Source organism: Microbacterium xanthum (assembly GCF_034531355.1).
Taxonomy (GTDB): domain Bacteria; phylum Actinomycetota; class Actinomycetes; order Actinomycetales; family Microbacteriaceae; genus Microbacterium; species Microbacterium xanthum.
On record NZ_JAWHUE010000003.1, the window covers coordinates 281295 to 395279 of the forward strand.

The window sequence follows — 113985 nt, forward strand, 5'->3', positions numbered from 1 at the left end:
CCCAGATGCCCGCGATGGTTCGACGTGCGACACGACGTCGCGGAGCGGGGGTGAGGGTGACGTTCTCGTCGAACAGAGCCAAGGGGGGCCTTTCCGTGCTGGTCGTTCGCGACCGGCGTAAGGCGATCGGGTCCCGGCCGGGGAGTGCGATGATCCGGCTGACTAGCCTAGGACCAACACCCGCAGACCTGTCTGAAAGGCGGCTGAAGTGGCAGAGGACGACGACCGCACTCCCGAGGAGGAGTTCCAGGAGCTGCTCAAGCAGCTGTTCGGCGGCGGCGCGGCCGGGTTCGACCCCGAGCAGCTGTCGAAGATGACCGGAATGAACATCGACCCCGCGATGATGCAGACGGTCATGCGCCACCTGCAGGAGGCCTTCACGGCCGGCGGCGACGAGCCGATCTCGTGGGATGCCGCGAAGCGGCAGGCGCTGCACATCGCCAACCAGGACGACCTCGGGGTGACCGCCGGTCAACGCACCGACCTCGATCAGGCTTTCACCCTCGCGGGGCTGTGGCTGAGCGAGTCGACCACCATCTCCGATCTGGCCGACCCGCCGCATGCGATCACCCGGGGCGGCTGGGTCGAAGCCACCCTCCCGGTGTGGCAGGAGCTCGCCGCCCCGGTGGCCACGAGCATCGCCGACGCCCTCACACGCGCCCTGCAGGAGCAGACGCCCGAGGACATGCAGCAGGTCGTCCAGGGCGCGGGGCGACTCATGCGCACGATCGGCGGGTCGCTGTTCGCGACGCAGTTGGGTGCCGTCGTGGGCAACCTCTCCAAGGAGGTCGTCAGCGGCGGAGACGTGGGCATCCCCCTCATGCCGTCCGGCCAGGCCGGCATCCTCCCGCAGAACTTCGCCGCTTTCGGCGACGGTCTCGAGGTCCCCGACGACCAGCTCGCGCTCTACATCGCGGCGCGCGAACTGGCCCATGCGCGTCTGTTCCGCCATGCACGCTGGCTTCGCCTGCACGTGATCTCGCAGGTGACCGACTTCGCCCGTGGCGTACGCGTCGACACCGACGCACTCGAAGACCTCGCGTCCCGGTTCGACCCCTCCGAGCCCGAGGAGCTGCGCTCCGCCCTCGAGAGCGGCGCGCTGCTCCCCCAACGCACGGAGGCGCAGGAGGCGGCCCTGACCCGCCTGGAGAACCTCCTCGCGACCATTGAGGGCTGGGTCGACGTCGTCACCGAGGATGCGGTCACGCGCCTGCCGTCGGCAGGCCGCATCGCCGAGGCGGTCCGCCGCCGCCGGGCTGTGGGAGGCCCCGCCGAACGCGCCCTCGGCTCGCTCGTGGGACTCGAGCTGCGTCCCCGCCGCATGCGCGAAGCCGCGGCGATGTGGCGCGCCGTCACCGACGCCGTGGGAGCCGGAGCCCGCGACTCGCTGTGGGATTACCCCGACCTCATGCCCGGTGCCGACGACATCGACGACCCTGCCGGCCTCGTCGCGCGCCTCGAGGCGCGCGCTCGTGGCGAAGAGCCGGCCGCGGACGAGATGGACGACGCGCTGGCGCGACTGCTCGCCGAGGCCGAGTCACCGACGGACGCCGGACCGTCGGAGGACGACGACGGCGAACCGCACGGAGACTCCCGGCCGGTCTGACCCTCCCTCCCCCGAGGGCCGTCGGGCCGTCGGCACCCCGAGACTGTGGACAACGAGCCCGATGCGGGGCGGGATTCGGCCAGGATCAGCGCATGCCCCTGCAACTCGATCCCCGCCACCCGCCGCTGTGGCGCGGCCCCACGACGGTTCAATTCGGCGCGGACCCCGTCGCGGTGGTCGAGGCCGACCAGCCGTGGCACGCCCGCCTCATCACCGCCCTCGCGAATGGGCTTCCGACGGACGGGCTGGCGCCGTTCGCAGCGTCGCTGGGCGCCTCCGCGCCGGACGCCGAGTCCTTCGTGCGTCAGATCGCGCCGGCGCTGCACACCGCCGCACCTGCCGCGCGCGCCGTGCTGCGCATCAGCGGCGCCGTCGACGAGACCTCCTACGCGACGGTGTACGACGCGGTGGAGTCGACGGGTGTCGAACTGACCGACGCCGCCGACGCTCCGCTGGTGGTGCTCGCATCGCACGTCTTGGATCCCCGCGCGACAGCGCGCCTCATGGCCGAGGACCGCACTCATCTTCCGGTGGTGTTCACCACGGCCGGCGTGGATGTCGGACCCCTCGTCGTCCCGGGGCGAACCGCATGTATGGCCTGCGTGGCGGTCGCGCAGCGGGAGAGCGACCCGTGGTGGCCCGCCGTCGCCGCCCAGCTGATCGGCGCGTCCCCACCCGCGTGCCCGACCGCGCTGGCCGCTGAGGCCGGGCTGACCGCCGCCCGCATGCTCATCGGATCGGCGGGTTCCCCGGAGGTCGGGACGCTCTCGTGGCGCTTCCGCCCCGAGACGCTCCCCCGGACGAAGGTGCACCGGCCGCACGCGGACTGCGGATGCCGATCTCCTGCAGGAATCGCGACGGATCGCGATCACGCACTCCGCGCGCCCACGACAGCGACAGCGACCGTCGTGCCCGCGTGATCCCGACATACGCGAGTCGTCGCTCCTCATCGACATGCTCGAAGGTCTGAGCGTAGGAGATCGGCAGCAGCCCCTCGGCCAACCCCGCCAGGTGAACATGGTCCCACTCCAGCCCCTTGGCCGCGTGCAGGGTGGCCAGGGTGACCGTGCGCAGCGCCGGTTCGTCCTGCGCCTTGGCGCGCGCGGCGAGCTCATCGGTGAAGGCGCGCAGCGTCGTCCCTTCGGACGACTCCTCCGCCAGGCGCAGCAGAGCCGCCCGCGCCTCCCACGCGTCCCGCAGCGCGCCGCCGGCCGGCGGCGCCTCGGCGGTGAAACCGAGCGAGCGCAGCACGTCGCGAACCGCGTCGACGAAACCGCCCTCGATGGGTGCCACCGATGCCCCGCGCAGGGCGAGGATCGCCTGACGCACCTCCGGCATGTCGAAGAATCGACGCCCGCCGAGGACGGTCGTGGGAACGCCCGCGTCCGCCAGCGCCGCGGAGATCTCGGCCGATTGCGAGTGGGCGCGATAGAGCACCGCGATCGCGGAAGGGTCGACGCCGGTCTTCAGTCGCCGCACCACAGCCGTCGCGATTCCGCGCGCTTCCGCGGCCTCGTCCTCGTAGGAGGTCACCTCCGGATCCGCCGACACCGCCGCCTCGCTCGAGCGCACCGACCTCAAGCGCAGGGCTCCGGGACGGCCCCGCATGAGCGCGTTCGCGGTCCGCAGGATCGGCTCGTCGGACCGGTAGCTCGTCTCCAGGCGCACCACGGTCGCATCGGCATGACGATGGGCGAATTCCAGCAGGTAGCGGGCGTCGGCGCCGGCGAACGAGTAGACCGTCTGGCTGGCGTCCCCGACGACGCACAGATCGCGCCTGTCCCCGACCCACAGCTCCAACAGACGGTGCTGCAACGGCGAGACGTCCTGGAACTCGTCGACGGTGAAATGCCGATACTGCTCGTGCACGGCCTGGGCCACAGTCGGCTCCGTCTCCAGCATCCCCGCGCAGGCGAGCAAGACGTCTTCGAAGTCGAGCTGGCGGCGTTCGTCCTTCAGCTTCTCGTACGCGCGTTGCAGATCCGCCACCCGGGAGACGTCGTACCGGCCGATGCCGTCGGGCCGAGCCGCCGCGTACGCCTCGATCGAGCGCATCGTGACCTTGCGCCACTCGATCTCCGACGCGATGTCGCGCAAGGTCCCGACATCCGGATCCATCCCGACCGCGTCGGCGGCGTGCGCGAGAAGCCGGACTTTGTTGTCGACGATCGTGGGCGCGGTGTCGCCGGTCAGCGTGGGCCAGAAGTAGTTCAGCTGCGACAGCGCCGAGGCATGGAAGGTGCGGGCCGATACGCCGGTCACGCCCAACGCGCGCAGCCGGCCACGCATCTCCCCCGCGGCCTTCGCGGTGAAGGTGACGGCCATCACCCGGTTCGGGGTGAACGCGCCGGTCTCCACCCCGTGCGCGATCCGATGGGTGATCACCCGGGTCTTCCCCGTCCCCGCGCCGGCGAGGACGGCGACCGGGCCCCGCAGCGCACGTGCCGCCTCGCGTTGACGGTCGTCGAGTCCGTCCAGCGCGCTCACGCGGCGCCGCCGTACCAGTCCTCGATGATCCGGCGCGAGATCGAGGCGGGCCCGGGAAGCCGGACCTCCCCCTTCCCTTCGAGGGCAGCGCCGATCTCGTCGCGATGGAACCACCGCACCGCCACGATCTCCTCGCCGTCCGGCCGTGCGGCGGCCGCGTCGAGCGCCGTGGCGAAGAACCCGACCATCAACGACCGCGGGTAGGGCCAGGCCTGCGACCCGTGGTAGCGCACGGCCGTCAGCGCGACGCCGGCTTCTTCGTGCAGTTCACGGACCACCGTGTCCTCGAGCGATTCCCCCGCCTCGACGAAACCCGCGAAGCACGAGAACCTGTCGTGCTCCCAGAGGATGTTCGATCCGAGCAGCAGCAGATCGGGGTCACTCGGGTGTGTCACGGCGGCGATCACCGCCGGGTCGGTGCGCGGGAAGTGCTCGCGCCCGCACGACGGGCACTGCCGTGACCATCCCCCGGCGCACACGACGGCGCGAGAACCGCACGCTGGGCAGAAGGCCGCGTCCCGCAGCCATCGTGCCAGGCTCAGCGCCTCGACGAAGACGGCGGACTCGGCCGGGTCGAGCTCGGCCCCGACGGCGCGCAGTCCGCCCCAACCGGCCGGTGCGGAAAAGGGCGGCGCGTCGTCGAGGTAGACCGCGGCCAGCACCGCGCGCCCATCGGCGCGTCGCCCGAGGAACGCCCATTCGTCGGGCGACGGGACCTCGTCGGGGCGCATCCACGCCAGCGTCTGCGGGGTGGCCAGTGGGGCGGCGTCACGGGCGAGCGCGAGCGCGAGCGTGCCCGCCTCGGCCCGTGCGCGTTCGACGATGTCGTCGGACGCGCGTTCTTCGGCCGCCCGGTCCAGCGCGGTGACCGGAACGGAGAGAGGCGGATGCGCCGTCATCGAGGACCTTCCTGCATTGGTCGCGGAGCCGGGCGTGGCGCGGCCGAGCGCGGGGGTCGCCGACCTACCCTGAACTCATGGCACGCTCACCCCTCACTCTAGCCGCGACGGTGACCTCGGCCCTCCCGCAGGCCGCCGTGGTCGCGGTGAGGTCCCTGACCGAAGGGGCGGGCGGCCGCTACGACAGCGCGGCGGCAGACCTCGACGACGGGCGGCGTGTCGTGGTCCGAGTGGCGGTCGATGCGGACGCGTCGGCGGACTTGGCTGCCGAGACCCGTGCGCTGCGCGCGCTGACCCCGGGGGTCCGACGACTGCTGCCCTTCCGCGCCCCCGAGCTCCTCGGCGAGACATCCCTCGGCCCGGACCGCGTCCTCGTCGTCGATCTCCTCGACGGATACCGGGTCGACGCCGCCCACATCCCCGCCGGACGCGGCGTGGCCACCTCCATCGGTTCCGCGCTGGCTGCCCTGCACGCCCTCCCGGTGTCCATCGTCCGCACCGAGGGACTCCCCGTGCGCACACCCGCGCAGGCTCGCGACGAGATCACCCGTCTGATCGACCGGGTCGAGGGCACGCGGCGCGCTCCCGCCGCCTTGATCGCGCGGTGGCGGCGGGCGGTGACGGCCGAGGAACTGTGGCGATTCGAATCCGCCGTGATCCTCGGAGGTGCTTCCGCCGCATCATTCCTCCTCGACGAGATCGACGACGCGCCAGGAGTGGTCGGGGTTCTGGAGTGGCACGGCCTGCAGGTCGGGGATCCGGCAATCGACCTGCAGTGGCTCGCCGGTGCCCCTGAGGCCGCCGACGATGTCTTCGAGGCCTACGGGTCGGCCAGCGGCCGCGCCCCGGACTCGCTGCTGCGCGAACGTGCGCGCATGTACGCCGAGCTCGAGTTCGCCAGGTGGCTGATGCACGGTGTCGAGTCGGGCGACGAGTCGATCGTCGCCGACGCCGTCGACCTGCTGGAATCCCTCGCGACCGGAGTGGGCCACGATGACGTCGTCCCGCGCGCGAGTTCGAGCGTGGACGAGGCGCTGGCGTTGCTGGACCGCACCCCGCAGGCGCCGGCGTCCCCGGTCGACACCTCGATGCACACCGACACCTATGATCCCGAAGAACTCTCGGCCTGGCTCGCCGATGATGCGGAGGATTCCACCGATCCGACGGGCACGCCGTCGTCCGACGAGTCGGTGCCCCCCGTCCCGGTGGAGGCCGTCGACGAGACCGGGACGGACGCGGAACGGTGGTCGGACCTGACCTTCGCCGAGACCGCACCGCTGACCGACGACGACCTCCCGCCACGGACGCCGGCGCCCATCACCGAGGCCGACCTCCCCTCCCGCCGGGACGTCGCGAACGATGTGGCGGGGTCCGACGCCGCCCGGCGCGCCGCGACCCGCACCGCAGAGGGGCCGGACGACGAAGCCGAGGCGCAGCGCGCGTCCGACGCCGCCCTGCGCCGCTGGCTCGCGGACTGACGCCCGCCGCGCATTCAGGCGCGCAGCACGAGATCGTCCGCGACGTAGAAGAGGGCGACGTCGATCTCTTCCAACGGGACGCCGTGCTTGTGGTGGTACGCCCGACGGTAGAGCTCCAGCTGCGTCATCCGTTCGGCCCGCTCGGCCTCGGTGCGCGGAGGCGCCCCGGTCTTCCAGTCCACGATCTCGATACGACCGCCGCGGTCTTCTCGGCGGTAGACCGCATCGAGCTTGCAGATGACGACGTGGACCCGCCCATCGAGGTCGGTGACGGTGAAGTCGATCTCCGTCTCGACCTCCAACGGCTGCAACGGTGCCCATTCGCTGGCCTCGAACGTACGGCGCAGAGCGGCCAGCGCCGCTTGGTCGTCGGCGGCGGTCGCGGCGGCGCCGGCGGCGCGGGAGGCGTCGGCGTCGTCGTCAGACTCCCACAGGGCGTCATCCAGCGACACGCCCCTCCCGACCAGCCCGGAGCGGTTCTCGACCCACGCGTGGAAGAGGGTGCCCAACCGGGTCTGCCGGTAGGGACGCTCGGGAAGCGGCCGTGACAGCCGCGCGACCGCCCCGTCGTAGTCGGTCAGGAAGTCCTTGTACCGCGAAGCGGCGATACGGGTCGGTGCGACGTCGGGACGTGGGCCCGCCGCACGCGCCTGCCGTTCGGCGAGCAGGAGCGACAGGTCCCGATCGGGTTCTGCACGATCGGCCGCCAGCGCCTCCTCCACCGCTCGCGCCGCCGACATCACGACGTCCCGACGGGCGCCGAGCGGGTCGATCGGCCAGTGCACGAGTCGCCGCTCACCCACGTAGGGGTTCTCCCCGGGATCATCAGCGGGCACGTCGAGACCACGGGCACGGGCGATCTCCTCGAGGAAGACGCTGCGCCGTCGGGGGCGCTTCGTCCCCGACCACGTCGATCCGGTCAGCAGCAGGTGGTCCCGTGCGCGGGTGACGGCCACGTACGCCAGGCGACGATCTTCCTCCAGCTGACGAGCCCGGTTCGCTTCGACGTATTCGTCGAGCGCCTTCTTCAGGTCCTGCTGCGTGGGGGCTCGATCAGCTCCCCACGCGAATTCCGGCAACCAGCGCGCGTCGCCCCGGAATGTGGCGGGGAGGACCCCGAAGCCGAGCCACCCCTTGGTGTCGCGCGGCGCGCTGGGCAGTTCGTCCTTCACCAAGCGCACGACGGCCACCGCATCCCACTCGAGCCCCTTGGACCCGTGGATCGTGAGGAGCTGCACGACATCGTCTTCGGGAGGCTCGGTGCGCGGCGCGAACTCGTCGAGCTGCTCCGCGTGGTCGAGCCATGCCAGCAGGCTGGCGATCGAACCGGTTTCGTCGGCGGCGAGGAACGCATGCACCTCGTCGACGAAAGCGCGCAACTGCGCCGAAGCGATCCGGGCCGGACCCCGCGATTCGTTCGCGGCCAATTCGATGTCCAGCCGCAGCTCGACCTCGATGAGACGGACAAGTTCCGGGATCGGCATGCCGACCGCGCGACGGAGTCCGGAGAACACCGCCGACGCGTCGGCGAGCCGCTCGATCGCCTCGCCGGTGAAACCGGTGAGCCACCCATGATCGGGCCCGTACCGGCCCACGAAATCCAACGCGTCCGACAGCGATCCCGCCTCGTCGCCCGCGCTTGCTCGGATCGCCTGCACGACCTCGGGCGGCAGGGGCTGCAGTGCCTCGTCGTGCGAGGCGATGCGGCGCGCCAGCGCCGACAGCTCGCGCAGGTCGGGCAGGCCGATCCGCCAGCGCGGGCCCGCCAGGAGCCGGATGAGCGCGGAGCCCGCCGCCGGATCGCTGATCACGCGCAGGGCGCTCACGACATCGACGACTTCCGGGGTGGAGAGCAGTCCACCGAGGCCGAGGATGCGGTGCGCCACGCCGCGGTGCGCCAGGGCGTCGCCGAAGCGGACCATGTGCTTCTTCGAGCGGAACAGGACGGCGCCGGTGGTACGCCTCCCTGTCGCCGCCCGCTGGGCTCGTACCCGTGCGAACCACGCGGCGACACGATCGGCCTCTGCCTCCAGCGCGTCGTCGAAGCCGATCTCGACCTCTCCCTCGGGCGCTCCCGGACGCGGCGTGAGCTCGGCGACGGGAACCGCCGCTGACGCCGCGAGCGGAGCGAGGACGGCGTTGGCCGCCTGCAGCACGCCCGCGCTGTTGCGCCAGCTCGTCATCAGCGCGTATGTGGCGCAGGCATCGCCGGGTGCGAACGCTTCGGCGAACCCGCCGAGATTCCCGGCACTCGCGCCGCGCCACCCGTATATCGCTTGGTGCGGATCACCGACGGCCATCACCGCGGTCGCGGCGAAGATCGTCGACAGCAGATCGGTCTGCACGACCGAGGTGTCCTGATACTCGTCCAGCAGCACCACGCGGTAGCGATCCCGAAGCTCCGCAGCCACCGGAGGGTGAGCGCGCACGACCTCGAGCGCACCCGCCACCTGGTCGGAGAAGTCGATGACGCCCAGTCGGCGCTTCTGGCGGGCGTACTCGCGCGCCAGATCCGCCAGCAGCGCCAACGCACCGACGTTGTCTGCAGCGGTCTCGATGTCCTTATAGACGACGGTCCGCTTGTTCGTCGAGGGGCGCTCGAGAACGCCCGCGAAGGCCTCGGGGAACGCCGCGAGCCGGTCGAAGTCGACCAGGTTGTCCACTCCGTCCCGCGCGATGCGCAGGGCGGCGTCGACGATCGAGCGCACCGCCTCGCCGCGATGCTCCAATCGCTCGTCGTCGGAGGCGAAGACGACACGGCGCATCAGCAGCCAGGCCGCCGACTCGCTGAGGACCGCCGCCTCGGTGTCTCGGCCGATGCGCACCGCGTGCTCGCGCACGATCTGGTCGGCGAAGCTGTTGTACGTCGACACCGTCGGGCGGTGCAGGAGCTCATCGTCGCGAGCCGCCGGCTCCGGAGCAACCGCGCCGACCGCCGCGGCGAGATCGTCGATCGCGGCACGACGGGCGGCCGGCGCAGCAGCAGTGCGCTCGATGCGCCCGAACACCTCCAACCGGCCCTGCTCATGCAGGGGTCCGAGATGCGGAAGCAGACCGCGCGCATCGAACTCCGCCAGCCGTGCCAACCGCTTCTGCACCCGCTCGGCCAACTCGCCCGCGGCTTTGCGGGTGAACGTGAGGCCGAGGACCTCGTCGCGCCGGACGATCCCATTGGCGACCAGCCACACCACGCGTCCGGCCATCGTCTCGGTCTTCCCGCTGCCGGCCCCGGCGACCACGAGCGCGGGTGAGAGCGGTGCTTCGATGACGGCGGTCTGCTCCGCCGTGGGTGGGAACTGCCCGAGGGCTGCGGCGATCGCGGCGGCAGAGATCATCATGACGCGCTCACCGCCCCGATGGTGTGGATGCGGCAGAGCCCGTAGGCATGCTCATCGCGGCAATGCTCCTCGAACGGCGCGGCGAAAGAGGTGGAGCGCATCACGGCGACCGCCTCCTGGATGCGCGTGAGGAACGCTTCGCGCCTTTCGTCGTCGAAGGGCGCCTGCCGCGGTGTGACGAAGTCCGCCTTGGATGTCGGGCGGAGCACGAGCAGCTGGGCGCCGCCGGGCGGATGCCCCTCCGCTGCGGCGATCGCACCGGATTCGAAGGCGAGCTGATACGCCGCGAGCTGAGGGTTGTCGGCCACCTTCTCGTCGGTCTGCGGCTCCCGTTTGCCGGTCTTGAGGTCGACGATGACCACCTTTCCGTCCGGAGTCAGCTCGACACGGTCGATGTAGCCGGAGACCACGACCCCGTGCGGCGCATCTTCCGCCCCGACCACCGGGAGCGCCACCTCGAAGTGCGGCTCAGCTCCGATGAGGCGTCCCCCCTCGGCGTCGAATCGTCGGAGATACGCGTGCAGACGTCGCACGAGGTCCCTCGCGCGCGTCTTCTCGGCACGCTCGCGCCAACCGGCCTCGAAGACGAGCTCCCCCCAGCGCGCCTCGACGGTGCGCCAGAGCGCCTCCTCCGAGATCTCCTCGGCGTTCTCCAGTGCCGCGTGGAGGATCGTGCCCAGGCCTGCGGTCACCCCACCGGGGTCGCCGCCGAGGTCGCCGATCACCCAGTTCAACGCGCACTCCTCAAGGGTGTGCAACCGAGAGGGCGAGACCCGCACGTGCTCGCGTTGCAGGTCGCGCAGCGGCCCCGTCGACGTGGGGGCGGCCACCCCGTACCAGTGCGACGGATCGGCCCCCGGAACGCGCGCGTCGGCCAGCAGCGCCAGCTGGGCGGCGGCGTGGGCTCGGGCACGCGATGCGGCCGCGGCATCGAGCAGCGCGCCGGGGGTCGTGAGCGTGCGGCGGTGTGTGGCGACCAGGCCGCGAAGAGACAGCGGATGATCGACGACGACCGCCTCGGCGGGCGGCAGGAACTCGAAGAAGACGCTCGGCCCGGTGTCGTCATCGTCGACCGCGGTGACCACGCATCGCGAGGTCGCGCGACTGAGCGCTCTCACCAGCAGCCGCAGTTCATCGTGCATCGCCGTGCGTCGCCGGTCGAGGGTGGACGGCGACGCCGCGTCGTCGCGCGAGAGCGCGTCCGCCAGCCGCCAGGTGTGCAGCAGTCCACCGCGCAGGCGCGTGTTCGGCCACAGGCCGTCCTGCACTCCGGCGACGACGACGGTGTCGAACTCCAGCCCCAACGAGGCTGCGGGGGTCAGCAGCCGCACCACCTTCCCGCTCGGCGGCGGATCGAGCCGGTCCTCGGCCACGGCCGCGTCGAGCACACTGCGGACGAACACACGCGGATCCGCATCGACCGAACGCTCGCCGAACCGCTTCGCCGCCTGGAACAGCGCCACGATCGCATCGAGATCGCGACCGGCCTGATCGGCCACCGGGCCGTGCCCGGCAGCAGCCAGCGCCCACGGCTTCTGCAGGCCCGACTGCTCCCAGGCCGACCACAGCAGCTCGTGCGCGCTGGCGCCGCGATCGAGCTCAGCGCGCAGATGGGCGAGGGTCCGTGCGGTCGCCGCGGCACGGCGGGCCTCGCGCGCATCGATGAGGTCGAGCACCACCGGCGTCCGCATCGCCGCCAGCAGCAGGTCGCGTCCCGATCGATCGCCGCCGGCTGCGAGTTCGGCGTGACGAAGTGAGGAGCGCAACCGGCGCAACTCGATCGGGTCCAGACGCCCGGTCACCCCGAGCAACGCATCCGTGACGTCGTCGACGCTCCAGTCGTCGTCCGCCGCCAGCTCGATGAGCCGGAGGAGGTCGCGCACCGGCGCGATCTCCCCGAGGGCCTGCGCCGAGCCGGGGGCCACGACCGGCACGTCGCGCGCCGCGAGCTCTGCGTGAAGGGCCGTGATCTGCCTGCTGTCGTGAGCGATCACCGCCAGACGGTCCCACGCGATGCCGTCGTGCACATGACGCTCCCGGAGCAGCCGCGCGATGACGTCGAACTCCTCCGCCGGCGAGCGCACGGTGAGCGCGCGCACAGACGCATCCGGGTCGACACCGACGGGAGCCGAACGGTGCGCGACGACCCCCGCGGCGCCGATGCGCTGGGTGACGCGACGGATCACATCGGTGGCCGCCGCGGTCCCGCGATGCATGGTGCTGAGCACCCAGGTGGTCCCGAGCGCCGCAGCCACGCGCGCGAAGTTCGCCGGAGTCGCACCACGAAAGGCACCCGACCCGACGTCGGGGTCGCCGAAGGCCAGCACCACCGCCCCGCGATCCCGACACGCCTCGAGCAGGTCGACGGCGCCGGCGGTGAGCTCCTGCGCGTCGTCGACGAGCACATGACGCACGCGATCGACCACGTCGAGGCCGGGCGCCCCGGCGCGAAGGAGCCCGACCGCTTCGCGCAGGAGACCGGCTGCGTCGCGGTGCGCGCCGCGCATGCCCGCCCGTACACGGGTGTACTCCCGCTGGAAGGACGCCATCGCCTCCCACTCGGGTACCTCGTGCGCGCGCCCGAGCTCGCGCAGTGCCACCGGATTCAGCCCCAGCGTCTCGCACTCGGCGAGGAAGGCGCGCACCTCGGAGCGGAACCCCCGGGTGTCCCGGATCCCCGCACCCAGCCATGCCGGCCATCGGCCGGGCGCTTGCCCGGCCGCTTCGTCCTCGGCGTCTCCGTCGAGCATGTCGTGGATGATCTGGTCCTCATCACCGCCGGTGAGCAGCTGCGGCGGCTCGGCACCGGCGGCCACGGCACACGAGCGCACGATCCCGAAGGCGAAGGAGGCCAGGGAGCGCGCGAGCGGTCCGGATGTCGCGCGGCCGACCGCGATGGCCAGACGGTCCCGCAACGCGGTGGCGGTCTGGCGCGACGGGGTGAGCACCACGATGTCGTCCGGATCGACGCCACGGCGCACCAGTTCGACCACGCGCGCCACCAAGGTCTCGGTTTTCCCCGAGCCGGGCGCGCCCACCACGACCCCGGAGGACGCGGTGGGCGCCGCCACGACGGCGCGCTGCGCGGGGTCCGCGCCGGCGCCGGCGACGAGGTCGGCCACAGCGGCCGTGGGCTCGGGGGAAGTCATCACCTCGACGCTAGCCGCGTCCGCCGACATCGCCGCCCGCGTCCGCGCCCGTTCGCCGACAGCGTTCGCGGCGGCCGGGAGCGCAGCGCCGGGGTGCCGTAGGCTGGCGGTGCGCCCCGGAATCCCGCGGGCGCGGGCCCTCGGCCCGAATCGCCAGGAGGTATGTGACGTGGAGATCCGCATCGGCATCGCGAACACCGGACGTGAGCTGAACTTCGACACGAACGAGTCGGCCGCAGACGTGAAGTCGTCCGTGGCCACCGCGCTGGAGTCCGGCGCCGCCCACGTGGAGTTCGCCGACGCGAAGGGCAACTCCTACCTCGTCCCCACCGCGTCCCTGGCCTACGTCGAACTCGGCAGCGAGGAATCGCGCCGCGTCGGATTCGTCGCCTGATCCCGTGCAGATCCTCATCGCCCTCATCCTCGGCGCGGTGATCGGGATCGCGGCGCACGTCCAGGTGCGCGACCGTGCGACCCGAGGCGCCGCGGTGATCCCCATGCTGGGCACCGTCGTGGCCGGCGCCGCGTGGCTCGCCCTGACCTGGGCGGGCCTCGGCGCCGACACCCCGTGGCCCTGGCTGTCCGCCGTCGTGGTGCCCACCATCGTGTGCTGGCCTGCGGCGATCCTGCTTGCCAAAGCGCGAGTGTCGAAGGATGAGCGCGAGAAGGCCGCCCTCGGCATCGGCTGAGATGCGGCGGCGGGTCAGGCCGCGAGGCCCATCCCGTCCATGCGCCGTGAGTGCGCCGCCATCAACTCGGTGAAGACCGGCTCGACCTTCTCCTCGTCGTCGGCATCCAGGGCCGTCGGCCGCAACGCCGAGCGTGCGATCAGGAGGGTGTCGCCGACCAGACGTCGACCCCACATCGCCAGCAGGGCCTTCCACTCCGGGTCGCTCGCGATGGTCGCCGCGACGATGTCGACGATGGCCTGGCGGTCGTTGTCGGCGCGCAGGACCCGCGCCACTCGTCGCCCGGCGTCGCCGTAGCTGGCCGACAGGGCGAGGTAGAAGTCGTCCAGGAGCCCGGCGGTGATGTGCACGGACAGCATCGTCTCCTGCGGACGCCCTCCGTGGGTGGCTCTCCGGAAGGCGTCCAGCGGCTCACGGAACGGCAGCATGAGACTGGTGGGGTCGTCCCCGCGGTCGCGGATGAGAGCGACCAGTTCCTCGTGCTTGGTCAGGGCGGCTCCGGCGGCGCGCGAAAGCGACTCCTTCTGCGCCAGCTCCGGCGTCGTCTGGATCAGTTCGCTCAGTGTCTCGAAGAAGCCCAGCTGGAGATAGGCCGCCTGGCCCAGATAGGTGTCGATATCGGGCGCGAGCTCCTCGAAGTCCACGCGCATCGCGTCACCGAGGTCGCCGCGGGAGCGCAGCTGAAGCCGCCGTCCCTGCGGTCGCCGCTGCCAGAACCAGGTCACCACGGCCTCCACTTTAGAGTGCGCGGGCGTGTCTGCGCGGCCCGCCTCGCGTCATCGGTGGCGCGCTCGGCTATCCTGGTCCGGTCCCCGGCGTCGGATCGGGGCACCGCGCCCGTGGTTGAGAGAAGGGCGTGGACACGCTTTCGCCCCAGCGTGCGCCATGGATGCGCCCGGGGCCGACCACAGGCAGCGTCTCACTGCCGGACGGGTTCCCCTACCGTGACCACTTTCGCCGAACTCGGCGTCGATCAGGACATCGTCGACGCTCTCGCCGCCCGCGGCATCACCGATGCCTTCCCCATTCAAGAGCAGACGATCCCGCTCGGTCTTCCCGGGCAGGACATCATCGGGCAGGCCAAGACCGGGACCGGAAAGACCTTCGGATTCGGTATCCCCGTCGTGCAGCGCCTGGGGCTCGACCCCGAACCGGGCGTCAAGGCCCTCATCGTCGTGCCCACGCGCGAGTTGGCGGTGCAGGTCTACGAAGACATGGACATGCTGACGTCGAACCGATCGACCTCGGTCGTGGCCATCTACGGCGGCAAGGCGTACGAGGGTCAGATCGACCAGCTCAAGGCCGGTGCGCAGATCGTCGTCGGCACGCCGGGACGCCTCATCGACCTCAACAACCAGCGGCTGCTCGATCTGTCGAACGCGACGGAGGTCGTGCTCGACGAGGCCGACAAGATGCTCGACCTCGGCTTCCTCCCCGACATCGAGAAGATCTTCCAGAAGGTGCCGGCCGTGCGCCACACCCAGCTGTTCTCGGCCACGATGCCGGGGGCGATCGTCACGTTGGCGCGCCGGTTCATGTCCAACCCGATCCACATGCGCGCGAACGACCCCGATGAGGGTCTGACGCAGGCGAACATCCGCCACCTGGTCTACCGCGCCCACTCCCTCGACAAAGACGAGGTGATCTCCCGCATCCTGCAGGCGGAAGGCCGCGGCAAGACGGTGATCTTCACGCGCACCAAGCGTGCCGCCCAGAAGCTCGTCGATGAGCTGAACGACCGCGGCTTCAATGCCGCCGCCGTTCACGGCGACATGAGCCAAGAGGCGCGCGAGCGCTCGATGGCCTCGTTCAAGGCCGGCAAGCGCGACGTGCTGATCGCCACCGACGTCGCGGCCCGAGGCATCGACGTCAACGACGTCACCCATGTGATCAACCACACCATCCCCGACGATGAGATGACCTACCTGCATCGCGCCGGTCGCACCGGTCGCGCCGGCCGCACCGGCATCGCGGTGACCTTCGTCGACTGGGACGACCTGCACAAGTGGGCCCTCATCAATCGGGCGCTGGAATTCGGTCAGCCCGAGCCCGTGGAGACCTACTCCTCGAGCCCGCACCTCTACGAGGACCTCGGGATCCCGGCCGGCACGAAGGGCCGCATCGTCACCGCCCCGAAGGCGGAGAAAGCGGAGTCGCCTGCGCGCAGCGGTTCGGAGGGCGGGTCCGGGCAGCGGCGTCGTCGCCGCCGTCGCAGCTCGGGCTCGGGCTCGGGCTCGGGCTCGGACGGGGGGACGGCGCCGGCCACCGGCGCCGAGGACGTCTCGCGTGCGGGCGAGGGTGCCGGAACCCACGACGGCGGCGGCAAGGAGCACCACGACGGCAAGCCCGCGCCGCGCCGGCGCCGGCGTCGTCGCGGGCCGCGCGGTCCGCGCGAGGGCGCTGCCGGCACCACCTGATCGGCGTGCGCGTTCACGGGAACAGCGGCGCGCTGCCCGTCCCCCGCTCCAGGAGACGGGCGAGCATGACCTCGGTCGTGGTGTGCTCGCCCGGCTGATTGGGTTTGCCGAGTCCGTGATAGTCGCTTGAACCGGTGACGATCAAGTCGCGCTCCTCGGCGAGCGCGCGCAGGGTCGCGACGCCCTCCGGGGTGTTCTCCCGGTGACCCAGCTCGAATCCCGCGAGTCCGGCCGCGAGCATACGCGCCATCAGGCTCTCGGGCGGGATGCCGGCGCGACCGGCCGGGTGGGCGATGATCGGCACGCCTCCGGCGCCGACGATGAGTCCGATCGCTTCGACCGGGTCCGGCGAGTACAACGACACGTAATACTCCCCTCCGGCGGAGAGGATCGTCGAGAACGCCTCGCCGCGGTCGCCCACCACGCCGCGCGCGACCAGAGCATCCGCGATGTGCGGGCGGCCGACCGTCGCGCCGGTGCTCGTCTGGGCGAGGATGTCCTCCCAGGTCACGTCGTAGTCCCGCCCGATGCGCTCGGCCATGATCCGGGCGCGCTCCACGCGGGAGCGACGTACCTTCTCGGTCATCGCCCGAAGACGGGGCTCGTCCGGATCGATCAGATAGGCGAGGACGTGGATGCTGCGCCACCGGTGCTGGGAGGACATCTCCATGCCCGGCACGAAGGTCATTCCCAAGGAGGTCGCCGCATCGGCGGCCTCCGCCCAGCCGGAGGTCGTGTCGTGATCGGTGAGCGCAACGGTCCGCATGCCGTGGGCGTGGGCGGCGGCCATGACCTGCGCGGGCGGTTCGGTGCCGTCCGAGTGCGTCGAGTGGAGGTGCAGGTCTCCCGGCCCCTCGTATCGACGCGTCCCGTGCATTCTTCTGAGGGTAGCGGCCGACGTCGCCGAGCAGACCGGTGCAGCCGGTGCCGGGCCCGCCTTGACGGATCTTTCAGTCTCCACCAATAGTGTTCCCCTCGTGCTGCGCGTGTTCGGGTTCGTCGCCGCTGCGACGTTCGCGCTCGCAGCGGCGATCGTCACGTTCCCGCAGATCTTCCACGTCGAGGATCAGTTCCCGATCGCGCAGGTCGTGTCCTTCCGTGGTCTGGTCGCCGTCGCGTTCGCCGGCCTGGGCCTGCTGGCACTGCTGTTCGCCCTCGCACGCCCCCTCCGCGTCATGGCCACGACGCTCGCGATCGTGTGCCTGGCCGCCGCGATCGGCAACGGTGTGGTCCTGTACGACCGTGGCTGGGGCACCGAGACCCTGCCGGCGTCGACGGAGGACAGCCTCCGCGTGATGACGTGGAACACCGCGGGCAGCGGCAACACGTCGGCCGGCGCGATCGCCGAGATCGCCGTCGCGATGCAGGCCGACATCATCACTCTTCCGGAGACGAGCGCCGACACCGGTGAGCAGGTGGCCATCGCCATGCGTGACTACGGCAGGCCGATGTGGGTGCACCACGCGACCTTCGGCTCTCAGGACTCGGGCTGGGACGCGTTGTCCACGACGATCCTGATCTCCCCCGACCTCGGCGACTACGCCGTGATCGAGTCCTCCCGGGACGGCACGAGCAACACCTCCACCGTGCCGAGCGCCGTCGTCATGCCCACCTCCGGCGACGGCCCCACCGTCGTGGCCGCGCACGCCGTGGCCCCGCGTGTGGACGATATGCAGCAGTGGCGCAGCGATCTGCAGTGGCTGGCCGACCAGTGCGCCGTCGACAACGTCATCATGGCGGGCGACTTCAATGCCACCGTCGACCACATGGCCGCGCTCGGCGTCGACGGCGGCACCCTCGGACGCTGCCTCGACGCCGCCTCCGAGACCGGCAACGGCGCCGTGGGCACGTGGCCCTCTCAGCTCCCCTCGCACGTCGGCGCCCCGATCGACCACATCCTCGCCTCGCCGTCGTGGGTCCCCACGGGGTCGATCGTGCTGCGATCGATGGACGGCTCGGGCAGCGACCACCGCCCGCTGATCGTGCAGTACGAACCGGCCGGCTGAGTCGATGACGCGCGCGGCGTCAGGTGCGACACTGGTCAGATGAGCACTGGCGAGAGCGACACGATCGCGACGACCGACACCGCGGAGACCGGGCCCGACACCACCACCAACCGTCGGCAGCCCTTCCCGCAGGGATTCCTCGACACCATCTCCACCGGGTGGGCGGAGCGTCCTGACACGGCGCCGCCGCAACGGACCCAGGCGCCGTTCGCCGCCGCGCGTCGGGCGAAGCTTTCGGCCATGTTCCCGGGACGACGCCTGGTGATTCCGGCGGGCTCGCTGAAAGAACGCAGCAACGACACCGACTATCCGTTCCGCGCGCACTCCGCCTTCGCCCACCTGACCGGATGGGCCGCGGACAGCGAGCCGGATTCGGTCCTCGTCCTCGACCCCGTCGACGGCGGACACCACGCCACGCTGTATTTCCGCGAACGCGCGGACCGCACCACCCCGGAGTTCTACGCGGATGCCTCGATCGGCGAGTTCTGGATCGGACCGCGTCCGGCGCGGGAGGGCGTTGCCGCGGACCTCGGCGTGTCCACCGCGCACATCGACGACTATGCCGCGCACGACGACGACCTCGTCGTCGGCCATCATGACGACCTCACCCGCGCCGTCTCCGAGCTGCGTCTGGTCAAGGACGCCTATGAGATCGCGCAGATGAGACTCGCGGTCGAGGTCACCGGGAAGGGGTTCGACGACATCGTGGCCAACCTCGACCGGGCGGTGGCCCACCCGCGCGGCGAACGCGTCGTCGAAGGTGTGTTCCACCTCCGCGCTCGCAGCGACGGGCACTGGGAAGGGTACGACACCATCGCCGCCTCCGGACCGCACGCGTGCTACCTGCACTGGACACGCAACGACGGCGCGGTCGCCCCCGGGGACCTGATCCTCATCGACGCGGGCGTCGAGGTCGACAGCCTGTACACCGCCGACATCACCCGCACCCTGCCGGTCTCCGGCACGTTCACCCCGACGCAGCGCCGTGTCTACGAGACGGTGCGCGAGGCCGCAGACGCCGCCTTCGCCGCCGCGCGCCCCGGCGTGCGCTTCCGCGATGTCCACGCCGCCGCCATGGAGGTCATCGCCGAACGCGTGGCGGAGTGGGGTCTACTGCCCGTCACGGCCGAGGAGGCCCTCGACGCCGAGCGCGGCGGGCACCACCGCCGGTACATGGTGCACGGCACCAGCCACCACCTCGGTATCGACGTGCACGACTGCGCGCAGGCTCGGCGCGAGATGTACTACGACGGGGTCCTGGAACCGGGAATGGTGTTCACCATCGAACCGGGACTGTACTTCCAGATCGATGATCTGACCGTGCCGGAGGAGTATCGCGGCATCGGGGTGCGCATCGAAGACGACGTCCTGGTCACGAACGACGGCGTCGAAAACCTCTCGTCGGCGATCCCGCGGACCGCGGATGAGGTCGAGGCCTGGATCGCGCGCCTGAATCCCACCGGCTGATCCGGTGGTCTTCACCCCCGAAGCCGCGTTCACCACGCGGCCGACGCTGACCGGCACGTTCGGGATGGCCGCCTCCACGCACTGGACCGCGACCGCGACCGCGCAGGCGGTCCTGGAGCGCGGTGGCAACGCGTTCGACGCCGCCGTCGCCGGCGCTTTCGTGCTCCACGTCGTCGAACCGCACCTGAATGGTCCCGGCGGCGACCTCGTCGCGCTCATCCATCCCGCCGACGCCGACTCCCCGCGCGTGCTCATGGGCCAGGGCCCGGCGCCGACGGCCGCGTCGATCGCGCACATGAGGGCGGAGGGCCTCGACCTCGTCCCGGGCGCGGGTGCATTGGCTGCCGCCGTCCCCGGCGCCGTCGACGCGTGGCTGCTGCTCCTGCGGGACCACGGCACGTGGGAGCTCGGCGATGTCCTCGCGTTCGCGATCGGCTACGCCCGCGACGGGCACCCCCTGGTCGCGGGCGCGGCGGCCACGATCGCCCGCGTCGCCGACCTCTTCCGGGACGCCTGGCCCAGCTCCGCTGCACTGTGGCTGCCCGGCGGAACGGTTCCGGCCCCCGGCGCGATGATCACCAACCCCGCTTACGCGGAGGTCCTCCACGAACTCGTGCGCGCATCCGGCGCGACGCCCGGTGACGGTCCGAGCGGCCGCGTCGCCCGCATCGATGCCGCGCGGCGGGAGTGGAAGACCGGACGGGTCGCCCGAACCCTCGCGGCCTTCGCCGCCCGACCTCACCGTCACTCCGACGGGCGGGATCACGCCGGGGTCCTCACCGCCGAGGACATCGCCGCGTTCGACGCGGAGTACGAGCGGCCCATCGTCTCCTCCTTCCGCGGTCATGAGATCGTGAAAGCCGGCGCGTGGACGCAAGGGCCCGCTCTGCTGTCGGTGCTCGGCATGCTCGAACCGCTCGAGGACAGCCTGCTCGACCCCTCTCAGGAGGCCGGTGCCCACCGCATCCTCGAGGCGCAGAAGCTGGCATACGCCGACCGCGACGCCTGGTTCGGTGACACCGACGTGGACGTCGAGGCCCTGCTGTCGCCGGATTACCTCCAGCAACGGCGCGATCTGATCGGCGACACGGCCTCCCTCGAGCTGCGCCCGGGCTCTCTCGGTGGCCGCACTCCGATCCTCCCACCGGTGCGCACCGGCGCACCGGGCTCTGCGGCGGGCACGGGTGAACCGACCGTCGACCGCACCGGTCACACCCGTGGCGACACGTGTCATATCGACGTCGTCGACCGGTGGGGCAACATCGTCTCGGCGACACCGTCCGGGGGATGGCTGCAATCCTCCCCGACCGTTCCCGAGGTCGGATTCTGCCTGGGTACGCGGCTGCAGATGACCTGGCTGGAGCCGGGCCGTCCGTCCTCGCTGGCCCCCGCCCGACGGCCCCGCACGACCCTCACGCCCACGCTCGTGCTCCGCGGCGGTCGCCCGGTGATGGCACTCGGGTCGCCCGGAGGCGACCAACAGGACCAGTGGCAGCTGTTGGTGCTGCTTCGCACCCTCGTCGGGGGCTACAGCCCGCAGGGCGCGATCGACGCACCTGCGCTGCACACCACAGCGGTGACCGACTCGTTCTGGCCGCGCACGTGGTCGCCCGGCGGTGCCGTGGTGGAGGACCGGCTGGGCGACCGGGTCATCGACGGCCTCGTCACTCGCGGTCACCGGGTCACCCGCGCGGGCGATTGGGCACTCGGACGGGTCTCGGCGGTGGGCCGTCACGACGACGGCGTGCTGTGGGCGGCGGCGAACCCCCGCGGTATGCAGGGCTACGCCTCCGGGCGCTGATCCGATCGGAAACGCGCGCGCATCCAGTCGACCACGACGGGGGCGAGCTCGGCAGCCGACTCGTCCGCCGGGCGTCGTCGTCCGGCGATGTCGAAGGCGTGGCCGGCACCGTCGACCCAGTGCACGGACGCGTCACGGCACGACGAGACCGCCTCCTCGAGCTGACGGTGGGGTTGGACGAATGCGTCCCTCGTCCCGGAGAGGAACAGCTGCGGCGGCACGACCGCGGGAAGGTGCTCCACTCGTGGCTTCTCCGGCCGACCCGGTGGGTGCAGCGGGTAGCCGAGGTAGACGAGCCCACGGGGTCGGATGCGGCCCTCCGCCGCGGCCATCGAGGCCATCCGCCCTCCGTACGAGCGTCCGGCGGCGACGAAGGGCAGCGGGGCGTGCTCGGTGCCCACGTGGGCGGCGACCGCCTCCCACGCTGCGATCGCATGTGCCGGAGGTCCCGGCATCCGACGGCCGGACTCGACGTAGGCGAAGTTGAACCGGACGGTGGCCACCCCGGCCGCGTTCATCGCGTCGGTGAATCCGGTGACGCCCGGATGGTCCATGTGCGAGCCTGCGCCATGGGCCACGGCGATGACCGCCCAGGCCCCCTCCGGGGTGGTCGCGTCGACCTGGACGGAGGTCGAGCCGGCCGGGAGGGCCACATCGATCGTCTCTCGCGTCACGACGCGGGCGGCTCGTCGCGGTCGGCGCCGGAGGCGACGTCCGGGTCGATCCGTTCGCCGTACCGCGGCGGCTCCGTCCGCGAGGTGTCCGCAGGCTCGGCCCGGCGCGACGGCGGCGGTTCGGACGGATGCGTCGGGGCGGCGGGCACAGCGGGGTCGGCGGCGACCGGGCCGTTCGCGCGGGGACCGAGGACCTGACGCGCCCGATGCAGACTGTTGGCGGTGACGGTCACCTCGTAGGTGTCGGCGACGACGGCCATCACCGATGCGTAGTCGCGGCGGCGACGCACGAGGGAGTAGGTGACGATGCTGAAGAGCATCCCGATCGCGATGCCCACGAACAGCACACCGACGAAGACCTGGATGGGCACGGTCGGGGAGCCGAGCACCACGACGGCGCTGAACAGCAGTCCCAGCAGGAGGCCGTTGATCGCCCCGGAGCGCGCCGCCGATGCATACCCGAGTCGGCCGGTGACCCGCTCGATCGACCGGAGTCCCTTCCCGACGATGGCGATCTCCCGCGCCGGAATCTCCCCGGCGATCAGTTCCGACACCGCCTTCTGCGCCGCTTCGTAGGTCGAGAACGACGCCACCACGGGGCCCACCTCGCCGGTGGCCTGGGGGCCGCGTCCGCCGATCATACTCATTCCTCCATCCTCCCACGGCCCCGGTCTACGCTGGAATCGTGAGCACGCAGAGGGTATTCGTCGCCCGCCTGACCGGCTGCGCCGTCTTCGACCCGGCGGGCGACCGACTGGGCAAGGTCCGCGACGTCGTCGTCATCTTCCGTGCCGACGACCCTCCCCGGGTGGTCGGCCTGATCGTGGAGATCCCGGGCCGACGCCACGTGTTCCTCTCCATCGGCCGGGTCACCTCCATCCGCCCGGGACAGGTGATCACGACGGGCCTGATCAACGTGCGGCGGTTCCAGCAGCGCGGCGGCGAAGTCCGCGTGATGGCGGAGCTCCTCGGGCGCCGGGTTTTCCTGCGCGACGGGTCGGGCACCGCCGTCATCGAAGATGTCGCCATCGAGCGCAGCCGACTGGGTGATTGGGACATCGGGCAGCTCTTCCTGCGCCGACCGAAGTCGGGTGGATCTCCGTTCGCCAAGGGCGCCACGACCTTCTCGACCTGGGCTCAGGTGCGCGAGGATCAGGAGCCGGGTGAGGCGCAGTCCGCGGAACAGCTCGTGGCCACCTTCTCCGAACTCAAACCCGCAGACCTCGCCAACACCCTCCTCGACCTCCCGGATGACCGCCTCATCGAGGTCGCCGAGGAGCTGCCCGACGACCGCCTCGCCGATGCTCTGGAGGAGATGCCCGAGGACGAGCAGGTGCACATCCTCGAACAGCTCGACGACGAGCGCGCCGCCGACATCCTCGACGCGATGGAACCCGACGATGCCGCCGATCTGCTCGGGCAGCTTCCCAAGGTCCGCTCCGAGCAGCTGCTGGGTCTGATGGAGCCCGAGGAGGCACAGGATGTGCGCGACCTCCTGAAGTACGGGCCCGACACCGCGGGCGGGCTGATGACCAACGAACCGATCGTGCTGTCGGCGGAGTCCACGGTCGCCGAGGCCCTCGCCCTCATCCGCCGCCACGAGTTGCATCCGGCGTTGGCGGCATCGGTGTTCATCACCCTGCCGCCGTACGAGACGCCGACAGGACGCCTCCTGGGGACGGTGCACTTCCAACGGATGCTTCGGTACCCGCCCCACGAGCGGCTCGGGGCGATCATCGACGACTCCGTCGATCCGATCCCCGCCACGGCCGCGGCCTCGGAGGTGGCACGCATGCTCGCCAGCTACAACCTCGTGTCGGTCCCCGTCGTCGACCCTGCCCGACGCCTGGTCGGCGCCGTGTCGATCGACGACGTCCTGGATCACCTGCTGCCCGACGACTGGCGCTCGATCGACACCGAGGGACCGGAGGTCCCCGGTGTGCCCACGACGACCGCCGCGATCCCGACGAGGCGGCGATGATGGCGCGGGAGAAGAAGCAGAACACCCGCATCCGGGGCCTCGACGCCCCCCGCGGCCGCTCCGGCGTGCTCGGCCGCACGCCGCAGCCCTCGCGCGACCGGTTCGGGCGTTTCACCGAGTGGATCGCGCGCGCGATGGGCACTCCCGCCTTCCTCCTGATCCTCAGCGGGTTCTGCGCGGCCTGGCTCGCGTGGAACACCCTGATGCCGCAGGATCTGCGCTTCGACTCCGCCGCCAACGGCTTCACCGCGTTGACGCTGATGCTCTCGCTGCAGGCGTCATACGCCGCGCCCCTGATCCTGCTCGCGCAGAATCGCCAGGATGACCGCGACCGCGTGCAGATCGAGCAGGACCGGCAGCGCGCAGAACGGAACCTGGCCGACACCGAGTACCTGGCGCGCGAGATCGTCGCCCTGCGTATGGCGGTGACCGACATGCAGGGTGAGGCCCTGACCCGTGACGTCCTGCGCGGCGAGCTGAAGAAGATGCTCGCGCACCTCGACGACGCCCCCCGGAAGGACTCCCCCGCCTCGTGACCGACCTCTCCTCCCGCGTCCGCGCCGCCGTCGCCGGCGTCACCGATCCCGAACTGCGCCGACCGCTGGGTGAGCTCGACATGGTGCGTGACGTGCACGTCGACGGCGGCACCGCGCACGTGGGCATCGCCCTCACGATCGTGGGGTGTCCCGCTGCAGACCGCATCGCACGGGACGTCACCGACGCGGCCGGCGCGGTGACCGGCGTCGACGCGGTCGACCTCCAGGTCGGCGTCATGACGCCCGAGGAGCGCCGCGCCCTCACCGACAAGCTCCGCGACGGCCGTCCGGCGCGACAGATGCCGTTCGGCCCCGACTCGCTGACGCGTGTGATCGCCGTCACCAGTGGAAAGGGCGGCGTCGGCAAGTCCAGCATCACCGCGAATCTCGCCGTCTCCCTCGCCGCTCGGGGGCTCGCGGTCGGTCTGATCGACGCCGACGTGCACGGCTTCTCCATCCCCGGTCTGCTGGGCATGGTCGGCCCCGACGGGCACGCGCCCGTGCCGACGCGCATCGACGACCTGATGCTCCCGCCGGTCGCCCACGGAGTCAAAGCGGTCTCGATCGGGATGTTCCTGCGCCGCGGCGACGCCGACGGGCCGGTCGGGGCCGTCGCGTGGCGTGGCCCCATGCTGCATCGGACGGTGCAGCAGTTCCTGACCGATGTGTTCTTCGGCGACCTGGACGTGCTGCTGCTGGACATGCCGCCGGGCACCGGAGACGTTGCGATCTCCGTCGGCCAGCTCCTGCCCCATGCCGAGGTCCTCGTCGTGACCACCCCGCAGCCGGCGGCATCGGATGTGGCGGTGCGCAGCGGCCTGGTCGCTCGTCAGACCGGGCAGCGCCTGATCGGCGTCGTGGAGAACATGGCGGCGATGACCATGCCGGACGGCACCGAGCTGGACGTCTTCGGGGCCGGGGGCGGACGCGCCGTCGCGGATGCACTCGCCACCGACGCCGAGCCGGTGGACGTGGTGGCCTCGGTTCCGCTCAGTCCTGCGTTCCGGGCCGCGGGCGACGTCGGCGTTCCCGGTGTCGTCGCCGACCCCGCCGATCCCGCCTCCCGAGCGGTCGCGGCGCTGGCCAATCGCATCGCGTCGCAACCGCGCCACCTGTCGGGGCGCTCCCTCCCGCTCCGTCCGTGGTGAGCCGAGGCGTGGTCAGGTGGCTTCGCTGTCGAACGGGGGCCGGGTCCCCGGTTCGAGCTTGCTCGTGACCGGCTTGACCGGCGTGGTCGGTGCGGTCGCGGCCGGGGCCGCCTTGGGGACCGGAGCATCGTCGAGGAGGGCCTCGCGGATGATGCGACGGGGGTCGTACTGGCGCGGATCGAGCTGACGCCAGTCGACGTCGTCGAAGTCCTCGCCCATCTCGTCCTTCATGCGGGTCTTCGCGCCCTGGGCGAAAGCACGCACGCGGCGCACGAGGCCGGCGAGCGCCTCGGCATAGCGGGGCAACCGCTCCGGTCCGAGGAGGAACGCGGCGATGACGAGGATCAGCATCAGCTTCTCGAACGTCAGGCCGTTGAACACCCCTCCAGATTACCGTCGCGCCTCAGCGTGGCGACGCGATGCGGCGCCTAAGCTGATCCGGAAGGAGTCGACATGCCAGATCAAGACGCCGATCGGCGGTTCGCGGCGGAATCCGTCGTCGAGCCCGATCACATCGCACGCGCCCGCGCGGCGGCCCTCGAGCTCGGCGCGTCGCCCATCAGCCCCGAGGTCGGCGCCCAGGCGGCCGTCATCGCCGCATCCTCCGCCGCCCTGAACATCGTCGAGATCGGCACCGGAGCGGGTGTGTCCGGTCTGTGGCTGCTCCACGGCTCGCCGCGCGCCACACTCACCACGATCGACAGCGAGCCCGAACACCTCGGGGCCGCACGCCAGGCGTTCGCCGAGGCGCGTGTGCCGGCGGCACGGGCTCGGTTCATCACGGGCCGGGCTGCGCAGGTCCTTCCGCGCATGAACGAGGCCTCCTACGACATCGTCTTCGTCGACGCCGATCCCGAGGGCGTCATCGAGTACGTCGAGCACGGGCTTCGTCTGGTCCGCGCGGGCGGCACGGTGCTGGTGCCCCGGGTGCTCGGCGGTGGATCCGTCTCGGACCCCGTCCGCCGCGATCCCCTCACCGCCGCGTACCGCTCCCTCATCCAGGAGACGCAGTCCTCATCGGCCGTCATCGGCGCCCTGTCCATCGTCGGCGAGGGACTGCTGCAACTGACCACGCTCCCCGCGGAATCCCGCTGAGCGGGCCGGGCAAGGCGAAAGGCCGGTCCGAGGACCGGCCTTTCGTCCGTGCGACGAGAACGAGCGTCAGGCTGCGCTGACGACTCCCCCCAGAACGTCGTGAAGCTCCTTGGCTTCCGCGTCGTTCACAGAGACGACCAGTCGGCCACCACCCTCGAGCGGAACCCGCACGATGATGAGGCGCCCCTCCTTCACGGCCTCCATCGGCCCGTCTCCGGTTCTCGGCTTCATCGCTGCCATCGTGGCTCCCTTTCTATGGAGGTCTGCCGTACGAGTTTATCGTGCGCGCCCGCGCAACGCCGGAATTCGGTGATCAGGGAATGCGCCAGAACGTGTTTCCGAGCGTGTACATGTTGTAGACCCACAGCCACTGCCCGATGAGGCAGGCCACGAGCACCCCGATCCGCCACCTCCGCGACGCGGGGACGGCGAGGGCGCCGGCGAGGGGCGAAAGGGGGAAGAGCAGCCGGAAGGTGCTGGACTGCGGGAAGAACACCGCGAGCAGGTAGACGAGATAGCTGGCCGACCACAGGCGCACCTCGACCCCCAGCCGCTTCACGTGCGGTTCGAACAACAGCAGGGCAGCGACGGCTGCCACGATCCCGAGGAGGGCGATCACACCCGTCCACGCGGGCAGCCCCCAGCGCGGGAACCAGAACGCAGCGCCCTGCACCCAGCCTTCGAACGGGACGAACCCCCCGCTGTCCCCCACCCACAGGCGTCGCCACGCGAGTTCGGTGTCGAGGTAGGCGGCCGGGTCTCCCGTGACGACCGCCGCGATCACCTGCCAGGAGAACCCCACCACGGTGGCAAGCGCGCCGAGGGACAGGATGTGGATGACGTCATGTCGCGTCACCGGTTCGACCTCTCGCCGAGTCAGTCGCCAGAGACCGAACAGCGCCAAGAACAGTCCGAACGCCAGCACGCCTGGCCGCGTATATCCCATGAGCGGTATGAGCGCATAGAGCCACCCGTACCGTCGGGTCTGCACGCACCGGATCGCCAGAAGCAGGAAGAACAGGAACAGTGCCTCGGCGTATCCCACTTGGAGCAGCGCCGCGAGCGGGCCGGCGGAGAAGAACACCACACCCCACAGGGCCGCCCCCTCACCCAGCCGCTCCCGGAACATCCCATGGAGCACCAGCGCGCACCCGTACCCGGCGGCGAGGGTGACCAGGAACGCCCCGACACCCCAGTGGCCGAAGGGCAGCGAGACCACCGCCGACAGGACCGGGTACAAAGGCATGAACGCCCAGGCGTTCTCCGCGACCTGCCCGGCTTCGGTGAGCGGGAGATCGACGGGGTATCCCTGGAAGGCGATCAGCCAGTACCACTGGGCATCCCACGCCAGCACGTACGTCCCGAGCGTCGCGTCCCGACCGTGGCGGGCGTCGGCGGGAGCGATGGCCGAGGCCGACAGGAAGAACCCGGTCGTGACCAGCCGGGCGAGCAGATAGACGAGCGCGACGCGGACGGCGGGGCGGATCGTGGTGGAGGCCGCCCCCGCCGTCACGCGCTCAACCACGCTCGCAAGCCGCGCTCGACCTCCATGATCTGCGACAGCGCCACCCGCTCCTCGTCGTGGTGGGCCAGGTGGGGGTCCCCGGGACCGTAGTTGACGGCGGGTACCCCCATCGCCGAGAACCGGGCGACGTCGGTCCAGCCGTACTTGGGGCGGGGTTCGGCGCCGACGGCGGCAAGGAACTCCTGCGCCAGCGGCGAATCCAACCCGGGTCGAGCACCTTCGGCCAGGTCGACCACCTCGACGTCGAAGCCGGCGAACACCTCGCGCACGTGCCGCTCCGCCTCGGCCCCGTCGCGGCTCGGCGCGAAGCGGTAGTTGACCTCGACCTCGCAGGCGTCGGGAATCACGTTGCCGGCGACCCCGCCGTTCACGCGCACCGCGTTCAGGCCCTCCCGGTATTGCAGACCCTCGACGCCGACTTCCTTCGCGCGGTACTCGGCCAGCCGGGCGAGGATCGGCGCGGCCTTGTGGATCGCGTTCTCGCCGATCCACGAGCGGGCGCTGTGCGCGCGCACACCGTCGGTGCGCACGACCGCCCGCAGATTGCCGTTGCAGCCCCCCTCGACCTGGCCGTTGGAGGGCTCACCGAGGATCGCGAAGTCTCCCGCGAACATCTCCGGGCTGTTTCGCGCGAGGCGCGTGAGCCCGTTGCGCTCCGCAGCGACTTCTTCGTGGTCGTACCACATCCACGTGATGTCGACATCGGGGTCGGTCAGTTCGGCGGCGAGTTTCAGCTGCACCGCGACGCCCGCCTTCATGTCGACCGTTCCGCGCCCCCACAGGAACGGCTCACCGTCGATGTCGATGTCGCGGGTGGGGACGTTGTGGTTGATCGGGACGGTGTCGATGTGACCGGCGATGACCACACGTCGATCACGCCCCAGATCGGTACGGGCGACGATCGTGTCGCCGTCGCGGTGCAGGTCGAGGTGATGGTGCTCCGCGAGGGCGAGGTGGATCGCGTCGGCCAGCGCGGTCTCGTCGTCGGAGACGCTGGGTATGTCGCAGATCGCGCGCGTGAGGTCGACGGACGTGGCGGTGAGATCGAGGCCCGGCATCCCCCGAGTCTAACGACCGCATCCCAGCCGGTAGCGTGGAGGCATGAGCGATGACAGATGGGTGTGGGGCACAGGCCTCGCGACGGTGACCGATGCGGGAACGGTGTTGGACACGTGGTTCCCCGCTCCCGCCCTCGGCCGCATCCCGGGCGGATACGACCCGGCCGCGGCGTCCGAGAACCTCGATCATCTGGCCGTTCCGGATGAGCGTCGCGGGGTCCGCGTCGAGCTGGTCACCGTCGAGATCGACATGGACGCCGCACCCGCCGGCACCTCCGACGCTTACCTCCGCCTTCACGCGCTCTCCCACCGCCTCGTGCGGCCGAACGGCCTCAACCTCGACGGCGTCTTCGGGCACCTTCCCAACGTCGCGTGGACGAACGCCGGCCCGATGCACCCCGACGACGCGACGCGGCTGCGCCCGTTCCTCCTGCGCGACGGCATCCAGGTGCAGGGCCTGGACAAATTTCCCCGACTGCTCGACTACGTCACGCCCGAGGGCGTCCGCATCGCCGATGCCTCGCGTGTGCGGCTCGGCGCCTACCTGTCCCCCGGCACGACCGTGATGCACGAGGGATTCGTGAACTTCAACGCCGGCACCCTGGGCGCCTCGATGGTCGAAGGGCGCATCTCCCAGGGAGTCGTCGTCGGCGACGGCAGCGACATCGGCGGCGGGGCCTCCATCATGGGGACCCTCTCCGGCGGCGGGTCGCACAAGGTCGCCATCGGCGCACGGACCCTCCTGGGCGCGAACGCCGGCATCGGCATCTCTCTCGGCGACGACTGCGTCGTCGAAGCGGGTCTCTACGTGACGGCGGGGTCCAAGATCGTCCTGGCCGACCGAACGCCGCGAGCCGACGGCGCCCGCCCCACCGTCAAGGGCGGCGACCTGTCGGGCCGGGACGGTCTGCTTCTGCGTCGCAACTCCGTCACCGGCGCGATCGAGGCCCTCTCCCGCGAGGGCGTGGGGGTCACTCTGAACGAGGCACTCCACGCCTGAGCGAATGCCGCGGCGGCGGCGATGCCTGGCCGCGGCGGCCCTGCTGGCGGTCGGCGCCGCGGTCGCCGTCGCCGTCGCCGCCGAGGTCTACGATGCTCTCGCCAGCCGCCGGGGCGTCCCCGCGCTCCCGGCACGGGCCCCCACTCGCGAGGCGGTCGTCGTGCTCGGGTACGGGAACCGCGGCTCCCGCGCCAACGCCGTCAACCGCTACCGCGTGCGGGCCGGCATCCGATCGATCGATCCTCGCGCCGTGCACTCGACGCTCATCCTGAGCGGCGGTCCCGTGCACAGCGCAGAGCCCGAGGCACGGATCATGGCGCGCTATGCCCGGAGACGCGGCTACCGCGGGCCGATGCGGCTCGAGGCGGAAAGCCTGTCCACCCGTGACAACATCCGCCACGTGATCCCCCTCCTCGAGGACGCCGACGTCATCGTCCTCGTCTCAAACCCTCCACATGCCGAGATGGCGCGAGACGAACTGCGCCGTGTCCGACCTGATCTCGCGCTGCGTCTGCGCCGCGCCGCCGACCACCGCTTCGGCGAGGTCCTCCCCTTCAAGGTCGTCGGCGCGCTGGTCTCGATCCGTCACCATCGCCGCCTGCCGCCCGCCTGAGTTCTCCCGCCGAGGCCCCGCGCGTATGCTCAGCGGCATGGGTCACCGGCTTGCGAAGAAGACGTACGAGAAAGAGCTGCGCCGCCTGCAGGCGCAGCTGGTCGACATGCAGGCGTGGGTGCAAGCGACCGGCGCGCGCATCATCGTGCTGTTCGAGGGGCGGGACGCGGCCGGCAAGGGCTCGACGATCAAGCGGGTCGCCGAGTACCTCAACCCCCGTGTGACCCGCATCGTCGCTCTGCCCACGCCGACCGAGCGCGAACGGACGCAGTGGTACTTCCAACGCTACGTGCCTCATCTTCCCGCCGCGGGCGAGATCGTGCTCATGGACCGGTCCTGGTACAACCGAGCCGGCGTCGAACATGTCATGGGGTACTGCTCGAACGCCCAGTATCACCGGTTCCTCCACCAGGCGCCGATCTTCGAGCGCATGCTCGTCGAAGAGGGCATCCAGGTGCTGAAGTACTGGTTCTCGGTTTCCGACGTCGAGCAGGAGAACCGGTTCCGATCGCGCAACGAGGATCCCATGCGTCGATGGAAGCTCAGCCCCAACGACGTGCTGTCGATCACGAAATGGGAGGACTACTCGCGCGCGAAAGACACCATGTTCGTGCACACGGACATCCCGGAGTCTCCGTGGTTCGAGGTCGACAACGAGGACAAGCGCCGCGGCCGGATCAACATGATCGCGCACCTGCTCTCGCAGATCCCGTACGCGGCCGTCGACCGCGAGCCCATCGAGATCCCGGAGCGGCCCGCGTCGCGAGGATACGAGCGTCCGCCCCGCAACGGTACCGGCCTCGTCCCCGACCACGCGGCCACACTCGAGGACTGACCTCCCCGCACCGCGCGGCTCGCGGGCGGCGGGTCAGCCGATGCCGGGGTAATCGCGCTGCGGCGAACCGATGTACACCTGCTGAGGACGTCCGATCTTCGTCTGCGGGTCGGTCTGCATCTCCCGCCAGTGCGCGAGCCACCCCGGCAACCGACCGATGGCGAACAGTGGCGTGAACATGCGGGTGGGAAAGCCCATCGCCTTGTAGATGACACCCGTGTAGAAGTCCACGTTCGGGTAGAGCCGGCGTTCCTTGAAGTAATCGTCGCTGAGAGCGATCTCCTCGAGCTCCTTGGCAAGATCCAAGAGCGGGTCGCTCACTCCCAGCGCTTCGAGCACCTCGTCCGCGGACTCCTTGACGAGCTTTGCACGCGGATCGTAGTTCTTGTAGACGCGGTGGCCGAAGCCCATCAGCTTGACCCCGTCCTCCTTGTTCTTGACCCGCTCGACGAAGCGCTGCACGCTCTCACCCGAGTCGCGGATCTGCCCGAGCATCGCCAGGACAGCCTCGTTCGCACCGCCGTGCAGCGGACCGTAGAGGGCGTTGATGCCGGCGGAGATCGACGAGAACTGGTTCGCCCCGGTGGAACCGACCAGGCGCACGGTCGAGGTCGACGCGTTCTGCTCGTGGTCTTCGTGCAGGATGAGAAGGCGCTCGAGGGCGCGCGACATGACCGGGTTGACCTCGTAGATCTCGCTGAGCACACCGAAGTTGAGTTTGAGGAAGTTGTCCACGAAGCTCAGCCCGTTGTCCGGGTACAGGAAAGCCTGGCCGACGCTCTTCTTGTGGGCGTAGGCGGCGATCACCGGGAGTTTGGCGAGCATGCGGATGGTGTTCAGCTCGACGTGCTCGGGGTTGTGGGGGTCGGACTCGTCCTCGTAGTACGTCGACAGGGCTGCCGTGGCTGCCGAGAGCACCGACATCGGGTGCGCCGTCGGCGGCAGGGACGAGAAGAACCGCTTGAGATCTTCGTGCAGGAGGGTGTGTCGGCGGATACGGGCATCGAACGCCTCGAGCTCCGACGCGCTGGGGAGCTCGCCGTACAGCAGCAGCCACGCGACCTCGAGATAGCTGGAGTGCTTCGCCAGCTGCTCGATGGGGTACCCGCGATAGCGGAGGATGCCCTGGTCGCCGTCGATGTAGGTGATCGCCGACTTCGTCGCGGCGGTGTTCACGAACCCGTAGTCCAGGGTCGTGTATCCGGTCTTCCTCGTCAGCGCCGAGACGTCGATGCTCGGTGCGCCCTCGGTGCCGCGCACCAGCGGGAATTCGGTCGTGGTGCCACCGATGGTGATGGCGGCGTTGTCCTGCTGAATGCCCGCGTCGCTCACGGCGCCTCCTTGCGATTTCTGGTCGTCCCGGGGGTCGTCGACCCGGTCGGCCACCTCACGGTGGTGTCCTGGTCGGCGCGGAAGGCGATGTTCGCGATGGCCGCGCGTTCTACAGCCTACCCATGGCGAGCGCCCACTGATGACACAGCCAAAGATGACGGGTACCTGGTGGGGGAACCCTCCTATCGGCCGGACCTGGTGGGCCGAGCTCACTCCGAGGCAGGAGCGGCTGTGCGACGTGGCTGCGCCGCCCTCAGGCGCTCGGCGGCGGCCTCGATGCGTTCATCGTGCGCCGTGAGGGAGAGTCGGATGTGATGCGGGTGATGAGGCCCGTAGAAATGCCCGGGCCCGGCGAGGATCCCCAGCTCGGCCAGGCGCCCGACGCTCTCCCACGCGTCACGTCCCTCCGTGGCCCACAGGTACAGACCCGCTTCGCTCGCGTCCACGCGGAATCCCGCCTCCCGCACGGCGGGGAGGAGGATCTCACGCCGCCGTCTGTACCGCTCGCGTTGCTCGTCCACGTGCGCGTCGTCGCGCAATGCCGCGACCATCGCGGCCTGCACGGGCGCAGGGAGCATCAGCCCGAGATGCTTCCGGGCGGTCAGCAGGCTGGTGATCAGCGCGGGATCTCCGGCGAGGAAGGCCGCGCGATAACCGGCGAGGTTCGACTGCTTGCTGAGGGAGTAGACCGAGAGGAGGCCGGTGAGCTCTCCCCCGGTGACCTCCGGGTCGAGCGCAGACGGGATGTCGAGCTCATCCCACGGTGCGTCCCAGCCCAGCAGCGCGTAGCACTCGTCGGAGGCCACCACCGCCCCCAGCGCTCGGGCGCGCCCGACCGCCCGACGAAGGGCAGCGGCATCCAGCACGCGACCATCCGGGTTTCCCGGCGAGTTCAGCCACACCAGACGCGTACCGTCGGGCCACTCATCGGGGTCATCGGAACTCACCGGTGTCGCGCCGACCAGACGCGCCCCCACCTCATAGGTCGGATAGGCCGCACGGGGGTGCACCACGACATCCCCCGGTCCGAGTCCGAGCAGCAACGGCAGGAGGGCGACCAGCTCCTTCGACCCGATCGTCGGCAGGACGTGCGCCGGAGTGAGCCCGGAAACTCCCCGCCGCCGTGCGTACCACTGCGCGATCGCCTCACGCAGCGCGGTGGTCCCGATCGTCTGCGGATACGCGTGCGCGTCTGTCGCCGCCTGGATCGCCCCGGCGATCACGGTCGGGGTCGGATCGACGGGTGAACCGATCGAGAGGTCGACGATGCCGTCGGGATGAGAACGCGCCCGCTCCGCGTAAGGGGCAACGGCGTCCCACGGGTAATCGGCGAGGTCGGCGACTCCCACGGTCAGTGCTCTTGCGGCGGCAGCGCCGCGATGATCGGGTGATCCTTCGCGATGACACCGACCTTGGCGGCCCCGCCCGGCGATCCCACGCCGTCGAAGAACTCGACGTTGGCCTTGTAGTAGTCCTGCCACTGGTCGGGCAGATCGTCTTCGTAGTAGATCGCCTCGACGGGACACACCGGCTCGCACGCACCGCAGTCGACGCATTCGTCGGGATGGATGTAGAGCGACCGCTCCCCCTCGTAGATGCAGTCGACCGGGCACTCGTCGATGCATGCGCGGTCTTTGACGTCCACGCACGGAAGGGCGATCACATATGTCACGGGTCCGAGTCTACGCGCTGCGTGGCGCGCGCTCGTCGCGGGAGGGCATGTGCGGCCACGCCACCACCAGGGCGACCACCACGGGAACGGCGAAGGTCCACACGAGAGAGATCTCCGTCTGCGGAACCACCACCGAGCCTCCAGGCCCCTCGCCCGAGAACACCAGGGTGGTGACCATCATCCCCAGACCGGTGGCCAGCGTCGACCAGCGATCACCGGTCAGCAGGCGGACGGCGACGAGCAGTGCCGCGGACCCGATGATCGCGACCGCGAGGCCGACCGGAACACCGGCGAGGGTATAGGCATGCCCGATCGTCCCGGCCAGGCCGTAGAACGCGCCGATCACGAGGGCGAGCGCCCACGTGGCGACGCGGACCGGCAGCGAGGAGTTCACCCCGACAGCCTAGTCTCCCCACGCACTCGTCGAGCGTCACGCGGCCCAGCCGAGCGCGCGAAGCAGCGACGCGGTGACCGCCGCAGCGGCCACGACGACGAGGAACGGCGCGCGCACCAGAAGGAGACCGGCCGCGACGGCGACGGCGGGGACCCGGGCATCCAGTGTCACCGCCTGCCCGTCCCCGAGCGTCTGGACCGCGACGAGCGCGGCAAGCAAGGCGACGGTGAGCAGATCCGCGGTGCGCGCGGGGCGCGGCGCTTCGAGCAGACGCGGCGGCACGAGGTATCCGAGCGTCTTCCACACCACGCAGATGATCGAGGCCACGAGGATGGCCGTCCACATCGTCACGGCAGACCTTCCCTCTCCGGCACATCGTCCGGTTCCTCCGGGGGCGACACGTCGCGACCGAGCCAGTTCGTCCAGCCCACCACCACCGCCACGACGGCCGCCACGAGCACCGGGACGCCCGGCATGAGGACGGGGGTGAGCATCGTCGCCACGACGGCGGCGGCGATCCCGACCGCGATGGGCTGCCGCATCCGCAGTCTCGGCCACAGCAGCGCGAGGAAGGCGGCGGCCGCCGCGGCGTCCAGGCCGTAGGCGCGGGGATCGCCCAACACATCCCCCAGGAGTGCACCGGCGAGGGTGGACAGGTTCCATCCCACGTAGATGCCGATCCCGGTGACCCAGAAGCCGATTCTCCGGGCGCGCGGTGTGCGTCGCGCCAGGGAGACAGCGGTCGACTCGTCGATCGTGAACGGCGCGGCGGCCAGCCGCCTGAGCCGGCCCCGCCCGATGAGCGGAGACATCCGCATCCCGTAGGCGATGTTGCGCACACCCAGCAGCGCGGCGGAGGCGATCGCCGACGGCGCCGCCGCCAGACCGCCCGCGGCGACCACGCCGACGAACGCGAACTGCGAACCGCCGGTGAACATCAGCAGGCTCAGCACGCACGTCTGCCACACGTCCAAGCTGGCCGCCACCGCGAGCGCGCCGAACGAAATGCCGTACGCACTGGTCGCCACCGCCACTCCGAGCGCCTCGCGCCACGCGGCGCGAGCCTCGGCCTCGTCGTCCATCGGCGCCGCCTCATCCCTCACCGACACGGGCGTCCCGGAGTCGGATCAGGCGTTGGCGTCCTGACGCTTCAGGCGGCTGGTCTGGCGTGCACGCTCCGTCTGGTCGAGGATCACCTTGCGGATCCGGACCCGCTCGGGCGTGACCTCCACGCACTCGTCCTCGCGGGCGAACTCCAGGCACTCCTCCAGCGAGAGCTGACGCGGGGGCGTCAGCTTCTCCAGCTCGTCCGCGGTCGACGAGCGCATGTTGGTGAGCTTCTTCTCCTTGGTGATGTTCACATCCATGTCCTCGGAGCGGGTGTTCTCTCCCACGACCATGCCCTCGTAGACCTCCTCGGTGGGCTGGACGAAGAACGACATGCGCTCCTGCAGGGCCATCATCGCGAACGGCGTCGCGACACCGGCACGGTCGGCCACGATCGATCCGTTCTGACGGGCGACGATCTGGCCGGCCCAGTCGTCGTAGCCGTGCGAGATGGCGTTGGCGATGCCGGTTCCGCGCGTGGCCGAGAGGAACTCGGTGCGGAAGCCGATGAGACCGCGGGAAGGCACGACGAACTCCATGCGCACCCAGCCGGTCCCGTGGTTGACCATCGTCTCCATGCGGCCCTTGCGGCCCGCCATCAGCTGCGTGATCGCGCCGAGGTACTCCTCGGGAGCATCGATCGTGAGGTGCTCGAACGGCTCCTTGATCTTGCCGTCCTCGCCCTTGCGCGTGACGACCTGGGGCTTTCCGACCGTCAGCTCGAAGCCCTCGCGTCGCATGTTCTCCACGAGGATCGCCAGCGCCAGCTCGCCGCGGCCCTGCACCTCCCACGCGTCGGGGCGACCGATGTCGACGACCTTCAGCGACACGTTTCCGATGAGCTCACGGTCGAGGCGGTCCTTGACCATGCGCGCGGTGAGCTTGTGGCCCTTGACCTTGCCGACCAGCGGCGAGGTGTTGGTGCCGATGGTCATCGAGATCGCGGGGTCGTCGACCGTGATGGCCTTCAGCGGCCGGACGTCCTCGGGATCGGCGATGGTCTCACCGATCGTGATGTCCTCGAAACCTGCGATGGCGACGATGTCGCCGGGGCCGGCCGACTCGGCCGGGTAGCGCTCGAGGGCGCGGGTCTTCAGCAGCTCGGTGATGCGGGCGGTCGAGTGCGAGCCGTCGTGCCGCACCCACGCGACCGTCTGCCCCTTCTTCAGCGTGCCGTTGAAGACGCGCAGCAGCGCCAGGCGACCGAGGAACGGGCTGGAGTCGAGGTTGGTGACCCACGCCTGCAGCGGGGCCTCGTCGTCGTAGGCGGGGGCGGGCACGTGCTGGAGGATCGCCTCGAACAGCGGCTCGAGATCGTCGTTGTCCGGCAGATCCCCGTTGGCCGGCCGAGTGCGGGACGCGGCTCCGGCGCGTCCGGAGGCGTACACCACCGGCACGTCCAGCAGTGCGTCGACGTCGAGGTCCGGAACGTCTTCCTGCAGGTCGGAGGCGAGACCCAGCAGCAGATCGTGGGCCTCCTCCTCGACCTCGGCGATGCGCGCGTCGGGACGGTCGGTCTTGTTGACCAGCAGGATGACGGGAAGCTTCGCCTCCAGCGCCTTGCGCAGCACGAACCGGGTCTGCGGCAGCGGTCCCTCGGAGGCGTCGACCAGCAGAACGACACCGTCGACCATCGACAGACCGCGCTCGACCTCGCCGCCGAAGTCGGCGTGCCCGGGGGTGTCGATCACGTTGATCGTCACAGCCTCGTCGGTGTGCGCGCCGTTGTAGGTGATCGCGGTGTTCTTGGCGAGGATCGTGATGCCCTTCTCACGCTCCAGGTCGTTGGAGTCCATCGCGCGCTCTTCGACGTTGGCGTGGTCGCCGAACGAGCCGGTCTGCCGCAGCATCGCATCCACGAGGGTGGTCTTGCCGTGGTCGACGTGCGCGACGATCGCGACGTTGCGGAGGTCGGTGCGAAGGGCGTGCGCCATGGGGGTGTCCTTGCCGAGTGAGGGAATGTGCCCGGAACCGGGCCTTCCTACTCTACCGGGCGCCTTCGCGCGCCCTGTCACGTGCCTCTCAGCCTTGGCGCCCGGCTCGCGGACGCCGACGGGATCAGTCGCCCTTGGCGGCGGTGCGCGCCTCGCGCCGCTGACGCTGCTCGTCGGGATCGGGCACCGGCACGGCGGAGATGAGGCGCCGCGTGTAGGGGTCCTGCGGGTCGCGCAAGATCTGGTCGCGCGTGCCGATCTCGACGAGCTTGCCGTTGTGCATCACCGCGATCCGGTCGGCGAGCTGGTCGACGACGGCGAGGTCATGGGTGACGAACAAACAGCCGAACCCGAGGTCGCGCTGCAGATCCTGGAAGAGGTCGAGCACACGCGCCTGCACGGATACGTCGAGGGCGCTCGTGGGTTCGTCCGCAACGAGGAGCTTGGGCTTGAGCGCCAGCGCGCGGGCGATCCCGATGCGCTGGCGCTGCCCGCCGGACAGTTCGTGCGGGTAGCGGTTGCGCATCGATCTCGGCAGTTCGACCGCGTCGAGGAGTTCCTCGACGCGCTGGTTCATCTCCTTGCGACCGAACCCGCCCGCCAGGAGCAACGGCTCGGCGATCGACTCACCCACCGGGATGCGGGGGTTCAGCGACGAGCCGGGATCCTGGAAGACGATGCCGATGTCTCGGCGGACACTGCGCAGATCGCCACGGGAGACGCCCGCCATCCTGCGTCCGGCGACCTCGAGCTCTCCCGAGTGCACCGGCAGCAGACCGATCGCCGCGCGGCCGATGGTCGTCTTCCCCGACCCCGACTCGCCGACGAGCCCCACGACCTCGCCCTGGCGGATGTCCAGATCGACACCGTCGACAGCGCGGAAGGCCGGTACGCGGCCACGCTTGGGATACTCGATCACGAGGTCCTTCATGTGGAGCACGTTGTCGGCGCCGAGCCGCTTGGCCGGGGCGGACTGTTCCGTGGAGGTCGCGCCGAGGTGCGGCACGGATGCCAGCAGCGCCTGCGTGTAGGGGTGCTGCGCCTGTCGGAAGACGTCAGCGACCTTGCCGTGCTCGACGACGGCGCCGTCCTTCATGACGATCACCTGGTCGGCGAGGTCGGCGACGACACCCATGTCGTGCGTGATGAGCACGATCGCCGAACCCATGTCGGTGTGCAGACGCCGCATCAGGTCGAGGATCTCGGCCTGGACCGTCACGTCGAGGGCCGTGGTCGGTTCATCGGCGATGAGCAGCTTCGGGTCGTTCGACATCGACTGCGCGATCATCGCGCGCTGGCGCTGACCGCCCGAGAGCTGATGCGGGAACGAGTCGAACGCCTTCTTCGGGTCGGGCATCTCGACCTGTGCGAGCAGCTCGAGGGCGCGCGCGGAGGCTTCCGCCTTGTGCATGTTCGGGTTGTGGATCTGGAGCGCCTCCATGATCTGGTACCCGATGGTGTAGACGGGGTTCAGGGCGGTCATCGGCTCCTGGAAGATCACGGAGATCCCCTTGCCGCGGACCTTGCGCAGCTTCGCCGGGGACGCCCCGATGAGCTCGCTGCCGTCGAGCTTGGCGCTTCCGGAGGCACGGCCGTTGCCCGGCAGCAGCCCCAGCACCCCCATCGAGCTCGTGCTCTTGCCCGAGCCGGACTCGCCCACGATGGCGAGCACGTCCCCCGGGTGGAGGGTGTAGTTGATGCCGCGGGCAGCCGAGACCCACTCGCCCTCGACCCAGAAGTCGATGCCGAGGTCTCGCACTTCGAGCACCGGCGCGGTACCTGCCTGCGTCTCGTTCACGTGGTGATGCCTTTCAAGAGTCGTTCATGCCGCGTCTGCGACGATAAGAATGTGTCCGAAGCCCATGTCCTGCGTCCCCGGTTCGGTCGTGTCCTGTCCGCGGTGGTCATCGCGGTGTGCGCGGCCGCCGCGGTGACCGTCGTCGTCCAATCCCCGACCGCCGGCGTCCAGGCCGTGCCGCTGCTCGCCCTGTTCGCCTTCGCGATGTGGGCAGGCTACTGGCGCCCGGCCGTCAGAGTCGACGACGATGCGGTGACCGTCGAGAACGTCTTCCGCACCATCCGCGTACCGTTCACCAAGATCCAGCGCATCGACACGCGCTTCGCCTTGACGTTGTACACCCCCGGCATGCGCGTGGCCGCGTGGGCCGCTCCCGCGCCGGGACGACACAGTCTCATGCTCGCCCGCCGTGAACAGGGCCAGCACCTCCCCGAGTCCAGCTACGTCGCCGGCACCGTCCGTCCGGGCGACCTGGTCGGTTCCGAATCCGGCGCCGCGGCGTACATCGTCCGCCGCCGGTGGGAGCAGTTGCGTGACGCGGGCGCCCTCGACGAAACCCTGGGAGCCGTCGAGGTGCGTCTGCACACCACGACGATCGCGGCAGGCGTCGTCCTCGTCGGTGCAGTGGTCCTGTCGGTGGTGCTGTAGGGCGGGCATCGTCAGGATTTCCGGCCCGTGCTGCCCGGAGCGTCATCGGCCGCGGACCCCGCGGTGATCGCGCCGGCGCCGGTGCGATCCGCGCCGCGGGCCGCCCACCACCGTCGCATCTCGGCCATCGGTCCGTTGAAGTTCGGCACGCGCTTCTGGCGGGGATCGAACGCGTCGCGCAGCCCGTCGCCGACGAAGTTGATGCACAGTGCGATGGCGATGATGAACACGCCCGGCCACCAGAACAGCCACGGCCGTGTCGAGAACGCCCCCTGATACTCGTTGATGAGCTGGCCCAGGGAGATGTCCGGGGTGCGGATGCCGAAACCGAGGAAGCTCAACGAGACCTCGATCAGGATCGCCGCGCTCATGAGCAGCGTCGCGTTCACGACGATGACCCCGACCGTGTTCGGCAGGATGTGGGTGAAGATGATCCGTCGGTCGCTGGCCCCGGCCACTCGCGCGGCGTCGACGAACTCGCGTTCGCGCAGCGCGAGGAACTCCGCGCGGACGAGGCGGGCCAGTCCGGTCCACGCCAGGATGCCGATGACCACTCCGATGGTGACGGCGTTGCCGCCCACCGTACGGGCCAGCACCGCGGCCAGCACGAGGATCGGGATGATGATGATGACATCGGTCAGGCGCATCAGCAGCGAGTCGGTGAAGCCGCGGTAGAAGCCCGAGACCGCACCGATGACGGTGCCGATGACCGTCGCGAGGATGCCCACCAGGAAGACGACGAGCAGTGACTGCTGCGTGCCGCGCATGACTCGCGCGAACATGTCCTTACCGAGGTCGTCCTGACCGAACGGGTGCTCTCCGAACTGCAGCGGCCACAGCTGAAGGGTCGGCGCACCCCCGTTGACGATGTCGTAGCGGGTCCACCAGTCCTTCGGATACCAGCCGGCTATGCGGAACCCGTCGATCACGAGCGTCCCGGTGGCCGGGTCGACCGTGTAGTCGCCGGTGCCGCCGATGACCGTCCCGACCGAGGTGAAGGCGAGCAGCACGATGAGGCCGAAGACGACCAGCGAGACGATCGCCCCGCGATGGTGCAGGAAGCGCCGCCGCACGATGGCGCCCTGGCTGAGACCAGCCGTCGAGCGCTGCTCGATCGACATCTCCCGCCCACGGTCGTCGCGGTGCCGGCTCTCGAAGTCGTCCTCGTTGGGGAGGAGGTCGTTCGGATTGGCTTCCTGGGGGTTGTGTTGATTCTGATTCGACATGTCAGCTCACCCGGATTCGGGGGTCCAGCGCCGAGTACAGCAGGTCGGCGATGATGTTGAAGAGGACGGCGAGCACTCCGGTCACGAGGAAGAAGCCCATCATCAGGTTGACGTCGGTGTGGCCCAACGCATCCGAGAAGACCGCCCCCATGCCCTTCCAGGCGAAGACCGTCTCGGTGATCACCGCACCGCCGATCAGGCCTCCGAAGTCGAAGGCGATGATCGTCGCGATCGGGATCATGGCGTTGCGGAAGGCGTGGCGCATCACCACGACCCGCTCCGACAGGCCCTTCGCGCGAGCGGTACGCACGTAGTCCTGGTTCATGACCTCGAGCAGACTCGCACGCGAGTACCGGGTGTACGCCGCGAGCGAGATCAGCATGAGGGTCAGAGTCGGCAGGATCAGGTGCGTGAGCGAGTCGAGCATCTGCAGCCAGTAGTCATCGGTGCGGTCGATCGCCGGCGTCGACGCGCCGATGGTCGAGATGACGCCACTGGAAAGCGGGATGATCGACTCGTACGTCGCCCAGCGCTGGAACATCTGGTCGAAGACGAGCGGGATCGTCCCGAGGCCCGCAGCCAGTCCGACGATTCGCGCCATGTACGCCTTGCGGTCACCGCCGAACAGGAGGCCCACCAGCACGCCGATCGCGACGAGGGCGACGGCGGCGATGAGGATCGTCCACCAGGCGTTCCCGAAGAAGAACAGGTACTGGAACGGGTAGTAGAGCGCGACCGGTCCGACGACGGCGGCCAGTCCGAAGGCGATGAGCGCCGTTCGGTCCTTCAAACCTGTCGTCAGGCTCGCGACGATGAGCGCGTTGCCGATCGCGAACACGATGACGCCGACCAGGCCGATCGAGGGCTGCTCGAACCAGTTCGTGACCGTGAGGATCGCCAGGAACACCCCGCCGGCGATGCCGGTGAACACGAACGTCTTTATCCGTGTGCTGAGCGATCCACCGACGATCGCCATGAAGACGAAACCGGCCACCAAGGCGAAGATGAGGATCGCCCACCAGGGGATCGTCGGGTCCCCCAAGAACTGGTTGAAGGCGATGCCGCCGTACTGCTTCAGGATGACGGCCACCCAGAACACGGGCAGCGAGTAGAAGACGAAGGTGGCGAAGGTCACCGTGTAGTCGTATCCGCTGTACTGGCGCAGCGCGGTGGTCATACCGATCGCGACACCGAACAGGATCGACAGCACCGTTGCGACGGTGATCAGCTGCAGGGTCGAGCCCATCGCGGTGGCGATGACCTCGGTGACGGGCAATTCACCTCGGGCGACGGAGATGCCGAGGTCGCACTGACCGATCAGACATCCGGCGGCGCCGGGCAGCCACGTGAAGTAGCGGAGGGTCGGGGGGACGTCGAGCTGCAGCTTCTGGGTGAGGTCCGCGATCAGGAACTGTGCGTTCTGATCACGGCTCTGCCGCAGTTCTTCGAGGGGGTCGCCGGAGATGGCCGTCAGAACATAGACGACGTATGAGGCGACGAGGAGTACGAGAAGGGTGGCGACGAGTCGCCGGGCCACGAACGAGAGCACCGAGAGGGGTCCTTTGGGTCATCCAACGTGGGTGGTGGGCCGGATGCGGAGCACCCGGCCCACCACCACAGCGTTTCGCTTACTCGGCGTCAGCGCCGGCCGTCGGCGCCCACTCCCAGAAGTTCCAGAAGTAGTACGGCGCGAGCGGAGCCGGGGCGATGCCCTCGACGCCCTTGTCCCATGCCGTCAGACCCGGGAACTGGTAGAGGGTGATGCCGTAGCCGTCGGTCCACAGCTCCTTCTCCACGTCGATCTGGATCTGGATCTGCTCGTCCTCATCCAGCTCGGTCTCCAGGTCCTTCAGACGCTGGTCGACGATCTCGTTCGAGTAGCCACCGAAGTTCGAGGGCTGCCCCGTGCCGAGGTACTGGTCGGTGCCGGTCAGCGCGAGGCTGGTCGACGCCCAGGCGAAGATCACCGCGTCGTGCGGGTTGATCGGGTTCGCGGCGGTGTCGGTGAACTCCCAGTTGGGCTCGGAGTCGTCGATCACGTTGAAGCCCGCGAGAGCGCCCGAGGTGGCGATGAGCTCGTACTCGGCGGCGCGACGCTCGTTGCCCTCCGGGTACCAGAACTTCACGTCGACGGGGGCCTCGACGCCGGCGTCGGCGAGGAGCTGCTTGGCACCCTCGATGTCGACCTCGCCGTACTCGGCCGAGCCGTTCGCCTCGACGATCGGGTCGTACATGGGCGAACCGGGGATCTGCAGGATCGAGTTGCGGACCTCGGCGTTCGGGTTCAGCGGACGGATCAGCTTCTCGACGATCTCCTCGCGCGGGATGGTCTTGAGGAACGCGGTGCGCACCATCTGCGCCTTGTCCTCGTCGCCACCGTAGGTCGCGGGGTCGAACGGACCGCCGTTGTTGAAGGTGAGGTCGACGTGCTCGTAGGTCGCCTCGTCACCGGTGTAGTAGTCGGCCGTCTCGGTCTCCTGGACCAGCTGCAGCACGTCGGGCGTGGGCTGACCCGAGGCCACCTGCACGTCCTGGTTCTGCAGCGACTGCACCTGAGCGGTGGGGTCGGCGATCTGACGGATCGTCACGCGCTGGTACTTCGGCGACGGACCCCACGCGAAGGACTCGTTCGCGACGAGGGTCACGTAGTCCTCCTCGACGAGCTCCTCGACGATGTAGGGACCGTACGACAGGGTCACCAGCTCGTTGTCGGGGGTGTTCGCCTGCTGGAATTCGAGCTCCCAGGCCTCCGCCACGGGGGCGAGCCACCCCTCGTCACCGTTCTGGATGGCCTCGACCAGCTGGTCCTTGGCCTCCTGCGGGTCTTCGATCTCGGGGTAGGCCAGCATGACCGCGGCGTGCGCGGCGACCGAACCGGTGCTGAACTGCACCTCCCAGTCGACGTAGGGCACGTCGTAGACGAGGGTCAGCTTGTTGTCCTCGATCTCGGGGACCTGCGTGGCCAGCTCCGGACGCGGGTTCGCGTAGTTGAAGAGGAAGCCGTCCTCGGTCTCGAAGGCGCCGAAGATGTAGGCCCACGACAGGAGCATGTCGGCCTCGTCGACGGGGGTGCCGTCCGACCAGACGACGTCCTCGTTGATGGTGTACTCGACGGTCAGCGGGTCGTCGCTGGTCTTCTCGTAGGAACCGAACTCGGTGTTCTGAACGAGTTCAGGCGAGTCGTTGTAGTAGTTGAACGCCGACGTCGTCATGTAGGTGACGTTCGAGTTGGCGACGTTGTTGCCCGATGTGCTCGCGGTGTTGAAGTTGTCGATGATGTCGTTCCAGGAAACCGTGATCTCGGTGTCCTCGATGACCTCTGACTCATACGGGACCGAGCAGCCGGCGAGAGCGAGAGCTCCCGCGGTGATCAGACCCGCACCCGCAGCCAGACGTGTTCTCTTCACGCTGATGTCCTCCAGTGCATGGTGATTGCAGTCCCGGTTGAGTCACCGGTGACCGCCAGATATCACTGAACCCTAAGCACCCGGTAAGCAACTATCAAACTTCCGCCCCAAAACGTTACATACCCTTAACTCGTTTCCCCCGGCCTGTGGCAATCTGACAACGTGGCTGTCTCCCCTGCTCCTGCTTCTGCACGTTTCGGCAATGCCCGCACGTGGTGGGAAATCGGCTTGGTCCTGGCGATCACCGTCGGCCAGTCCGCGATCTACAGCGTGCTGTCGCTCGCGCGTCGGTTGCTGGTGGAGACCCCTCTCGGCGAGCAGCAGGCGCAGCTGAACACCGCGCGCGACGAACTGGCCCTGTGGGATGCGCTCTACCGCGTCCTCGACGTCTTCTTCGACCTCGCCCTGGTGGGGCTCGTCGTCTATCTGCTGTGGGAGCCCGGTCGGAATGCCCTGCGCGGCATCGGCCTGGATTTCTCGCGCTTCGGCGTCGACGTCGGCCGCGGTGTGCTCTTGACGGCCGTGATCGGCATCCCGGGCCTTGCCCTCTATGCGGCCGGCCGCGCGCTCGGAGTGACCGTGTCGGTCGTGGCCTCCCCGCTGGACGCGGCGTGGTGGACGGTGCCACTCCTGGTCCTCTCCGCCCTCCGCGCGGGGCTGACCGAGGAGGTCATCTTCATCGCGTACCTCTTCGACCGGCTCCGGCGTGTGGGGTGGTCGACCTGGACGATCATCCTCTCGACCGCGGCGCTGCGCGGCGCTTACCACGCCTACCAGGGGTTCGGCGCGATCGTGGGGAACATCGCGATGGGCGTCGTCTTCGGCTGGTGCTACCACCGCTGGGGGCGCGTGATGCCCCTCGTGATCGCCCACACCCTGCTCGATGTGGTCGCCTTCGTCGGCTACCCCCTCGCCGTCGCCCTCTGGCCCTCCCTCTTCTAACCCTCCCGCCCCATCCGCCCCGCCCCGCCCCGCCCCGCCCGCCCCGCCCCGCCCCGCAGCGCCGAGACCCGCGTTCGCGTCCGAGACCCGGTTGCGTGCGGCCAGGTTTCGGACATCGGGCCGGGTCTCGGCGGTGCGGCTCTCCTGCTGCACAGCGCAGCAGTCTGGGGGATCATCCACAGATCTGGGCCCGGCGGACCTCGGTCGGAGAGGATGCGGCCACGCTCGAGGGCATGCAGAGCTCGCCGGTCCCGCTCACCCTCGCCTCGGATGAAGCGTTCGGAGGTGTGCGGTTCCGCACCGACCCGGGGTGGGTGCGCGTGCGGCGCGGGGTATACGCGCCCCGCATCGCGTGGGAGGCCCTCTCACCGTGGGAGCGATACCTCGCTCGGGTGCACGCGGTGGGTGCGCAGCATCCCGGAGTCCTGTTCGCCTTCGAGTCGGCGGCCGCACTGCACGGGCTGCCGATCTTCGGGGAGCCTCGCGACGTGCATCTGATCGACGACGCGGGTGGGAAGTCGCGGCGCTATGGCGACCTCGTGATCCACTCGACACGACGACCGCCGCACGCGGCCGCCCTCGGCACGGTCTGGGCGACCGGCATACGGGACACCGCGCTCGGCCTCGCCCGCGTCCTTCCTCCCGCGTACGGACTCGCCGTGGTCGACGCCGGGCTCCGCCGGGTCGGCGAGACCGCGGCGACGTGGCGCACTCTCACCCAGGGCCACCTCGGTCAGCGCGGAAAGCGGCGAGTGCAGTGGGTGCTCGACCGCGCGACGCCCCGTTCCGAGTCGGTCGGCGAGTCCGTGAGCCGTGCGGTCATCGAGTGGCTCGGATTCCCGGATCCCGAGCTGCAGGTCGTCTTCTCGTCCCCGGGTTTCGAAGATCGTGTCGACTTCTTCTGGCGGTCCGTTCGCGCCATCGGCGAGTCCGACGGCTTCGGGAAGTACGACCGCGGCGACGTCGACGCCACGACGCGGGCGCTCGTCGACGAGAAACGGCGCGAGGACCGGCTCCGACGCCAGGTGGACGGCTTCGCCCGGTGGGACTGGGCGGACACGATGCGCGCTGACCCGCTCGCCGCAGCGCTGAGAGCGGCGGGCCTCGACACGATCCGGGCGCCACATCGCGCCGCGCTGGCGACGCTGCGACACCATCCCCGATCTTGGCGACACGGCGAGACCCGGCCGCCCGTCTGAGACCCGACCGCACGCGGCCGGGTCTCAGACGCCAAGCCCGGTCTCGCCCGCAACGCGGTGCGCCGGAGGCGGGGCGACGCGAGGTCGGGGGCGGGGCGAGGCACGGGCGGGTGCGCTCAGGCGAAGGCCTCCGGGGGCGGGCACGCGCACACGAGGTTCCGGTCGCCGTAGGCCTGGTCGATGCGGCGCACCGGTGGCCAGTACTTGCCGCGGACGAGGCTGCGCACGGGGTACACCGCCGTTTCGCGCGAGTACGGGTGCGGCCACTCGGCGATGCTGATCGACTCGGCGGTGTGCGGGGCGTTCACGAGCGGGTTGTCGCTTGCCGGCCAATTCCCCGCCCGGACACGCTCTGCCTCCGCCTTGATCGCGACCATCGCCTCGACGAATCGATCGAGTTCCGCGAGATCCTCCGACTCGGTCGGTTCGACCATGAGCGTGCCTGCCACCGGGAACGACATCGTCGGCGCGTGGAAGCCGTAGTCGATCAGGCGTTTGGCGACGTCGTCCACGGTGACGCCGGTGCTGTCCCGGAGAGGGCGGAGGTCGAGGATGCACTCGTGCGCGACCAGGCCGTTCTCGCCCGCGTACAAGACCGGGAAGTGATCCTTCAGCCGCACCGCGATGTAGTTCGCCGCGAGCACCGCCGCGGCGGTCGCGTCGGTGAGGCCGCGCGATCCCATCATCCGCACGTACGCCCACGAGATGGGCAGGATCGACGCCGAACCGTACGGCGCAGCCGAGATCGGACCACCGGAGAAGACGTATCCGCCGGCATGCGCCTCCCGCTGCGCGGCCGGATGGGAGGGCAGGAACGGCGCGAGGTGCGCTTTCGCCGCGACCGGCCCCACCCCGGGTCCGCCCCCGCCGTGCGGGATCGCGAACGTCTTATGGAGGTTCAGGTGCGACACGTCGCCACCGAGGTCGCCGAAACGGGCGAAGCCGACCAACGCGTTGAGGTTCGCCCCGTCGACGTACACCTGTCCGCCGGCGTCGTGGACGGCCCGAGTGACCTCGACGACGTCGTGCTCGAACACCCCGTGCGTTGACGGGTAGGTGATCATGAGCGCCGCCAGCGAGTCCCGGTGCGCCTCGATCTTCGCCCGGAGATCATCCAGGTCGACGTTGCCCGCTTCGTCACATGCCACCACGACGACCCGCATCCCGGCGAGCACCGCCGACGCCGCGTTCGTGCCGTGGGCGGAGGACGGGATGAGGCACACCGTGCGCTCCGCATCCCCGTTGGCGCGGTGGAAGCCGCGGATCGCGAGCAGACCCGCGAGCTCCCCCTGCGATCCGGCGTTGGGCTGCAACGACACCGCGTCGTAGCCGGTGAGATCGGCCAGCCACTGTTCGAGCTGGGTGACGAGGTCGAGGTATCCGGCCACGTGCGCCGCGGGGGCGAACGGGTGAATCCTCGCGAACTCGGGCCACGACACCGCCGCCATCTCGGTGGCGGCGTTCAGTTTCATGGTGCACGAGCCGAGCGGGATCATGCCGCGGTCCAGCGCGTAGTCGCGGTCGGCGAGCCGCTTGAGGTACCGCATCATCGCCGTCTCGGAGTGGTGAGTGGTGAACACCGCGTGCGTCAAGTACTCATCGGTGCGCGCGAGGGCGTCGGGAAAGGACCGAGCCGCACCCGGCGCGAAGGCATGCCATCCCTGTCCGGTGCCGCCGTATCCGCGCCCGCCCGGCCATCCCGGAGCATCTGCCACGCCGAAGACGGTGAGGAGTGCGGGAACGACGTCGGGCGAGGTCGCGGAGACCTCGTCGAAGGCCACGCCCACGGTGACGTCGTCGACACGGCGCAGCAGGATGCCGCGTTCCCGGGCGGCATCCACGACGGCGTCGGCGTCGGAGACGCGGACCTGGATCGTGTCGAAGAACGCCTCCGCGACGACCTCCAGGCCTCGAACCCGCAGGGTGTCGGCGACGAGGGTGGCCTGCGCGTGCACCGATTGCGCGATCGCCCGCAGCCCTCGCGGGCCGTGATAGACGGCGTACATCGCGGCCATCACGGCCAGCAGCACTTGGGCGGTGCAGATGTTCGAGGTCGCCTTCTCGCGACGGATGTGCTGCTCACGCGTCTGCAGAGACAGACGGTAGGCGGGGTCGCCCGCGGCATCCTGCGACACCCCGACCAGGCGTCCGGGCAGTTGCCGCTCGAGTCCCGCACGCACGGCCATGTAGCCGGCGTGGGGCCCACCGAAGCCCATGGGCACGCCGAATCGCTGGGTGGTCCCGACGGCGATGTCGGCGCCGAGCGAGCCCGGCGAGCGCAACAGGGTGAGGGCGAGCAGGTCGGCCGCGACCACGACGCGACCGCCGCCGTCACGCACGGCCGCGATGACCTCGGTCGGGTCCCACACCCGCCCGGAGGCCCCGGGGTACTGAACGAGGGCCCCGAAAGCCTCGCCGTCGGCGATGGCGCCGGCGGCGAAATCCACCTCCCGCACCTCGATGCCGAGCGCCTCGGCACGGTGCGCGAGCAGCGCGGCGGTCTGCGGCATCGTGTCCGTGTCGACCAGGAAGACGTTCGAGGAGCTCTTGGATGCGCGGCGCGCGACGAGCATCCCCTCCACGACCGCCGTGGACTCATCGAGCATGGACGCGTTGGCGGTGTCGAGGCCGGTCAGATCGGTCACCATCGTCTGGAAGGTGATGAGGGCCTCGAGTCGGCCCTGCGAGATCTCGGGCTGGTACGGCGTATAGGCGGTGTACCACGAGGGGTTCTCGAACACGTTCCGCGCGATGACGGCCGGTGTGTGGGTGTCGTAGTAACCGAGCCCGATCATGGAGCGCGCGACGGTGTTCGCCTCCGCGAGCGCGCGGAGCTCGGCCAGCGCCTCCGCCTCTCCCGCCGGCTCCAGGGCGAGGCCCTCCTCCTCTGCGAGACGGATGGATGCGGGCACCGCCGCGGCCATCAGGGACGACGTGTCGTCGTACCCCACCGCGGCGAGCATCTCCCGCTGCGCGGCGGTGTCGATCCCGATGTGCCGGGCGGCGAAGGGCGTCGATCCGACGCTCACGCCGGTCCGCCGGTGAGTTCGGCGTACGCGGCGTGGTCGAGCAGATCCGCGACCGCGGCCGGGTCGACGGTGAGCTTGACGAGCCAGCCGCAGCCGAACGGGTCGGAGTTGACCAGCGACGGGTCGTCGACGGCGGCGTCGTTGACCTCGACGACCGTTCCGGACAAGGGCGCGTAGAGCTCCCCGACGGACTTCGTCGACTCGATCTCGCCGCACACGGCATTCGCCGAGACCTCGGACCCGACACCCGGCAGCTCGACGAAGACGATGTCGCCCAGCTTCTCGGCGGCGAACGCGGTGATGCCGACCGTGGCGACATCGCCCTCCAGGGCGATCCACTCGTGCTCGGCGGTGTACTTCAGGGCGGTGAGATCGGTCATCGGTTCCTCCGATAGAAGGGCAGGGCGGTCACGGTCGCGGGGATCAGTGTTCCCCGCACATCGAGCAGAAGGTCGGTTCCGGGGGCGGCGGCGGCGGGGTCGACGAAGGCCATCGCGATGGGGTGGCCGAGGGTCGGACTCAGAGCGCCGCTGGTCACCTCGCCGACGATGTCGTCTCCGGCCAGGACGGCGTACCCTGCCCGCCCGGCACGGCGGCCGGATCCGGTGAGTCCCACCAGCACGGGCGCGTCGGGCGGCAAGGGGTTCTCCAGCGCGGATTTTCCGACGAAGTCCGCCTTGTCCCTGGCCACGACCCTGCCGAGGCCGGCCTGTTCGGGACGTACATGGCGGCTGAGCTCGTGGCCGTACAGCGGCATTCCCGCCTCGAGCCTCAGCGTGTCCCGCGCGGCGAGACCGGCCGGGACGAGTCCGAGGGGCGCGCCCACCGTCAGCAGCGCGTCCCAGAGCGATTCGCACAGCGAGTTGGGCACGAGCAGTTCGAACCCGTCTTCCCCGGTGTAGCCGGTTCGCGCGATGAGCACCCACTCCCCCGCCATCGAAGCCTGAGACCACGCGTAGTACCCGAGTGCGTCCAGCGGAGGCGAGATGTCTTCGAGGAGGCTGAGGGAGCCGAGCACCTCCTGGGCCCGAGGCCCCTGGACGGCGATGAGCGACAGATGGTCGGTCACGTCCTCGATCACGGGCATGTCACTTGCACCGGGGATCAGTGCAAAGGAGGTGGAGGGGTCTGGAGCGTTCGCGGAGAGAGCTTCAGCGGTGGGTCGCCGCCGGGATCGCTCCGCGAAGGCCCGCGAGACGGCTTCCCGGTTGGCGGCGTTGGCCACGACGAGGAAACGGTCGGCGGCGATCCGGTAGACGATGACGTCGTCGACGATCCCCCCGTCCTCGGAGAGGACGAGGGAGTACTTCGCCTTCCCATCGACCATGGCCGAGGGCTTCCCGGATAGCGCGTAGTCCAGGAAGGGGGCGGCGTCGGGCCCCGTGATGAGGAACTCGGCCATATGGGAGATGTCGAACAGGCCCGCCGCCTCGCGGACGGCGCGGTGCTCGGCGAGATCCGAGGTATAGCGGACGGGCATGAGCCAGCCGCCGAAGTCGGTGAACGAGGCGCCCAGGGCCTCGTGTCGCGTGTGCAGCGCGGTGGTGCGGGGGTCGGTCATGAGTTCTCCCGGTTCTCCTCGGGCACCCGCTCGGCTGAACGGATGTGAACTCCCCCTCTGTCATGGGCCTGAGAGTTTCGTCCGGGGGCCGGACTTTCACCGTCGGCGGACCCCCGCGGACGGGGATCGCTTTTCAGAGTCGGCCAGATCGGAGCGGTACGCGTTACCTGAGAGATTGGCGGGGAGGCTTGCTCCTTCGGTGCCCGGTCACCCGGGGCTCTCCCGACCCGATCATCGGCCTGTATTGACGTGCGGGTCCAGCATAGCCAGTCGGTCACGCGGAGTAACACGATTGTGCAGATCCGAGCGGCATGCCGCAGGCTGGTTCTGTTCCCACACCGACGGCGGTGCGCCTCACCGCCCGGTGGAGCGCCCGTCGTGCCTCATCATGATCACGACATCACACCTGTTCAAAACCTTCTCCGGCGTCCGCGCCCTCGACGATGTGTCCCTGACGGTCCCCGAGGGCGAGATCTTCGGCGTCGTCGGCACCAGCGGTGCCGGAAAGAGCACGCTCATCCGCACCATCAACGGGCTCGAGAAGCCCGATTCGGGCACGGTCGACGTGGCAGGACGCCAGATCACGACGCTCACGGGCGAGGCGCTTCGCGACGCGCGACACGACATCGGAATGATCTTCCAGCACTTCAACCTGCTGTCGCGGCGGACGGCGGCCGGCAACGTCTCCCTCGCCCTCGAAGCGCGGGGCGTGCCGCGCGCCGAGCGCTCGGCGCGCGTCGGGGAGATCCTCGACCTCGTCGGTCTGGCCGACAAGGCGGGCGCGTACCCCGCGGAACTCTCCGGCGGGCAGAAGCAGCGCGTGGGGATCGCCCGTGCGCTGGCGACCAATCCGCGCGTTCTGCTGTCCGATGAGGCCACGAGCGCCTTGGATCCCGAGACGACCCTGAGCATCCTCGAGCTCCTGCGCCGACTGAACCGCGAACTGCGACTGACCGTGCTGCTCATCACGCACGAGATGGATGTCGTCAAGGGCGTGTGCTCGTCGGCGGCCCTCATGGAACGTGGACGGATCGTCGAGACCGGTCGGCTGCAGGATCTGCTGCGCACCCCGGGCTCGGTGATCGCACGGCAGCTGTTTCCGCTCGGTGCCGTACCGACGGCCGCCGAAGGCACCGTCCTGGATGTGACCTTCACCGGGCTGTCCGCCGATGAGCCCGTGATCACGCGACTCGCGCGTCGGCACACCGCCGATGTCGGACTGCTCGGCGCGGCGATCGAGACGATCGACGGCGTGCAGACCGGTCGCACCCGCCTCCGGATCCCCGTCGGTGCGGATGTGGCTGCGGTCGTCGCCGACCTCCGCTCTCAGGATCTCGTCGTCGAAGAGGTGAGCCGCGCATGATCGACTCCGCGGACCCCGGATTCTGGTCGGATCTGGTCGAGAACGTCGCCCGGGCCACGTGGGAGACCCTGTACATGGTGCTGGCGACCATGATCATCACCTGGGTCGTCGGCCTGGCGATCGGCGTGGCGCTCGTGGCGACCGACCGCGGCGGCATCCTCCAAGCCCCCTTCGGCAGTCGGGCGCTCGGCCGTGCGATCAACATCGTGCTCGCGGTCATCGTCAACGTCACCCGTTCGGTGCCTTTCGTGATCCTCATGATCGCCCTCATCCCGGTCACCTTCGTGCTCATCGGGACCTCGTTCGGATCGACGGCCGCGATCGTCCCGCTGAGCGTCGCGGCGATCCCGTTCTTCGCCCGCATCGTCGAGATCGCGGTACGTGAGGTCGCCCCCGGCAAAGTGGAGGCCGCCGACGCCCTGGGGGCGACCCGCTGGCAGATCCTCACGAAGGTCCTCGTGCCGGAGGCGATGCCCGCCATCGTGCTCGGGTTCACCACCACGGTCGTCTCGATCATCAACTTCTCCGCCATCGCCGGCGTGATCGGCGCCGGCGGGCTGGGCGACCTCGCAATCCGCTACGGCTATCAGCGGTACAGCACCGAATACATCGTGGCGGTCGTCCTGGTGCTCCTCGTCCTCGTCCAGGCGCTGCAGTCAACGGGAGGGTTCCTCGCGCGGCGCCTCGACCACGAGCGGCCGCGTGCGCGCCGCCGCGAAACATCCGCCGCCGACGCGGATCCCCCAGGCTCTCCCACCGACCGCCCCGTCGGCTGACCTTCCACCGAAAGGACTTCCATGTCTCGCTTTCTCCGTCCCGCCGTGGGACTCGCCGCCGTCGCGGCCGCCGCTCTGACCCTGTCCGCGTGCTCCGGCACCGCCGACTCCGAGCCCGTCTCGGCGGACGATCTCGGCACCCTCGTGGTCGGTGCGACCGCCGTCCCCGCCGGCGAGATCCTCGCCTTCGTGCAGGAGAACCTCGCCGAGGAGGCCGGTCTCGACCTCCAGATCACCGAGTTCAGCGACTACAACACGCCGAACCCCGCCCTGGCCCAGGGCGCCACCGACGCGAACCTGTTCCAGCACAAGCCGTTCCTCGATCTGTTCACCGAGGACTCCGGGGAGGACCTGGTCTCGGTGGGTGAGGTCTACCTGCCGCCGCTGGCTCTCTACTCCGAGACCGTCGACTCCATCGAGGAGCTGCCCGACGGCGCGTCGATCGCCCTGCCCAACGACGCGAGCAACGAGTCCCGCGCTCTGCTGCTGCTCGCCGACGCCGGACTCATCGAGACCACGGACGCACCGACGACCGTCGCAGACATCACCGCCAACCCCCGCGATTTCGCCTTCACCGAGATCGACGCCGCGAGCCTGCCGACCGCCCTGCAGCAGCAGGACGCCGCCATCGTGAACTTCAGTTTCGCCGCCGCGGCGGGCTTGTCCGGTGACCTCCAGATCCTGACCGAGTCGACCGACAGCCCCTACTTCAACATCCTCGCCACGCGCGGCGACCTGAGCGAGGACCCGCGCATCATCACGCTGTACGAGCTGCTCACCTCCGACGAGACCCAGGAGTGGATCATCGAGAACTACGACGGGCTGGTCATCCCCGCCGAGTGACTCGGAGGAGGACAGATGAAGGGGGTGGGACGCTTCGGCGCCCCACCCCCTTCATGAGTGTTCGGTGAAGAGACCGGTCAGGTGGTACAGGTGCCCGAAGAGACCGCGTCGACCAGGGCCGGCGCGGCGGCGACCACCTCGATCAGCTCGGAGTTGGTCGCCGCGTAGCCCCGTGTGTCGTCGTTCTGCCCCCGGGCGAAGACGATCCCCACGACGACTCCGTCCCCGGTCAGCACCGGGCCGCCGGAGTTGCCGGGTCGGACAAGGGCCTCGAGCGTGTAGATCTCACGTGGCGCGGACTGCTCGGAATAGATGTCGGGAACGGGCACGGTGCCGGTGGAGAGCACCTGCGCGTTGTTCTGGGTGAACGGGCCGCCCAGCGGATAGCCCTGCACGACGGCGGCGGACCCGGGGGTGAGCACGTCGCCGAGCTCGAGCGGGTCGGCATTCAGCCCCTCGACGGCGATGACGGCGATGTCGTCCACGGCGTCGAAGTAGACCACGCGACCGGCGAGCGCCTGACCGCCGGGAAGTTGGACGAGGGGCTCGTCGACCCCCGCGATCACGTGCGCGTTGGTCACCACCCGGTCGTCGGCGATGACGAACCCGCTGCCGGTGGAACTCGTGCCGCATGCGTAGGCGGTGCCGGACACGCGGGCGACCGATGCCGCCGCGGCGGACAGCTCCGGATCGTCCAGCGCGATCGGCGGCTCGGTGGCCTGCACCTGTGGGGCGAGCAGCTCACCGACACGGGGGATGCCGTCATCGAGCACGAGGGAGCGCAGCTGGGCCATCGCCTGCGCGACGGGGGTCGGCGTGTAGCGATCGACCGTCTGCAGGACGCGGGACGATCCGATCATGGGCGCCAGGGTCGGCGCACCGGTGGCCGTCACACTCGCGCCGATCAGTGACAGGGCGAGGGCCGTGACGACCACGCCTGCGGCGGCCCCGAGGAGGCGGTCCACCACGCGCAGGGGCGTGCGATCGACACCCGAGCGGATGCGGCCGGCGATGCCGGCGCCGATCGCCGTCCCGCCGAGGACGAGCAGCAGCGCGAGACCGACGACCACGAGCGAGCGCCACTCCGGATAAGGCCACGCGTCGTTGACGAGGGGGACCAGCCACCACGCCGCGAGCACCCCGGCGACGAGGCCGATCAACGACCCGAGGCTGGCGATGAATCCCCGCACCGCACCGACGACCAGCGCGATGACGAGCATCACGATCAGCACGATGTCCAGCAGCAGCACGACCCCTCCTCCTCGAACCCTAGAGGGCGCACCTATGAGAGCGCCCGATGCCTCACGGTTGGAGTTCTGGTCATATCGACACTAAGATCGGTCGAGGAGGTAATGGTCATGGTGACACGAAGTCGGTCGACGGATGAGGACATCACGCGCGTCGCCGTTTCGACGGTGATCTTCACCGTGCGCCGCAGCGGCGACGCCACGACCCTGAGCATTCCGATGGTCCGCCGCACCCGCGACCCGCATGAGGGGCAGTGGGCACTCCCCGGCGGATGGCTCGACGCGGCCGAAGGGCTCGACGCCGCGGCGTCGCGGACGCTCGCGGAGACCACCGGCCTCCAGCCCAGCTACCTCGAGCAGCTCTATGCCTTCGGCGACGTCGACCGGTCCCCCAGCCGGGTCGTTTCGATCGTGTACTGGGCACTGCTGCGTCAGGACGACGTGGACGCGCAGCTGGCCGCGCACGCCGCAGACGGCGATGCCCCCGAGAACGTCGCCTGGTTCGACGCGGCGGAGTTGCCCCGACTGGCTTTCGACCACAACGACATCGTGGACTACGCGCTGTGGCGACTGCGGAACAAGGTCGGGTACAGCCGGATCGCCCACGGGCTCCTGGCCGACGAATTCACCCTCGCGGAGCTGCGCGAGGTCTACGAAGCGGTCCTGCGCCGCCGCCTGGACCCGGCGAACTTCCGGCGCCAGGCGGAGGGGTCGGGCACGTTGATCCCGACCGAGCGTTTCCGCACCGGCAGCCATCGCCCCGCCCGCCTGTACCGCTACAACCGCGACGTGGAGCTGGCCGACCGCGGCCCGCTCGGCGTGCGCGCCTGAGTCCGAGACCACCCGAAGAGAAGAGGACGCCATGACCACCACATCCGTCACGGTGCAGTCCCACCCGGTCGACCCGTCCGTCGATCACCTCATCCAGCAGATCGTCGCCGGCCCCGACACCTCGGCGACATGCTCAACCGATCTCGCCGTCGGCCCGTGGGAGATCGACCGCGATCCCGGCTACGGACCGGGGGCCTCGATGGGGGATGTGATCCCCACGGGCGCGCCGCGCCAGGGCGAGCTCCCCGCCGAGTACCGCGAGGCGGACGACGAGGCGCTCGATGCCCGCATCCGAGCCGCCAAGAAGGCCCTCGGCGAGCGCGTCGTGGTCCTCGGCCACTTCTACCAGCGCGATGAGGTCGTCACCCACGCGGACTACGTGGGAGATTCCTTCCAACTGGCCAACGCGGCACTCGAACACCCCGATGCCGAGGCGATCGTCTTCTGCGGTGTCCATTTCATGGCCGAGACGGCCGACCTGCTCTCCGGCCCCGAGCAGGCCGTCATCCTGCCCAATCTCGCCGCGGGGTGCTCGATGGCCGACATGGCCGACATCGACCAGGTCGAAGAGTGCTGGGAGCAGCTCGAAGAGGTCTACGGCGACATGACCACCGCAGATGCGGACGGCCGCGTTCCGGTCGTGCCGGTCACGTACATGAACTCCTCCGCCGCCATCAAGGGCTTCGTCGGTCGCCACGGCGGCATCGTGTGCACGTCCTCGAACGCCCGGACGGTGCTGGAATGGGCGTTCCAGCGAGGCCGCCGCGTCCTCTTCTTCCCCGATCAGCACCTGGGCCGCAACACCGCCAAGGCAATGGGTGTCCCACTGGACCGCATGCCGATGTGGGACCCGAACCGCCCCCTCGGCGGGACGGACGCGCGGACGCTCGCCGACGCCGAGGTGATCCTGTGGCACGGGTTCTGCTCGGTGCACCGCCGGTTCACGGTGGATCAGATCGCCAAGGCGCGCGCCGAGCATCCCGGCGTGCGCGTGATCGTGCACCCCGAGTGCCCCATGCCCGTCGTCGACGCGGCGGACGAGTCGGGGTCGACCGACTACATCCGCAAAGCCATCGCCGCGGCCACCGAGCCGACGACCTTCGCGATCGGCACCGAGATCAACCTCGTCCAGCGTCTGGCCGCCGAGCATCCGCAGCACACGATCTTCTGCCTGGATCCGGTCGTCTGCCCCTGCTCGACGATGTATCGCATCCACCCGGGCTACCTCGCCTGGACGCTCGAGGGTCTCGTCGCCGGAGAGGTGCGCAATCGGATCACGGTCACGCCGGACGTCGCCGATCCCGCGCGCGTGGCCCTCGAGCGGATGTTGGCGGCCAAGCCGCCGGCATCATGAGGGTGATCCGATGACCTCTCTGGTCGTGGTCGGAAGCGGCATCGCCGGGCTCACGACAGCACTGCGCGCCGCCTCCCTCGGCGCGGAGGTGACCGTCGTGGCCAAAGCTGCCCTCGAGGACACCGCGACCGCGTGGGCGCAAGGCGGCATCGCCGCCGTGACCTTCCCGGACGACTCCGTCGAGGACCACGTCCGCGACACCCTCGCCGCCTCGGCCGGACTCGGTGACGCCGCCGCAGCGGGGATCGTCGCCGCCGGGGGCGCCGAGGTGATCGCCGAGCTGATCTCCCACGGCGTCGTCTTCGACACCGACTCCTCAGGCCGTTTCGTCCGCGGGCTCGAAGCCGCGCACTCGTACCCCCGTGTGATCCATGCCGGCGGCGATGCCACCGGGCTCGAAATCCAGCGGGCCCTCTCCGCCGCCGCCCGCGCCCACGACGGGATCGTCGTCCGCGAACACGAGATGGCCGCCGACGTGGTGCTCGACGGGGGACGCGCCCGCGGCATCCGCCTTCTGCGCGGCGGGGTCCTTCACGCCGACGCGGTGGTCCTGGCCACCGGCGGCGCCGGTGCGCTGTTCGCACACACCACCAATCCTTCGGTCGCCACCGGAGACGGCCTCGCCATGGCATTGCGCGCCGGTGCCGCGGTCGCCGATCTGGAATTCGTACAGTTCCACCCCACCGTGCTCCACGCCCCCGGGGCCTTCCTCGTCTCCGAAGCCGTGCGTGGGGAGGGCGCCTTGCTCGTGGACGAGACCGGCCACCGCTTCGTCCTCGACGTGCATCCCGATGGCGAGCTCGCCCCGCGCGACGTCGTCGCACGCGCGATCGCCGACGCGATGGCCCAGGGCCGGCAGGTGTTCCTCGATGCGACCTCCCTCCGCGGCGGCACGGCGGGGAACGCCGCGTTCCTCGCGAGCCGCTTCCCGACGATCGACCGCGCGGTGCGGGCCGCGGGAATCGACTGGTCGGCGCAACGGGTGCCCGTCACCCCTGCTGCGCACTACCTCATGGGCGGTGTCGTGACAGACCTCGACGGTCGCACCAGCATCCCCGGCCTGTTCGCCGCCGGAGAGACCGCCCGCACCGGACTGCACGGCGCCAATCGACTCGCGTCCAATTCCCTCCTCGAGGGGGCGGTCTTCGGCTCCCGGGTCGGTGCCGCGGCCACCTCGGCGCCGCGCTCCCGCGGTCGCGTCGGCCCCGACGCGGCGGGGCCGGGGCCGCTGCCACGACAGGCCCCGCCACGCGCGGACCTGCCCTTCTCGCGACGAGCGTTGCAGCGGCTCCTCTGGGATCATGCCGGCCTCCGCCGCGACGCGATCGGACTCACCCGCGCCGCGTCGACGGTCGCATCGTGGCGCGCCAGCCGTGCCGCCCAGGTCGCCGACGCCGCCGCGGCCGAGGACGACAACCTGCTGCTGGTCGCCGAGCACCTGCTCGCTGCGGCACACGCGCGGCGGGGTTCGGTCGGAGCACACGTGCGCAGCGATGATCCCTCCACCTCGGGCAAGACCGCGCCCCTTCCGGAAGCCACTCTGATCGGAGCACCATGCTGACACCGCGCGTGATCGACCGGGTCGTCGAAGCCGCCCTCGACGAGGACGCACCGTGGGGCGACGTCACCAGCGAGACCCTCATCCCCGAAGATGCGATCGCCCGCGCCGAGCTGACCTCGCGCGAACCCGGCGTCTTCGCCGGCGGCGAGGTGTTCTCCGCGGCGTTCCGCCTCACCGACCCGTCCATCCACGTCGACGTGCGTTACCGCGAGGGCGAGGCTTTCGCCGCGCGCCGCACCCTCGCGGTCGTCACCGGACCCGCCCGGGCGGTGCTGACCGCCGAGCGCGTCGGGTTGAACTTCGTGCAGCGTATGTGCGGCGTCGCCACGCTCACCGCCCGATACGTCGCAGAGGTCGCCCACACCGGCGCGCGCATCGCCGACACCCGCAAGACGACGCCGCTGCTTCGGGCTTTCGAACGTCACGCGGTCCGCTGCGGCGGAGGCCACAACCACCGCACCTCGCTCAGCGACGCGGTGATGGCCAAGGACAACCATCTGGCCGTCCTCCGCGAGCGGGGGGTCTCCGTGACCGCCGCGCTGAACGGCGCGATCGCGCGCCTTCCCCACACGACCCACGTCGAGGTCGAGGTCGATCGCCTCGACCAGATCGATGCGGTCCTGGCCGCCGGCGTGGGAACGATCATGCTCGACAACTTCACCCTCGACGACCTGCGGGCCGGTGTCCGGCGCATCGGCGGACAGGCGACCGTGGAGGCGTCCGGCGGCATCTCCCTCGACACCGTGAAAGACATCGCCGAGACCGGCGTGGACGTCATCTCGGTCGGCGCGCTGACCCACTCCGCGCGCGCTCTCGACCTCGGTCTCGACATCCGCGTCGACCTCGACGAGTGACACCGTGACCGCCCTCTACCTCGACAACGCCGCCACGACGCCGATGCGGCGTGAGGTGCTCGAGGCCATGGCCCCCCTGCTGACGACCACGTACGGCAACCCCTCCAGCCACCACACCGTCGGCGAACGGGCGGCAGCGTCGCTGGATGACGCGCGCCGTCGCGTCGCGCGCGTGCTCGCCGTACGTGCCGGCGACATCGTGTTCACCTCCGGGGGCACCGAAGCGAACAACCTTGCGGTCAAGGGGATCGCCCTCGCCGCGATGCAGGCCAGCGGGGCACGGCACGTGGTGACGACCCCGATCGAGCACGAGTCGGTGCTCGCATCGGTCGATCATCTGCAACGCCTGCACGGCTTCGAGGTCACGATGCTCACGGTCGACCGGCACGGGCGCGTCGACCCCGGCGAGATGGCCCGCGCGGTCCGCGCCGACACGGCCGTCGTCTCGATCGGATTGGCCAACAACGAGATCGGCACCGTGCAGGACGCACCCGCCCTCGTCGAGGCGAGCGGGCGGGTACCGCTGCATCTGGATGCCGTCCAAGCGGCGGGGTGGTTGCCGTTGGCCTCCCTCGGCGCCGACGCGTTGAGCCTGGCGGGCCACAAGTTCGGGGGCCCGAAGGGGATCGGCGTGGCGATGGTGCGAGGGCGGATCCCCGTCGAACCCGTCCTGCACGGCGGTGGCCAGCAGCGCGGGCGCCGCTCCGGGACCGAGAACGTCGCCGGGGCCGTCGGGCTGGCCGCCGCCCTCGAACTGGCTGAAGCCGAGCGCGCGGATGCCGCGGAGCGCGTCAGCCGCATCCGCGACGCGTTCATCGAGAGGGTGCTCGCATCCGTTCCCACCGCCCGGCTGACGGGGCACCCCGTCTCACGCCTGCCCGGGACGGCGAGCTTCACCTTCGCGGGAACGAGCGGCGAAGCGGTGCTGCTGGAGCTCGAACGTCGTGGCGTGGTCTCCTCGAGCGGGTCGGCCTGCGCGGCGGGAAGCGACGACCCCTCGCACGTTCTCACCGCCCTCGGACTCGCCCCCGACCTCGCCCGCACCGCCGTGCGGTTCACCCTTCCGCACACCTGGGACGGCCCCCTCGACACGGTCGCGGATGCCGTTGCGGACGCGGTCCGCGCCGTGTGAGGACTGCGGCGACCTAGGATCGGGGACGTGATGCGCACCTCGATCACGATGATCGTGCCCGGATGGAACGTGGGCCCCTACGCCCCCGCCGCCCTGGCGTCGCTGCGGGCGCAGACGCGCACCGACTGGAACGCCGTCCTCATCGACGACGCCTCGGATGACGACACCGCGGAGATCTTCGACGCAGCGGCTGCCGCCGACGAGCGGTTCCGGGTGGTCCGTCACGGCGCCCGCCGCGGTCTCGGTGCCGCCCGCAACACCGGGCTCACCCTCGTCGGGACCCCCTTCCTCGGGTTCCTCGACGCCGACGACGAACTGACGCCGTCGGCGCTGGCCGTCCTCGTGGGCGCGCTCGAGGAGACCGGGAGCGACTTCGTCGCCGGCGCGTACACCCGGCTTCGACCCGACGCGAACGGCGGATACCGCGAAGGCGAGGTGCAGCCGTGGGTGAAGGCCGCGACGGCTCCCGCCCGCCGCGCCACGACCCTCGGCGATCATCCGAGCGCCGGCGGCAACATCGTGGCGTGGTCGAAGGCGAGTCGGACCTCGTTCTGGCACCGCGCCGGCCTCGCCTTCCCGGAGGACCGGCTCTACGAGGATCAGGTGATCGCGCAGCAGATGTACACCCGGGCGCGACGCTTCGACACCGTGGCAGATGTCGTGGTGCGGTGGCGGGTTCGCCCGGACGGTTCGTCGATCACGCAGCAGGAGGAGCGTCTCGAGGTCCTGCGCGATTGCCTGGATGCGATGGAAGGCGGCCTCGACGTCCTCCGGACGGCAGGATTCCCGGCCGCGGTGCAGGAGCGCGTGCACCTGATCCTGACGATGGATCTCCCGCGCCTGACAGCGATCGCGCACTCCCACCCCGATCCGACCTACCGCCGGCTTCTCGGCGCCTTCACGCGACGGGTCTGGTCGCAGGCCGAGGCTGCCCGGGCCCGCCTGGACCCGACGCAGCGTTCGTGGGTGGACGCCGTCACCCTCTGGTGATCGGACCGCGCGCCACCGGGTCGTCCGGCGCCCGGTCGGCGCGTCGATCGGGCAGCGGCGGGTGTGGTTCGGACTCCTCGGTCTCGAGGATCCGCGAAGCGGCGAGCTGCTGCGCGGCCAGCTCGGCGTACAGACCTCCGTGCGCGAGAAGCTCGGCGTGGGTACCCGACTCGACGATGCGCCCACCGTCGACGACGTGGATCACGTCGGCCGAGATGACCGTCGACAAGCGGTGGGCGATCGACAGCGTCGTCCTCCCCCGCGATGCGGCGTCCAGAGCCGCCTGCACCACACGTTCCGACACCGTGTCCAACGCCGAGGTGGCCTCGTCCAGGAGCAGCACGGGCGGATCCTTGAGCATCACCCGCGCGATGGCGATGCGCTGCTTCTCCCCGCCGGACAGGCGATACCCACGTTCGCCGACCACGGTGTCGTATCCGTCGGCGAAGCGCTCGATGACGTGGTGGATGTGCGCCGCCCGGCAGGCTGCCTCTAGCTCATCGTCGGTGGCGTCGGGCTTGGCGTACCGAAGGTTCTCGCGGATGCTGGCATGGAACAGGTACGTCTCCTGCGAGACGATCCCGACGTGGTCGATGATCGAGGCCCCCCGCAAGGTCTCCACGTCGGCACCGGCGAAGCGGACCTCCCCCGCGCTCGCCGCATACATCCGCGGCGTGAGGTAGAGGATCGTGGTCTTCCCCGCCCCGGAAGGCCCCACGAAGGCCACGTGCTGCCCGGGCTCGGCGCGGAAGGACACCCCGTCGAGGGTCGCCGTCGTTCCGGCGGCGGCATCGGGGTACCGGAACTGCACGTCTCGGAACTCCACGCTGCCCAGCGGACCGGGCGCCTGCCCCACGTCGATCGCATCGGACCGGTCGACGATGGCCGGGGTCAGGTCGAGGTACTCGAAGATTCGCGCGAACAGTGCCGCCGAGGTCTGCAGGTCGAGGGCGACGCGCATGAGGCCCATGAGGGGCATCAGCAGCCGCGCCTGCACCGTGGTGAAGGCGACGATGGTGCCGGCGGTGAGATCGTCGCCGCCACCGACGATGAGCCAGCCGGCGACCAGGTAGATCACCGCCGGGACGCTGGCCATCAGCACCTGCACCACCGCGAAGAAGCCCTGCCCGCTCATCGCGCGGCGCACCTGCAGGCGGACCTGATTGCGGTTCTCGTCCTGGAAGCGTCGAGACTCGGTCCGTTGACGGTTGAAGGATGTGGACAGCAGGATTCCCGAGACACTCAGGGTCTCCTGTGTGATGGCCGTCAGCTCCGACAGCGACTCCTGCGTCTCACCGGCGATCCGCGCGCGCACCTGACCCACCCGCCGTTGGACGACGACCAGGAACGGCATGATGGCGACCGCGATGAGGGTCAGGCGCCAGTCGATGATGATCATCGCCACCAGCGACGCGACGACGGTGACGGCGTTGCCGAGGATGCTGGTGACGGTGTTGGTCAGGACCCCCGCCACACCTCCGACGTCGTTCTGCAGCCGGGACTGGATCGCCCCGGTCTTGGTGCGCGTGAAGAACGCCAGTTCCATCGACTGGAGGTGCTCGAACAGACGGATGCGCAGGTCGCCCGTGACCCTGTTGCCGACCGTCGCGGTCAGCCAGGTCTGCACCACCGACAAGCCGGACGAGAGCAGGAACAGACCCACCATCGCGGCGACCAGCGTGGTCAGCAACGTCAGGTTCGGTGCCGCACCGTCGACCGGGAACAGCGCATCGTCGAAGATGCGCTGCACCAGCAGCGGCGGGATGACGGCGACCGCCGCCGCGACCACGACGAGCACGGCGGTGATGAGGATCCGGCCCGCGTACGGTCGGAACAGCGCGATCACGCGACGACCGAGGTCCGGCACGGTCGGTGCTTCGGCGTTCCGACGACGTTGCGCCGCTTCGTCCACGCCGCGGAACGCCCCGCCGCGACCGGGGGGCGGTCCGAGCATCGTCATGGTTTCAGGCTAATCGCGCACGGTAGGCTCGGCTCCATGAGCACCTCCGCCGAACACCCCGCACACGACGGATCCGACCTCGCAGCCCTGCGCGAAGAGATCGACGAGCTGAAGAAGGTGCCCGAGGAGGAGATGGTCAACCCGACCCCCCACGGGTGGGAAGGCCGCGAACCGACCCCGGCGCCGACCGACTCGATCGGCTCGGAGCGGTGGGAAGACCGGCCCTCGCAAGACTGACGTCCCGCGCGTTCGAGGTCGTGGCCGCGATCGGGAATAGCGTCGTCGGTGGGGTCCGTTAGCCTCCTGTGAGCGGCACTGCCGCTTGTGCGCGCGTGCGCGCCTTCATGACCTCGCTCACGCGACCGATCCTCCGGAGACTCCATGGCCGCCACCGACGTGACCCCTTCGACGGGGAGCGCCTCTGTCCCGCGCCCCGAGGGCGGCACCGTGTCCGCTGACGGCAACCGCGTCATCTGGTTGCTGCTGGCGGCGGCATTCGTCGCCATCCTCAACGAGACGACGATGAGCGTCGCGATCCCGCACCTCATCACCGATCTCGACATCACGGCGGTCGCGGCGCAATGGCTGACGACGGCCTTCATGCTCACCATGGCGGTCGTGATCCCCATCACCGGGTTTCTGCTGCGACGCTTCCCGACGCGGGCGATGTTCATCGCCGCGATGAGCCTGTTCTCCCTGGGGACGCTCATCGCCCTCGTGGCCCCAGGATTCGCGGTGCTCCTGGTGGGCCGCATCGTCCAAGCGTCGGGCACGGCGATCATGATGCCGTTGCTGATGACCACCATCATGAACGTCGTCCCCCCGCATGCACGGGGGCGCATGATGGGTCGCGTCAGCATGGTGATCGCGCTGGCCCCGGCCATCGGACCCACGATGTCCGGGGTCCTGCTGGACACGCTCGGCTGGCGATGGATCTTCGGGATCGTCCTCCCGATCGCCCTGGCCGCCCTCGCCGTCGGCGCCATCTGGATCCGCAACATCGGCGAGACGATCCACGAACCCATCGATGCCCTGTCGGTCGTCCTGTCGGCCTTCGGATTCGGCGGCGTCGTGTACGGACTCAGCCAGATCGGCGGCGCAGCCGCGCACGGCGGTTCCGCCGCGGAGGAGGCGGCGGGCGCGCAGGCGACGACGACGCTGATCGTCTCGCTGTCGATCGGGGTCGTGTCCCTCGCTCTCTTCGCGTGGCGGCAGATCGCCCTGCAGACCCGCGGCGTGCCGCTGCTGGATCTGCGGGTCTTCCGCTCGGGCAACTTCTCCCTGTCGGTCGCGCAGTTCGGGTTGCTGTCGGTGTCGTTCTTCGGCGCGATCACGATCATCCCGCTCTACATGCAGAATGTTCTGCAGGTTTCCGCATCGGTCACCGGGCTCGTGGTACTCCCCGGCGCGCTCCTGATGGGCCTGGCCGGGCCCGTCGTCGGCCGCATCTACGACCGGTTCGGCCCGCGGGTGCTGCTGTTTCCCGGCTCTGTGATCGCGTCGGGGGTGCTGTGGATGTTCACCACTTTCGATCAGAACACGTCGATCTGGATGATCCTCATCGCGCAGACCGCTCTGTCGCTCGGATTGGCGATGTCCTTCACGCCGCTGTTCACGGCGTCGTTGGCTTCCCTCCCGCGCCGCTACTACTCCTACGGGTCCGCGGTCGTCAGCACGATGCAGCAGGTCGGCGGGGCGGCCGGCATCGCCCTCCTGGTCGCGGTGATGTCCGGCGTGCAAACGTCCGCGATGGACGCCGGTGTGGAGGAGATCGCCGCGGGGGCCGCCGGGACCCGTGCAGCGTTCCTGATCGCCGCGGTCGTCTCCCTGACCCTCATCGTCGGCGCGTTCTTCATCCGCAAGCCGGCCGACGACGGTGAGGGTCCCGCGCCATCGGCTCACTGAGGTCGGTAGCGGCCTCCGCCCCGGTCGGCAACCCCTCGGCAGCGGTTGCCGGGTCCTCCTACCGTGGAGGCCCACCGACCGGAGGGAGTCATACCGTGACCGAGAACATCGATGGCACGAAGGTCGCCTTCCTCCTGACCGACGGCTTCGAGGACAGCGAACTCACCAGCCCCTGGGCGGCCGTGACCGATGCGGGGGCGACGGCAGTGCTGGTCTCTCCCGCGGAGGGGTCCGTGACGGGCAAGAACGGCCACGAGCAGGCCGTCGACCTGGCCGTCGGTCGCGCCGATACGGGCGATTTCGACGCCCTGGTCCTCCCCGGAGGCGTCGTGAACGCCGATCACCTCCGGATGGACGAGGACGCGGTGCACTTCGTCCGCGGTTTCTTCGAGAGCCATAAGCCCGTGTCGGTGATCTGCCACGGGGCATGGATCCTCGCCGACGCCGGAGTCCTCCAGGGACGGACGCTCACCAGCTACCCCAGCCTGAAGACCGATCTGCGGAATGCGGGTGCGACGTGGGTCGACGAGGAGGTCGTCGTGGACCAGGGTCTGACCTCCAGCCGGACCCCCGACGATCTTCCCGCTTTCAACGCCAAGACGGTCGAGGAGATCGCCGAGGGACGGCACGCGGGTCAGACCGTGTGATCCTCACCGGATGTGAGAAGGACCGGTGACCGCACAGGTCCTTCTCACATCTGCATCACTCGCCGCCGCACGCGCTCCCGCCGCAGCAGGAGCCCTGTGACTCGGTCTGGATGGTCGTGAGGAGCTTCTTGTCGTCGACCTCGGGGGTCGGGGTGTTCGATGTCGCCATCCCCCGATGCTAACCGCGTCCTCAGGCCGTCGGCACCAGCTCGGCGTAGAGGTCGCGCACACGCCGGGCGATCTCGTCGCGGATCCCGCGCACCTCTGACAGGGGCAGGCCCGCCGGATCGTCCAGGGCCCAGTCGAGGTAGCGGCGGCCGGGCAGCACCGGGCACGCATCACCGCATCCCATGGTGATGACCACGCTCGCCGCCTGCACGGCCTCGTCGGTGAGCGGTTTGGGGAAGTCGCCGGTCGCGGGCACGCCGATCTCATCCAGCGCGGCCACGATCGTCGAACGCACCTCGGTCGCCGGTTCGGACCCGGCCGTCGCCACACGTACGCGATCACCGGCGAGGTGACGGAGGATCCCCGCGGCCAGTTGCGAGCGCCCGGCGTTTTGGACGCAGACGAAGAGCACCTCCGGGGTGTCGTCCGGCTCCCCGGCGGCGCGGGCGAGCGCGTCGAGCCTCGAGGAGGCGAACGCAGCCGTCCGGGAAGCCAGGTACGGCGTGGCGGCACCGTCGCGTCGCAGGAGCTCCAGGCTGTCCGCCACGATCGATCGAACCGTTTCCGCGGCGAAGACGCCTCGGAAACGCAGCGCGAGGTCGTCGACGATACGGTCCACGTCGGGGTCGGCCGAAGCGCTCCCCCCGAGGAACGCGGAGACCCGGTCGTACTCATCGGGCGCAATCGCGTACCAGACGCGTCGGCCCTCCGGTTCGCGGACGACGAAGCCCTCCGCCAGGAGGGACTTCATATGGTGACTCACGGTCGGCTGGGTCAGTTCCAGCGCACCGGCGAGCTCGCCCACCAGCGCGCGCTGGTCGGCGCGATCCCGGATCAAGCGCAGGATCCGCGATCGCGTCGGGTCCGCGAGCACAGCGAGACGACGCTGTTCGACCTCGAGTGCGGGATCCATAGACCTCAGTCTATCTCTGCGGGGTCTCGCCCTTTCGATCCGGCCCGGGCTCTATGCGACAGCTGTAGATTAGAAGTGGGTTCGTGACGTCAGCCGAAGACCCGAGCCTCAACGAAGAGAGAAAGGTGCAGACATGGCACGCGTACAAGACAAGGTCGTTCTCATCAGCGGTGGCGCCCGGGGAATGGGAGCGTCGCACGCTCGACTCCTCGCCTCCGAGGGGGCGAAGGTCGTCATCGCCGACATCCTCGACGAGGAAGGCGAGGCGCTCGCCGCCGACATCGGTGACGCAGCCCGCTACGTCCACCTCGACGTGACCGACTTCGACCAGTGGCAGGCAGCGGTCGCGCGGGCGGTCGAGGCCTTCGGCGGCCTCGACGTCCTGGTCAACAACGCGGGGATCGCCAACTTCGGTTCCATCGAGGAGTACTCGCTCGAGGACTGGGACAAGATCATCGCGATCAACCTCACCGGCGTCTTCTACGGCACCAAGGCCGTCATCGATGCGATGAAGCAGCGCGAGAGCGGATCGATCATCAACATCTCCTCGACCGCGGGGTTGCAGGGCTACGAGGCGCTTCCGGGGTACAACGCTGCGAAGTTCGGTGTCCGCGGGCTCTCGAAGAGCACCGCCCTCGACCTCGGGAAGTACAACATCCGCGTCAACTCGGTTCACCCCGGTGTGATCCGCACACCCATGACCGAAGCGCTGGAGACACCGCAGAACCATGTCGCGCTCCACCGCGTGGGCGAGCCCATCGAGCTGTCGAACATGATCCTGTTCCTCGCGTCGGACGAGTCGAGCTTCTCCACCGGCTCCGAATTCGTCGCGGACGGCGGCGAGACGGCGGGGCTGTCCCACTACGAATCCTGAACCGGAGCGGGGACGCGGTCGGCTCTCGCCATCGCGCCCCCGCGCTCCGGCTAGCCTGGGGAGCGAGGCGGGCGCCCGGTCAGGCGAGAGGGGAGAGCCGATGCGGGAGGATCCGCGGTTCGTCCGCAGTCGCACCCTTCTGACCGGCACGCTCCACCGCCTCGTCCGCACCGTTCCGTTGGCCGAGATCTCGGTGTCGGCTCTCTGCCAGGAGGCGGGCGTGCACCGCACGACGTTCTATCGACACGCCGGGAGCGTGCGCGAACTCGCCATCACGACGTTCGCGGCCGACGTCGGCGAGCTGACGACCGTCACGATCGCACCCGACGCGGAGTCACCGCACGAGGCCGCCCGCCGGTACCGGGACTCGTTGCGCGATGTCCTCACGTTCGTCGCCGCCGACCGCGGGCTGTATCGCGCCCTGTTCGGCTCCGACGCCCACGATTCCCTCGCCGGCGCCCTCGGAGCGGTCATGCGTCCGCAGGCTCGGAAAGCCGTGCAGGTCTTCCGCCGTCAGGGCGTCGCGGGCGCGCCGACCTCGGACCACGCGGGCGAGGAGGCCGCAGCCTTCATCGCCGGCGCTTTCGTCGGTGTTCTCGAGGCGTGGGTCGACTCGCAGGAGACCGACGCCGAGGCGGCGGCGGATCGCATCTCCACGCTCATGCCCGGCTGGTGGCCGAACCCGCGCGCGGGCCGACCCACTAATCTGGGGCGGTGAACCCGCACTCCCTGCCCCACGGCGCCGTGCTGCGCCCCGCGCGACCCGGCGACGAGGCGGGCCTGCTCGACTGCATCCACCAGCTCGCCGCGTACGAACGCGAGCGCGACGCGGTCCGCAACACCACCGAGATGATCGCCGACACCTTCTTCGGCCCCGACCCGAAGGCCTTCGCCCACGTGGTCGAACGCGACGGCCTGATCGTGGGCATCGCCGTATGGTTCCTCACCTATTCCACGTGGACCGGCACGCACGGCATCTGGCTCGAGGACCTCTTCGTCTGTGAGAGCGAGCGGGGACGAGGCTTCGGCACGGCGCTCATCGCCTCCCTCGCGGCGTTGTGCCGCGAACGCGGGTACGCACGTCTGGAATGGACCGTGCTCGACTGGAATGCGCCGTCGATCGCCTTCTACCGCTCGCTGGGAGCCGCGCCCATGGACGAGTGGACGACACAGCGCCTCGCTGGAGACGAGCTCGCTGCGCTCAGCACAGCCCTGCGTCGACGCGCCGGTACTCAGCCCTGACGGCCCTTGAAACGCGGGTTCAGCTTGTTGATGACGTAGACGCGCCCCCGGCGACGCACGACCTGCGCACCGGGCTGGTTCTTGAGGGACTTGATCGACGCGCGCACCTTCATGGCGGTCCTTTCTGTTGAGAATGATTTTCATTCTAGGCTAGAGTGGCGGCCCTGCCCCCGCAAACGGAAGCGAGACTCCATGCAGCGACGGACCGTCCTCACCACGGGCCTGTGCGCGCCGGCGCGTCGTCGCTATGCGGGCGAGATCTCCGTCGCCCTCGCACAGCCGGTCATCACAGCCTCCGCACTGCCGCGCGACGAACGCGACCGCCTCCTCGAACACACGATCACCCGGGCCCGAGACAGCGGTGACACGATCGTCGTCGACACGCCGACCGACGCCGACCTCCCCCCGCTGCTCGACGCCGTCGCCGGCGAGGTCGTGTGCATCGTCGACGCGCGCCGCCTCCTCGACGACCTGCGCGACCGCAGCGCACTGGCCCCTCCGGCGCACGCGCAGGACGACCGCGGCGACGTCGGCGCGCGCGCCCGACACGCCGCACATCTCGTCGAGTGCGCGTCGCTCGTGGTCTTCATCGACTGGGAGGGCGTCGAGACCTCCCGCTTGTCGGTCATGATGGCCGTCGTGTCGCACCTGAACCCCACAGCGCGCATCCGACTCTCCCGCAGCGCGACCGAGGATCTGCGGGCACTGGCCGAGAGCCCTCCGGGGCCGGCATGGCGTGAGCGCGCCGGGTGGGTCCACGCCCTCAATGACGAACACACGCCCTTCATGCGCGACCCCCGCGTGGTTACCGTCCGTTACGAGCAGCTACGCCCGTTCCACCCGGCGCGCCTGGCGCACCAGCTCGACGTGATCGATGCCGGCACGTGTGGCACGCTCGTGCGCTCGGTGGGATTCTGCCGACTCGCCACTCGACCGGGGGTTCTGGCGCGATGGGAGCAGGCGGGGTCGGCGATGTGGCTGGACCCCCTCGAGGCGGACGAAGGGTGGCGCACCACCGTTCAGGAGATCGCATTCACCGGGATCGACCTCGATGTCGCCGAGTTGACACGCCGCTTCGACGACGCCGCCCTCACCGACGCGGAACTGGCCGCGGGGCCGACCGCCTGGGAGCAGCTGCCGGACCCGCTCCCCCCGTGGCCGGCGACGATCGACGAGACCGGCAGCTGACGCCGCCGTCCCGCTCGGCTGCCGCGAGGTCAGACTGCCGGCGACACCTCGCTGAGCAGCTCTTCCACATGGGCGCGGATCTCATCACGGACGGCGCGCACGCCGTCGATGTCCAACTCGGCCGGATCCGCCAGGTGCCAGTCGAGGTAGCGCTTGCCGGGGTAGAGCGGGCACGCGTCGCCGCACCCCATCGTGACCACCGCGTCGGCGGCGCGCACCACGTCGTCGGTGAGGGGCTTGGGGAACTCTTCCCCCACCTCGACGCCGATCTCCTCGAGGACCGTCACGACCGCGGGAAGGATCCCCACGCCCGACGGGTTCGATCCGGCGGAGCGGACGTGCACGCGTCCCTTCGCCAAATGGCGCGTGAGGGCGGCCGCCATCTGCGAGCGGCCGGAGTTCTGGACGCACACGTAGAGGACCTCGGGGACCGGCTTGGCGAGGACACCCTTCGACTGCGCGAGCGCCGTCAGGCGATCCAACGCGAAGCGCTCGGCGAGGGAAGAAAGATGGGTCTTGACCACCGCGGTCCGGCCGAGCGCCGCGTAGGACTCGAACACCACACGATCGACCGTCTCCGGGTTGACCATGCCGTCGAAGCGGTGAGCGAGCCGCTCCGCCGCGCGGTGCAGGACGGCGTCGGCCGACAGCAGCGCGTCTTGGCCGTGGACGCCGCTCACGCCGCGCCCTCTTCTGCATCCTCGAGCAGGTCGGCGATCAGCGCTTCGACGCGGGTGCGGATCTCGTCCCGGATGGGCCGCACCGACTCGATGCCCTGGCCGGCCGGATCGTCGAGTTCCCAGTCCTCGTAGCGCTTGCCGGGGAAGATGGGGCACGCGTCACCGCAGCCCATCGTGATGACGACATCCGACTCCTTGACCGCCTCGACGGTGAGGACCTTGGGGGTGTTCTCGGCGATGTCGATACCCTCCTCGGCCATCGCCTCGACGGCCACCGGGTTGATCTGGTCCTTGGGTGCTGACCCCGCCGAGAGCACCTCGATGCGCCCGGCACCCAGCTCGCGCAGATAGCCGGCGGCCATCTGCGACCGGCCGGCGTTGTGGACGCAGACGAACAGGACGGTCAGCTTGTCGGCCATGGAGACTCCTCGGGTGTCGGTGAATGGTCTTCTCAAAGCATAGACCACTATCTATGCTTTGAGAAGACCTCGTGCCGCCACGAGGAAGCTCACTGATCGATCACCGGCGCGGCCTGCCACGGCATTCGGACCGGCGTCGTCGGCCGCGCCGGAGACGTCGCCGACGCACCCCTCACAGAGGTCGGATCCTTCGCTTCGATCGTCCCGCCCGCACCGCGACGACGCGCGTTCGGCCGGCGTGCCTGACTCAGTTGTTGAAGCGGAACTCCACCACGTCGCCGTCCTGCATGACGTACTCCTTGCCCTCGAGGCGGGCCTTGCCGCGCGAACGCGCTTCGAGGACCGACCCGCACTCGACGAGGTCGTCGAAGGAGATGACCTCGGCCTTGATGAAGCCCTTTTCGAAGTCGGTGTGGATGACGCCCGCCGCCTGCGGGGCCTTGGCACCCTGGGGGATCGTCCAGGCGCGCGCCTCCTTCGGGCCCGCCGTCAGATACGTCTGCAGTCCCAACGTGTCGAACCCGATGCGCGCGAGCTGATCGAGTCCGGACTCCTCCTGGCCGGTCGCGGCGAGCATCTCCGCCGCGTCCTCCGCGTCCAACTCGATGAGTTCGGACTCGATCTTCGCGTCGAGGAACACCGCCTGCGCGGGGGCGACCAGGGCCGCCAGCTCGGCCTTGCGGACATCGTCGGTCAGCACACCCTCGTCGACGTTGAAGACGAAGATGAAGGGCTTCGAGGTCAGCAGACCCAGCTCCCCGATGGGGGCGAGATCGAGACCCGATCCCGAAAGAAGCGCGCCGGCATCCAGCGCCTCCTTCGCCGCCACCGCGGCGGCGAGGACCGCCGGGTCCGTCTTCTTCCCCTTGACCTCCTTCTCGAAGCGCGGGATCGCCTTCTCGAGGGTCTGAAGATCGGCGAGCTGGAGTTCGGCGTTGATCGTCTCCATGTCGCTGGCCGGATTCACCTCACCGTCGACGTGGACGACGTCGTCGTCGGCGAAGCCGCGGACGACCTGGGCGATCGCATCCGCTTCGCGGATGTTCGCGAGGAACTGATTGCCCAGCCCCTCTCCCTCGCTCGCTCCGCGCACGATCCCGGCAATGTCCACGAACGAGACCGTCGCAGGCAGGATGCGCTCGCTCTTGAAGATCTCGGCGAGGCGGTCCAGACGCGGATCGGGCAGATTCACCACCCCGACGTTGGGCTCGATCGTGGCGAACGGGTAGTTCGCCGCGAGCACCTGGTTCTTGGTCAGCGCGTTGAAGAGAGTCGACTTGCCGACGTTCGGGAGTCCGACGATTCCGATGGTGAGAGCCACGGGAGTCCAGTCTACGGCGGCGCGCCTGCCCGCACGCACGGCGCGCACGGGAGATCCTGAGGTCGTGGCACTGGATTTCACCGCGATCGACTTCGAAACGGCGAATTCGAGCAGCGCGTCGGCCTGTGCCGTGGGGCTGGTGCGGGTGCGCGCCGGCGAGATCGTCGCCGCGACCGGCTGGCTGATCAGGCCACCCGCCGGTCACGACGCCTTCTTCGAGGTGAACACCCGCATCCACGGGATCACCGCAGGTGACGTCGCCGGCGCCCTCTCCTGGAGCGCCCAGCTCGCCGATATCGCCGCCTTCGTCGGCGACGACGTGCTCGTCGCCCACAACGCCGGTTTCGACATGGCGGTCATCAAGCGCGCCTGCGAAGCGACCGGGGATGCCTGTCCCCCCTACCGCTATGCATGCAGTCTGCATGTGGCGCGCCGGGTCTACACGCTCGATTCCTACCGTCTGCCGTCCGTCGCGGCCGAAGCCGGGTTCGCCGACTTCCTGCACCACGACGCAACGGCTGACGCCTTGGCCTGCGCACACGTCATGATCGATGCGGCACGTCGCACCGGCAGCGACGACATCGAGGGACTCGCCGAGGCGACCGGCGTGCGGGTATCGCAGATCGTGGCCGCCTCGGCGAGTCCGGCGACCCGAGAGGCCGCCGTCGTCGCAGCCTGATCCCCCGAACAGACCGCGACGACCGTCTGTCAGACCCTCGAGACCGTCGAGGTCACCGGGGTCGGGTTGGAGAAGAGGTCCAAGACCGGGCAATGCGCGTCGACGACCGACGCCAGATGGTCGTACCGTTCCTGTGTCTCCGTGCCGCTGACACGCACGTCGAGCTCGATCGACTGGAACCCCGCACGCACCTGGTCGTCCTTGCCGAACAGCCGCGCCGCGTCGAGTCGCCCCGTCGCGGTGATCGAAATGTCGTCGAAGGGGATTCCGAGCGCGTTCGCGTACAGGCGATACACCACCACCTGACACGAGATCAGGGCGCCCAGAGCGTACTCGACCGGGCTGGCTGCGACGTCGTCGCCGGCAAGAGCCGCGGGTTCGTCGACGAAGAAGTCGTGTCGCCCGGCGCTGATCCGCGTGGCCACGGCACCCTCGCCGGTGCCGTGCACACGGTAGGTCAGGTGCGCGGCGGCACGGTCGGCGTCGATGCGGTCGTTCCAGGCCGTGCCCGCCCCGACGAGACGGGCGCTTCGGTCGTCGGCGTCGACGGGTGCGGGACGGGCTGCGTCGGTGAGGAGAGTCATGGGGAGACCGTACGGGTGCCGGCGGCGGCGTGCACCGTCACCCGACACGAGCGGTCATCGTCCGTCACACGCCGTCACATCAGCGTGCCGACCGTTCGTGTCGGAGGGGTGCGGCAGAGTGACGACATGGACGTGCTGCTCCCCCCTCTTCTCGCTCTCGCGGCGCTGGCCGCCGGACTCCTGCTCGGGTGGGCGGCGGGCACGGCACGCGGCGCCGCCCGCGCGCACCCAGAGCTAACCGAGCTGCGATCCAAGGTCGCCGCCGGCGAGGCCGCGAAGGCCGGCCTCGCATCCGAGCTGGACCACCAGCGAACGCTGTACCGCGATCTGACGGCGCAGGCGAGATCCGATCAGGCCGCACGAGAAGAACGCGACCGGCGTGAGCAGGCGGTGCTCCGCGCCCTGGCACCGGTGAGCGAGACGCTGCAGACGATGCAGGCGAAGGTCGACGAGCTCGAGAGGGACCGGCACCACCAATTCGGGTCGCTCGCCGAGCAACTGCGCCGCTCACAGCAATCCGATGAGCAGCTGCGCGCCACAACCGAAGCACTCGCCGGAGCGCTGCGCTCCGGCAGCACACGGGGCGTATGGGGCGAGACGCAGCTGCGACGTGTCGTCGAGGCGGCCGGCCTCACGCGGTACGTGGACTTCGACCTCCAGGAGTCGATCCGCTCAGACGCGGGGGCGGGGCGGCCGGACATGGTGGTTCGACTCCCCGGAGACAAGGCGATCGCCGTCGATGCGAAGGTCCCGCTCGACGCGTACCTCGAGGCCAGCTCGATACCGCTCACCGCGGTCGGAGAGGAAGCCGCGCGGCGCGGGACGCTCCTCCGCGCTCACGTGAAGGCGGTGCGTGCACACGTCGATGCCCTTGCGAAGAAGCAGTACTGGGCGGGACTGACATCCAGCCCGGAGTTCGTGGTGTGCTTCATCCCGAGCGAGGCCCTGCTCGCCGCGGCGCTGGAGACAGACCCGACCCTGCTGGAGTACGCGTTCGGCCGGCGCGTGGCACTGGCCTCGCCGGTGAACCTCTGGGCCGTGTTGAAGACGGTTGCGTTCACGTGGACGCAGCAGAACGTGTCCGAAGATGCACGCCGTCTGTTCGATCTCGGCAACGAGCTCTACGCACGACTGTCGACGCTCTCCGGCCACGCCGACGATCTCCGGCGCGCGATCGAGCGCACCATCGACAGTTACAACGGACTGATCGGATCGCTGGAATCGCGCGTCCTCGTCACCGCCCGACGGTTCCCGGGAATCGATGAGACCAAGCTCGACGCGGCGACCGCGCCGGCTCTCATCGAGAACGGGCCACGTCGCGTCACCGCCGAGGAGCTTCTTCCCCCATCCGGTGCCGACCTGGATGCCGTGCGCCGACGACTGGATGATCCCGTCGGCGAGGAGGCGGCGCGGGACGAGCCGTGGCCTGAACGCAGCGACGAGGTGGCGCGGTAGGTCAGGCCCCGCCGGGAACGAAGCTGAGCAGCACGATGACGGCTGCCGAGACACCGATGAAAGCCCCGATCATCCACCACGCGGACGGCTGCTGCCCCTCCTCGCGACGGACCCGGAAGAGTACGTCGGGGCGGCGCGCCGGGTCGGTCGCATCTGCGACGACGGCCTGCGCGCCGGTCTGCGTGGTGGTGCCGCTGGTGGCGGACATCGAGATCTCCCTCGCTGGGTTGAAGGTTCGGCGTCTCCGCTGACGGACGGCTCCAGTGTCCCACAGCGATGCTGGGAGGCCGGTCACATACCGATCACGATCTCGACTCCCGCCGACTCAGCACCCTCCGATCGTCACAGCCACTTCGAGGTCAGGTGTTCGGAAGAGATTCGACGGAGCGTTCCCGATGCACCGCGCAGGACGACGCTCTCGGTGTAGACGTACCCGCCCTCGCGTCGCACGCCGGCCACGAGCTGCCCATCGGTGACACCGGTGGCCACGAAGATCGTGTTCTTGCCCCTGACCATGTCGTCGGCCTCGTAGACGTGACCGTCCGTCTTCAGACCGGCATCGGCGCCCTTCTGCTTCTCGTCGTCGTCCCGCGGCCAGAGGCGGCCCTGGATGTGGCCGCCGAGCGCCTTGATCGCGCACGCCGTGACGATACCCTCCGGGCTTCCCCCGACGCCGACGCACATGTCGGTGCGTGCGTTGTGCCGCGCGGCGTTGATGCCGCCCGCCACGTCGCCGTCGCTCATCAGACGCGTACCAGCCCCCGCCTGCCGGATCTCCTCGATCAGCTTCTCGTGGCGGGGCCGGTGGAGCACCGAGACCACCATCTCGTCGACAGGCTTCCCGAGGGCTTCGGCCAACAGTCGGATGTTCTCCCCGATCGGCAGCCGGATGTCGACGACCCCCACGCCGGCCGGGCCGGTCACGAGCTTGTCCATGTAGAACACGCTCGACGCATCGAGCATCGAGCCCCGGTCGGCGACCGCGATCACCGAAAGCGCGTTGTTGCGCCCGGCCGCGGTCAAGGACGTTCCGTCGATCGGATCGACCGCGACGTCGCATTGCGGACCACGACCGTTCCCGACCCGCTCGCCGTTGAACAGCATCGGAGCGTTGTCCTTCTCCCCCTCGCCGATCACGATCGTGCCGTCGAAATTCACCGTCGTCAGAAACGCCCGCATCGCGTCGACGGCCGCGCCGTCGGCATCCTCTTTGCGCCCGCGGCCGATGAACGGCACGGCGCGGATCGACGCCGCCTCGGTAGCTCGCACGAGCTCGAGAGCGAGGTTGCGATCGGGGTGGAGGGGGCTCATGTCGCCGGTAAGACTCACCATGGCTCGACCCTACCCAGGGCGCTCATGAAGAATGGCGGAAATCACGACCGATGGAGGCGAAGGATTCCCCGTTCTTTCGCGAGCGCCGAAATCCGGAGTCCGATCTCGAGGGCAGGCCGAGATCTTGACGCGGTCCACCACCACACGCCGCCGAGCAGCGACCGCCGTCATCGTTACACTCGAAGCGTCGACCCCGTCACGAAGGAGCACTCATGCCCGTCGCCACTCCCGATCAGTACGCCGACATGCTGGACCGCGCGAAGGCGGGCGGGTTCGCGTATCCCGCGATCAACGTCTCGAGTTCGCAGACCATCAACGCCGTGCTGCAGGGCCTCACCGAGGCAGGCTCGGACGGCATCATCCAGGTCACCACGGGCGGCGCCGACTACTTCGCCGGCCACACCGTGAAGAATCGCGCCGCGGGCGCTCTGGCGTTCGCCCGCTACGTCACCGAGGTCGCCAAGAGCTACCCGATCACCGTCGCACTGCACACCGACCACTGCCCCAAGGATGCGCTGCCCTCCTTCGTGCTGCCCCTCCTCGAGGCGTCGAAAGAGCAGGTCAAGGCCGGCGGAGACCCGATCTTCCAGTCGCACATGTGGGACGGCTCGGCCGTGCCGCTCGACGAGAACATCGAGATCGCTGCCGAGCTGCTTCCCCGCATGAAGAACATCAACTCGATCCTCGAGGTCGAGATCGGTGTCGTCGGCGGTGAGGAAGACGGTGTGAAGCACGAGGGCTCGAACGATGCGCTCTACACGACCGTCGCGGACGTCACGAAGGCCGTCGAGACGCTCGGGCTCGGCGAGAAGGGCCGCTACATCTCGGCGCTGACCTTCGGCAACGTGCACGGTGTGTACAAGCCGGGCAACGTCAAGCTTCGTCCCGAGCTGCTCGGTGAGATCCAGGAGGGCATCGCCGCCGCGTTCGGCACCGGCGCGAAGCCGCTGGACCTGGTGTTCCACGGCGGCAGCGGATCCACCGATGAGGAGATCGCCCTGGCCGTGGCCAACGGTGTCGTCAAGATGAACATCGACACCGACACGCAGTACGCCTTCACCCGCTCGGTCGCCGGCTACATGCTCTCCAACTACGAGGGAGTCCTGAAGGTCGACGGCGAGGTCGGCAACAAGAAGCAGTACGACCCGCGCGCATGGGGCAAGGTCGCCGAGACCGCGATGGCCGCCCGTGTCGTGGAGGCGACCCGCCAGCTGGGTTCGCACGGCAAGAGCCTCGGCGCCTGACGCCGCTCGACGGATGCCCCGCGCCCGGAAGGGCGCGGGGCATCCGTCTTTGTCTATCGGCCTCGCCATGCACGAACTCAGGCCAAGCAGGCCGAGAGAGGCCCACGGCGCTGCGGATTCCGCACGCAGCCTGAGTTGGTGCCGGCGGGCGGGAGACCATCGACGGGCGCGGAGTGGGAAGCGCGGGTTCAGCCGCTCGCGCCGGAGACGAGCACGTCCCACACCGCCGGGTCTTGAAACAGCGGCACGGTCAGCAGGATGCCGCTGGCGAAGGAGAAGACGAGTGCCCCGACCAGCGGGATCCACCAGCTCGCGCGGCCACGCCTGAGGCTCGCCCAGGATGTCACCGCCGTCAGCAACCACCCGAGCCCGAGCACGATCGCGGCTGCAAGACCCCAGATCCGCGCCCCCTCGGGATCGCTGAGGGCCGCGTCGATGCCCATCATGTCGAACAGCGTCTCGGCATAGGCCCCGTAGTCGGTGAACAGGGGGATGCTCGACACGACGTTGATCAGGCCGTAGACGAGCAAACCCATCGTGATGACACGGTCGACGAAACGACGTCGACGCGTCTGCTCGCTCCGGGCGGGGTCGTCCTCGGCTTCCGGTGTCGGCGGGCCGGGCGGTGGCGCGTCGGCCATCGGCGCCGGCTCGGCGACGGCCTGTCGGCCGCTCTCGAGCGCCCATGTGGCGTCGGGCTGCTGGATGCGACGTCGCTGCTCCTCCGCCGTGGCGTACTCGCCGAACTGCGGTCTCGGGCGAGCACCGCCCTGGTCGGGTTGACTCATGCCTCGCTCCGTCCGGGCGCGCGGCCTCCGCGCGGGCCGGAATCGCCGCGCAGTTCCTTCGGCAGCGAGAAGATGAGGTCCTCCTCCGCGGTGCGCACCTCTTCGACCTCCCCGTAGCCGGCATGGGCGAGGTCGGCGAGGACCTCTTCGACCAGCACCTCGGGCACCGAGGCGCCACTGGTGACCCCGATCGTCTCAACGCCGTCGAGCCACTCCTGACGGATCTCGTCCGCGTAGTCGATCCGGTGGGCGGCCGTCGCACCGTACTCGAGGGCGACCTCGACCAATCGCACCGAGTTGGACGAATTGGCCGAACCCACCACGATCACCAGGTCGGCGTCCCGGGCCACCTTCTTGATCGCGACCTGCCGGTTCTGGGTCGCGTAGCAGATGTCGTCCGAGGGCGGATCCTGCAGCTGCGGGAAGCGTTCACGCAGGCGACGCACCGTCTCCATCGTCTCGTCCACCGACAGCGTCGTCTGCGACAGCCACACGAGCTTCGACGGGTCGGAGACCTCGACCGTGTCGGCGTGTTCGGGGGAGGTCACCAGGGTGACGTGTTCGGGGGCCTCCCCCGCGGTCCCTTCCACTTCCTCGTGCCCCTCGTGGCCGATGAGGAGGATCCGGTAGTCGTCCCGCGCGAAGCGCACCGCCTCTCGGTGGACCTTCGTCACGAGCGGGCACGTGGCATCGATCGCCTGCAGACCGCGATCGGCGGCCCCGGCGACGACGGCCGGTGAGACACCGTGGGCGCTGAAGACGACGTGTGCGCCCGACGGCACCATGTCGACCTCGTCGACGAAGACCGCACCGCGCTGCTCGAGCTCGCGGACGACGTGCTTGTTGTGGACGATCTCCTTGCGCACGTAGACCGGCGCGCCGTAGCGCTCCAACGCCTTCTCGACCGCGACCACGGCACGATCCACACCCGCGCAGTATCCACGGGGCGCCGCCAGCAGCACCCGCTTGCGTCCGACCACCGCGATATCCTGAAGCCGGTCTCGCCGCCCGGGCACGCGCGGAACCGGCAGGCTGACAGCCACAGCGGGCGCGGACGTGATCACCCCTCGATTCTACGGTCGCGGCCTGAACGGGCGCCCAGCGCCAAGAAAGGACCGGATGACCTCCTTCGAGGCCGAGCCCACCCCCGGGCAGGCGCCTCCTCCTGACGCGGTCGCGCCGCGTGACTCCACGTCGTCCGCGCCGACATCGGTCGGGCGGCTGAACGACACCATCCGGGGTTTCATCGAGCGCTGGGGCTCGGTGTGGGTCGAAGGCGAGATCACCAGTTGGAACGTGCGAGGCGGCAACGTGTACGGCCGCATCAAGGACCTCACGACCGATTCGACCGTGTCGGTGCGCCTGTGGTCGTCGGTACGACAGCGGATGCGCGGTGAGTTCGCCGTCGGAGACCACGTGGTCGCCTGCGTCAAGGCCGACTACTACTCACGGACCGGCGACTTCAGCTTCGGCGTCTCCTCACTGCGCCAGGTGGGCCTCGGAGAGCAGCTGGAACGGATCGAGCGACTGCGCGCCCAGCTGCGCACCGAGGGCCTGTTCGACGCGGAGCGCAAGCGCGCTCTCCCGTTCCTCCCGCACATGATCGGACTGATCACGGGCGAACGCTCCGACGCCGAGAAGGACGTTCACCGCAATGCCGAGTTGCGCTGGCCTCAGGTGCGGTTCCGCACCCGGCACGCCGCGGTGCAGGGCGACCGATGCGTCCCGGAGACCATCGCGGCACTCCGGGCCCTGGATGCCGACCCCGAGGTCGATGTCATCGTGATCGCCCGAGGCGGAGGGGACCCGCAGACCCTGCTCGGATTCAGTGACGAGCGGCTTCTGCGCGCCGTGGCCGAGGCCCGCACACCGATCGTCAGCGCGATCGGACACGAGAACGACAGACCATTGCTCGACGACGTCGCCGACCTGCGCGCATCCACTCCGACCGACGCGGCCAAGCGGATCGTTCCCGATGTCGCCGAGCAGCGAGCCGTGGTGTCCCAGTTGCGCGCGCGGCTGACCGGCCGCCTCACGCAGCGCGTCTCGCATGACATCAGCCAGCTGGAGCATCTGCGCTCACGCCCGGTCCTGCGCGCCCCGGAGAGCATGCTGGACACCCACTCCCATCATCTGTGGGTCCAGGTGTCGCGCGGCCGCGAGACGATCGAGCGCCGCCTCGACGCCCAGCGCCGCCGCGCAGCGGAGCTGCGGGCGTCGCTGCGCGCGCTCTCGCCCGAATCCACGCTCGCGCGGGGATACGCGATCGCCCACCTCGACGACGGGTCGATCGTCCGGGCCGCCACGCAGGCGCCCGCCGGCACCGCGGTGTCGATCACGGTGGGATCCGGGTCGTTCGCAGCGCGGTCGGAGGGCCCGTCGAGGGTTTCGGCGAGGCCCGCCCTCGTCGACGAAGACCCGATGGAACACCCCACGCCCGCGCTTAGGATGGACTCATGACCGACACGACCGGACCCGCCGCCGACGTCGCGGATCTGTCGTTCGAAGACGCGCGCGACGAGCTCGTGAGCGTGGTCGCGCAGCTCGAGCAGGGTGCGCCGACGCTCGAGGAGTCGCTGCGGCTCTGGGAACGCGGAGAAGCGCTGGCGGAGCGGTGCGAGCAGTGGCTGCTCGGTGCCAAGCGCCGTCTCGACGCCGCTCGCGCCGATGCCTCCGACGACACCTCGGGCGACGCCTCGTGATGGCCCGCCCGCCTCGGGTCGTCGCCGAGCTCGGCCGACCCGAGACCCCCGGCGAGACCGCAGAACGCAAGGCTGCGTCCTCGGCCGCATACCGGTCGAGCAAGACGGTCAGAAACCTCGTCGTGGCGTTGCTCGTGACCCTCGGCATCGTGGCGGTGATCATCCTCGCCGTCCCCCGGGGCGACCTTCCCGCCACCGACGTCGATGTCGCTGAGACGGCCGCGAAGGTCGAGTCCGGCGACGACGCAGACCTGATCGTCCCCGATCTGCCGGACACGTGGCGGGTCAACAGTGCACTGGTCGACGCCGAGGACGCGGTTCGGGCGTGGACGATCGTGTACGTGCCCGAATCCGGACGGGGATACCTCCGCGTCGAGCAGGGCTTCGACGCCGACGACGCGTGGGCCTCGCGAGTGCTGCGAGGAGCCGAGATCGAGGGAACCGAGACCATCGACGGCATCACCTGGGATCGCTACGACGTATCCGGCGCCGGCGAGACGGGCAACATCACCCAGGGCCTGGCGGCCCAGGCGGGACCGGACGTCGTGCTGATCTACGGCGACAGTGACGAGGCGAGCCTCCGCCAGGCTGCCGCATCGGTCGCCGATCAGATCCGCGAGCTTCAGGAGGAATCGTGAGTGCACCCACTCCCACACAGGCATGGCATGAGATGGCCGCGGGAAACCGACGGTTCGTCGCGGGCGAGCCGCAGCACCCGCGACAGGACGTCGAGCGGCGCAACGAGCTCGCCGCCGCGCAGAAGCCGGTCGCGGCCCTGTTCGGGTGTTCCGACTCCCGGCTCTCCGCGGAGATCATCTTCGATCAGGGACTGGGCGACCTCTTCGTCGTTCGCAACGCCGGACAGGTCATCTCCGACTCGGTCGTGGGCAGCCTCGAGTACGCCGTGGCCGTTCTGGAGGTCCCGCTGATCGTCGTGCTCGGACACGACGCGTGCGGCGCGGTGAAGGCGGCCATGGACAGCACGGCCGCCGACGCCGCTCCCCTCCCCCCGCGCATCTGGCGCCAGGTCGCGCCGATCGTCCCCGCCGCGCGTCGTCTGCAGCAGTCCCGTCCCGGCGCTCCGCTCGATCCCGAAGCCGTCGGCCGCGAGCACCTCCGGGCGACCGTCGGAGAGCTGCTCCACTCGAGTGAGCTGATCAGTGACGCTGTCGCGGCCGGCAAGGTCGGCGTGGTCAGCGCGAATTACCGCTTGTCCGAGGGCACGGCCGTGCCCGACACCATCGTGGGCGTCGAAGGCGCCTGAACAGCAACGGGAGGAACGACGACGTGACCGACACCGAGTACCGCATCGAGCACGACACCATGGGCGAGGTGCGCGTGCCCAAGAACGCCCTCTACGCCGCGCAGACCCAGCGCGCCGTGGAGAACTTCCCGATCTCGGGAGACCCGCTCGAGCCGGCACAGATCGTCGCCCTCGCACGCATCAAGAAGGCCGCCGCCCTGGCGAACAAGTCGCTCGGCACCCTCGACGACGCCATCGCCGATGCCATCGCCGGCGCGGCGGACGAGATCATCGCCGGAGCCCACATCGATCAGTTCCCGATCGACGTCTATCAGACCGGTAGTGGCACGAGCACCAACATGAACATGAACGAGGTGCTCGCCACCCTCGCGACCCGCTCGCTCGGTTCGCCGGTGCACCCCAACGACCATGTCAACGCCTCGCAGTCCTCGAACGACGTCTTTCCGACCTCGGTCCACATCGCCGCGACGCAGGAGATCATCGACGACCTCATCCCAGGTCTCGACCATCTCGCCGTCGCCCTCGAGGCCAAGGCCGAGGAGTGGAAGGACGTCGTGAAGTCCGGCCGTACACATCTCATGGATGCGACGCCGGTCACTCTCGGACAGGAGTTCGGCGGCTATGCACGCCAGATCCGTCTCGGGATCGAGCGGGTGCAGGCCGTCATCCCGCGCGTCGCGGAGGTCCCATTGGGTGGCACGGCGACCGGCACGGGCATCAACACGCCGCTCGGGTTCCCGCAGAAGGTGCTCGAGCTCATCGTCGCCGACACCGAACTGCCCATCACCGAGGCGAAGGATCACTTCGAGGCCCAGGGCGCCCGGGACGCGCTGGTCGAGGCCTCCGGCGCGCTGCGCACCGTGGCCGTATCCCTGACGAAGATCAACAACGATCTGCGGTGGATGGGGTCGGGACCCAACACCGGCCTCGGCGAACTGCACATCCCGGACCTGCAGCCGGGTTCGTCGATCATGCCGGGCAAGGTGAATCCGGTCGTCCCCGAGGCGACCCTCATGGTGTGCGCGCGGGTCATCGGAAACGACGCGACCATCGCGTGGGCGGGTGCGAGCGGATCGTTCGAGCTCAACGTGGCGATCCCCGTCATGGGCACCGCGCTTCTCGACTCGATCTCGCTCCTGGCCAATGCCAGCCGACTGCTCGCCGACAAGACGATCGACGGGTTGACGGCCAACGAGGAGCGTGCCGCGGCGTTCGCCGGGATGTCCCCGTCGATCGTGACCCCGCTGAACAAGCTCATCGGCTACGAGGCTGCCGCCAAGATCGCCAAGCACTCGGTCGCGGAGGGCGTGACGGTGCGCGAAGCCGTGATCGCGCTGGGCTACGTCGAGCGGGGCGACATCTCGATCGAGCAGCTTGACGAGAAGCTCGATCTTCTCTCGATGACCCATCCCGGCTGATCGTGACCGCCGAGTCCCCTCGGCGCGATAATCGGGGCATGCCCTCCCTCTCACGTCCGCTCTCGGCGCGGGCACGCATCCTCGGCGCGATCGTCACCGTTGCGGCGGTCGGTCTCGTCGTGGTGGGCGGCGTCACCTTCCTCGCACAGCGGGAGCGGACGCTGAGCGCCGTCGACGAGCGTCTCCGCACGCAGGTGGAACAACTTCGCACCGTCGCGGTGACCACCGACGAGGCCCTCGGCGGTGGTCCGTCCGTGGATGACACCGGATCCGGCGATGACCTGCTGCTGGAGGACTTCGCCTCCGTGGAGGAGTACCTGCAGACGGCCGTCGCACGGCTCGTTCCCGCGCGCAACGAGGGCTCGGCGGCGATCGTCGACGGCGAGGTGCAGTTTCGACCCACCACGCTGTCGGGATTCGACATCGCCGACGACAGCGCGCTCGTCGAGGCCGTCCTGACCGACGTCGAAGAATCCGGACGCACCGTTCTGGGGACGGTCTCCACCGAACGGGGCACCCTGCGCTACATCGCCATCCCGGTCGAGCTCGAGGACGACCCGGCCTCGGGTGTCTACGTCCGGGCGGTGGACCTGGATGCGGAGTTGCAGCCGGTGATCGCCTCGATGATCACGTTCGGGATCGTGGCCGTCGCGGTCGTCGTGGCGATCGGATTCGTCGCCTGGTTCGTGGCAGGCCGCCTCCTCTCCCCCATCCGTCACCTGCGCGACGCGGCAGGCACCATCACACTGGCCGACCTCTCCCCTCGCCTGAACCCGCAGGGCAACGACGATATCTCCGATATGACGCGGACGGTGAACGAGATGCTCGATCGGTTGGAGGGCTCGGTGGATGTTCAACGGCAGCTCCTCGACGATGTCCGACACGAGCTGAAGACCCCGATCACGATCGTCCGTGGCCATCTGGAGATGATGAACCCCGACGACCCTGCCGATGTCGCCGCCACGCGCGACATCGGCATGGCGGAGCTCGATCGGATGACACGCCTGGTCAGCGACATCGATCTGCTCGCGACCGTCGAGGGGGACGACTTCGCCATGAAGCCGATCAGCCTCGCGGTCCTGACCGCGCGCATCGGTGAACTCGTCGCCGTCATCCCCGGTCACCCCTGGCGCATCGAGCACACCGCGCGGGGCAAGGTCGTCGGCGACGAGGATCGCCTGCTCCAGGCCTGGTTGCAGCTGGCTGACAACGCCGCCAAGTACACCCCCGAGGGCACTCCGATCGAGATCGGCAGCACCCTGGAGCCCTCGGGTGCTCGCCTCTGGGTGCGCGATCACGGGCCGGGGATCCCCCGCGCGCAACGCCATCGGATCTTCCGGCGCTTCGATCGAGCGCACGGAGCCCGCGCCGTGGGAGGCTCGGGACTGGGCCTGGCGATCGTCGACGCGATCGCCAAGGGCCACGGGGGCCACTGCCTCGTGACCGATACCTCCGGGGGCGGGGCGACCTTCACCATCCACCTGCCCTCCCCCGCCTCCGAGCTGCCCGCCCCGGTGCGCGCCGGAGACATCCTGCAAAGAGAGGCCACATCGTGACCCTGATCCTCATCATCGAAGACGAGGCGCGCATCGCTTCGTTCGTGAGGCGCGGCCTGGAGGCGGCGGGCTACGCCACAGCCGTGGTCGAGGACGGCGCAGACGGGCTCTCGCGCGCTCTCGACGACGACGTCGCGCTGGTCCTGCTCGATGTCGGGCTGCCCACGATGGACGGCTTCGAGGTGCTGCGACGTCTTCGCGGCCACGGCTCGACCGTCCCGGTGATCATGCTCACGGCACGGTCCAGCACGCGCGACACGGTCGACGGGCTGGACGCGGGCGCCAATGACTACGTCGCGAAACCCTTCACGTTCGACGAGCTGCTCGCCCGCATCCGGTCACGACTGCGGGAGCACGCCGCGCCCGCGGGGACCTCGGTCTCGCACGGCGACGTGACGCTCGACATTCTCGGGCGCCGCGCCACCGTCGACGGACGGGACGTCGAGCTCTCCGCGCGCGAATTCGCCCTCGCCGAGCAGTTCCTCCGCAGCCCCGGGCACGTCCTCAGTCGGGAGCACCTCCTCAGTCACGTGTGGGGTCTGGACTTCGACCCCGGCTCCAACGTCGTCGACGTGTACGTGCGGTATCTGCGCGGCAAGCTCGGCGCCCACCACATCGTGACGGTACGCGGCGCCGGCTACCGCTGGGAGTAGCTGTCAGGACAACTCGCCCGCCTCCAACAGTTCCGTCACCAGGGCGGCGATGGCCGAGCGCTCGGACCTGGTCAGCGTGACGTGGGCGAACAGGTCGTGGCCCTTCAGCGTCTCGATCACGGAGGCGACGCCGTCGTGCCGACCGACGCGCAGGTTGTCGCGCTGTCCGACATCGTGGGTGAGCACGACCCGGGAGTTCTGACCGATCCGGCTGAGCACGGTCAGCAAGACGTTGCGCTCGAGCGACTGCGCCTCATCCACGATCACGAAGGCATCGTGAAGGGACCGCCCTCGGATGTGCGTCAACGGGAGCACCTCCAACAGGCCACGCTCGACGACCTCGTCGAAGACGTTGCCCGAGACGATGGAGCCGAGAGTGTCGAAGACGGCCTGCCCCCACGGGTTCATCTTCTCGCCCTGGTCACCGGGAAGGTACCCGAGCTCCTGCCCGCCGACCGCGTAGAGAGGCCGGAAGACGATGATCTTCTTCTGCTGCTGGCGCTCGAGCACGGACTCCAGACCGGCGCACAGGGCCAGGGCCGACTTGCCGGTTCCCGCCCGCCCGCCGAGCGAGACGATTCCGATCTCCGGATCGAGCAGGATGTCGATCGCGATGCGCTGCTCGGCCGAGCGGCCGTGAAGGCCGAACATGTCCCGATCGCCACGCACCAGTCGGTACGAGCCGTCGCCGGTCACGCGTCCCAGTGCCGAGCCACGCTCGGAGTGGATGATCAGGCCGGTGTTGACGGGAAGTCCGACCACGTCCTCGCTGACGGCGATCTCGCTCTCGTAGAGGTCGCTGATGTCGTCGCCCGAGACGTCGATTGATGCGATGCCCGTCCACCCCGAGTCCACGGCCTGCTCTGCGAGGTATTCCTCCGCGCTGATGCCCAGCGAGGCCGCCTTGACCCGCATGGGCATGTCCTTGGAGACGACCACCACCTCGGCGCCGTCCTGCGAGAGATGCGCCGCGACAGCGAGGATGCGCGAATCGTTGTCCCCCAGCCGCATGCCGGAAGGAAGCACGGAGGCGTCGGTGTTGTTGAGTTCGACGCGCAGGGTTCCGCCTTCACCGATCGGGACCGGGAAGTCCAACCGGCCGTGCTCGGTGCGCAGATCGTCGAGCAGACGCAGCGCCTGCCGCGCGAAATAGCCGATCTCGGGATCATGGCGTTTACCCTCGAGCTCGGAGATCACCACCACCGGGATGACCACATTGTGCTCGGCGAAACGCGTGATCGCGCGCGGGTCGCTGAGAAGAACCGAGGTGTCCAGCACGTAGGTGCGCAGCGCCTGATCCTGGCGGTCCGGGGATGCCTCCCCGAGTCCGGCGAGGCCTTCGTCCTGTCGGCGCTGCTTGTGTGGTGCTCGTGTGGTCACAACCCACTCCCCGCTCCGGGTCCCGAACCCGGGATCTCGAGTCGACCGTGGGTCACGAGTCGCGATCCTTCGAGGCCGACTCGATCAGGCGCCTTGCCCGATGTCTTGAAGCTACGACCACGGACCCTCGACACGCCATCCCGACACGCGGTCGACTCGTTACGCGTCGGTGAATTCCCGGAGGCGCCGGTGTGACACCGCTCAGCCGCCGTAGCGGCGGTCACGCTCGGCGTAGTCGCGCATCGCCCGAAGGAAGTCGACCTCGCGCAGATCCGGCCCCAGCGCCTCGACGAAGTAGAACTCGCTGTGCGCCGACTGCCACAACAGGAAATCGCTCAGGCGTTGCTCACCCGATGTTCGGATGACCAGATCCGGGTCGGGCTGTCCGCCGGTGTAGAGGTGCTCGCCGATCTGTTCCGGGGTCAGGCTCTCGGCGAGATCCTCCAATGATCCCCCACGGCGGTGATGTGCGGCGATGAGGCTCCGGACGGCGTCGACGATCTCACCGCGACCGCCGTACCCGACCGCGAGGTTCACGTGCAATCCGCTGTGACCGGACGTGCGCTGCTGCGCGTCGGCGAGCACCGTCGCGAGCCCCCCGGGCAGATTCTCGGACCGACCCACGTGCTGAACCCGCCAGTCGCGTTCGTGGGACAGCTCCTCGGCGAGTTCGGCGATGATCTCGACGAGATCCGACAGCTCCTGGGAGTCGCGCTTGCGGAGGTTGTCGTTCGAGAGCAGGTACAGGGAGACGACTCTCACGCCGATGTCGTCGCACCATCGGAGGAACTCCCGCATCTTGGCCGCGCCCGCCCGATGCCCGTGCGCGGCGGAGTCGAACCCGGACAGCCGCGCCCACCGCCGATTGCCGTCGATCATCATCGCGACGTGATGGGGCACCGTGTCCGGGGTGAGACGGCGCCGCAGTCGGCCGATGTAGAGGCGGTAGAGCGGCCCTCTGCCCTGCTTCAGCTCGGTCACCTCCCCAACCTACCGCCGCCGCCATGCACGACCGGGTCTTCGTCGCGTGCCCCGGGAGGCATATGGCGGCGCGTACGCTCGGATCATGTCCCGCCGCGAGCGCACGACCGTGTCCGACCAGGGCGCCAAAATGCCCGAGCTCCCCCTGCTCGAAGCCTCGGCGGTCAGCGCGCAGACCGAGCTGAAGCCGAGCTGGCGCGGCTGGATCCACGCGGGGACGTTCCCCGTCGCGATCGCCGCCGGGATCGTCCTCATCGCGCTCGCTCAGGGTGCACCCGCGAAGTGGTCCTCCGCGGTGTTCATGGCCACATCCCTCCTGCTGTTCGGCAACTCCGCCCTGTATCACCGCTTCTCCTGGAAACCGAAGATGCGCGCGACGCTCAAGCGCATCGACCACGCCAACATCCTGCTTCTGATCGCAGGCACCTACACCCCGATCGCGGTCCTGGCGCTCCCGACGTCAAAGTCGGTCCTGCTGCTCTCGCTGGTGTGGGGCGGCGCCATCCTCGGCATCCTGTTCCGGGTCTTCTGGATCGACGCCCCCCGCTGGCTCTACGTCGCCCTGTATCTGGTCCTCGGCTGGGCGGCGGTGATGTACATGGTCGACCTGTTCGCGGCCAACGCCGCGATGATGATCCTCGTCATCATCGGAGGCCTGCTGTACACGATCGGGGCGGTCGTCTACGCCCTCAAGCGCCCCAACCCCTGGCCGGGACACTTCGGCTTCCACGAGATCTTCCACGTGTGCACCGTGCTCGCGTTCCTCTGCCACTGGACCGCGTGCCTGCTGATCGCGCTGGAGCCCGCCTACCACGCCGGCTGACGAGCGCCGTCGTCACCGCGGGTGAGGAGAGGCGGGGTCGCCGTCGTCGTCACCCGTCCCACCCGACGCGGCTGCCGAGTCGTCCCGCGCAGCGGCTTGCTCGGCATCCAGCTGCTCATCGAGGTCCGCGCGGATCCTTCCCCGACGAATCCGGCGCATCATGTCGGTGATGAGGAGGATCACGACGACGCCGAGCAGGGCGAACACGAGGAAGCCCCACGGACCCGGCGTCACCAGATCCGGGTCGACGACCTCTGCGGATATGGGCATCGCGGTCGCCAGGGCGACGAGCGCATCGTGCATGTTTCCTCGATCCGCGCCGGAGCGCATAGCCTTGTCGTCAAGCCTAATCTTCCGGAGCACCACCGCATGACGACCCCCGACGAGCTCGACGACAGATACGGGCGCACGCCGTCACCGCGCCGTCGCCTCACCGCCGCCGTCGCGATCACCCTGGGGGTGCTCGCCGTCGGCGCGATCGCGTGGGGTGCGGTGGGGAACGTGCTCGACGACGTCGACGTCGACACGGTCGCCTTCGAGGTGGTGGACGACCACTCCGTGGCCCTCAGTTTCCAGATGACCGCCCCGGCCGGGCGCGACGTCGCATGCGCACTCGAGGCCCGCGACACCGACCACGGCGTCGTCGGGTGGAAGATCGTGGAGTTCCCGTCCTCAGATCGTCGAACCGCCGCGTACCGCGAGGTCATCCCCACCGTGGCCGAGGCCACAACGGGTTTTGTCAACACCTGCTGGGTGACGTAGTCTGTCGAGACACAGACGACTGACGCCCCGGCCGATGCCCGGGGCGTTTCGGTTATCCGCACCGGATTCTCGTGCCCAGCCCGATCCGAACCGAAGGAGATTGACGTGTCCAGTGACGCCCAGGTGACGTTCCTCACGCAGGAGGCCCACGACCGGCTCACCGCCGAGCTCGAACACCTCTCGACCACCGGTCGGGAGGAGATCGCCAAGCGCATCGAAGCGGCGCGCGAGGAGGGCGATCTGAAGGAGAACGGCGGGTACCACGCGGCCAAGGATGAGCAGGGCAAGCAGGAGGCGCGCATCCGCACCCTCCAGGCGCTGCTCAAGTCCGCGAAGGTCGGCGACTCGCCCCAGAGCCACGGCATCGTCGAGCCCGGCACTGTGGTCACCGCGGTCATCGCCGGCGGTGAAGAGACCTTCCTGCTCGGCAATCGCGAGATCGCCGGTGGCACCGAGCTCGACGTGTACAGCGAACTCTCCCCTCTCGGCGAAGCGATCCTGGGTCGCAAAGAGGGCGAGAAGGTCTCCTATACCGCACCGAACGGCCGCGACATCGCCGTCGAGATCGTCAAGGTCGAGACCTACGACGGGCAGTGACCCCGCGCCTCCGCCGGAGGCGAGCTGAACGGGCCGTATCGCCGCGCGTGTATCCGCGCCGCGATGCGGCCCGCGTCTCGTCTCAGTCCGAGACCACGGTGGCGGTGAAGCCGGCCTGCTCGAGGGTCGCGATGACGTGCGCGCGGTGCTCCTCCCCGCGGGTCTCCACGCTCAGTTGCAGGACGACCTCGGAGATCTGCAGGCCCTGACCGTGGCGAGTGTGGAGCACCTCGATGACATTCGCGCCGGCCAGGGCGAGCAGCTCCGAGACCCGGGCGAGCTGGCCGGGGCGGTCGGGCAGCGGGATCCGCAGGCTCATGTAGCGGCCGGACGCGGCCAGGCCGTGCGCGACCACCCGCTGCAGCAGGAGGGGGTCGATGTTGCCTCCCGAGAGCACCGTCACGGTCGGGCCGGTGGCGGTGATCTTGCCGGCCAGCATCGCCGCGACACCCACCGCTCCAGCCGGTTCGACGACCTGCTTCGCCCGCTCCAGCAGGACCAGAAGCGCTCGCGCGATGTCGTCCTCCGTGACGGTGACGACCTCATCGACCAGCTCGTGGATGATCTCGAACGGGAGGTCTCCGGGACGTGCCACGGCGATGCCGTCGGCGATCGTGGGACGGGTCTCGACCACGAGGGGCTCGCCCGCAGCCATCGAGGACGGGTAGGCGGCTGAGTTCTCGGCCTGCACCCCGATGATCCGGACCTGCCGCCCATCGGCGGCCGCGCGCGCCTTGACCGCGGCCGCGACGCCCGCCAGCAACCCCCCGCCGCCGATGCCCAGCACCACCGTCTCCACGTCAGGCACCTCGTCGTAGAGCTCCATCCCGAGAGTGCCCTGGCCGGTGATGACGTCGCGGTGGTCGAAGGGGTGGATCAGCACCGCTCCGGTGCGCTCGGCGTGATCGGCTGCGAGCCGCAACGGCGTCTCGACGGTCGCGCCCTCGAGGACCACGTCGGCACCGTAGCCGCGCGTCGCGAGCAGTTTGGGGACGGGCACGCCCAGGGGCATGAAGATGGTCGCGGGGATCCCGAGCGTCTGTGCGGCGAGGGCGACGCCCTGGGCGTGGTTGCCGGCGGAGGCGGCGACCACGCCGCGCTCGCGCTCTTTCTCGCTCAGGCGGGACAGCCGATACGTCGCCCCGCGGATCTTGAACGAGCCCGTACGTTGCAGGTTCTCCAGTTTGAGGTGCACGGGAACGCCCATGAGGTCGGAGAGGAATTGCGACCGGTCGACGGGGGTGCGTGCGATGACGCCGTCGAGGGTCCGTGCGGCGTCGGCGAAGTCTTCGATGGTGGGTGCGCTCACGCGCGCGTCCTCCTGGCTCTCGGGACGGTGGTCCAGATCAGATCCGCGGTCGCCCGGGGGTCGGCCCCGGTCTCCCACGCGCGCTCGCTCAGGTACACCGCGACGACGTTGACGAAGGCGGCCAGCGGGACGGCGAACAGTGCACCGGGGATACCGGCGATCATGGCACCGCCGGCGACGACGAGGACGACCGCGAGCGGATGCACCTTGACCGCCGACCCCATGAGGAGCGGCTGCAGGACGTGCCCCTCGAGCTGCTGGACGCCGAGGACGACCACGAGCATCCACAGGGCGATCCAGGGCCCGCTGTAGACCAGGGCGAGGAAGACGGCCAGCGCCCCGGTGACGACCGCGCCCACGAACGGGATGAACGCCCCGAGGAACACCAGCACGCCGATCGGGATGGCCAGCGGCACACCCAAGAGGGCGGCGCCGAGCCCGATGCCGATCGCGTCGATCGTGGCCACCAGGAGCTGCGTGCGCGCGTAGTTGATGACGGTGACCCAGCCGGCTTTGGCCGCGCCGTCGACGGCTGCCCGGGTGCGCTGCGGGAAGAGTTTCGTCGTCCAACGCCAGATCCCGGCCCCGTCGGCGAGCAGCGTGATGAGGATGAAGACCGCGAGGAGGGCGCCGGTGATCACATGACCGAGCGTCGTCCCGATCGCGAGGGCGCCGGACCACAGCAGTTCCGCCTGCTGCTGCAAGAAGCTCCCGGCTTGACTGAGGAGGTCGTCGATCTGATTCGCCGTGAGATGGAGCGGACCGCGGATGAGGTACTCGCGGAACTCGGCGATCGCCTCGACGGTCCGCGCCTGCACCGAGGGCCATTCACGGGAGATCTGCCAGGTGACCAACCACACCAGCCCGGCGACCACCGCGAACGTACCCAGTAACGCCAGGACGATGGCGATCCACCGCGGGAAGCGATGACGGATCATCCAGGAGAAGAACGGCCAGAGCAGTGCGGTGACGAGGATGGCGACCATCATCGGGATCACGAGGAGCTTCAACTGGATGATGAGCCAGATGAGCACTCCCGCCGCGGCGGCGATCAGCAGGAACCGCCACGCATACTCGGCGGTCACGCGTAGCCCGCGCGGCACCTGCTCGCTCATCTCGCCCGAGACGATGCGGGTGCGGTCGCGGAGTGCGGAGAAGAACGAGCCGCGGGACGTGTCGTCGGGACCGCTCATCAGGCCAGTCTAGGCCTCCTCCCCCGATGGCCGTGTCGGGCTGTGACGTTAGGCTGACCGCGTGAGGGAGACGCTGAGTGCGGGCGAAGCGCGCCGTGTGGCACTTGCGGCACAGGGCTTCGCACGTCCGGTCGCCGACGGCCGCGCCGGCACGCGGACCCTCGCCACGACGATACGTCGCCTCGGCACCCTCCAGATCGATTCGGTCAACGTGTTCGCCCGGTCGCACTACCTGCCGCTGTTCTCCCGCGTGGGCTCGTACGACACCGCTGCGCTGGACAGGCTCCTGTTCCGGCCGAAGCCGACGTTCGCCGAGTACTGGGCGCATGTGGCGGCTTTCATCCCTGCGGCCGACTGGGGCCTGTTCGCGTTCCGGATGGAGGATCTGCGACGAAAGCACGACGGCCCCGACGGGTGGACGCGGCGCCACGCCGACACCGTCTCCTGGGTCCGGAACGAGCTCGCCGACCGTGGTCCGCTTCGTCCGGGGCAGATCGAGCGTGACGCCCGCAGATCGTCACGGGGACCGTGGTGGGACTGGGATGACGTGAAGACCGCGCTGGAGTACCTGTGGCTTTACGGCGAGGTCGCCATCGCCGGTCGGCGCGGGTTCGAGCGACGCTATGGACTTGCCGGCGACGTGATCCCCGAGTCCGCGCGTGTGCCCGTCCCCCGCGCCGACGCCGTCCGGGAACTGGTCCGCCGCGCAGCCGCCGCGTACGGCGTGGCCACGGCGGCCGATCTCGCCGACTATTGGCGCATCCGCGACCGCAAGGCTGTGATGACCGCGGTCGAGGAGCTCGTCTCCGCTGGCGAGCTGACGCCGGTCCACGTCGCGGGCTGGCAGCGCGGCGGCCGGCCCGCGAGCGCCTGGATCCATCGCGACGCCCGGCTGCCGCGACGCATCGACACGGCGGCGATCCTCACGCCGTTCGATCCGGTGGTGTGGTTCCGCGACCGCGCGGAGCGCCTGTTCGGGTTCGAGTACCGCATCGAGATCTATACTCCGGCCGCGCGCAGACGGTTCGGGTACTACTCCCTTCCGGTTCTCATCGACGAGGACGTGGTGGGCCGAGTCGATCTCAAAGCCGACCGAGGAAGCGGGTGCCTTCTCGTCCAGGCCGCGTGGTGGGAGCCCGGCGCACCCACCCACGCGGCCGACCGCCTCGCCGATCGGCTGCGCGCCGCCGCGGCGTGGCAGCACCTGGACACCATCTCCGTGTCGCGCTGGGGGGATGCGACCGACGACCTCGCTCGAGCGCTCGGACCGGTGACACGCCATGAGGCCGGCCCGGACGTCGTCCGTCCGATCGCCGACCCGCGTACGCGGGTACTGCCGTGAGCCGCCGCATCGTCGCGCTCGTCATCGCCGTCGGGACGGCGGCGCTGCTCGGCGCCGCGCTCCTCTGGTGGGCCCTCGCGGCGGCGCCGAGCGGCTCGACGGCGACGAGTGCCGCCGAGGACTACCTCGCGGCGCTGGAGCGAGGCGACCTCGCAGCCGTCGAGGCGCTGCGCGCGGATGCGCTCCCGGCGCAGACAGCGGCGGCCTTCGCGGGCGCGATCGCCATCCGGGAGGCGCGCGTGGAGGTGACCGGGGAGCGCCAGGACGACGAGGTCGCCGTGGAAGCCTCGGCTTTCTTCGGCGACGAACGGCGCGATCTCCGGTTCTCCGTGACCGAGGGCGACGACGGGCAGTGGCTCGTCTCGGGCGACCTCGGCGAGATCGTGCCCACCACCTCGCCGGGGGCCGCGATCGCCGTCGGGGATGCCGTGGTGGCTTCCGGGACGGCGCTGCCGGTCCTCCCGGCCCGCTACCGGCTGACGCCCCTGCCCGTCGAGCTTCTCCAGGGTGAGGAGCAGGTCGCTGTCGGCCCCCGCGAGACCGTGGAGGTCTCCGTCGGGTCCCGCCTCGCCGACGGAGCCGTCGATGTCGTCCAGGATGCGCTCGACGCCCACGCGGATGCGTGCACCCGCACGGCGGCGATCACCCCGGAAGGCTGCGGGTTCGACGTGCCGTGGCCGGCGGACTTCTCCGACGTCGACTCGATCGCGTATCGCATCGACACGTATCCGTCGGTGAGCGAGGTCACCCCGGACGGACTGACGGTCGCGTCGGAGGGCATCCTCGTGGCGACCGTGCGAGGCACACTGCGCGGCGGCGGGGGTACGGGTGAGCGGACGTACCGGACGGCGGACTGGACGCTGCGGGGCACGCTGTCGTTCGAGGGCCCGGTCGCGGTGGTGCGCGCCTTCTGAAGCCTCAGAACGAACCACCGATGTCGTGGAGGCGCTCGATGCGGTCGGGAATCGGAGGGTGCGTGGCGAAGAGCTTCGCGAACGCCTTCGGGGCGAGCGGATTGGCGAACCACAGGTGGGCCATCGACGTATTCTCCTTCCGGAGTGGCCGACTGTGCTCGTCGAGCTTGGCCAACGCCGAAGCCAGTCCGTCGGGATCGCGGGTGGTCAGTGCGCCCGTGGCATCGGCGAGGTACTCGCGCTGGCGTGAGATCGCGGCTTGGACCACCCCGGCCAGAAGCGGAGCGACGATCGCCGCGACGATCCCGAACAGCAGAAACAGCAGCTGGGCCTGCCCGTTGTTGCCGCCACCGCGTCGCAGGCCGCCGAAGAAGGCCGCGCGCAGCATGATGTCGGCGAGGATACCCACCGCCACGACGAGCCCGAACACGATCAGAGACACCCGGATGTCGTAGTTGCGGATGTGTGCGAGTTCATGCCCCAAGACGCCCTCGAGTTCGCGATCGGTCATGATCTCGAACAACCCGGTCGTCACGGTGATCGCGGCCTCCTCCGGCTTGCGCCCGGTCGCGAACGCATTCGGTGCGGGGTCGTCGACGACGTAGAGCTTGGGCATCGGTGTGCCGGTCGTGATGCAGAGGTTTTCGACGAGCCGGTGATAACGGGGGGCATCGTGAGCGGATACCTGGACGGCGCCGGCCATCGCCAGGGCCTCACGATCGGCGAAGAAGTACTGGAGAGTGGCGTAGCCGGCCGCGAAGATCAGGATGAACCCGGTGACGAACCAGTTCTGGCCCATCAGCCACCCCGCCAGCCAGCCGATCGCGCCCAGGACGAGGACGAATCCGATCAGGATGAACCAGGTGTTGCGCTTGTTGCGCGCGACCGCACTGTACATGGGGAACCTCGTCTACGATCCGCCCCACCGCCGTGCCCCGGCGGCGGCCGGCGGAGCGTTCAGAACTGGACGCGCGGCGGTTCCGAGATGGCCGCACCGTCGACGACTTCGAAGAACTCCCGCTCACTGAAGCCCAGGTTCTTGGCGAAGAGGTTGTTGGGGAACACCTTGATCTTGGTGTTCAACTCCCGCACACCGCCGTTGTAGAAGCGACGCGACGCCTGGATCTTGTCCTCCGTGTCGACGATCGACTGCTGCAGCTGGAGGAAGTTCTGGCTGGCCTGGAGCTGCGGGTAGGCCTCGGCGACCGCGAAGATCGACTTCAGCGCCTGCTGCATGTGCCCCTCCGCCACGCCGGCGTCGGCGGGACTGGCGACGCTGAGCGTCTCGGCACGCGCCCGCGTGACGTTCTCGAAAACGGCCTTCTCGTGTGCGGCGTACCCCTTGACCGCCTCGATGAGATTCGGCAGAAGGTCGGCACGGCGTTTCAGCTGAACCGTGATGTCGCTCCACGCCTCGTCGACGCGCACATTCAACTGCACGAGCGAGTTGTACGTCGCCCACAGGTAGATTCCGGCGATGACGACGATCGCGACGACGATGAGGACCGGGATAAGCCATTCCCACATGTCGACCATCCTATCGGGCGCGTCTCGCCGTCACGCGCCGCGCGCCTCGACTCCCAGCACTCCCCCGGCTCCGGATGCGGGACCGGCCTCAGTCCCCGAGCACGCGCGAGAGATATCGATTGCCGAACAGCCGCTCGGGGTCGAGACGATCGCGCAGTGCGACGAAGTCATCGAAGTGCGGGTACCGGTCCCGGAGCTGGGAGACGCCGAGCGTGTGCATCTTGCCCCAGTGCGGGCGACCGCCGTGGGTGAGCATGATCTGCTCGACCGCCTCGAAGTACTCCGACGGATCCTCCCGCCAGTACCGATGCACGGCGATGTAGGCCGAGTCGCGCCCGTAGGCGGTCGAGAGCCACCTGTCATCGGCGGCGGCGAAACGCACCTCGATCGGGAACGAGACGCGCCAGCCCCGCTCCTCGATCAGAGCGCGCACCTGGTCGAAGGCATCCCCGACGGCGGCGGCCGGCAGGGCGTATTCCATCTCGCGGAAGCGCACGGCGCGCGCCGTCGCGAACACCCGGTGCGAGGCGTCGGTGAACTCGCGATCGCCCCACAGCCGGACGGACGCGCGGGTGATCGTCGGCACGGTCGCCGGGACGGCCCTGGCGACACCGCACGCCGCCTGATGCAGCACTCCTCCGACGAGGGTGTCGTCGACCCAGGCGCCGATCGCGCCGATCGGACGTCGCGGTGCACTCTCGGGCAGGCGGGTGTTGGTCTTGGTCATCGCCTTGTCGGTGTGCGGGAACCAGTAGAACTCGAAGTGATCGGCTTCAGCCGCCCGCCGGTGCAGTTCTCCTCGCACCTCGTCGAGCGATTCGGGACGTTCCACGGCATGCAGCTGGAAAGCGGGCACGCACCGGATCGTGACGTCCACCAACACCCCCAGGGCGCCGAGACCGAGCGCGACGGCCGGAAGCAGGTCGGCATTCTCCTCCTCATCGACGCGGAGCATCTCCCCGTCGCCGACGATGAGGGACGCCGCGACGACCTGCGTGGCAAGTCCTCCGAAGCGGACTCCGGTCCCGTGCGTACCGGTCGAGATCGCACCCGAGATCGACTGACGGTCGATGTCGCCCAGATTCTCCATCGCCAGCCCGTAGGGGGCGAGCAGTCGGGGGATCTGGTGCAACCGCGTTCCGGCGAGGAACGTCGCGTGGCCGCGATCCACATCGACCGAGACCAGACCCGTGAGGTCGGTGAGATCGAGGAGCACTCCGGGGGCGACGGCGATACCCGTGAAGCTGTGACCGGCCCCCACGGCCTTGACCGGCATGCCTCGCTGTTTGGCCGCCGTGACCGCGCGCGCGACCGCGCCGACGGTTCGCGGGAACTCCATCCGCTGGGGGCGCACGGCGGCCGACCGCCCCCAGTTGCGCCACATCGCACCGGGCCTGGTCACAGGAAGGCCTTCCCCTCGCCGCGATACGTGGGCACCTCACCGATGACCGCGCCCCCGTCGACCACGAGATACCGATCGACGTGTTCGGCGGTCTCCCCGCTCTTGGCGTGCCGGAACCACACCCGGTCACCGATGGCGAGGGTGCTCGCGGCGCGGCCCTGCAGGGGCGTCTGCACCTCACCCGCACCCTCTCGCGTGAGTGTGCGAAGGGGCGCCGGCCACACCGGACGAGGCTGCCGGGATGCCGCCGGTGGGCCCGACCCGACCCAGCCGCCGCCCAGCACGGTGACGATGTCGGCCGTCGGTCGGCGCACCACCTCGAGCGAGAATGCGGAGGCGGGGGCCGGCGCGAATCCGCGGTAACCGTCGAACACGTGACCCGCCAGCAGCCCGCTTCCGGCGGTGAGCTCGGTCACCGAGCGGTCCGCCGAGGTGGCCTCCAACGACCCGGTGCCGCCGCCGTTGACGAACTCCAACGCCGCAACATCGCGGAGCGCGGAGACGATGCCGGCGCGCCTGTCGTGGAGCTCGGCGATCGAACGCCGCTTCATCCACCGCATCAGCGGGGCCTCGGGTCCGACCGCATCGGGTTGGCCCGCGACCTGCGCCTCATACATCATGAGGCCGACCAGGCGAACCCCCGGTCGCGCCGCGATCGCCCGGGCCAGGCGAGTGACATCGGCCGCGTCGTGCAGCGGCGAACGACGCACTCCGACGTGCCCGAGCGCCGCCGAACGCCACGAGGCGTCCGCGTCGATGGCGACCCGCACCTCCGCGCGAACGGACGGCGGGGCGACGGCATCGAGCAGATCGAGCTGCGCGATGTCGTCCACCATGAGCGTCACACGCCGCGCGGCAGACTCGTCTGCGGCCAGGTGCGCCAGCGCTGCTCGATCGGCGGTCGGATAGCCGACGACGATGTCCTCATGCGTTTCGGCGAGCCACAGCGCTTCGGGGAGCGTGTAGGCGAGGATGCCGGCGTAGCCGGGCAGCGCGAGAACCGCGTCCAGAACCGCGCGCACGCGGACGGACTTGCTCGCCACCCGGATCGGCACGCCCCCGGCGCGCACCAGCAGGTCGAGGGCGTTGTGCCGGAGCGCCCCCACGTCGATGACCGCGAGCGGTCCGGAGAAATCCGCGACAGCAGCGTCGATGCGCCACCAGAACTCGTCCGGGTCCCGCCCCGTCTGATCCACCGGTTCGCGCGCGAGCAGCTCGATCATGTGCCCCCGCTGGGATTCGAACCCAGACTGAAGCGATTTTAAGTCGCCTGCCTCTGCCGGTTGGGCTACGGGGGCGCCGCGGCACCCTCCACGCTACCGGTCAGCGGGTGGCGGCTTTGTCCTTGTCGGCGTCCGCCTGCTTCTCGGGCTCGGCCGGGCGCGGGCGCGCGGCGAACTCCTCGAAGACGTAGCGCGGGTTCTGCACGCTCGAGAGGCTCACGATGTCACGACCCAGCCACAGGTTGTTCCACCAGCCCCAGATCACGCGGAACTTGCGCTCCCACGTCGGCATGGCCAGTCCGTGGTATCCGCGGTGGGCCAGCCAGGCGACGAAGCCCTTGAGCGCGATCTTGCCCGACTGGAACACACCGTTGTACAGACCGAGGCCCGCGACGGCGCCGAGGTTCTTGTGGAAGTAGTCCTTCGGCTCCTCGCCACGCAGCACCGCGGTGATGTTCTTGGCGAGCAGCTTGCCCTGCCGCACCGCGTGCTGCGCGTTCGGGACGCACATCCCTCCGACCCCGCCGCCGGACAGGTCGGGGACGGCCGAGACGTCGCCCGCGGCCCAGGCGCCCTCGATGATCTCCTCGTCGGTTCCCACGCGCAGGTCCGCACGCGTGCGGATACGGCCACGCTCCTCCACGGGAAGGTCGCTCCCGCGGACGACGGTGGGATTCGCCATGACACCGGCGGTCCAGATGATGAGGTCCGAGGGGAGGGTCTCCCCCGTGGACAGCTCGACGTTGCCATCGACCGCGCCCTTGACCTGCGTGTCGAGATGCACGTGCGCGCCGCGCTTCGCGAGGTCCTTCAGCACCCACTCGCTCGTCGGGAGGGAGACCTCGGGCATGATGCGCCCCATGGCCTCGATCAGGTGGAAGTGCGTGTCCTCGAACGCGATGTTCGGGTACTTCGCGAGCAGCGAGGAGGCGAACGATCGCAGCTCGGCGAAGACCTCGATGCCGGCGAAACCACCACCGACCACGACGACGGTCAGCAGTCGATCGCGTTCAGGACCGGCCGGGAGCATCGCGGCCTTGTCGAAATTGTCGAGCAACTGGTCGCGGATCGCGACGGCTTCTTCAATGGACTTCAGCCCGATCGCGTTGTCGGCGATGCCCGGGATCGGGAACGTGCGCGAGACCGCACCCGCCGTGACGACGATCTGGTCGTAGGACTCGGTGAACGGGGCGCCGACCTCGGGGGTGACCGTGGCCGTCGTGCGGGCGTGGTCGATGCCGGTGATCTTCCCCGTGAGGATGCGGGTGCGCTTCAGGTGACGACGCAGCGACACCACCGAGTGGCGCGCTTCGATCGATCCCGCAGCCACCTCCGGGAGGAAGGGCTGATAGGTCATGTAAGGCAGCGGGTCGACGATGGTGACCTCTGCTTCGCCCTTACGGAGGGTCTTCTCGAGCTTCCAGGCCGTATAGAAGCCTGCGTATCCGCCACCGACGATGAGGATCTTGGGCACGGTGTTGGTCACGAGTGGGGTACTCCCTGTGTCAGCGGCTGGGCGTTCGGGACGCCGATCGGATGCGTCGGACAGCAGCGGTGACGCCGAGCGCCACCAGTATAGCGACGCTCGACAGCATCACGAGCGGCACGGTTCCGTACAGCAGCGTCTCACGCGTGGGCAGCAGAGGCGAATCGTCGCGCGTGAGGGACTCCGCGGGCGGCAGAGCCTCGATCTCCACCGGTTCCACCGTCGGCTCGGCGACGGGACCTGCATCCGCCCGACGGTAGATGCGGATCCATTCCTCGAGGCTTCCCATCGGGTTGGCGGACACCACCGGCACAGAGGCCTCCACGGCCCCCTCGGCGTCGACGAGACCGTACCCGTACAGCACGCTGGAACCCTTCGCCGGGGTCGCCGTGCGGATGAGGCGGTTGATGACGTTGTTCGCGTCGAGATCAGGATGGGCCGAACGGACGAGAGCGGCGATCCCCGCGACGATGGGCGCTGCACCGCTGGTGCCGTCCCACTGCACCACAGCACCGTCGGCAGAGACCCCGAGGAGCTTCTCGCTGGGCGCCGCCACCCCGAGGGTGATTCCCTGCGTGGACGCCTCGACGCTCGCGGTGCCTTCCGGGTCGACGCCGGCGACGGTCAGGACTCCGGGGATCGTCGCGGGAGCGCCGACGGTGGACGTGCCGCTCCCGCGGTTGCCGGCCGCGACGATGACGACGACGTCGTTGTCGAAGGCGTACTGGAACGCGCTGTCCCAGCTCTTGTCCCAATCGGTCGTGTTGGTGGTGAAGGACAGGTTGATGATGTCGGCCCCGTTGTCGACCGACCAGCGGATTCCCTCGGCGACCTGCTCCACGAAGGGCACAGCGGCCGACGATCCGAATCCGACCGAGACCGAGAGCAGGTCGGCTTCCGGTGCGACGCCGATCATGCCCGAGTCGGGACCCGTGCCACGCGCCGCGGCGAGCGAGGCGACCCAGCTGCCGTGGCTCGCGTCGACCGCTCCGACCGGCGTGCGGCCGTCGGCCGAACCGAGGCCGGAGACATCGGTGCCGCCGATGACGGCGGGGTCGAGCTCGACGGGCCCGCGCGCGATGCCGGTGTCGATCACGGCGATCGTCACGCCTGCTCCTCGTGTGGTCTCCCACGCCTCGCTGACCCCGTAGTCCTCGAGCCAGTACTCGAGGCCTCGCACCGGATCGATGAGATCGTCCGGGGTGTCGGCCTCGACGGGGTCGGGACTGACCGTCGCCCCCGTCAGGAGCGTCGCGCCGAGCAGCACCGCCACTGCGGCCGCGGCGAGGCGTCTCATGTCGTCGCCGCTCCCGGATCCGCGCAGACGCACACCCGGGGCGACCACTCGCCGCGCTCGAGCGCCAGGTCACCGATGGGGTTCACGCCCGGGCCGGCCGCGAGGCTGTGCGCCGCGAGCGCGTGCAGGCATTTCACACGCGTGGGCATCCCACCGGAGGAGACACCGGCGATCTCGGGGACCTCCCCGAAGACGGCGCGATCGGCGAGGAATGCCTCATGCGCGCGACGGTAGGCGGTGGCCACCTCATCGTCTTCGGCCAGCAGCTCGTTGTACTCGATCATCACCTGGGTGGCCTCGAGCGCCGACATCGCGCTGGTCGCACCGGGATGGGTCAGGTAGTAGAAGGTGGGAAAGGGCGTTCCGTCATCCAGCCGCGGCGATGTGGCGACCACCGTGGGATTGCCGCACGAACAGCGGGCGGCGATGCCCACCGCGCCCCGCACCGGGCGTCCGAGTTGGGCGCCGAGCACGTCGAGCTCGGCGTCGGTCACGGGGGCGTAGGGCGAGGAGGTCACCGCGTCAATCTACCGGCCGCGACTGGGTCGCCGCTGGGGACGCTCCCGATCACGAGTCCGGCCCGCCGCCGTCGGCCGGCTGCTCGCCGAGGGGCTCGTCCGATGCCGGCACGACCGTCTGCGCGAGCCCCGCCTCGGTCACCGACCGGACCATCTGGGTCATCCAGTCCGTTCGGGTCTGTTCGACATCGTCGCTGACCGCGGCCTGCTCCTGGGGGACGTCGGCGGAGGACAGGTCATTGTCGACGAGGTACACGACTTCGCCCGGCTTGACGTAGTACAGACGCTCGCGCGCCTGGGTCGTGATGAAGGCGGGATCGCGCCACCGATCCTGCTCGGCCTCGAGCCTCTCCACGTCGTCTTGTGCGAGCGCGACGGCTGCTTCGAGTGCCGAGATCCGCTGACGTTGTTCCACGTAGGTGCCGATGGTGGGCACCAGGACGAAGGCGGCAAGGACGACCAGCCCCAGCATGATGACCATGAAGCCGGACAGCCGGATACCGCCGAGCCATCCGCGCACGTCCACCGGCCGACGTGCGCGGGAACGCGAAGGGGAAGCCGTCGTCCTGACCACGGCTCCCCCTCTCGTTCGATCTCTCAGCCTGCGAAGCGCGGGAACGCTGCGCGGCCGATGAACTCCGCCGCGTCGCCCAGCTCTTCCTCGATGCGCAGAAGCTGATTGTATTTGGCCACGCGCTCGCTGCGAGCGGGCGCGCCGCTCTTGATCTGACCGGCACCGGTGGCGACGACGAGGTCGGCGATGGTGGTGTCCTCGGTCTCTCCCGAGCGGTGCGAGAGCATCGCGGTGTAGCCGGCTCGGTGGGCCATGTCGACCGCGTCGAGCGTTTCGCTCAGCGTGCCGATCTGGTTCACCTTGACCAGCAGCGAGTTCGCGACGCCTCGGGCGATGCCGTCGGCGAGACGCTGCGGGTTGGTGACGAAGAGGTCGTCACCCACGAGCTGGGTCTTGGTCCCGAGGGCATCGGTCAGTGCCTTCCAGGCATCCCAGTCGTCTTCGGCGAGCGCGTCCTCGATCGTCACGATCGGGTAGTCGTTGACGAGGCCGACGTAGTAGTCGGTCAGCTCCGCGGCGGTCCAATCCTTGTTCTCGAGGCGGTACACGCCGTCGCTGAAGAACTCGGTGGCGGCCACGTCGAGACCGAGCGCGATGTCGGCACCCGGGGTGAAGCCGGCCTTCTCGATCGCCTTCACCAGGAAGTCCAGGCCCTCGCGGTTGCTGGGCAGGTCGGGGGCGAAGCCGCCCTCGTCGCCGAGGCCCGTGCCGAAGCCGGCGGCCTTCAGCTCGCCCTTGAGGACGTGGTACACCTCGGTGCCCCAGCGCAGCGACTCCGAGAAGGACTCGGCGCCGATGGGAGCCAGGAAGAACTCCTGCATGTCGATGCCGTTGTCGGCGTGCTCGCCGCCGTTGATGACGTTGAACAGCGGGACGGGCAGGATGTGTGCGTTGGGTCCGCCGAGGTAGCGGAACAGCGGGAGGTCCGCCGAGTCGGCCGCCGCCTTGGCGACGGCCAGCGACACGCCGAGGATGGCGTTCGCGCCGGTACGGCCCTTGTTGTCCGTGCCGTCGGTCTCGATGAGGATCTCATCGACGATTCGCTGCTCGCTCGCCTCCACTCCCTCGATCGCGGGCCCGAGCTCGTCGATGACCGCCTCGACGGCCTTCAGCACGCCCTTGCCGTTGTACCGGCCCTTGTCGCCGTCACGCAGTTCATATGCTTCGAAAGCGCCGGTGGAAGCGCCCGACGGGACGGCGGCCCGCTGGACGATGCCGTCGTCGAGGAGCACCTCCACCTCGACGGTCGGGTTTCCGCGCGAGTCGAGGATCTCGCGTGCGCCTACAGCCTCGATAAGTGCCACTGAGGACTCCTTGTCAGATGGAGGGTGGGTCTTCGGAGCGTCATCGGTCCGAGGACGAGTCTAGTGATCGTGGGCGTCGGCGCCACCGGTGTGACGGGCGGGACCCGCCTCGGCGACGAGGGCGAGGGCCACACCGTCCCATCCCTTCGCATCGAGGGTCTGCAGGGCCGTGGCGTCGAAGCGGCGGTCACGGGCCAGCATCTCGAGGCCGCGTTGTGTGCCGATGACGTGTGATTCCATCGTGGCGGGATTGGCGACCTCGCCGGCGCGACCGATGTTGTCGACGACCACCACGGTGCCCTCACGACCGAGACGCGCAGCCCAGTCCAGGTAGATCGTGTTGGACTCTTTGTCCGCGTCGATGAAGACCAGGTCGAACGGGGCGCTCCCCTCGAGGGTCGGCAAGACGTCGACGGCACGCCCCTCGCGCACCTCCACCCGCTCCGCCAGCTGCGCGCGCCTCAGGTTCGCCCGCGCCACCCGCGCATTGGCCGGTTCCGCCTCGATGGTCACGACCCGACCGCCCTCGGGTAACGCACGGGCCAGCCAGATCGTGGAGTAGCCGCCGAGGGTGCCGATTTCGAGGATCCGGCGCGCGCCGGCGATGCGCGCCAGCAGATGAAGGAACTTGCCGCCCACGGGAGCGACCTCGATCGCGGGCAGGCCGGCGGCGTTCTGATCCGTCACAGCGGCGTCGAGCACGGGGTCGTGCCCGACGAGGGTCTCGGTGAGGTAGCGGTCGACGCGACGCCAGGCGTCGGGAGTGGGTTCGGCCATAGGTCCAGCCAAGCCCTGTCGAGGGAGGTGCGTCAACCGCGCTCCTCTGCGCATGGGGATGTCGACCGCGCACAAACGATGCGGCCGGGTCGGCGATCCTCGATGAAGATGCCCTGATGCGGATGACCCCTCGACGCCTCGCGGTCGGTATGAGCCTGTGGTTCCCGAATCTCTTCAGCGGTATCCGCGTGCGGCGGTTCTCCGACGACTGGACGTCGGCGAGCGTCGAGCTGCACGTGAATCCGCTGACGCGCAATTACGTCAAGACGGCGTTCGGCGGATCGATGTCGGCGATGACCGACCCGTACTTCTTCATGTTGGTGAGACATCAGCTCGGCCCCGACTTCATCGTGTGGGACACCCGCGGCGAGATCGAGTTCGTCACACCCGGCCGGGGTGTGCTGACAGCGCACTTCCACGTTCCGCCGGAGAAGATCGCGGAGCTTCGAGAGCGTGCGCATGGCGGCGCGAAGGTCCTCGAATGGTTCGAGACGGTCATCCGGGACGGGGATGGCGATATCGTCGCTCACGTGCGGCGCGAGGTCTACGTGCGCGAGAAACGACGCGTCACCGAGGCGAAGGACGCATCTTTCCCCGGCTGACGACCACGATCATCACGATCGCCACCAGCATCCAGGAGGCGACCCCCAGCGGTCCGACCAGCGCCATGTCCGGCGTCCTGCCGGCCGCGGCCACGAGCAGCACGAATCCTCCGACCGCATTCAGAGACCCGTGCGCGAGGACGGCCGGCCACACGGAATCGCTCCGCAGCCTCAGCCATCCGAAGAAGACGCCCCACGCGACGCACCCGCCGACCATGAGAAGCACGCCGGTGAGGTCGGGCCGCCCGAAGTTGTAGCCGAGCAGGATGACCGGGCTGTGCCAGAGCCCCCACGCGATCCCCGTGAGAAGGAGTGCGGGCCAGGTTCCGAGCGGCATGAGCGCCGGCTGCAGCCAGCCGCGCCACCCGATCTCCTCGCCCGCGGCGAAGGCGCTGTTGATGACCGCCCCCAGCGGGAGCTGCACGAGCTGGAGCACGAGGAGGAGTTGCACGGGCGGCAAGGGGGTGCCGGCGGGGACGGCGGCGTCCAGTTGCTCGCGGAACCCGGACAGCTCGGCGAGGTCGATGTCGACCCAGCCGAGCGCACCGGAGATGACCACCGCGGCAACGACCACCGCGATGGGAACGACCAGGGCCAACCCGAGGAAGCCGAACCACCGGCCGAGCCTGCCCAGCGGCCAGAGGCCGAGGAATGCGCGGCGCCGCTCGGCGGGGGTGCGCAGGACGAAGACCACGGCCGCGGTCGCCAGCGTCGGTGTGAACATCATCGCCGGCAGCAGGAACGGCGCGAGCGGCGAGGACAGCCCCGCCGGGTCCATCCACAGCGGGAGAACGACCAGCCACGCCCCACCGAAGGCGACGGCAAGGAAGACGGCGACGGGGAGGACCGGCACACGATTCATCGAGACGTCCCCCCGCCCGCGGCACGATCGCGCAACACCTGCAACAGCCCCGCGGCGGTCGCGGCGTCGTCGACGGTCACGACGAAGGTGCTCGCCGCTGCCCGGTGCACTTCGAGCGCCTCGCCGCGACGCAGCACCACGCCCGTGCGGCCGTCGAGAGCCTTGCGCAGACCCCATCCCCCGAAGTCCGCCATCGGGTTCACCGACACGACCTTCACCTCGTCGATCTCATCGAGCGGGATGTGGAAGCGCGGCAGACCGAGCGGTGCAGACACGCGCAGTCCCCCTTCGTCCACCCGCACCCGGAACAGCACGGTCGCGAGGATGACGAGGGTGAGCACGACGGCAACGGCGGCGAGGATCGGCCACGCACCGCCCGCCACGGCGAAATCGAAGCCGGCGAGCGTGAACAGGATCACCGCCGCGCCGACCAAGACGATCATCCCGGCGGGGGCGAGCGAGGCCGTGCGCACCCACACGGCGCGCTCCCCGGGGCCGAGGGCGCGCAGCGGGGCGACCTCACCCACCGAACCGCCGCTGACGACCACACGCGGCTGGGAGACCCAGCCCACCACACCGAGGACGATGCCCGTGGCACCTCCCCATACGAGCGGCTCGACGACTCCCCCCGCGTCCGACCACGAGGACGATCCGACCTGCGCGACGAAGGTCCAGGTGATGATGACGACCAGACCGCCCACGACGGCCGGCGTGAGGGCTCCGAGGAAGCGCATCGTCGGCCCCCACTCCCCCTCGCGCGCACCGATCAGAGCGAAGGCGGCAAGGACCAGGGTCATCCCGCCGCCCAGGGCGCCGGTCAGCAGCGGAACCGTCCAGGGCGCGGCGTATCCATCGGGCTCGCCGCTCGCCCCCCAGTGCACCGCGACGGGGTCGGGCACCTGCGGCAGGACCGCGAGCTGGATCACCACCGCCGCGATGGTGAGGATCGACGGCAACAGGATCCCGAACCACCGGAAGGCGCGGCGGGCGCGGGCGAGCAGGGCACGCTCCTCGCGCGGGGGGACGGCGGTCATGAGGACCCCTTTCCTCTCATCGATGGGCCGTCCGTGGGGACGGCGGCGCGCACGGCGGGGTCGACGTCGGCGAGGAGCGAGGCGAGTACGCCGGGGGCGAGCCCGAGCTCTCTCGCGCGCTCGGCGAGCGCGACCACGTCATCGCGCAGGCGAGGGAGAGCTCCGGCGGCCGCGGTGACCACCGCACCGCGGCCGCGTCGCATGTCCACGAGCCCCTCATCTCGGAGCTCCTGATACGCCCGCAGCACCGTGTGCAGGTTCAGGTCGAGCGAAGCCGCCACATCGCGCGCGGACGGAAGCCTGTCCCCCGCGTGGATGCTCCCGGTCGCGATGCCCAGCCGCACCGACGCCGCAACCTGCTCCCACAGGGGGACGTCCTGCGAAGGGTCGACGCGAATGAGCACGCGACTATTATAGTTCCACTAGAACAATACGCACAATACCCGTGGTCGCGTCATCGCGAAGCCACAGGGCCCTCGTCCGCCGCGCCTCTCCCCCGGTCGAGGGGATGCCGCGTGGCGGCACTCGTTCGCCCGAATCCGAGCGCTCCGGCCACCGCCGGCAGCAGAGCTTCCGCGGTGCGCCGGTAGCCCAATGCGCTCGGATGGAACCGATCGAGACTGAACATCTCGTCCGGCTGCGAAAGGAAGAACGGGCCGACAGCGTGCCGGAGCGACACCGCGTAAGCACCCGCGGCCACTGCGGCCTCGGCCTGGGCCTCGGCGAGTTGCCGCGACATCCGCGATCCGAGCGAGCGCAGGGGTTGGGGGACCGGCCGGAGCGCGCCGAGGTCCGGGCACGTACCCACCACGACTTCGGCTCCGCGGGCGCGGAGGCGACCGATCGCATCGACGAGGTGGGCGACGGAGACCCCGACCGGCACGCGATGCGTGATGTCGTTGCCGCCGACCACGATCACCGCCACATCCGGTTCGTCGTCGTCCGAGAGCTCATCGAGCTGGTCGCTCAACGCCGAGGACTCCGATCCCACGACGGCGACCGTGCGCAGCCGGACCGGACGAGACGCCTTCTTCGCGAGACCCTTCGCGATACGCGCGCCGAGCGTCTCCTTGCGCCGCGTCGCCCCGAGCCCGGCCGCGATCGAGTCTCCGAGGACGAGCAGCTCGAGCGGTTTCCCCTCGAGCCTGCGCCGCCACACCCGGTCGGCCTCGAGGGCGTCCTCACCCAACGGCTTGCCGATCACCCGCCTGGCGTGCGTAGCCTGACGCTTCAGCGCCACGCGGGCGGCGGCCAGTGTCGCCGCCGCGGCGCCGATCGCCGCAAAGGCGGCGACGGCGACGGTACGGGTCGGACTCATGCCGCGATTGCATACCGTCGACCTGAACCCCCGCTGACGCCCGGGTGAACGATGCCGACGGCCACGCTCCAGGCGGAGCGCGCTCAGCCGAGCGGCTTCAGCTCGAGAGAGTCGGCGTCTGCACCGGCGTGCACGGCGGCGAAGTGGGAGTACCCGTCGGCCGTCGCGCGATCCAGCAGCGGCTTGAGGTTCTTGGGCCGCTGCTCGAGTCGCACGCGACGTCCCTGACCGATCAGGCGCGCCTTGAGCTCTGCCAGCTCCGTCACCGGGACATCCCGGTCGTGCACGACGACGACCGCGTCGCGGACACCGTCTTCGCGGTCGGCGACGAGATCGACGATCCGCTCGAAGCCGATCGAGAAGCCCACCGCCGGCACCTCCTGCCCGAGGAAGCGACCGATCATGCCGTCGTAGCGCCCGCCGCCGCCGAGCGAGTACGACACCGACGGGTGCGCCACCTCGAAGATGGTGCCGGTGTAGTACCCCATGCCCCGCACGAGGAAAGGATCGAACTCCAGCGGAACGCCCGCACCGCGCGCGGCAGCGACGGCCTCCCCGATGCGGGCGAGGGAATCGATCGCCTCGCCGCCGAGTCCGTCCGGGAGCGCGCCGCGGATGGCCGCCTCACCGAAGCCCCCGGTCTCGGCCGGTTCGCGGGAGAGGAAAGAGACGAACCCGTCCACCGCCTCCGGCACGGACGACCGCCCCCGGAGCTCGGCGCCGACGCCGTCCGGGCCGATCTTGTCGAGTTTGTCGATCGTGATCAGGACACCCGGGCGCTCGTCGACGGGGAAACCGAAGTGCTCGAGCATCGCATCGAGGATCCGACGATCGTTGATGCGGACGGAGCCGCCCTCCAGGCCCAGGGTGTCGAGGGTGTCGAGCGTTGCGGTGATCAGCTCCACTTCTGCACGGGAGGACGCGTCGCCGATGATGTCGATGTCGCACTGCATGAATTGGCGATAGCGGCCCTTCTGCGGACGCTCGGCACGCCATACCGGCGCGATCTGCACCGAGCGGAAGACCCCCGGCAGGTCGGCGCGGTTCGACGCGTAGAAGCGAGCAAGGGGCACCGTGAGGTCGTAGCGCAGCCCGAGGTCGGCGAGAGCGGCGGGGTCATCCGCCGCCGCGCGGACGGTGTCGGCGTCGAGACCACGCTTGAGCACGTTATAGGCGAGTTTCTCGTTGTCCCCGCCGATCCCCGCGTGCAGGCGCGCGTGGTCCTCCATCACCGGCGTCTCGATCTCATCGAATCCGTGAACGCGATAGCGCTCGCGGATCACGGACAGCACGCGCTCACGGCGGGCCTTTTCTGCGGGCAGGAAATCGCGCATTCCGCGCGGCGGGTTGACGGTCGGCACGACCCTATTGTTCCAGGCCGGAGGAACCGTCCCCACCCTCCGCGAGCCGCACGCGGTCGCCGAGGCTGCGGATCCGCGCACGCAACGCACCCTCCGCGTCCCATCCCCGCTGCCGTGCCTCTGCGGCCAGGCTCAGCAGCAGATCGCCCAGCTCCTGCTCTGATTCCGGCATCGACGCCGGCGCGGACACGTCGACTCCGACGCCCCGCGCCTTGCCTGTGACCTTCTGCGCGAGCGCGAGAGCGGGCATCCGCTCGCTCACGCCGTCGAGGACGCTCGTGCGCGCGGACTTCTCCTCGGCCTTCGCCGCGTTCCAGAGCCGCAGGACCTCCGCCGGCGTCTCGGCGCTCTCCCCCGCGAACACATGCGGGTGTCGACGGACCATCTTCTCAGTCAGGCCCCGCGCCACATCGTCGATGTCGAAAGGCGCGTCCGCATCGCGCGAGGCGATCTCGGCGTGGAACAGCACCTGCCACAGCAGGTCGCCGAGCTCCTCGCGGACATCCTCTCGGGGACCCGCCTCGATGGCGTCGATGAGCTCGGCGCTCTCCTCGACCAGATAGGGCACGAGGGCGCGGTGATCGATCTGCTGGCTCCACACGCAACGATCCCTCACCGCGCGCATCGTCTCGGCGGCGGCGCGGAGCGGGTCGCTCAGGCCGTCGCGGCGGGGATCGTCTTCTCGAGCCGACGGTAGTGCCATGCCCGCCACGATACGAGAACACCGGCGAGAACGAGCGAGATCATCGAGCCGCCGAGCACACCCAGCGTCGCTTGATCCCGGATCTCGGGATGATCCGCGAAGGCCAGCTCCGACAGCAGCAGCGAGACGGTGAAGCCGATGCCGCCCAGCGAACCGGCCGCGAGCAGATCGGTGAACGTGAGCGCCGGCGGTCCCTCACGGTGACCGACACGCAACGAGATCCAGCCGAAGATGCCGATGCCGACGATCTTTCCGACCGGCAGAGCGACCAGGATGCCCCAGAACGCCGGCGAGAGCTCGCTCGGGCTGACCTCCGGGATCACCACGAGAGCGGCGGAGAAGGCGAAGACCGGCAGCACGATGGCATTGACCCACGGCTCGAGCACGTGACGGGCATGCAGCGCCGGTTGCTGACTCATCGCCAGTCCGAGCGCCACACCGGCGATCGTCGCGTGGACACCCGATTTGTACACGAGAGCCCATGTGACGACGCCGATCACGATGAGCGCGATCGTGATCGGAATCCGCGCCCGCGTGTCGACGCGGCGGGACAGGATGCCGAACAGGACGACCAGGCCGGCCGCGCCGAGCAACATGCCGTAGTTGACGTCGGTGGTGAAGAGCACAGCGATGAAGATGATGCCGACGATGTCGTCGAGGATCGCCAGGGCCAGCAGGAAGACACGCAGCGCCGAGGGCAGC

At 69.8% G+C, this 113985-nt stretch carries 111 protein-coding genes, 1 tRNA gene and 1 riboswitch (2 of these 113 running past the window's edge); of the genes, 50 read left to right on the forward strand and 62 right to left on the reverse strand.

From position 1 onward, the window contains the following. Positions 1-82 carry the start of a YlbL family protein gene (locus tag RZO50_RS11425; protein ID WP_322599854.1) on the reverse strand. The gene continues 1037 nt to the left of window position 1, outside the view, so the window shows 82 of its 1119 coding nt (coding positions 1-82); the start codon lies at positions 80-82; its stop codon lies off the left edge, out of view. A gap of 126 nt (positions 83-208) precedes the next feature. On the opposite strand from RZO50_RS11425, the gene RZO50_RS11430 reads away from it, so the two are divergent. Next, positions 209-1606: a zinc-dependent metalloprotease gene (locus RZO50_RS11430; protein WP_322599855.1), complete on the forward strand. Its 1398-nt coding sequence runs from the start codon at positions 209-211 to the stop codon at positions 1604-1606. A 729-nt stretch (positions 1607-2335) separates the two neighbouring features. On the opposite strand, the gene RZO50_RS11435 is transcribed toward RZO50_RS11430, so the two are convergent. Both RZO50_RS11435 and nudC read right to left on the reverse strand, forming a co-directional pair. Further along, a complete protein-coding gene (locus tag RZO50_RS11435) occupies positions 2336-4093 on the reverse strand; it encodes an ATP-dependent helicase (RefSeq protein ID WP_322599856.1) in 1758 nt (585 codons plus the stop codon). Further along, positions 4090-4992, reverse strand: a complete 903-nt coding sequence (gene nudC, locus RZO50_RS11440) for an NAD(+) diphosphatase (protein ID WP_322599857.1) — start codon at positions 4990-4992, stop codon at positions 4090-4092. The genes RZO50_RS11435 and nudC overlap by 4 nt, the downstream gene beginning before the upstream one ends. Before the next feature lie 77 nt (positions 4993-5069). On the opposite strand from nudC, the gene RZO50_RS11445 reads away from it, so the two are divergent. After that, positions 5070-6470 carry a phosphotransferase gene (locus RZO50_RS11445; protein WP_322599858.1) on the forward strand — a complete coding sequence of 467 codons (1401 nt, stop codon included), beginning with the start codon at positions 5070-5072 and terminating at the stop codon, positions 6468-6470. Between the two features lie 14 nt (positions 6471-6484). Here RZO50_RS11445 and RZO50_RS11450 read toward each other — a convergent pair whose 3' ends face one another. Both RZO50_RS11450 and RZO50_RS11455 read right to left on the reverse strand, forming a co-directional pair. Beyond that, positions 6485-9808 carry an ATP-dependent DNA helicase gene (locus RZO50_RS11450; protein WP_322599859.1) on the reverse strand — a complete coding sequence of 1108 codons (3324 nt, stop codon included), beginning with the start codon at positions 9806-9808 and terminating at the stop codon, positions 6485-6487. Continuing rightward, positions 9805-12957, reverse strand: a complete 3153-nt coding sequence (locus RZO50_RS11455) for an ATP-dependent helicase (RefSeq protein ID WP_322599860.1) — start codon at positions 12955-12957, stop codon at positions 9805-9807. The genes RZO50_RS11450 and RZO50_RS11455 overlap by 4 nt, the downstream gene beginning before the upstream one ends. A gap of 169 nt (positions 12958-13126) precedes the next feature. Here RZO50_RS11455 and RZO50_RS11460 point away from each other — a divergent pair, with 169 nt between their 5' ends. Then, positions 13127-13351 carry a DUF3107 domain-containing protein gene (locus RZO50_RS11460; protein WP_322599861.1) on the forward strand — a complete coding sequence of 75 codons (225 nt, stop codon included), beginning with the start codon at positions 13127-13129 and terminating at the stop codon, positions 13349-13351. 4 nt (positions 13352-13355) lie between these two features. Further along, the gene (locus RZO50_RS11465) at positions 13356-13646 is read left to right on the forward strand and encodes a hypothetical protein (protein ID WP_322599862.1); all 291 of its coding nucleotides are present in this window, start codon (positions 13356-13358) and stop codon (positions 13644-13646) included. 14 nt (positions 13647-13660) lie between these two features. Here the strand turns inward: RZO50_RS11465 and RZO50_RS11470 are convergent, their stop codons facing one another. Next, the gene (locus RZO50_RS11470; RefSeq protein ID WP_322599863.1) at positions 13661-14374 is read right to left on the reverse strand and encodes a ferritin-like fold-containing protein; all 714 of its coding nucleotides are present in this window, start codon (positions 14372-14374) and stop codon (positions 13661-13663) included. A 216-nt stretch (positions 14375-14590) separates the two neighbouring features. On the opposite strand from RZO50_RS11470, the gene RZO50_RS11475 reads away from it, so the two are divergent. Then, positions 14591-16063 carry a DEAD/DEAH box helicase gene (locus RZO50_RS11475; RefSeq protein ID WP_322599864.1) on the forward strand — a complete coding sequence of 491 codons (1473 nt, stop codon included), beginning with the start codon at positions 14591-14593 and terminating at the stop codon, positions 16061-16063. Between the two features lie 13 nt (positions 16064-16076). On the opposite strand, the gene RZO50_RS11480 is transcribed toward RZO50_RS11475, so the two are convergent. Then, positions 16077-16940, reverse strand: coding sequence for a PHP domain-containing protein (locus tag RZO50_RS11480; RefSeq protein ID WP_322599865.1), 864 nt, complete (start codon positions 16938-16940; stop codon positions 16077-16079). Between the two features lie 100 nt (positions 16941-17040). On the opposite strand from RZO50_RS11480, the gene RZO50_RS11485 reads away from it, so the two are divergent. From RZO50_RS11485 to RZO50_RS11495, 3 genes are read left to right on the forward strand one after another with little or no spacing between them, the layout of a single operon-like run. Then, positions 17041-18069, forward strand: a complete 1029-nt coding sequence (locus tag RZO50_RS11485) for an endonuclease/exonuclease/phosphatase family protein (RefSeq protein WP_322599866.1) — start codon at positions 17041-17043, stop codon at positions 18067-18069. Between the two features lie 39 nt (positions 18070-18108). Then, positions 18109-19536, forward strand: a complete 1428-nt coding sequence (locus RZO50_RS11490) for an aminopeptidase P family protein (protein WP_322599867.1) — start codon at positions 18109-18111, stop codon at positions 19534-19536. Positions 19537-19540: 4 nt separating this feature from the next. Then, positions 19541-21337, forward strand: a complete 1797-nt coding sequence (locus tag RZO50_RS11495; protein WP_416211595.1) for a gamma-glutamyltransferase family protein — start codon at positions 19541-19543, stop codon at positions 21335-21337. On the opposite strand, the gene RZO50_RS11500 is transcribed toward RZO50_RS11495, so the two are convergent. After that, positions 21319-22011, reverse strand: coding sequence for an alpha/beta hydrolase family protein (locus RZO50_RS11500; protein ID WP_322599868.1), 693 nt, complete (start codon positions 22009-22011; stop codon positions 21319-21321). The two genes, RZO50_RS11495 and RZO50_RS11500, sit on opposite strands and share 19 nt — an antisense overlap. Further along, complete coding sequence (locus RZO50_RS11505) at positions 22008-22658, reverse strand: YflT domain-containing protein (RefSeq protein WP_322599869.1); 651 nt, start codon at positions 22656-22658, stop codon at positions 22008-22010. The genes RZO50_RS11500 and RZO50_RS11505 overlap by 4 nt, the downstream gene beginning before the upstream one ends. A gap of 38 nt (positions 22659-22696) precedes the next feature. On the opposite strand from RZO50_RS11505, the gene RZO50_RS11510 reads away from it, so the two are divergent. Genes RZO50_RS11510 through RZO50_RS11520 form a run of 3 tightly spaced genes read left to right on the forward strand, consistent with a single transcriptional unit; the run spans position 22697 to position 25676 of the window. Continuing rightward, positions 22697-23992: a magnesium transporter MgtE N-terminal domain-containing protein gene (locus tag RZO50_RS11510; RefSeq protein ID WP_322599870.1), complete on the forward strand. Its 1296-nt coding sequence runs from the start codon at positions 22697-22699 to the stop codon at positions 23990-23992. Further along, the gene (locus tag RZO50_RS11515; protein ID WP_322599871.1) at positions 23992-24528 is read left to right on the forward strand and encodes a DUF1003 domain-containing protein; all 537 of its coding nucleotides are present in this window, start codon (positions 23992-23994) and stop codon (positions 24526-24528) included. The genes RZO50_RS11510 and RZO50_RS11515 overlap by 1 nt, the downstream gene beginning before the upstream one ends. Continuing rightward, entirely contained in the window at positions 24525-25676 is a 1152-nt protein-coding gene (locus tag RZO50_RS11520; RefSeq protein ID WP_322599872.1) for an Mrp/NBP35 family ATP-binding protein, read from the forward strand. The genes RZO50_RS11515 and RZO50_RS11520 overlap by 4 nt, the downstream gene beginning before the upstream one ends. Before the next feature lie 12 nt (positions 25677-25688). Here RZO50_RS11520 and RZO50_RS11525 read toward each other — a convergent pair whose 3' ends face one another. Further along, positions 25689-26057, reverse strand: a complete 369-nt coding sequence (locus RZO50_RS11525) for a Sec-independent protein translocase family protein (RefSeq protein ID WP_322599873.1) — start codon at positions 26055-26057, stop codon at positions 25689-25691. 72 nt (positions 26058-26129) lie between these two features. On the opposite strand from RZO50_RS11525, the gene RZO50_RS11530 reads away from it, so the two are divergent. Beyond that, positions 26130-26771, forward strand: coding sequence for an O-methyltransferase (locus RZO50_RS11530; RefSeq protein ID WP_322599874.1), 642 nt, complete (start codon positions 26130-26132; stop codon positions 26769-26771). Between the two features lie 66 nt (positions 26772-26837). On the opposite strand, the gene RZO50_RS11535 is transcribed toward RZO50_RS11530, so the two are convergent. The 3 genes from RZO50_RS11535 to dapE form a co-directional block, all read right to left on the reverse strand. After that, positions 26838-27011 (reverse strand): DUF3117 domain-containing protein, encoded by a 174-nt coding sequence (locus RZO50_RS11535; RefSeq protein WP_064485917.1) that lies wholly within the window; start codon positions 27009-27011, stop codon positions 26838-26840. 73 nt (positions 27012-27084) lie between these two features. Further along, on the reverse strand, positions 27085-28296 hold the full coding sequence (locus RZO50_RS11540; protein ID WP_322599875.1) for a hypothetical protein: 1212 nt from the start codon (positions 28294-28296) through the stop codon (positions 27085-27087). Continuing rightward, a complete protein-coding gene (dapE, locus tag RZO50_RS11545; RefSeq protein WP_322599876.1) occupies positions 28281-29354 on the reverse strand; it encodes a succinyl-diaminopimelate desuccinylase in 1074 nt (357 codons plus the stop codon). The genes RZO50_RS11540 and dapE overlap by 16 nt, the downstream gene beginning before the upstream one ends. Before the next feature lie 43 nt (positions 29355-29397). On the opposite strand from dapE, the gene dapD reads away from it, so the two are divergent. Genes dapD through ppk2 form a run of 3 tightly spaced genes read left to right on the forward strand, consistent with a single transcriptional unit; the run spans position 29398 to position 31802 of the window. Continuing rightward, positions 29398-30354 (forward strand): 2,3,4,5-tetrahydropyridine-2,6-dicarboxylate N-succinyltransferase, encoded by a 957-nt coding sequence (gene dapD / locus RZO50_RS11550; RefSeq protein ID WP_322599877.1) that lies wholly within the window; start codon positions 29398-29400, stop codon positions 30352-30354. A gap of 4 nt (positions 30355-30358) precedes the next feature. Beyond that, the gene (locus RZO50_RS11555) at positions 30359-30967 is read left to right on the forward strand and encodes an ElyC/SanA/YdcF family protein (protein ID WP_322599878.1); all 609 of its coding nucleotides are present in this window, start codon (positions 30359-30361) and stop codon (positions 30965-30967) included. A gap of 37 nt (positions 30968-31004) precedes the next feature. Next, positions 31005-31802, forward strand: coding sequence for a polyphosphate kinase 2 (ppk2, locus tag RZO50_RS11560; protein ID WP_322599879.1), 798 nt, complete (start codon positions 31005-31007; stop codon positions 31800-31802). Positions 31803-31835: 33 nt separating this feature from the next. Here the strand turns inward: ppk2 and RZO50_RS11565 are convergent, their stop codons facing one another. From RZO50_RS11565 to RZO50_RS11600, 8 genes are all read right to left on the reverse strand, one after another. Further along, positions 31836-33134, reverse strand: coding sequence for a citrate synthase (locus tag RZO50_RS11565; protein ID WP_322599880.1), 1299 nt, complete (start codon positions 33132-33134; stop codon positions 31836-31838). A 209-nt stretch (positions 33135-33343) separates the two neighbouring features. Continuing rightward, positions 33344-34483, reverse strand: a complete 1140-nt coding sequence (gene dapC / locus RZO50_RS11570) for a succinyldiaminopimelate transaminase (protein ID WP_322599881.1) — start codon at positions 34481-34483, stop codon at positions 33344-33346. A gap of 2 nt (positions 34484-34485) precedes the next feature. Next, complete coding sequence (gene fdxA / locus RZO50_RS11575; RefSeq protein WP_322599882.1) at positions 34486-34806, reverse strand: ferredoxin; 321 nt, start codon at positions 34804-34806, stop codon at positions 34486-34488. Between the two features lie 10 nt (positions 34807-34816). Beyond that, positions 34817-35200 (reverse strand): DUF6113 family protein, encoded by a 384-nt coding sequence (locus RZO50_RS11580; protein ID WP_322599883.1) that lies wholly within the window; start codon positions 35198-35200, stop codon positions 34817-34819. A 36-nt stretch (positions 35201-35236) separates the two neighbouring features. Further along, complete coding sequence (locus tag RZO50_RS11585) at positions 35237-35551, reverse strand: AzlD domain-containing protein (protein ID WP_322599884.1); 315 nt, start codon at positions 35549-35551, stop codon at positions 35237-35239. Next, positions 35548-36282, reverse strand: a complete 735-nt coding sequence (locus RZO50_RS11590; protein WP_322599885.1) for an AzlC family ABC transporter permease — start codon at positions 36280-36282, stop codon at positions 35548-35550. The genes RZO50_RS11585 and RZO50_RS11590 overlap by 4 nt, the downstream gene beginning before the upstream one ends. Before the next feature lie 45 nt (positions 36283-36327). After that, a complete protein-coding gene (gene typA / locus RZO50_RS11595) occupies positions 36328-38241 on the reverse strand; it encodes a translational GTPase TypA (protein WP_322599886.1) in 1914 nt (637 codons plus the stop codon). A 124-nt stretch (positions 38242-38365) separates the two neighbouring features. Beyond that, positions 38366-40039, reverse strand: coding sequence for an ABC transporter ATP-binding protein (locus RZO50_RS11600; RefSeq protein ID WP_322599887.1), 1674 nt, complete (start codon positions 40037-40039; stop codon positions 38366-38368). Positions 40040-40090: 51 nt separating this feature from the next. Between RZO50_RS11600 and RZO50_RS11605 the strand changes: the two genes are divergently transcribed. Continuing rightward, positions 40091-40687 carry a PH domain-containing protein gene (locus tag RZO50_RS11605; protein WP_322599888.1) on the forward strand — a complete coding sequence of 199 codons (597 nt, stop codon included), beginning with the start codon at positions 40091-40093 and terminating at the stop codon, positions 40685-40687. Positions 40688-40698: 11 nt separating this feature from the next. On the opposite strand, the gene RZO50_RS11610 is transcribed toward RZO50_RS11605, so the two are convergent. The 3 genes from RZO50_RS11610 to RZO50_RS11620 form a co-directional block, all read right to left on the reverse strand. Beyond that, positions 40699-41913: an ABC transporter permease gene (locus RZO50_RS11610; RefSeq protein WP_416211596.1), complete on the reverse strand. Its 1215-nt coding sequence runs from the start codon at positions 41911-41913 to the stop codon at positions 40699-40701. 1 nt (position 41914) lies between these two features. Further along, complete coding sequence (locus RZO50_RS11615) at positions 41915-43462, reverse strand: ABC transporter permease (protein WP_322599889.1); 1548 nt, start codon at positions 43460-43462, stop codon at positions 41915-41917. Between the two features lie 79 nt (positions 43463-43541). Beyond that, positions 43542-45320: an ABC transporter family substrate-binding protein gene (locus tag RZO50_RS11620; protein WP_322599890.1), complete on the reverse strand. Its 1779-nt coding sequence runs from the start codon at positions 45318-45320 to the stop codon at positions 43542-43544. A 162-nt stretch (positions 45321-45482) separates the two neighbouring features. Between RZO50_RS11620 and RZO50_RS11625 the strand changes: the two genes are divergently transcribed. Next, positions 45483-46262, forward strand: coding sequence for a CPBP family intramembrane glutamic endopeptidase (locus RZO50_RS11625; RefSeq protein ID WP_322599891.1), 780 nt, complete (start codon positions 45483-45485; stop codon positions 46260-46262). Positions 46263-46495: 233 nt separating this feature from the next. After that, positions 46496-47461, forward strand: a complete 966-nt coding sequence (locus tag RZO50_RS11630; RefSeq protein WP_322599892.1) for a hypothetical protein — start codon at positions 46496-46498, stop codon at positions 47459-47461. A gap of 116 nt (positions 47462-47577) precedes the next feature. Here the strand turns inward: RZO50_RS11630 and gcvP are convergent, their stop codons facing one another. The 3 genes from gcvP to gcvT form a co-directional block, all read right to left on the reverse strand. After that, complete coding sequence (gene gcvP / locus RZO50_RS11635) at positions 47578-50424, reverse strand: aminomethyl-transferring glycine dehydrogenase (protein WP_416211600.1); 2847 nt, start codon at positions 50422-50424, stop codon at positions 47578-47580. A gap of 62 nt (positions 50425-50486) precedes the next feature. Next, positions 50487-50870: a glycine cleavage system protein GcvH gene (gcvH, locus tag RZO50_RS11640; protein WP_322599894.1), complete on the reverse strand. Its 384-nt coding sequence runs from the start codon at positions 50868-50870 to the stop codon at positions 50487-50489. Further along, a complete protein-coding gene (gene gcvT, locus RZO50_RS11645; protein WP_322599895.1) occupies positions 50867-52051 on the reverse strand; it encodes a glycine cleavage system aminomethyltransferase GcvT in 1185 nt (394 codons plus the stop codon). The genes gcvH and gcvT overlap by 4 nt, the downstream gene beginning before the upstream one ends. Before the next feature lie 144 nt (positions 52052-52195). Beyond that, a riboswitch (glycine riboswitch) is annotated at positions 52196-52286 on the reverse strand. Positions 52287-52439: 153 nt separating this feature from the next. Between gcvT and RZO50_RS11650 the strand changes: the two genes are divergently transcribed. The 3 genes from RZO50_RS11650 to RZO50_RS11660 are packed head-to-tail and all read left to right on the forward strand — an operon-like array spanning position 52440 to position 55033. After that, the gene (locus RZO50_RS11650; protein ID WP_322599896.1) at positions 52440-53414 is read left to right on the forward strand and encodes a methionine ABC transporter ATP-binding protein; all 975 of its coding nucleotides are present in this window, start codon (positions 52440-52442) and stop codon (positions 53412-53414) included. Then, entirely contained in the window at positions 53411-54190 is a 780-nt protein-coding gene (locus RZO50_RS11655) for a methionine ABC transporter permease (RefSeq protein WP_322599897.1), read from the forward strand. The genes RZO50_RS11650 and RZO50_RS11655 overlap by 4 nt, the downstream gene beginning before the upstream one ends. A gap of 21 nt (positions 54191-54211) precedes the next feature. After that, complete coding sequence (locus RZO50_RS11660) at positions 54212-55033, forward strand: MetQ/NlpA family ABC transporter substrate-binding protein (RefSeq protein ID WP_322599898.1); 822 nt, start codon at positions 54212-54214, stop codon at positions 55031-55033. Positions 55034-55110: 77 nt separating this feature from the next. Here RZO50_RS11660 and RZO50_RS11665 read toward each other — a convergent pair whose 3' ends face one another. After that, positions 55111-56283, reverse strand: coding sequence for a MarP family serine protease (locus tag RZO50_RS11665; RefSeq protein WP_322599899.1), 1173 nt, complete (start codon positions 56281-56283; stop codon positions 55111-55113). A 108-nt stretch (positions 56284-56391) separates the two neighbouring features. Here RZO50_RS11665 and RZO50_RS11670 point away from each other — a divergent pair, with 108 nt between their 5' ends. From RZO50_RS11670 to RZO50_RS11695, 6 genes are read left to right on the forward strand one after another with little or no spacing between them, the layout of a single operon-like run. Further along, the gene (locus RZO50_RS11670) at positions 56392-57111 is read left to right on the forward strand and encodes an NUDIX hydrolase (RefSeq protein WP_322599900.1); all 720 of its coding nucleotides are present in this window, start codon (positions 56392-56394) and stop codon (positions 57109-57111) included. Between the two features lie 31 nt (positions 57112-57142). Then, a complete protein-coding gene (gene nadA, locus RZO50_RS11675; RefSeq protein ID WP_322599901.1) occupies positions 57143-58465 on the forward strand; it encodes a quinolinate synthase NadA in 1323 nt (440 codons plus the stop codon). Positions 58466-58475: 10 nt separating this feature from the next. After that, positions 58476-60026 carry an L-aspartate oxidase gene (gene nadB, locus RZO50_RS11680; protein ID WP_322599902.1) on the forward strand — a complete coding sequence of 517 codons (1551 nt, stop codon included), beginning with the start codon at positions 58476-58478 and terminating at the stop codon, positions 60024-60026. After that, positions 60020-60880: a carboxylating nicotinate-nucleotide diphosphorylase gene (nadC, locus tag RZO50_RS11685; protein ID WP_322599903.1), complete on the forward strand. Its 861-nt coding sequence runs from the start codon at positions 60020-60022 to the stop codon at positions 60878-60880. The genes nadB and nadC overlap by 7 nt, the downstream gene beginning before the upstream one ends. Positions 60881-60884: 4 nt before the next feature. Beyond that, on the forward strand, positions 60885-62012 hold the full coding sequence (locus RZO50_RS11690; RefSeq protein WP_322599904.1) for a cysteine desulfurase family protein: 1128 nt from the start codon (positions 60885-60887) through the stop codon (positions 62010-62012). 30 nt (positions 62013-62042) lie between these two features. Continuing rightward, positions 62043-63002 carry a glycosyltransferase family 2 protein gene (locus tag RZO50_RS11695; RefSeq protein WP_322600028.1) on the forward strand — a complete coding sequence of 320 codons (960 nt, stop codon included), beginning with the start codon at positions 62043-62045 and terminating at the stop codon, positions 63000-63002. Here the strand turns inward: RZO50_RS11695 and RZO50_RS11700 are convergent. Then, a complete protein-coding gene (locus RZO50_RS11700; protein ID WP_416211601.1) occupies positions 62989-64956 on the reverse strand; it encodes an ABC transporter ATP-binding protein in 1968 nt (655 codons plus the stop codon). The genes RZO50_RS11695 and RZO50_RS11700 overlap by 14 nt on opposite strands. Positions 64957-64998: 42 nt before the next feature. Between RZO50_RS11700 and RZO50_RS11705 the strand changes: the two genes are divergently transcribed. The 3 genes from RZO50_RS11705 to RZO50_RS11715 all read left to right on the forward strand — a co-directional run bounded on the left by RZO50_RS11705 (position 64999) and on the right by RZO50_RS11715 (position 67514). Further along, entirely contained in the window at positions 64999-65199 is a 201-nt protein-coding gene (locus RZO50_RS11705; protein WP_322599906.1) for a hypothetical protein, read from the forward strand. A 144-nt stretch (positions 65200-65343) separates the two neighbouring features. After that, on the forward strand, positions 65344-66867 hold the full coding sequence (locus RZO50_RS11710; protein WP_416211597.1) for a DHA2 family efflux MFS transporter permease subunit: 1524 nt from the start codon (positions 65344-65346) through the stop codon (positions 66865-66867). 95 nt (positions 66868-66962) lie between these two features. Further along, positions 66963-67514, forward strand: coding sequence for a type 1 glutamine amidotransferase domain-containing protein (locus RZO50_RS11715; RefSeq protein ID WP_322599908.1), 552 nt, complete (start codon positions 66963-66965; stop codon positions 67512-67514). Positions 67515-67704: 190 nt separating this feature from the next. Here RZO50_RS11715 and RZO50_RS11720 read toward each other — a convergent pair whose 3' ends face one another. Further along, on the reverse strand, positions 67705-68595 hold the full coding sequence (locus RZO50_RS11720) for a metalloregulator ArsR/SmtB family transcription factor (protein WP_322599909.1): 891 nt from the start codon (positions 68593-68595) through the stop codon (positions 67705-67707). A 133-nt stretch (positions 68596-68728) separates the two neighbouring features. Between RZO50_RS11720 and RZO50_RS11725 the strand changes: the two genes are divergently transcribed. The 3 genes from RZO50_RS11725 to RZO50_RS11735 all read left to right on the forward strand — a co-directional run bounded on the left by RZO50_RS11725 (position 68729) and on the right by RZO50_RS11735 (position 70711). Beyond that, positions 68729-69469: a glucose 1-dehydrogenase gene (locus RZO50_RS11725; protein ID WP_322599910.1), complete on the forward strand. Its 741-nt coding sequence runs from the start codon at positions 68729-68731 to the stop codon at positions 69467-69469. 100 nt (positions 69470-69569) lie between these two features. Continuing rightward, positions 69570-70187: a TetR-like C-terminal domain-containing protein gene (locus tag RZO50_RS11730; protein ID WP_322599911.1), complete on the forward strand. Its 618-nt coding sequence runs from the start codon at positions 69570-69572 to the stop codon at positions 70185-70187. Further along, on the forward strand, positions 70184-70711 hold the full coding sequence (locus RZO50_RS11735) for a GNAT family N-acetyltransferase (RefSeq protein ID WP_322599912.1): 528 nt from the start codon (positions 70184-70186) through the stop codon (positions 70709-70711). Before RZO50_RS11730 ends, RZO50_RS11735 begins: the two co-directional genes overlap by 4 nt. Here the strand turns inward: RZO50_RS11735 and ykgO are convergent. Further along, on the reverse strand, positions 70702-70824 hold the full coding sequence (gene ykgO, locus RZO50_RS11740) for a type B 50S ribosomal protein L36 (protein WP_023951906.1): 123 nt from the start codon (positions 70822-70824) through the stop codon (positions 70702-70704). The two genes, RZO50_RS11735 and ykgO, sit on opposite strands and share 10 nt — an antisense overlap. 79 nt (positions 70825-70903) lie before the next feature. On the opposite strand from ykgO, the gene RZO50_RS11745 reads away from it, so the two are divergent. Continuing rightward, positions 70904-71899 carry a GTP-binding protein gene (locus RZO50_RS11745; protein WP_322599913.1) on the forward strand — a complete coding sequence of 332 codons (996 nt, stop codon included), beginning with the start codon at positions 70904-70906 and terminating at the stop codon, positions 71897-71899. Positions 71900-71928: 29 nt separating this feature from the next. On the opposite strand, the gene RZO50_RS11750 is transcribed toward RZO50_RS11745, so the two are convergent. From RZO50_RS11750 to ychF, 3 genes are all read right to left on the reverse strand, one after another. Further along, positions 71929-72579, reverse strand: a complete 651-nt coding sequence (locus RZO50_RS11750) for an arsenate reductase/protein-tyrosine-phosphatase family protein (RefSeq protein WP_322599914.1) — start codon at positions 72577-72579, stop codon at positions 71929-71931. Then, the gene (locus RZO50_RS11755) at positions 72576-72998 is read right to left on the reverse strand and encodes an arsenate reductase ArsC (RefSeq protein ID WP_322599915.1); all 423 of its coding nucleotides are present in this window, start codon (positions 72996-72998) and stop codon (positions 72576-72578) included. Before RZO50_RS11755 ends, RZO50_RS11750 begins: the two co-directional genes overlap by 4 nt. A gap of 247 nt (positions 72999-73245) precedes the next feature. Next, positions 73246-74319, reverse strand: a complete 1074-nt coding sequence (gene ychF / locus RZO50_RS11760) for a redox-regulated ATPase YchF (protein ID WP_322599916.1) — start codon at positions 74317-74319, stop codon at positions 73246-73248. 64 nt (positions 74320-74383) lie between these two features. Between ychF and RZO50_RS11765 the strand changes: the two genes are divergently transcribed. Then, a complete protein-coding gene (locus RZO50_RS11765; protein ID WP_322599917.1) occupies positions 74384-74998 on the forward strand; it encodes an exonuclease domain-containing protein in 615 nt (204 codons plus the stop codon). A gap of 29 nt (positions 74999-75027) precedes the next feature. Here the strand turns inward: RZO50_RS11765 and RZO50_RS11770 are convergent, their stop codons facing one another. Continuing rightward, positions 75028-75582 (reverse strand): OsmC family protein, encoded by a 555-nt coding sequence (locus RZO50_RS11770; RefSeq protein WP_322599918.1) that lies wholly within the window; start codon positions 75580-75582, stop codon positions 75028-75030. Positions 75583-75708: 126 nt separating this feature from the next. Between RZO50_RS11770 and RZO50_RS11775 the strand changes: the two genes are divergently transcribed. Beyond that, a complete protein-coding gene (locus RZO50_RS11775) occupies positions 75709-77037 on the forward strand; it encodes a DNA recombination protein RmuC (RefSeq protein WP_322599919.1) in 1329 nt (442 codons plus the stop codon). A gap of 1 nt (position 77038) precedes the next feature. Here RZO50_RS11775 and RZO50_RS11780 read toward each other — a convergent pair whose 3' ends face one another. Both RZO50_RS11780 and glpX read right to left on the reverse strand, forming a co-directional pair. Next, positions 77039-77245, reverse strand: a complete 207-nt coding sequence (locus tag RZO50_RS11780) for a UDP-N-acetylmuramyl pentapeptide phosphotransferase (protein ID WP_322599920.1) — start codon at positions 77243-77245, stop codon at positions 77039-77041. A 134-nt stretch (positions 77246-77379) separates the two neighbouring features. Then, positions 77380-78369 carry a class II fructose-bisphosphatase gene (gene glpX, locus RZO50_RS11785; RefSeq protein ID WP_322599921.1) on the reverse strand — a complete coding sequence of 330 codons (990 nt, stop codon included), beginning with the start codon at positions 78367-78369 and terminating at the stop codon, positions 77380-77382. A 212-nt stretch (positions 78370-78581) separates the two neighbouring features. On the opposite strand from glpX, the gene fbaA reads away from it, so the two are divergent. After that, positions 78582-79613, forward strand: a complete 1032-nt coding sequence (gene fbaA / locus RZO50_RS11790; RefSeq protein ID WP_322599922.1) for a class II fructose-bisphosphate aldolase — start codon at positions 78582-78584, stop codon at positions 79611-79613. Between the two features lie 188 nt (positions 79614-79801). On the opposite strand, the gene RZO50_RS11795 is transcribed toward fbaA, so the two are convergent. Beyond that, positions 79802-80401 (reverse strand): DUF6264 family protein, encoded by a 600-nt coding sequence (locus RZO50_RS11795; RefSeq protein ID WP_322599923.1) that lies wholly within the window; start codon positions 80399-80401, stop codon positions 79802-79804. Continuing rightward, on the reverse strand, positions 80398-81432 hold the full coding sequence (locus RZO50_RS11800) for a 4-hydroxy-3-methylbut-2-enyl diphosphate reductase (RefSeq protein ID WP_416211602.1): 1035 nt from the start codon (positions 81430-81432) through the stop codon (positions 80398-80400). The genes RZO50_RS11795 and RZO50_RS11800 overlap by 4 nt, the downstream gene beginning before the upstream one ends. Positions 81433-81520: 88 nt before the next feature. On the opposite strand from RZO50_RS11800, the gene xseA reads away from it, so the two are divergent. Genes xseA through RZO50_RS11835 form a run of 7 tightly spaced genes read left to right on the forward strand, consistent with a single transcriptional unit; the run spans position 81521 to position 87994 of the window. Then, positions 81521-82861 carry an exodeoxyribonuclease VII large subunit gene (gene xseA / locus RZO50_RS11805; protein ID WP_322599924.1) on the forward strand — a complete coding sequence of 447 codons (1341 nt, stop codon included), beginning with the start codon at positions 81521-81523 and terminating at the stop codon, positions 82859-82861. Continuing rightward, positions 82858-83103, forward strand: a complete 246-nt coding sequence (locus tag RZO50_RS11810) for an exodeoxyribonuclease VII small subunit (protein ID WP_322599925.1) — start codon at positions 82858-82860, stop codon at positions 83101-83103. Before xseA ends, RZO50_RS11810 begins: the two co-directional genes overlap by 4 nt. Continuing rightward, the gene (locus RZO50_RS11815; RefSeq protein ID WP_322599926.1) at positions 83103-83741 is read left to right on the forward strand and encodes a DUF4245 domain-containing protein; all 639 of its coding nucleotides are present in this window, start codon (positions 83103-83105) and stop codon (positions 83739-83741) included. Before RZO50_RS11810 ends, RZO50_RS11815 begins: the two co-directional genes overlap by 1 nt. 32 nt (positions 83742-83773) lie before the next feature. Further along, positions 83774-84367, forward strand: a complete 594-nt coding sequence (locus RZO50_RS11820) for a carbonic anhydrase (protein ID WP_322600030.1) — start codon at positions 83774-83776, stop codon at positions 84365-84367. 23 nt (positions 84368-84390) lie between these two features. Then, positions 84391-85785 carry a class II fumarate hydratase gene (locus tag RZO50_RS11825; RefSeq protein WP_322599927.1) on the forward strand — a complete coding sequence of 465 codons (1395 nt, stop codon included), beginning with the start codon at positions 84391-84393 and terminating at the stop codon, positions 85783-85785. Between the two features lie 38 nt (positions 85786-85823). Continuing rightward, positions 85824-87341, forward strand: coding sequence for a sensor histidine kinase (locus RZO50_RS11830; protein ID WP_322599928.1), 1518 nt, complete (start codon positions 85824-85826; stop codon positions 87339-87341). Then, positions 87338-87994: a response regulator transcription factor gene (locus tag RZO50_RS11835; RefSeq protein WP_322599929.1), complete on the forward strand. Its 657-nt coding sequence runs from the start codon at positions 87338-87340 to the stop codon at positions 87992-87994. Before RZO50_RS11830 ends, RZO50_RS11835 begins: the two co-directional genes overlap by 4 nt. 3 nt (positions 87995-87997) lie before the next feature. Here the strand turns inward: RZO50_RS11835 and RZO50_RS11840 are convergent, their stop codons facing one another. Both RZO50_RS11840 and RZO50_RS11845 read right to left on the reverse strand, forming a co-directional pair. Next, positions 87998-89374: a PhoH family protein gene (locus RZO50_RS11840; protein WP_322599930.1), complete on the reverse strand. Its 1377-nt coding sequence runs from the start codon at positions 89372-89374 to the stop codon at positions 87998-88000. Positions 89375-89575: 201 nt separating this feature from the next. Next, positions 89576-90355: an isoprenyl transferase gene (locus RZO50_RS11845; RefSeq protein WP_322599931.1), complete on the reverse strand. Its 780-nt coding sequence runs from the start codon at positions 90353-90355 to the stop codon at positions 89576-89578. A 130-nt stretch (positions 90356-90485) separates the two neighbouring features. Here RZO50_RS11845 and trhA point away from each other — a divergent pair, with 130 nt between their 5' ends. After that, positions 90486-91178 (forward strand): PAQR family membrane homeostasis protein TrhA, encoded by a 693-nt coding sequence (trhA, locus tag RZO50_RS11850; RefSeq protein WP_322600031.1) that lies wholly within the window; start codon positions 90486-90488, stop codon positions 91176-91178. Between the two features lie 12 nt (positions 91179-91190). On the opposite strand, the gene RZO50_RS11855 is transcribed toward trhA, so the two are convergent. Further along, positions 91191-91481: a hypothetical protein gene (locus RZO50_RS11855; protein WP_322599932.1), complete on the reverse strand. Its 291-nt coding sequence runs from the start codon at positions 91479-91481 to the stop codon at positions 91191-91193. A gap of 66 nt (positions 91482-91547) precedes the next feature. Between RZO50_RS11855 and RZO50_RS11860 the strand changes: the two genes are divergently transcribed. Next, positions 91548-91940 (forward strand): DUF4307 domain-containing protein, encoded by a 393-nt coding sequence (locus RZO50_RS11860; protein ID WP_322599933.1) that lies wholly within the window; start codon positions 91548-91550, stop codon positions 91938-91940. A 105-nt stretch (positions 91941-92045) separates the two neighbouring features. Further along, positions 92046-92537: a transcription elongation factor GreA gene (gene greA, locus RZO50_RS11865; protein ID WP_322599934.1), complete on the forward strand. Its 492-nt coding sequence runs from the start codon at positions 92046-92048 to the stop codon at positions 92535-92537. A gap of 82 nt (positions 92538-92619) precedes the next feature. Here greA and ilvA read toward each other — a convergent pair whose 3' ends face one another. Continuing rightward, positions 92620-93846: a threonine ammonia-lyase gene (gene ilvA, locus RZO50_RS11870; RefSeq protein ID WP_322599935.1), complete on the reverse strand. Its 1227-nt coding sequence runs from the start codon at positions 93844-93846 to the stop codon at positions 92620-92622. Further along, positions 93843-95039: an AI-2E family transporter gene (locus RZO50_RS11875; RefSeq protein ID WP_322599936.1), complete on the reverse strand. Its 1197-nt coding sequence runs from the start codon at positions 95037-95039 to the stop codon at positions 93843-93845. The genes ilvA and RZO50_RS11875 overlap by 4 nt, the downstream gene beginning before the upstream one ends. 61 nt (positions 95040-95100) lie before the next feature. On the opposite strand from RZO50_RS11875, the gene RZO50_RS11880 reads away from it, so the two are divergent. Both RZO50_RS11880 and RZO50_RS11885 read left to right on the forward strand, forming a co-directional pair. Then, positions 95101-96381 carry a winged helix-turn-helix domain-containing protein gene (locus tag RZO50_RS11880; protein ID WP_322599937.1) on the forward strand — a complete coding sequence of 427 codons (1281 nt, stop codon included), beginning with the start codon at positions 95101-95103 and terminating at the stop codon, positions 96379-96381. Next, positions 96378-97295 carry a hypothetical protein gene (locus RZO50_RS11885; RefSeq protein WP_322599938.1) on the forward strand — a complete coding sequence of 306 codons (918 nt, stop codon included), beginning with the start codon at positions 96378-96380 and terminating at the stop codon, positions 97293-97295. The genes RZO50_RS11880 and RZO50_RS11885 overlap by 4 nt, the downstream gene beginning before the upstream one ends. Before the next feature lie 4 nt (positions 97296-97299). Here the strand turns inward: RZO50_RS11885 and RZO50_RS11890 are convergent, their stop codons facing one another. The 11 genes from RZO50_RS11890 to RZO50_RS11940 all read right to left on the reverse strand — a co-directional run bounded on the left by RZO50_RS11890 (position 97300) and on the right by RZO50_RS11940 (position 107403). Then, positions 97300-98193: a M48 family metalloprotease gene (locus RZO50_RS11890; RefSeq protein WP_322599939.1), complete on the reverse strand. Its 894-nt coding sequence runs from the start codon at positions 98191-98193 to the stop codon at positions 97300-97302. A 59-nt stretch (positions 98194-98252) separates the two neighbouring features. Then, positions 98253-98822, reverse strand: a complete 570-nt coding sequence (locus RZO50_RS11895) for a LemA family protein (protein ID WP_322599940.1) — start codon at positions 98820-98822, stop codon at positions 98253-98255. Between the two features lie 88 nt (positions 98823-98910). Further along, complete coding sequence (locus RZO50_RS11900; RefSeq protein WP_322599941.1) at positions 98911-100224, reverse strand: D-arabinono-1,4-lactone oxidase; 1314 nt, start codon at positions 100222-100224, stop codon at positions 98911-98913. Next, a complete protein-coding gene (locus RZO50_RS11905; protein WP_322599942.1) occupies positions 100221-101447 on the reverse strand; it encodes an alanine racemase in 1227 nt (408 codons plus the stop codon). Before RZO50_RS11905 ends, RZO50_RS11900 begins: the two co-directional genes overlap by 4 nt. A 1-nt stretch (position 101448) precedes the next feature. Beyond that, a tRNA-Leu gene (locus tag RZO50_RS11910) sits at positions 101449-101522 on the reverse strand. Between the two features lie 25 nt (positions 101523-101547). After that, the gene (locus RZO50_RS11915) at positions 101548-102921 is read right to left on the reverse strand and encodes an NAD(P)/FAD-dependent oxidoreductase (protein ID WP_322600032.1); all 1374 of its coding nucleotides are present in this window, start codon (positions 102919-102921) and stop codon (positions 101548-101550) included. A gap of 31 nt (positions 102922-102952) precedes the next feature. Continuing rightward, the gene (locus RZO50_RS11920; protein ID WP_322599943.1) at positions 102953-104230 is read right to left on the reverse strand and encodes a S8 family serine peptidase; all 1278 of its coding nucleotides are present in this window, start codon (positions 104228-104230) and stop codon (positions 102953-102955) included. Beyond that, positions 104227-104748, reverse strand: coding sequence for a DUF501 domain-containing protein (locus RZO50_RS11925; protein WP_322599944.1), 522 nt, complete (start codon positions 104746-104748; stop codon positions 104227-104229). Before RZO50_RS11925 ends, RZO50_RS11920 begins: the two co-directional genes overlap by 4 nt. 49 nt (positions 104749-104797) lie before the next feature. Then, complete coding sequence (locus RZO50_RS11930) at positions 104798-105274, reverse strand: FtsB family cell division protein (RefSeq protein ID WP_322599945.1); 477 nt, start codon at positions 105272-105274, stop codon at positions 104798-104800. 71 nt (positions 105275-105345) lie between these two features. Further along, positions 105346-106626, reverse strand: coding sequence for a phosphopyruvate hydratase (gene eno / locus RZO50_RS11935; protein ID WP_322599946.1), 1281 nt, complete (start codon positions 106624-106626; stop codon positions 105346-105348). Between the two features lie 60 nt (positions 106627-106686). Next, positions 106687-107403 (reverse strand): O-methyltransferase, encoded by a 717-nt coding sequence (locus RZO50_RS11940; RefSeq protein WP_322599947.1) that lies wholly within the window; start codon positions 107401-107403, stop codon positions 106687-106689. 116 nt (positions 107404-107519) lie between these two features. Between RZO50_RS11940 and RZO50_RS11945 the strand changes: the two genes are divergently transcribed. Beyond that, positions 107520-108005, forward strand: coding sequence for a PaaI family thioesterase (locus RZO50_RS11945; RefSeq protein ID WP_322599948.1), 486 nt, complete (start codon positions 107520-107522; stop codon positions 108003-108005). Here the strand turns inward: RZO50_RS11945 and RZO50_RS11950 are convergent. The 7 genes from RZO50_RS11950 to nhaA all read right to left on the reverse strand — a co-directional run. Then, entirely contained in the window at positions 107971-108867 is an 897-nt protein-coding gene (locus tag RZO50_RS11950) for a CPBP family intramembrane glutamic endopeptidase (protein WP_322599949.1), read from the reverse strand. The two genes, RZO50_RS11945 and RZO50_RS11950, sit on opposite strands and share 35 nt — an antisense overlap. Then, entirely contained in the window at positions 108864-109901 is a 1038-nt protein-coding gene (locus RZO50_RS11955) for a DUF1648 domain-containing protein (protein ID WP_322599950.1), read from the reverse strand. Before RZO50_RS11955 ends, RZO50_RS11950 begins: the two co-directional genes overlap by 4 nt. Then, positions 109898-110305 (reverse strand): GntR family transcriptional regulator, encoded by a 408-nt coding sequence (locus RZO50_RS11960; protein ID WP_322599951.1) that lies wholly within the window; start codon positions 110303-110305, stop codon positions 109898-109900. Before RZO50_RS11960 ends, RZO50_RS11955 begins: the two co-directional genes overlap by 4 nt. A 50-nt stretch (positions 110306-110355) precedes the next feature. Next, positions 110356-111219, reverse strand: coding sequence for an SGNH/GDSL hydrolase family protein (locus RZO50_RS11965; protein WP_322599952.1), 864 nt, complete (start codon positions 111217-111219; stop codon positions 110356-110358). Positions 111220-111302: 83 nt separating this feature from the next. Further along, on the reverse strand, positions 111303-112553 hold the full coding sequence (gene hisS, locus RZO50_RS11970) for a histidine--tRNA ligase (RefSeq protein ID WP_322600033.1): 1251 nt from the start codon (positions 112551-112553) through the stop codon (positions 111303-111305). 31 nt (positions 112554-112584) lie between these two features. Next, positions 112585-113283, reverse strand: a complete 699-nt coding sequence (locus RZO50_RS11975) for a nucleoside triphosphate pyrophosphohydrolase (RefSeq protein ID WP_322599953.1) — start codon at positions 113281-113283, stop codon at positions 112585-112587. Further along, on the reverse strand, positions 113235-113985 hold the 3' portion of the coding sequence (gene nhaA / locus RZO50_RS11980) for a Na+/H+ antiporter NhaA (protein WP_322599954.1). 428 nt of this gene lie beyond the right edge of the window; only the last 751 of its 1179 coding nucleotides appear in the window; the start codon falls outside the window, past its right edge — the gene reads right to left on this strand; the stop codon is at positions 113235-113237. The genes RZO50_RS11975 and nhaA overlap by 49 nt, the downstream gene beginning before the upstream one ends.

Bases quoted from the DNA above. Each gene is read 5' to 3' on its own strand.
- xseA (WP_322599924.1), top strand. From the start codon at position 81,521: ATGACCTCCTTCGAGGCCGAGCCCACCCCCGGGCAGGCGCCTCCTCCT.
- dapE (WP_322599876.1), bottom strand. From the start codon at position 29,354: ATGCCGGGCCTCGATCTCACCGCCACGTCCGTCGACCTCACGCGCGCG.
- RZO50_RS11940 (WP_322599947.1), bottom strand. From the start codon at position 107,403: ATGGCCGAACCCACTCCCGACGCCTGGCGTCGCGTCGACCGCTACCTC.
- RZO50_RS11535 (WP_064485917.1), bottom strand. From the start codon at position 27,011: ATGGCAGCGATGAAGCCGAGAACCGGAGACGGGCCGATGGAGGCCGTG.
- typA (WP_322599886.1), bottom strand. From the start codon at position 38,241: ATGGCGCACGCCCTTCGCACCGACCTCCGCAACGTCGCGATCGTCGCG.
- RZO50_RS11480 (WP_322599865.1), bottom strand. From the start codon at position 16,940: ATGCACGGGACGCGTCGATACGAGGGGCCGGGAGACCTGCACCTCCAC.
- gcvT (WP_322599895.1), bottom strand. From the start codon at position 52,051: ATGACCGACCCCCGCACCACCGCGCTGCACACGCGACACGAGGCCCTG.
- RZO50_RS11720 (WP_322599909.1), bottom strand. From the start codon at position 68,595: ATGGATCCCGCACTCGAGGTCGAACAGCGTCGTCTCGCTGTGCTCGCG.
- glpX (WP_322599921.1), bottom strand. From the start codon at position 78,369: ATGGTGAGTCTTACCGGCGACATGAGCCCCCTCCACCCCGATCGCAAC.
- RZO50_RS11705 (WP_322599906.1), top strand. From the start codon at position 64,999: ATGAGCACCTCCGCCGAACACCCCGCACACGACGGATCCGACCTCGCA.
- RZO50_RS11455 (WP_322599860.1), bottom strand. From the start codon at position 12,957: ATGACTTCCCCCGAGCCCACGGCCGCTGTGGCCGACCTCGTCGCCGGC.
- RZO50_RS11490 (WP_322599867.1), top strand. From the start codon at position 18,109: ATGAGCACTGGCGAGAGCGACACGATCGCGACGACCGACACCGCGGAG.
- RZO50_RS11630 (WP_322599892.1), top strand. From the start codon at position 46,496: ATGCAGAGCTCGCCGGTCCCGCTCACCCTCGCCTCGGATGAAGCGTTC.
- RZO50_RS11450 (WP_322599859.1), bottom strand. From the start codon at position 9,808: ATGATGATCTCTGCCGCCGCGATCGCCGCAGCCCTCGGGCAGTTCCCA.
- RZO50_RS11700 (WP_416211601.1), bottom strand. From the start codon at position 64,956: ATGCTCGGACCGCCCCCCGGTCGCGGCGGGGCGTTCCGCGGCGTGGAC.
- RZO50_RS11975 (WP_322599953.1), bottom strand. From the start codon at position 113,283: ATGGCACTACCGTCGGCTCGAGAAGACGATCCCCGCCGCGACGGCCTG.
- RZO50_RS11670 (WP_322599900.1), top strand. From the start codon at position 56,392: ATGGTGACACGAAGTCGGTCGACGGATGAGGACATCACGCGCGTCGCC.
- RZO50_RS11890 (WP_322599939.1), bottom strand. From the start codon at position 98,193: ATGTACAGTGCGGTCGCGCGCAACAAGCGCAACACCTGGTTCATCCTG.
- dapD (WP_322599877.1), top strand. From the start codon at position 29,398: ATGAGCGATGACAGATGGGTGTGGGGCACAGGCCTCGCGACGGTGACC.
- RZO50_RS11945 (WP_322599948.1), top strand. From the start codon at position 107,520: ATGCGGATGACCCCTCGACGCCTCGCGGTCGGTATGAGCCTGTGGTTC.
- RZO50_RS11875 (WP_322599936.1), bottom strand. From the start codon at position 95,039: ATGAGCGGTCCCGACGACACGTCCCGCGGCTCGTTCTTCTCCGCACTC.
- RZO50_RS11505 (WP_322599869.1), bottom strand. From the start codon at position 22,658: ATGAGTATGATCGGCGGACGCGGCCCCCAGGCCACCGGCGAGGTGGGC.
- RZO50_RS11810 (WP_322599925.1), top strand. From the start codon at position 82,858: ATGACCGACACGACCGGACCCGCCGCCGACGTCGCGGATCTGTCGTTC.
- RZO50_RS11830 (WP_322599928.1), top strand. From the start codon at position 85,824: ATGCCCTCCCTCTCACGTCCGCTCTCGGCGCGGGCACGCATCCTCGGC.
- RZO50_RS11795 (WP_322599923.1), bottom strand. From the start codon at position 80,401: ATGAGTCAACCCGACCAGGGCGGTGCTCGCCCGAGACCGCAGTTCGGC.
- RZO50_RS11555 (WP_322599878.1), top strand. From the start codon at position 30,359: ATGCCGCGGCGGCGGCGATGCCTGGCCGCGGCGGCCCTGCTGGCGGTC.
- ppk2 (WP_322599879.1), top strand. From the start codon at position 31,005: ATGGGTCACCGGCTTGCGAAGAAGACGTACGAGAAAGAGCTGCGCCGC.
- RZO50_RS11920 (WP_322599943.1), bottom strand. From the start codon at position 104,230: ATGAGACGCCTCGCCGCGGCCGCAGTGGCGGTGCTGCTCGGCGCGACG.
- hisS (WP_322600033.1), bottom strand. From the start codon at position 112,553: ATGCGCGATTTCCTGCCCGCAGAAAAGGCCCGCCGTGAGCGCGTGCTG.
- RZO50_RS11655 (WP_322599897.1), top strand. From the start codon at position 53,411: ATGATCGACTCCGCGGACCCCGGATTCTGGTCGGATCTGGTCGAGAAC.
- RZO50_RS11590 (WP_322599885.1), bottom strand. From the start codon at position 36,282: ATGGACGACGAGGCCGAGGCTCGCGCCGCGTGGCGCGAGGCGCTCGGA.
- nadC (WP_322599903.1), top strand. From the start codon at position 60,020: ATGCTGACACCGCGCGTGATCGACCGGGTCGTCGAAGCCGCCCTCGAC.
- RZO50_RS11815 (WP_322599926.1), top strand. From the start codon at position 83,103: ATGGCCCGCCCGCCTCGGGTCGTCGCCGAGCTCGGCCGACCCGAGACC.
- RZO50_RS11965 (WP_322599952.1), bottom strand. From the start codon at position 111,219: ATGAGTCCGACCCGTACCGTCGCCGTCGCCGCCTTTGCGGCGATCGGC.
- gcvH (WP_322599894.1), bottom strand. From the start codon at position 50,870: ATGACCGATCTCACCGCCCTGAAGTACACCGCCGAGCACGAGTGGATC.
- ykgO (WP_023951906.1), bottom strand. From the start codon at position 70,824: ATGAAGGTGCGCGCGTCGATCAAGTCCCTCAAGAACCAGCCCGGTGCG.
- RZO50_RS11730 (WP_322599911.1), top strand. From the start codon at position 69,570: ATGCGGGAGGATCCGCGGTTCGTCCGCAGTCGCACCCTTCTGACCGGC.
- RZO50_RS11820 (WP_322600030.1), top strand. From the start codon at position 83,774: ATGGCCGCGGGAAACCGACGGTTCGTCGCGGGCGAGCCGCAGCACCCG.
- RZO50_RS11860 (WP_322599933.1), top strand. From the start codon at position 91,548: ATGACGACCCCCGACGAGCTCGACGACAGATACGGGCGCACGCCGTCA.
- trhA (WP_322600031.1), top strand. From the start codon at position 90,486: ATGCCCGAGCTCCCCCTGCTCGAAGCCTCGGCGGTCAGCGCGCAGACC.
- nadA (WP_322599901.1), top strand. From the start codon at position 57,143: ATGACCACCACATCCGTCACGGTGCAGTCCCACCCGGTCGACCCGTCC.
- RZO50_RS11895 (WP_322599940.1), bottom strand. From the start codon at position 98,822: ATGTGGGAATGGCTTATCCCGGTCCTCATCGTCGTCGCGATCGTCGTC.
- fbaA (WP_322599922.1), top strand. From the start codon at position 78,582: ATGCCCGTCGCCACTCCCGATCAGTACGCCGACATGCTGGACCGCGCG.
- RZO50_RS11710 (WP_416211597.1), top strand. From the start codon at position 65,344: ATGGCCGCCACCGACGTGACCCCTTCGACGGGGAGCGCCTCTGTCCCG.
- RZO50_RS11905 (WP_322599942.1), bottom strand. From the start codon at position 101,447: ATGATCGAGCTGCTCGCGCGCGAACCGGTGGATCAGACGGGGCGGGAC.
- RZO50_RS11780 (WP_322599920.1), bottom strand. From the start codon at position 77,245: ATGTCCGCCACCAGCGGCACCACCACGCAGACCGGCGCGCAGGCCGTC.
- RZO50_RS11610 (WP_416211596.1), bottom strand. From the start codon at position 41,913: ATGTCGAATCAGAATCAACACAACCCCCAGGAAGCCAATCCGAACGAC.
- nudC (WP_322599857.1), bottom strand. From the start codon at position 4,992: ATGACGGCGCATCCGCCTCTCTCCGTTCCGGTCACCGCGCTGGACCGG.
- RZO50_RS11530 (WP_322599874.1), top strand. From the start codon at position 26,130: ATGCCAGATCAAGACGCCGATCGGCGGTTCGCGGCGGAATCCGTCGTC.
- RZO50_RS11755 (WP_322599915.1), bottom strand. From the start codon at position 72,998: ATGGCCGACAAGCTGACCGTCCTGTTCGTCTGCGTCCACAACGCCGGC.
- RZO50_RS11745 (WP_322599913.1), top strand. From the start codon at position 70,904: ATGCAGCGACGGACCGTCCTCACCACGGGCCTGTGCGCGCCGGCGCGT.
- RZO50_RS11445 (WP_322599858.1), top strand. From the start codon at position 5,070: ATGGCACGCTCACCCCTCACTCTAGCCGCGACGGTGACCTCGGCCCTC.
- RZO50_RS11775 (WP_322599919.1), top strand. From the start codon at position 75,709: ATGGACGTGCTGCTCCCCCCTCTTCTCGCTCTCGCGGCGCTGGCCGCC.
- RZO50_RS11695 (WP_322600028.1), top strand. From the start codon at position 62,043: ATGCGCACCTCGATCACGATGATCGTGCCCGGATGGAACGTGGGCCCC.
- RZO50_RS11650 (WP_322599896.1), top strand. From the start codon at position 52,440: ATGATCACGACATCACACCTGTTCAAAACCTTCTCCGGCGTCCGCGCC.
- RZO50_RS11770 (WP_322599918.1), bottom strand. From the start codon at position 75,582: ATGACTCTCCTCACCGACGCAGCCCGTCCCGCACCCGTCGACGCCGAC.
- RZO50_RS11725 (WP_322599910.1), top strand. From the start codon at position 68,729: ATGGCACGCGTACAAGACAAGGTCGTTCTCATCAGCGGTGGCGCCCGG.
- RZO50_RS11950 (WP_322599949.1), bottom strand. From the start codon at position 108,867: ATGAATCGTGTGCCGGTCCTCCCCGTCGCCGTCTTCCTTGCCGTCGCC.
- RZO50_RS11855 (WP_322599932.1), bottom strand. From the start codon at position 91,481: ATGCACGATGCGCTCGTCGCCCTGGCGACCGCGATGCCCATATCCGCA.
- RZO50_RS11660 (WP_322599898.1), top strand. From the start codon at position 54,212: ATGTCTCGCTTTCTCCGTCCCGCCGTGGGACTCGCCGCCGTCGCGGCC.
- RZO50_RS11515 (WP_322599871.1), top strand. From the start codon at position 23,992: ATGGCGCGGGAGAAGAAGCAGAACACCCGCATCCGGGGCCTCGACGCC.
- nadB (WP_322599902.1), top strand. From the start codon at position 58,476: ATGACCTCTCTGGTCGTGGTCGGAAGCGGCATCGCCGGGCTCACGACA.
- gcvP (WP_416211600.1), bottom strand. From the start codon at position 50,424: ATGCTCGCCGCGGTGGGGTACGACGACACGTCGTCCCTGATGGCCGCG.
- RZO50_RS11955 (WP_322599950.1), bottom strand. From the start codon at position 109,901: ATGACCGCCGTCCCCCCGCGCGAGGAGCGTGCCCTGCTCGCCCGCGCC.